101 protein-coding genes and 1 pseudogene (1 of these 102 running past the window's edge) are annotated in these 115,343 nt (G+C 45.3%); 44 read left to right on the forward strand and 58 right to left on the reverse strand.

Translation table 11 applies throughout. The annotated features are described in order from the left end of the window. Together VJL_RS05445 and VJL_RS05450 are read left to right on the forward strand one after the other, a co-directional pair. A pseudogene (locus VJL_RS05445) lies at positions 1 to 398 on the forward strand (hypothetical protein); the annotation flags it as partial. 4 nt (positions 399 to 402) lie between these two features. Further along, positions 403 to 2,052, forward strand: a complete 1,650-nt coding sequence (locus VJL_RS05450) for a BatD family protein (RefSeq protein ID WP_038876293.1) — start codon at positions 403 to 405, stop codon at positions 2,050 to 2,052. A gap of 64 nt (positions 2,053 to 2,116) precedes the next feature. Here the strand turns inward: VJL_RS05450 and VJL_RS05455 are convergent, their stop codons facing one another. From VJL_RS05455 to VJL_RS05475, 5 genes are all read right to left on the reverse strand, one after another. After that, positions 2,117 to 4,183 carry a sensor domain-containing diguanylate cyclase gene (locus VJL_RS05455; protein ID WP_038876296.1) on the reverse strand — a complete coding sequence of 689 codons (2,067 nt, stop codon included), beginning with the start codon at positions 4,181 to 4,183 and terminating at the stop codon, positions 2,117 to 2,119. A gap of 374 nt (positions 4,184 to 4,557) precedes the next feature. Then, positions 4,558 to 5,307, reverse strand: coding sequence for a phosphate ABC transporter ATP-binding protein PstB (gene pstB / locus VJL_RS05460; RefSeq protein WP_038873314.1), 750 nt, complete (start codon positions 5,305 to 5,307; stop codon positions 4,558 to 4,560). A 60-nt stretch (positions 5,308 to 5,367) separates the two neighbouring features. Then, complete coding sequence (gene pstA / locus VJL_RS05465) at positions 5,368 to 6,231, reverse strand: phosphate ABC transporter permease PstA (RefSeq protein ID WP_038873313.1); 864 nt, start codon at positions 6,229 to 6,231, stop codon at positions 5,368 to 5,370. 22 nt (positions 6,232 to 6,253) lie between these two features. Then, positions 6,254 to 7,186: a phosphate ABC transporter permease subunit PstC gene (gene pstC, locus VJL_RS05470; protein WP_038873310.1), complete on the reverse strand. Its 933-nt coding sequence runs from the start codon at positions 7,184 to 7,186 to the stop codon at positions 6,254 to 6,256. A gap of 98 nt (positions 7,187 to 7,284) precedes the next feature. After that, positions 7,285 to 8,106: a phosphate ABC transporter substrate-binding protein gene (locus VJL_RS05475; RefSeq protein WP_038876298.1), complete on the reverse strand. Its 822-nt coding sequence runs from the start codon at positions 8,104 to 8,106 to the stop codon at positions 7,285 to 7,287. A gap of 333 nt (positions 8,107 to 8,439) precedes the next feature. On the opposite strand from VJL_RS05475, the gene VJL_RS05480 reads away from it, so the two are divergent. Continuing rightward, positions 8,440 to 10,083 carry a methyl-accepting chemotaxis protein gene (locus VJL_RS05480; RefSeq protein WP_038873305.1) on the forward strand — a complete coding sequence of 548 codons (1,644 nt, stop codon included), beginning with the start codon at positions 8,440 to 8,442 and terminating at the stop codon, positions 10,081 to 10,083. An 81-nt stretch (positions 10,084 to 10,164) separates the two neighbouring features. Here VJL_RS05480 and VJL_RS05485 read toward each other — a convergent pair whose 3' ends face one another. From VJL_RS05485 to VJL_RS05520, 9 genes are all read right to left on the reverse strand, one after another. Then, positions 10,165 to 10,821 carry a hypothetical protein gene (locus tag VJL_RS05485; RefSeq protein ID WP_038873301.1) on the reverse strand — a complete coding sequence of 219 codons (657 nt, stop codon included), beginning with the start codon at positions 10,819 to 10,821 and terminating at the stop codon, positions 10,165 to 10,167. Beyond that, the gene (locus VJL_RS05490; protein WP_038876301.1) at positions 10,805 to 13,219 is read right to left on the reverse strand and encodes a DUF2235 domain-containing protein; all 2,415 of its coding nucleotides are present in this window, start codon (positions 13,217 to 13,219) and stop codon (positions 10,805 to 10,807) included. Before VJL_RS05490 ends, VJL_RS05485 begins: the two co-directional genes overlap by 17 nt. A gap of 188 nt (positions 13,220 to 13,407) precedes the next feature. Next, positions 13,408 to 13,980, reverse strand: a complete 573-nt coding sequence (locus VJL_RS05495) for an Lcl C-terminal domain-containing protein (RefSeq protein WP_038876303.1) — start codon at positions 13,978 to 13,980, stop codon at positions 13,408 to 13,410. A gap of 1 nt (position 13,981) precedes the next feature. Next, complete coding sequence (locus tag VJL_RS05500) at positions 13,982 to 15,433, reverse strand: Lcl domain-containing protein (RefSeq protein WP_038876306.1); 1,452 nt, start codon at positions 15,431 to 15,433, stop codon at positions 13,982 to 13,984. A gap of 25 nt (positions 15,434 to 15,458) precedes the next feature. After that, positions 15,459 to 17,711, reverse strand: coding sequence for a proprotein convertase P-domain-containing protein (locus VJL_RS05505; protein WP_038876308.1), 2,253 nt, complete (start codon positions 17,709 to 17,711; stop codon positions 15,459 to 15,461). A gap of 9 nt (positions 17,712 to 17,720) precedes the next feature. Further along, positions 17,721 to 19,862 carry a TonB-dependent hemoglobin/transferrin/lactoferrin family receptor gene (locus VJL_RS05510; protein ID WP_038876310.1) on the reverse strand — a complete coding sequence of 714 codons (2,142 nt, stop codon included), beginning with the start codon at positions 19,860 to 19,862 and terminating at the stop codon, positions 17,721 to 17,723. Beyond that, positions 19,863 to 21,875: a prolyl oligopeptidase family serine peptidase gene (locus VJL_RS05515; RefSeq protein ID WP_038876312.1), complete on the reverse strand. Its 2,013-nt coding sequence runs from the start codon at positions 21,873 to 21,875 to the stop codon at positions 19,863 to 19,865. It abuts the gene before it with no gap. A gap of 383 nt (positions 21,876 to 22,258) precedes the next feature. Further along, positions 22,259 to 22,432 (reverse strand): hypothetical protein, encoded by a 174-nt coding sequence (locus tag VJL_RS29640; RefSeq protein WP_164492035.1) that lies wholly within the window; start codon positions 22,430 to 22,432, stop codon positions 22,259 to 22,261. A 184-nt stretch (positions 22,433 to 22,616) separates the two neighbouring features. Further along, on the reverse strand, positions 22,617 to 23,960 hold the full coding sequence (locus VJL_RS05520) for a DEAD/DEAH box helicase (protein WP_038876315.1): 1,344 nt from the start codon (positions 23,958 to 23,960) through the stop codon (positions 22,617 to 22,619). 422 nt (positions 23,961 to 24,382) lie between these two features. Here VJL_RS05520 and VJL_RS05525 point away from each other — a divergent pair, with 422 nt between their 5' ends. After that, the gene (locus tag VJL_RS05525; protein ID WP_005441096.1) at positions 24,383 to 24,631 is read left to right on the forward strand and encodes an Lpp/OprI family alanine-zipper lipoprotein; all 249 of its coding nucleotides are present in this window, start codon (positions 24,383 to 24,385) and stop codon (positions 24,629 to 24,631) included. A 26-nt stretch (positions 24,632 to 24,657) separates the two neighbouring features. Here VJL_RS05525 and VJL_RS05530 read toward each other — a convergent pair whose 3' ends face one another. Genes VJL_RS05530 through VJL_RS05545 form a run of 4 tightly spaced genes read right to left on the reverse strand, consistent with a single transcriptional unit; the run spans position 24,658 to position 28,772 of the window. Beyond that, positions 24,658 to 25,584, reverse strand: coding sequence for a L,D-transpeptidase family protein (locus VJL_RS05530; RefSeq protein ID WP_081634923.1), 927 nt, complete (start codon positions 25,582 to 25,584; stop codon positions 24,658 to 24,660). A 6-nt stretch (positions 25,585 to 25,590) separates the two neighbouring features. Beyond that, positions 25,591 to 27,006: a deoxyribodipyrimidine photo-lyase gene (phrB, locus tag VJL_RS05535; RefSeq protein WP_038876317.1), complete on the reverse strand. Its 1,416-nt coding sequence runs from the start codon at positions 27,004 to 27,006 to the stop codon at positions 25,591 to 25,593. Between the two features lie 22 nt (positions 27,007 to 27,028). Beyond that, on the reverse strand, positions 27,029 to 27,832 hold the full coding sequence (locus VJL_RS05540) for a MerR family transcriptional regulator (RefSeq protein WP_038876318.1): 804 nt from the start codon (positions 27,830 to 27,832) through the stop codon (positions 27,029 to 27,031). Next, positions 27,822 to 28,772 (reverse strand): YbgA family protein, encoded by a 951-nt coding sequence (locus VJL_RS05545; RefSeq protein WP_038876320.1) that lies wholly within the window; start codon positions 28,770 to 28,772, stop codon positions 27,822 to 27,824. Before VJL_RS05545 ends, VJL_RS05540 begins: the two co-directional genes overlap by 11 nt. Positions 28,773 to 29,170: 398 nt before the next feature. Between VJL_RS05545 and deoD the strand changes: the two genes are divergently transcribed. From deoD to VJL_RS05565, 4 genes are all read left to right on the forward strand, one after another. Beyond that, a complete protein-coding gene (gene deoD / locus VJL_RS05550) occupies positions 29,171 to 29,881 on the forward strand; it encodes a purine-nucleoside phosphorylase (RefSeq protein WP_038876322.1) in 711 nt (236 codons plus the stop codon). A 68-nt stretch (positions 29,882 to 29,949) separates the two neighbouring features. Next, positions 29,950 to 31,419, forward strand: a complete 1,470-nt coding sequence (locus tag VJL_RS05555) for a lactate dehydrogenase (protein WP_038876325.1) — start codon at positions 29,950 to 29,952, stop codon at positions 31,417 to 31,419. Between the two features lie 172 nt (positions 31,420 to 31,591). Then, positions 31,592 to 33,076: a tetratricopeptide repeat protein gene (locus VJL_RS05560; RefSeq protein ID WP_038868473.1), complete on the forward strand. Its 1,485-nt coding sequence runs from the start codon at positions 31,592 to 31,594 to the stop codon at positions 33,074 to 33,076. Next, entirely contained in the window at positions 33,060 to 34,643 is a 1,584-nt protein-coding gene (locus VJL_RS05565) for a GGDEF domain-containing protein (protein WP_038876327.1), read from the forward strand. The genes VJL_RS05560 and VJL_RS05565 overlap by 17 nt, the downstream gene beginning before the upstream one ends. A 63-nt stretch (positions 34,644 to 34,706) precedes the next feature. Here the strand turns inward: VJL_RS05565 and VJL_RS05570 are convergent, their stop codons facing one another. After that, entirely contained in the window at positions 34,707 to 35,597 is an 891-nt protein-coding gene (locus VJL_RS05570) for a DMT family transporter (RefSeq protein WP_038876329.1), read from the reverse strand. Between the two features lie 146 nt (positions 35,598 to 35,743). On the opposite strand from VJL_RS05570, the gene VJL_RS05575 reads away from it, so the two are divergent. The 5 genes from VJL_RS05575 to VJL_RS05595 all read left to right on the forward strand — a co-directional run bounded on the left by VJL_RS05575 (position 35,744) and on the right by VJL_RS05595 (position 40,745). Further along, entirely contained in the window at positions 35,744 to 36,130 is a 387-nt protein-coding gene (locus VJL_RS05575; protein WP_038868469.1) for a DUF3302 domain-containing protein, read from the forward strand. Beyond that, positions 36,130 to 37,260, forward strand: coding sequence for an HlyD family secretion protein (locus VJL_RS05580; protein WP_038868468.1), 1,131 nt, complete (start codon positions 36,130 to 36,132; stop codon positions 37,258 to 37,260). Before VJL_RS05575 ends, VJL_RS05580 begins: the two co-directional genes overlap by 1 nt. Before the next feature lie 312 nt (positions 37,261 to 37,572). Further along, positions 37,573 to 38,121, forward strand: coding sequence for an ECF-type riboflavin transporter substrate-binding protein (locus VJL_RS05585; RefSeq protein WP_038868496.1), 549 nt, complete (start codon positions 37,573 to 37,575; stop codon positions 38,119 to 38,121). A gap of 6 nt (positions 38,122 to 38,127) precedes the next feature. After that, a complete protein-coding gene (locus VJL_RS05590) occupies positions 38,128 to 39,909 on the forward strand; it encodes an ABC transporter ATP-binding protein (RefSeq protein ID WP_038876331.1) in 1,782 nt (593 codons plus the stop codon). Further along, positions 39,906 to 40,745 carry an energy-coupling factor transporter transmembrane component T family protein gene (locus VJL_RS05595; RefSeq protein WP_038876333.1) on the forward strand — a complete coding sequence of 280 codons (840 nt, stop codon included), beginning with the start codon at positions 39,906 to 39,908 and terminating at the stop codon, positions 40,743 to 40,745. Before VJL_RS05590 ends, VJL_RS05595 begins: the two co-directional genes overlap by 4 nt. Before the next feature lie 104 nt (positions 40,746 to 40,849). On the opposite strand, the gene VJL_RS05600 is transcribed toward VJL_RS05595, so the two are convergent. After that, positions 40,850 to 42,031, reverse strand: coding sequence for an MFS transporter (locus tag VJL_RS05600; RefSeq protein ID WP_038876335.1), 1,182 nt, complete (start codon positions 42,029 to 42,031; stop codon positions 40,850 to 40,852). A gap of 331 nt (positions 42,032 to 42,362) precedes the next feature. Between VJL_RS05600 and VJL_RS05605 the strand changes: the two genes are divergently transcribed. Continuing rightward, positions 42,363 to 43,109 carry a metalloregulator ArsR/SmtB family transcription factor gene (locus tag VJL_RS05605; RefSeq protein WP_038876533.1) on the forward strand — a complete coding sequence of 249 codons (747 nt, stop codon included), beginning with the start codon at positions 42,363 to 42,365 and terminating at the stop codon, positions 43,107 to 43,109. Between the two features lie 835 nt (positions 43,110 to 43,944). Further along, entirely contained in the window at positions 43,945 to 44,190 is a 246-nt protein-coding gene (locus VJL_RS05610; protein ID WP_038876337.1) for a hypothetical protein, read from the forward strand. A gap of 37 nt (positions 44,191 to 44,227) precedes the next feature. Here VJL_RS05610 and VJL_RS05615 read toward each other — a convergent pair whose 3' ends face one another. The 3 genes from VJL_RS05615 to napG all read right to left on the reverse strand — a co-directional run bounded on the left by VJL_RS05615 (position 44,228) and on the right by napG (position 46,308). Beyond that, complete coding sequence (locus VJL_RS05615) at positions 44,228 to 44,479, reverse strand: hypothetical protein (RefSeq protein WP_038876536.1); 252 nt, start codon at positions 44,477 to 44,479, stop codon at positions 44,228 to 44,230. A 204-nt stretch (positions 44,480 to 44,683) separates the two neighbouring features. Continuing rightward, entirely contained in the window at positions 44,684 to 45,538 is an 855-nt protein-coding gene (gene napH / locus VJL_RS05620; RefSeq protein ID WP_038876339.1) for a quinol dehydrogenase ferredoxin subunit NapH, read from the reverse strand. Beyond that, entirely contained in the window at positions 45,538 to 46,308 is a 771-nt protein-coding gene (gene napG, locus VJL_RS05625) for a ferredoxin-type protein NapG (RefSeq protein WP_038876341.1), read from the reverse strand. The genes napH and napG overlap by 1 nt, the downstream gene beginning before the upstream one ends. Positions 46,309 to 46,713: 405 nt before the next feature. On the opposite strand from napG, the gene VJL_RS05630 reads away from it, so the two are divergent. After that, entirely contained in the window at positions 46,714 to 47,214 is a 501-nt protein-coding gene (locus VJL_RS05630) for a GNAT family N-acetyltransferase (RefSeq protein WP_038876343.1), read from the forward strand. Between the two features lie 96 nt (positions 47,215 to 47,310). Here VJL_RS05630 and VJL_RS05635 read toward each other — a convergent pair whose 3' ends face one another. After that, on the reverse strand, positions 47,311 to 48,285 hold the full coding sequence (locus VJL_RS05635) for a phosphotransferase (RefSeq protein WP_038876345.1): 975 nt from the start codon (positions 48,283 to 48,285) through the stop codon (positions 47,311 to 47,313). Further along, positions 48,285 to 48,560 (reverse strand): GNAT family N-acetyltransferase, encoded by a 276-nt coding sequence (locus VJL_RS05640; RefSeq protein WP_038876348.1) that lies wholly within the window; start codon positions 48,558 to 48,560, stop codon positions 48,285 to 48,287. The genes VJL_RS05635 and VJL_RS05640 overlap by 1 nt, the downstream gene beginning before the upstream one ends. A gap of 150 nt (positions 48,561 to 48,710) precedes the next feature. Here VJL_RS05640 and VJL_RS05645 point away from each other — a divergent pair, with 150 nt between their 5' ends. Next, on the forward strand, positions 48,711 to 49,448 hold the full coding sequence (locus VJL_RS05645) for a flagellar brake protein (RefSeq protein ID WP_227741120.1): 738 nt from the start codon (positions 48,711 to 48,713) through the stop codon (positions 49,446 to 49,448). Between the two features lie 111 nt (positions 49,449 to 49,559). On the opposite strand, the gene VJL_RS05650 is transcribed toward VJL_RS05645, so the two are convergent. The 3 genes from VJL_RS05650 to VJL_RS05660 all read right to left on the reverse strand — a co-directional run bounded on the left by VJL_RS05650 (position 49,560) and on the right by VJL_RS05660 (position 55,163). Then, positions 49,560 to 50,540 carry a porin gene (locus VJL_RS05650; protein WP_038876351.1) on the reverse strand — a complete coding sequence of 327 codons (981 nt, stop codon included), beginning with the start codon at positions 50,538 to 50,540 and terminating at the stop codon, positions 49,560 to 49,562. Between the two features lie 407 nt (positions 50,541 to 50,947). Beyond that, positions 50,948 to 52,576: a methyl-accepting chemotaxis protein gene (locus VJL_RS05655; RefSeq protein WP_038876354.1), complete on the reverse strand. Its 1,629-nt coding sequence runs from the start codon at positions 52,574 to 52,576 to the stop codon at positions 50,948 to 50,950. Between the two features lie 226 nt (positions 52,577 to 52,802). Further along, the gene (locus tag VJL_RS05660; RefSeq protein WP_038876357.1) at positions 52,803 to 55,163 is read right to left on the reverse strand and encodes a Lon protease family protein; all 2,361 of its coding nucleotides are present in this window, start codon (positions 55,161 to 55,163) and stop codon (positions 52,803 to 52,805) included. Positions 55,164 to 55,360: 197 nt separating this feature from the next. Between VJL_RS05660 and VJL_RS05665 the strand changes: the two genes are divergently transcribed. Both VJL_RS05665 and VJL_RS05670 read left to right on the forward strand, forming a co-directional pair. After that, on the forward strand, positions 55,361 to 55,858 hold the full coding sequence (locus VJL_RS05665) for a hypothetical protein (RefSeq protein WP_038876359.1): 498 nt from the start codon (positions 55,361 to 55,363) through the stop codon (positions 55,856 to 55,858). Between the two features lie 80 nt (positions 55,859 to 55,938). Further along, on the forward strand, positions 55,939 to 57,570 hold the full coding sequence (locus tag VJL_RS05670; protein ID WP_038876362.1) for an ABC transporter ATP-binding protein: 1,632 nt from the start codon (positions 55,939 to 55,941) through the stop codon (positions 57,568 to 57,570). A 221-nt stretch (positions 57,571 to 57,791) separates the two neighbouring features. On the opposite strand, the gene VJL_RS05675 is transcribed toward VJL_RS05670, so the two are convergent. Together VJL_RS05675 and VJL_RS05680 are read right to left on the reverse strand one after the other, a co-directional pair. Next, a complete protein-coding gene (locus VJL_RS05675; protein WP_038876364.1) occupies positions 57,792 to 59,831 on the reverse strand; it encodes a prolyl oligopeptidase family serine peptidase in 2,040 nt (679 codons plus the stop codon). Between the two features lie 137 nt (positions 59,832 to 59,968). Continuing rightward, positions 59,969 to 60,868 (reverse strand): LysR family transcriptional regulator, encoded by a 900-nt coding sequence (locus tag VJL_RS05680; RefSeq protein ID WP_038868452.1) that lies wholly within the window; start codon positions 60,866 to 60,868, stop codon positions 59,969 to 59,971. Positions 60,869 to 61,024: 156 nt separating this feature from the next. On the opposite strand from VJL_RS05680, the gene VJL_RS05685 reads away from it, so the two are divergent. Both VJL_RS05685 and lldD read left to right on the forward strand, forming a co-directional pair. After that, positions 61,025 to 62,716: an L-lactate permease gene (locus VJL_RS05685; RefSeq protein WP_038876365.1), complete on the forward strand. Its 1,692-nt coding sequence runs from the start codon at positions 61,025 to 61,027 to the stop codon at positions 62,714 to 62,716. A 290-nt stretch (positions 62,717 to 63,006) separates the two neighbouring features. Continuing rightward, positions 63,007 to 64,146 carry an FMN-dependent L-lactate dehydrogenase LldD gene (gene lldD / locus VJL_RS05690; protein WP_038868449.1) on the forward strand — a complete coding sequence of 380 codons (1,140 nt, stop codon included), beginning with the start codon at positions 63,007 to 63,009 and terminating at the stop codon, positions 64,144 to 64,146. 74 nt (positions 64,147 to 64,220) lie between these two features. Here the strand turns inward: lldD and VJL_RS05695 are convergent, their stop codons facing one another. Both VJL_RS05695 and VJL_RS05700 read right to left on the reverse strand, forming a co-directional pair. Continuing rightward, positions 64,221 to 65,276: a glycosyltransferase family 9 protein gene (locus VJL_RS05695; RefSeq protein WP_038876366.1), complete on the reverse strand. Its 1,056-nt coding sequence runs from the start codon at positions 65,274 to 65,276 to the stop codon at positions 64,221 to 64,223. 93 nt (positions 65,277 to 65,369) lie between these two features. Continuing rightward, positions 65,370 to 65,717 (reverse strand): helix-turn-helix domain-containing protein, encoded by a 348-nt coding sequence (locus VJL_RS05700; protein ID WP_005439037.1) that lies wholly within the window; start codon positions 65,715 to 65,717, stop codon positions 65,370 to 65,372. Between the two features lie 349 nt (positions 65,718 to 66,066). On the opposite strand from VJL_RS05700, the gene VJL_RS05705 reads away from it, so the two are divergent. Continuing rightward, a complete protein-coding gene (locus VJL_RS05705; protein WP_038876368.1) occupies positions 66,067 to 67,170 on the forward strand; it encodes a mechanosensitive ion channel family protein in 1,104 nt (367 codons plus the stop codon). Positions 67,171 to 67,236: 66 nt separating this feature from the next. Here the strand turns inward: VJL_RS05705 and VJL_RS05710 are convergent, their stop codons facing one another. Next, positions 67,237 to 67,956 carry a carbonic anhydrase gene (locus VJL_RS05710; RefSeq protein WP_038876370.1) on the reverse strand — a complete coding sequence of 240 codons (720 nt, stop codon included), beginning with the start codon at positions 67,954 to 67,956 and terminating at the stop codon, positions 67,237 to 67,239. A gap of 575 nt (positions 67,957 to 68,531) precedes the next feature. On the opposite strand from VJL_RS05710, the gene VJL_RS05715 reads away from it, so the two are divergent. Then, on the forward strand, positions 68,532 to 69,512 hold the full coding sequence (locus tag VJL_RS05715; protein ID WP_038876372.1) for a hypothetical protein: 981 nt from the start codon (positions 68,532 to 68,534) through the stop codon (positions 69,510 to 69,512). 130 nt (positions 69,513 to 69,642) lie between these two features. Here VJL_RS05715 and tdh read toward each other — a convergent pair whose 3' ends face one another. The 9 genes from tdh to VJL_RS05760 form a co-directional block, all read right to left on the reverse strand. Continuing rightward, entirely contained in the window at positions 69,643 to 70,674 is a 1,032-nt protein-coding gene (tdh, locus tag VJL_RS05720; RefSeq protein ID WP_005383983.1) for an L-threonine 3-dehydrogenase, read from the reverse strand. A 203-nt stretch (positions 70,675 to 70,877) separates the two neighbouring features. Next, a complete protein-coding gene (locus tag VJL_RS05725; protein WP_005432273.1) occupies positions 70,878 to 72,071 on the reverse strand; it encodes a glycine C-acetyltransferase in 1,194 nt (397 codons plus the stop codon). A gap of 212 nt (positions 72,072 to 72,283) precedes the next feature. Further along, entirely contained in the window at positions 72,284 to 74,611 is a 2,328-nt protein-coding gene (locus VJL_RS05730; RefSeq protein WP_038876373.1) for a putative bifunctional diguanylate cyclase/phosphodiesterase, read from the reverse strand. After that, positions 74,608 to 75,540: a transporter substrate-binding domain-containing protein gene (locus tag VJL_RS05735; RefSeq protein ID WP_038876375.1), complete on the reverse strand. Its 933-nt coding sequence runs from the start codon at positions 75,538 to 75,540 to the stop codon at positions 74,608 to 74,610. The genes VJL_RS05730 and VJL_RS05735 overlap by 4 nt, the downstream gene beginning before the upstream one ends. A gap of 63 nt (positions 75,541 to 75,603) precedes the next feature. Next, positions 75,604 to 77,010 (reverse strand): aminotransferase class V-fold PLP-dependent enzyme, encoded by a 1,407-nt coding sequence (locus tag VJL_RS05740; RefSeq protein WP_038876377.1) that lies wholly within the window; start codon positions 77,008 to 77,010, stop codon positions 75,604 to 75,606. 491 nt (positions 77,011 to 77,501) lie between these two features. Further along, positions 77,502 to 78,896, reverse strand: a complete 1,395-nt coding sequence (locus VJL_RS05745) for a sensor histidine kinase (protein WP_038876379.1) — start codon at positions 78,894 to 78,896, stop codon at positions 77,502 to 77,504. A 103-nt stretch (positions 78,897 to 78,999) separates the two neighbouring features. Continuing rightward, entirely contained in the window at positions 79,000 to 79,731 is a 732-nt protein-coding gene (locus VJL_RS05750) for a response regulator transcription factor (protein WP_038876381.1), read from the reverse strand. A gap of 146 nt (positions 79,732 to 79,877) precedes the next feature. After that, on the reverse strand, positions 79,878 to 80,573 hold the full coding sequence (locus VJL_RS05755) for a spondin domain-containing protein (protein ID WP_038876384.1): 696 nt from the start codon (positions 80,571 to 80,573) through the stop codon (positions 79,878 to 79,880). Between the two features lie 9 nt (positions 80,574 to 80,582). Next, positions 80,583 to 81,266: a spondin domain-containing protein gene (locus VJL_RS05760; protein WP_005384002.1), complete on the reverse strand. Its 684-nt coding sequence runs from the start codon at positions 81,264 to 81,266 to the stop codon at positions 80,583 to 80,585. Positions 81,267 to 81,563: 297 nt separating this feature from the next. Here VJL_RS05760 and VJL_RS05765 point away from each other — a divergent pair, with 297 nt between their 5' ends. The 3 genes from VJL_RS05765 to gloA2 all read left to right on the forward strand — a co-directional run bounded on the left by VJL_RS05765 (position 81,564) and on the right by gloA2 (position 83,420). After that, positions 81,564 to 82,037, forward strand: coding sequence for a hypothetical protein (locus VJL_RS05765; protein ID WP_038876386.1), 474 nt, complete (start codon positions 81,564 to 81,566; stop codon positions 82,035 to 82,037). Positions 82,038 to 82,114: 77 nt separating this feature from the next. Next, entirely contained in the window at positions 82,115 to 83,044 is a 930-nt protein-coding gene (locus tag VJL_RS05770; protein WP_038876388.1) for a LysR family transcriptional regulator, read from the forward strand. Continuing rightward, entirely contained in the window at positions 83,037 to 83,420 is a 384-nt protein-coding gene (gloA2, locus tag VJL_RS05775; RefSeq protein ID WP_038876390.1) for an SMU1112c/YaeR family gloxylase I-like metalloprotein, read from the forward strand. The genes VJL_RS05770 and gloA2 overlap by 8 nt, the downstream gene beginning before the upstream one ends. A gap of 51 nt (positions 83,421 to 83,471) precedes the next feature. Here the strand turns inward: gloA2 and VJL_RS05780 are convergent, their stop codons facing one another. From VJL_RS05780 to VJL_RS05800, 5 genes are all read right to left on the reverse strand, one after another. Then, complete coding sequence (locus VJL_RS05780) at positions 83,472 to 84,911, reverse strand: PepSY-associated TM helix domain-containing protein (protein WP_038876392.1); 1,440 nt, start codon at positions 84,909 to 84,911, stop codon at positions 83,472 to 83,474. 415 nt (positions 84,912 to 85,326) lie between these two features. Then, positions 85,327 to 85,686 (reverse strand): hypothetical protein, encoded by a 360-nt coding sequence (locus VJL_RS05785; protein ID WP_038876394.1) that lies wholly within the window; start codon positions 85,684 to 85,686, stop codon positions 85,327 to 85,329. A 173-nt stretch (positions 85,687 to 85,859) separates the two neighbouring features. Further along, a complete protein-coding gene (locus VJL_RS05790) occupies positions 85,860 to 86,249 on the reverse strand; it encodes a cytochrome b562 (RefSeq protein ID WP_005436021.1) in 390 nt (129 codons plus the stop codon). 100 nt (positions 86,250 to 86,349) lie between these two features. Then, positions 86,350 to 87,102, reverse strand: a complete 753-nt coding sequence (locus VJL_RS05795) for a phosphatase (RefSeq protein ID WP_038876396.1) — start codon at positions 87,100 to 87,102, stop codon at positions 86,350 to 86,352. Between the two features lie 87 nt (positions 87,103 to 87,189). After that, a complete protein-coding gene (locus VJL_RS05800; RefSeq protein ID WP_038868406.1) occupies positions 87,190 to 87,630 on the reverse strand; it encodes an SRPBCC family protein in 441 nt (146 codons plus the stop codon). Between the two features lie 255 nt (positions 87,631 to 87,885). Between VJL_RS05800 and VJL_RS05805 the strand changes: the two genes are divergently transcribed. After that, the gene (locus VJL_RS05805) at positions 87,886 to 88,071 is read left to right on the forward strand and encodes a hypothetical protein (protein WP_038876398.1); all 186 of its coding nucleotides are present in this window, start codon (positions 87,886 to 87,888) and stop codon (positions 88,069 to 88,071) included. A 7-nt stretch (positions 88,072 to 88,078) separates the two neighbouring features. Continuing rightward, on the forward strand, positions 88,079 to 88,789 hold the full coding sequence (locus VJL_RS05810; protein ID WP_038876399.1) for an EAL domain-containing protein: 711 nt from the start codon (positions 88,079 to 88,081) through the stop codon (positions 88,787 to 88,789). 6 nt (positions 88,790 to 88,795) lie between these two features. Here the strand turns inward: VJL_RS05810 and VJL_RS05815 are convergent, their stop codons facing one another. After that, entirely contained in the window at positions 88,796 to 89,746 is a 951-nt protein-coding gene (locus VJL_RS05815; protein ID WP_038876401.1) for a hypothetical protein, read from the reverse strand. A gap of 356 nt (positions 89,747 to 90,102) precedes the next feature. Then, positions 90,103 to 91,041 carry a DMT family transporter gene (locus VJL_RS05820; protein WP_038876404.1) on the reverse strand — a complete coding sequence of 313 codons (939 nt, stop codon included), beginning with the start codon at positions 91,039 to 91,041 and terminating at the stop codon, positions 90,103 to 90,105. A 143-nt stretch (positions 91,042 to 91,184) separates the two neighbouring features. On the opposite strand from VJL_RS05820, the gene VJL_RS05825 reads away from it, so the two are divergent. The 3 genes from VJL_RS05825 to VJL_RS05835 all read left to right on the forward strand — a co-directional run bounded on the left by VJL_RS05825 (position 91,185) and on the right by VJL_RS05835 (position 95,592). Next, positions 91,185 to 92,075, forward strand: coding sequence for a LysR substrate-binding domain-containing protein (locus VJL_RS05825; RefSeq protein WP_038876406.1), 891 nt, complete (start codon positions 91,185 to 91,187; stop codon positions 92,073 to 92,075). A 127-nt stretch (positions 92,076 to 92,202) separates the two neighbouring features. Beyond that, complete coding sequence (locus tag VJL_RS05830; protein WP_050568821.1) at positions 92,203 to 93,243, forward strand: S1 family peptidase; 1,041 nt, start codon at positions 92,203 to 92,205, stop codon at positions 93,241 to 93,243. Between the two features lie 123 nt (positions 93,244 to 93,366). Further along, positions 93,367 to 95,592, forward strand: coding sequence for an EAL domain-containing protein (locus VJL_RS05835; protein WP_038876409.1), 2,226 nt, complete (start codon positions 93,367 to 93,369; stop codon positions 95,590 to 95,592). A 23-nt stretch (positions 95,593 to 95,615) separates the two neighbouring features. On the opposite strand, the gene fliJ is transcribed toward VJL_RS05835, so the two are convergent. Genes fliJ through VJL_RS05875 form a run of 8 tightly spaced genes read right to left on the reverse strand, consistent with a single transcriptional unit; the run spans position 95,616 to position 103,646 of the window. Beyond that, on the reverse strand, positions 95,616 to 96,056 hold the full coding sequence (fliJ, locus tag VJL_RS05840; RefSeq protein ID WP_038876412.1) for a flagellar export protein FliJ: 441 nt from the start codon (positions 96,054 to 96,056) through the stop codon (positions 95,616 to 95,618). 8 nt (positions 96,057 to 96,064) lie between these two features. Next, the gene (gene fliI / locus VJL_RS05845) at positions 96,065 to 97,417 is read right to left on the reverse strand and encodes a flagellar protein export ATPase FliI (RefSeq protein WP_038876415.1); all 1,353 of its coding nucleotides are present in this window, start codon (positions 97,415 to 97,417) and stop codon (positions 96,065 to 96,067) included. After that, positions 97,410 to 98,165, reverse strand: a complete 756-nt coding sequence (gene fliH, locus VJL_RS05850) for a flagellar assembly protein FliH (RefSeq protein ID WP_038876417.1) — start codon at positions 98,163 to 98,165, stop codon at positions 97,410 to 97,412. Before fliH ends, fliI begins: the two co-directional genes overlap by 8 nt. 4 nt (positions 98,166 to 98,169) lie before the next feature. After that, positions 98,170 to 99,189 (reverse strand): flagellar motor switch protein FliG, encoded by a 1,020-nt coding sequence (locus tag VJL_RS05855; protein WP_038868389.1) that lies wholly within the window; start codon positions 99,187 to 99,189, stop codon positions 98,170 to 98,172. Continuing rightward, positions 99,152 to 100,903 carry a flagellar basal-body MS-ring/collar protein FliF gene (gene fliF / locus VJL_RS05860; protein ID WP_038868387.1) on the reverse strand — a complete coding sequence of 584 codons (1,752 nt, stop codon included), beginning with the start codon at positions 100,901 to 100,903 and terminating at the stop codon, positions 99,152 to 99,154. Before fliF ends, VJL_RS05855 begins: the two co-directional genes overlap by 38 nt. A 3-nt stretch (positions 100,904 to 100,906) precedes the next feature. Next, positions 100,907 to 101,263, reverse strand: a complete 357-nt coding sequence (gene fliE, locus VJL_RS05865) for a flagellar hook-basal body complex protein FliE (RefSeq protein WP_038868386.1) — start codon at positions 101,261 to 101,263, stop codon at positions 100,907 to 100,909. A gap of 14 nt (positions 101,264 to 101,277) precedes the next feature. Continuing rightward, positions 101,278 to 102,609, reverse strand: a complete 1,332-nt coding sequence (locus tag VJL_RS05870; protein ID WP_038876540.1) for a sigma-54-dependent transcriptional regulator — start codon at positions 102,607 to 102,609, stop codon at positions 101,278 to 101,280. After that, the gene (locus VJL_RS05875; RefSeq protein ID WP_038876419.1) at positions 102,609 to 103,646 is read right to left on the reverse strand and encodes a MotY family protein; all 1,038 of its coding nucleotides are present in this window, start codon (positions 103,644 to 103,646) and stop codon (positions 102,609 to 102,611) included. Before VJL_RS05875 ends, VJL_RS05870 begins: the two co-directional genes overlap by 1 nt. A gap of 385 nt (positions 103,647 to 104,031) precedes the next feature. Between VJL_RS05875 and VJL_RS05880 the strand changes: the two genes are divergently transcribed. From VJL_RS05880 to lafA, 9 genes are all read left to right on the forward strand, one after another. Further along, a complete protein-coding gene (locus VJL_RS05880) occupies positions 104,032 to 104,850 on the forward strand; it encodes a FliM/FliN family flagellar motor switch protein (RefSeq protein WP_038876421.1) in 819 nt (272 codons plus the stop codon). Further along, positions 104,847 to 105,215 carry a flagellar motor switch protein FliN gene (fliN, locus tag VJL_RS05885; protein ID WP_038868377.1) on the forward strand — a complete coding sequence of 123 codons (369 nt, stop codon included), beginning with the start codon at positions 104,847 to 104,849 and terminating at the stop codon, positions 105,213 to 105,215. The genes VJL_RS05880 and fliN overlap by 4 nt, the downstream gene beginning before the upstream one ends. 18 nt (positions 105,216 to 105,233) lie before the next feature. Further along, a complete protein-coding gene (fliP, locus tag VJL_RS05890) occupies positions 105,234 to 106,001 on the forward strand; it encodes a flagellar type III secretion system pore protein FliP (RefSeq protein WP_038876422.1) in 768 nt (255 codons plus the stop codon). An 11-nt stretch (positions 106,002 to 106,012) separates the two neighbouring features. Beyond that, positions 106,013 to 106,282, forward strand: coding sequence for a flagellar biosynthesis protein FliQ (gene fliQ / locus VJL_RS05895; RefSeq protein WP_038868373.1), 270 nt, complete (start codon positions 106,013 to 106,015; stop codon positions 106,280 to 106,282). Further along, a complete protein-coding gene (fliR, locus tag VJL_RS05900; protein WP_038868371.1) occupies positions 106,282 to 107,058 on the forward strand; it encodes a flagellar biosynthetic protein FliR in 777 nt (258 codons plus the stop codon). Before fliQ ends, fliR begins: the two co-directional genes overlap by 1 nt. Beyond that, positions 107,055 to 108,182, forward strand: coding sequence for a flagellar biosynthesis protein FlhB (gene flhB, locus VJL_RS05905; RefSeq protein WP_038876424.1), 1,128 nt, complete (start codon positions 107,055 to 107,057; stop codon positions 108,180 to 108,182). Before fliR ends, flhB begins: the two co-directional genes overlap by 4 nt. A 31-nt stretch (positions 108,183 to 108,213) precedes the next feature. After that, positions 108,214 to 110,304: a flagellar biosynthesis protein FlhA gene (gene flhA / locus VJL_RS05910; RefSeq protein WP_038868367.1), complete on the forward strand. Its 2,091-nt coding sequence runs from the start codon at positions 108,214 to 108,216 to the stop codon at positions 110,302 to 110,304. Between the two features lie 19 nt (positions 110,305 to 110,323). Beyond that, positions 110,324 to 111,094: an EAL domain-containing protein gene (locus VJL_RS05915; RefSeq protein WP_038876426.1), complete on the forward strand. Its 771-nt coding sequence runs from the start codon at positions 110,324 to 110,326 to the stop codon at positions 111,092 to 111,094. Positions 111,095 to 111,330: 236 nt separating this feature from the next. After that, positions 111,331 to 112,200, forward strand: a complete 870-nt coding sequence (gene lafA, locus VJL_RS05920; RefSeq protein ID WP_038868362.1) for a lateral flagellin LafA — start codon at positions 111,331 to 111,333, stop codon at positions 112,198 to 112,200. A 108-nt stretch (positions 112,201 to 112,308) separates the two neighbouring features. On the opposite strand, the gene VJL_RS05925 is transcribed toward lafA, so the two are convergent. After that, a complete protein-coding gene (locus tag VJL_RS05925) occupies positions 112,309 to 112,599 on the reverse strand; it encodes a hypothetical protein (RefSeq protein WP_038868358.1) in 291 nt (96 codons plus the stop codon). 415 nt (positions 112,600 to 113,014) lie between these two features. Here VJL_RS05925 and fliD point away from each other — a divergent pair, with 415 nt between their 5' ends. The 4 genes in view from fliD to VJL_RS05945 are tightly spaced (at most 19 nt apart) and all read left to right on the forward strand, a layout consistent with a single transcriptional unit that may run on beyond the window. Further along, the gene (fliD, locus tag VJL_RS05930) at positions 113,015 to 114,352 is read left to right on the forward strand and encodes a flagellar filament capping protein FliD (RefSeq protein WP_038876429.1); all 1,338 of its coding nucleotides are present in this window, start codon (positions 113,015 to 113,017) and stop codon (positions 114,350 to 114,352) included. 19 nt (positions 114,353 to 114,371) lie between these two features. Further along, a complete protein-coding gene (fliS, locus tag VJL_RS05935; protein WP_038876432.1) occupies positions 114,372 to 114,758 on the forward strand; it encodes a flagellar export chaperone FliS in 387 nt (128 codons plus the stop codon). Continuing rightward, positions 114,742 to 115,062, forward strand: a complete 321-nt coding sequence (locus tag VJL_RS05940) for a hypothetical protein (RefSeq protein ID WP_038876435.1) — start codon at positions 114,742 to 114,744, stop codon at positions 115,060 to 115,062. The genes fliS and VJL_RS05940 overlap by 17 nt, the downstream gene beginning before the upstream one ends. Beyond that, positions 115,059 to 115,343 carry the 5' end (the start) of a flagellar hook-length control protein FliK gene (locus VJL_RS05945; protein ID WP_038876439.1) on the forward strand. Its footprint extends 768 nt past the window's final position, so 285 of the gene's 1,053 nt are visible here — the first part of the coding sequence; it begins with the start codon at positions 115,059 to 115,061; the stop codon falls past the right edge of the window. The genes VJL_RS05940 and VJL_RS05945 overlap by 4 nt, the downstream gene beginning before the upstream one ends.

Genomic DNA, 115,343 nt, shown 5'->3' on the forward strand with positions numbered 1-115,343 from the left:
AGCAACAGCAGCAACAGCAGCAACAGCAGCAACAGCAGCAACAGCAGCAACAGCAGCAACAGCAGCAACAGCAGCAACAGCAGCAACAAAAGTCTCAGAATGATGCTAAACAAGAGCAAGGACAACAGTCACAAAACAAGCAAGACACTGAAAATAAAAAAGAAAAAGAGAAAACCGAGCAACAAAAAGTAAAGCAAAAAGAAGAGACACCAGGCGAGCAACAAGGGGAACCAATGCAAGCTCAAGCTCAGGCAGAAAAAACGCATCAGGACGATCCTGAGTTCCGCCGTTTAGAAGCGGTAGAAAGTGCGCGTGACCCAAGCTTTTTGATTCGAGCACAAATGCAGTTGCAAGCTCAACAAAAACGACCTCCACAACAAACAAATAAGGAATGGTAACTCCATGATGAAAAAAGGCGCAAAACTGGTCTTTGTTCTGGTGGCCAGCCTATTAACATGCTTTTCGGTTTTTGCCCAAAGCCTTCAAGCCAGTGTGAATAAAACCCAAGTCGCAAAGAATGAAGTCATCAATCTCCGCATTATGGCAGACACTGAGTTAAGTTCTGATGCCATAAATTTTGATACGCTAAAGAAAGATTTTTTCTTGGGGCAGCCTCGTTACGGCCGTTCAAGCAATAACATTAACGGCCATAAAACAGTCCGAACGGAATGGAGCATTTCGATCGCGCCGATGAAACAAGGCGTTGTGACCATACCAAGCTTCACAGCTGAAGGGATGAAGACTGAGCCAATTAAGCTGCGCGTCACAGAAAGCCAAGCAGAGCCAAACCTGGATGATTTATTCAGTTTTGACATGAGCGTGGATAACCACACTTTGTACCCACAACAGTCAGCAACGTTACGTATGCAGTTGGCCATCAAAGTAGATCCACGTCGTTTGGATAACCCACAAATCGTTCCGCCTAGCATTGATGGAATGAAGATTGAACCTGCTAGTGACATGAAACAAGGTCAGCGAATCATTGATGGCTTAGAAGTTACTGTCGTTGAACAAGCATTCCGTATTACCGCAGAAAAACCAGGAAGCTTTTCGTTAAACGGCCCTCAATTAACTGGCTCTTACATTTATGGTGACAGTTTAACGGGTTCGACAAAGATCATGCCGATAAAAACCAACGTTCAGCAAATGCCTATCACAGTCAAACCGATCCCGAAAGACTTTGAAGGCAACTGGCTACCAGCTTCAGCATTAGAAATGACTCAAAGCTGGGAAGATGAGCAAGGTAATCCTCTGTCTGCAAACGCGGTGAATAGCGTTAAACAAGGTTCATCTATTACCCGTACGATTCGTGTGAGAGCGCGAGGCACACAAGCAGAATACTTGCCACGTATTGGCATAATTTACCCAAGTACACTGCGTGTTTACCCAGAGCAACCTCAGTTCGAAACAGCTCGAGATGGCACCATCACCATGACAATGAAGCAAGTGCTGATCCCAACGGAAGCTGGTGACCTTACCTTACCCGGTTACAAGCTAAATTGGTGGGATAGCAATCGTGATCAAGCAAGAGAATCAGAAATCGCTGAGTTAAATCTTAAAGTCGAGAAAAGTGATACTGGACTGATAACCCTGCCAGAAAGTGTACTGCCAACACAACCAACACAAACGGCATCTCCAACCGCTCCACAAGGTGGCGTTGATACGATTTGGCAAACATTAACATTCGTCTTTGCGGTACTTTGGTTGGTTTCTTCCGCTATTGCCATTGGCTTATGGCGAAAACGCAAAGCGCCACAATCAACAGAAGTGATGATGAGTACTCATAACGCCTCCATTCGAGATATAGAGGATGTCATAACGCAAGGTGACAGTATCAAGATTGAAAAAGTAGTTAACGACTACTTAAACACTCACTACGCTGATATCGAATCAAAGGCGGTGCAAGCAGTAAGAACTGAATTGAATGTGATGAATCAATCTCGATTTAGCTCCACTCAGCAACCATGGAAAAGTGATACTTTGCTGGCAATACTCAAACAACTCAGCAAAGACAAAACAACCAAAACCAGCCACCAGCTTGAGAAGCTTTAACGAACAATTAAGTGTTAGATAAAAATGGCAGCTTATCTTCAAGCTGCCATTTTTGTTTTTAGTGCTAAGCAACACTCTGCTTCTCTATTTCAACCGCCCGAACACAGTTTCGACCACTGTTTTTAGCTCGGTATAGAGCCTTATCGGAGAGTTGATACAAATGATCGAAGTTAAAGTCTTTACCTTGTGTCAGGTAGCAAGAATAACCAACAGAAACAGTAAGTAACTCACCTTCTGGATTATGGCAATGCTTAATCCCCTCCTCCTCAATACAACGACGGATGCATTCGGCTCTCAACCTGACCTCTTCTTGGTGTGACCCAATCATCAACAAAACAAACTCTTCCCCGCCAATTCGACAAAAGACTTCATCTTCATCTTTAGTATGGTGTTCAAGGATGTTACCAATTCGCATTAACGCGATATCACCTTCTAGATGTCCATAGTGGTTGTTGAACAAGCCGAAGTGGTCAATATCAATCAAGATCAATCCAAATGACATGACTTCATCATGCTCTACCGAGCAGTACTTCTGCATGACGTGCTCTAACATTCGTCGATTACCAAGGCGAGTCAAAGGATCGAGTTTAGACAATACTTCCAATTGTCGATTGGCTTCTTCCAGCTCTTTAGTCCGATTTTGTACTTCTAGCTCTAGGTTTTCATTAAGTTCGCGAATCGCCTCTTGTGCTTGTGTACGTTGCAGCACTTCAGCAAGGCTTGATGCAAACATCCGAATCACTTCACGAAGCTGGGAGGTAAGCGGCGCACGAGTTAATAGATTATCAACGGCGATAAAAGCAATAGGCCCACTGCTATTGGAAGTCAGCACTGTCATGGCCGCCCAGCCGAAACCAACAATATTGCAATCGTGATAGATGGGAACCGACTCTTCAAACGCAACCTCATTCAGCATAGATCGGGCTAAATTAATCAAAGAGAAGTCCTGTGTCTCCCCAAAAAAATAAGATTCATCCACCACATTGCCTTGGATGTCGGTCCCCCACGTACCTTGCATATAAGAGCAATTTTCATCAGTCAAGAACACCGCCATACGGTCGATGCCCAAGTTTTTAATGGCAAAGGTCACTGCGGATTTGCACACATCACTGACCGTAGTACATCGAGAAAGCTCCACCATACTTGAGTGCAACATGCGCACATTTTGTTCTTGACGCTTACGGATATAGATTTGCGAGAAAAGTGAGCCAAAAGATTCCAGCATCTGCTTTTGATAAGCCGTCACGGGCTTACGATGAATAAAGTTATCCAGTGCGAACCAACCAAAAGGCTCATTACCATCTCGTAGGATTAACATCGCATTCCAGCCCTGCCCTACGACTTTACCGGCGGTATAAATCGGCGCATCTTCGACAATGACGAGATTACGCTCTGTACTCGACAGTGCTGCGATGTACTCTTCACTCAACTGGTGAAGATCATATTGAGTGTGAAACTCATCAATCGTGATACCATCCTCATTAGTGCCATAGGTCCCACTGAAACTACGCTTTTTCATGTCCAACAGCATTAAAGTAGAACGGTCAAAACCTAAACGTTCACGCAAGGCTTCAACCGCTTTTAAATAGAGATCTTTAAGAGAGTCAGGATTAGAGATGTCCAACGCCACTTGCTGTACGAGCTTCATGTTTTCAATGAAGCGTTCTCGCTGGCTAAGTTCATCGACGTATTGGGCCTCTCGGACATCACGATGCTTCATTTCTTGCGATGCGCTTTTTTCTGCGCGAATACACTGCCAGCGAGCCGCGGCAAGTTGCATTGCATCGTAACTTTCTTCGTAGATATTGTGGGCGGAGCGAGCTTGGACGTTTTGAATCAGTAGGTAGGTACGTTTGATCGGCGTGTTATCGAGCATCATGATGTAACTTTCGCCGCCAAGATCTTGGGTGTGGTTCCAATTACAGGTATTGATGGCCAGCGGAATAATACTTTCTGAAGTATCAAATTGGCTCGCCCAACCCCAGAAGGCTTCAGGGTACTGACGGATTGGAGTCAAATCACCACGAGAAAACCTCACCGCCCCTGATGGATTGGTGAGCGGATCGTCAAAGATCGCTATCGCGCTGGGGGAAAAGCGTTGTTCTAGATGCTCGAATATGGCTTCCGCCAATAATCTATGGTCTCTGGTAGAAGAGACCGTTCTTGTAAAACTTTTTAAACTCACCTGGCCAACCTAATCTACTTTTTTATTCTCGATAAAAAACTACTTAGGCCATGATATGCAATCAATGGAATCCAAGTTGAGCTGTTAAGTCTTTCGCAAAAATTTTGTACTTAATTTCACAATCGAGAACCTTTCAACATTTTTAGACAGGTGTTTCATCCGAATTACATACTGCAAAATTAGGCGCAAAAGTGAATCAACATGAACATTATTGGTATTGAGAAAATTCCACATACCTTAAACGAAAAAGGCCCCTCATCAAGAGGGGCAAGAGTACCATCGCTTATAGTTATTCATGTATATGCTGATAAATACGTTAATTAACCAAAGTCGCCGTTTACATAGCCTTGAGTACGATCGTCTTTCGGGTCACTGAAGATCACTTGTGTGTCATCGTGCTCGACCAACTCACCCATTAGGAAGAACGCAGTGCGGTCAGAAATACGACGCGCCTGTTGCATTGAGTGAGTCACGATAACGATGGTGTAGTTCTTCTTCAGCTCTTCCATCAATTCTTCGATTTTGTGTGTTGCAATTGGGTCAAGTGCCGATGTTGGTTCATCCATTAGGATCACATCAGGTTCCATCGCGATTGTACGAGCGATACATAGACGTTGCTGCTGACCACCAGATAATCCAAATGCATGTGACTTAAGACGGTCTTTCACTTCGTCCCAAAGTGCTGCACCACGAAGTGAGCTCTCAACCACTTCATCAATGTGTTTTTTATCTTTAATGCCTTGAGCACGAAGACCGTATGCCACGTTCTCGTAAATGCTCATTGGGAATGGGTTTGGCTTTTGGAATACCATCCCCACTTTGATTCGAAGATCAGCGACATCGATGTTGCCGTAAATGTCTTCACCATCCATGGACAGTTTGCCAGTGATCTTAACGCCTTCGATAAGATCGTTCATGCGGTTCAAACAACGTAATAGTGTAGATTTACCACAACCAGAAGGACCGATTAGTGCGGTTACTTGACGTACTGGAATAGGCAGGTTGATTGATTTCAGTGCTTGGTTATCACCGTAAAACAGGTCTAGGTTTTCAATATCAAACTTGTTCATTTTCTTAATCTCTTAAATCTTGAATTCGTGTCTTTTAACGTGCGTTCTTAATTTGTGTTGTTAGTAAGTTGCTGTGTTAAAACGTCGTGCAATCAGTTTTGTAACCATGTTGATCAGTAGAACAACAACAATCAGAACTGTCGCGGTACCGTAAGCCTGATTCCATTCCTCAATGGTAAACAGTTCGGTAGTCAGTTTGTATAGGTGAACGGTTAGTGTACGGCCTGAATCCAATAAAGAATCCGGAATACGAGCAACCATACCTGCTGTCAAGAAAACTGGAGCAGATTCACCAATGACACGACCAATACTTAGAATGACCGAGGTTAAGATACCTGGCATTGCGCTCGGCAGAATCAAGCGCCAGATAGTGTAAATTTTCGATGCGCCAAGACCATAAGAGCCTTCGCGGTACGTTTGCGGTACTGCCATCAATGCTTCTTCCGTGGTACGGATGATCACTGGCAGGATAAGAATACTTAGCGTTAGAGCACCCGATAGAATCGAGAAGCCAAGGCCAAGAATCGCTACGAAGAAAGTCATACCAAATAGACCGAAGATGATCGACGGAATACCCGCCAATGACTCGGTACAGAATCGGATGATTTTCACTAAACGGCTGCCTACTTTCGCGTATTCGGTCAAGTAGATTGCCGTCATGATACCGAGTGGTGCTGCCACTGCGATAGAAGCGATAACCATGTAGATAGTCGACACAATCATCGGGAAGATGCCGTGCTCGTCCCCTGTGCGCGTATAGTCATCAGTAATGAAGTTCCAATCTACGTGTTGTAGACCGTTAGATAGGATGTACCAGATAATCCAGAACAAAAAACCTACCGTTAATGCTGCCGAGACCCAGACAAATGCGCTTAATACATTATCTTTGAACTGGCGTGCCTGTTTTAATTTTGCGCGATCCATAATAGTCACCTTTAACGAGCGATTACTTCGCTTTTTCTCGGTTTAGGTAAAGTAGTACAGCGTTCAACGACATGATGAAGACCAGTAGTACCACACCTGTAGCGTATAGAGCGTTCGCGTGAACACCACTTGCGTAAGACATTTCAATAGCGATGTTTGCGGTTAGCGTACGAGCCGAATCAAGGATGCCTTCTGGCATTGCCGGCGCGTTACCCATAACCATGATGATCGCCATAGTCTCACCCAACGCACGACCAATACCCAGAATCACACCTGTCATGATGCCTGAGCGAGCCGCTGGAACGAGCAATTTAAAGATGGTGTAGATTTTAGAAGCGCCAAGAGCCAAAGAGCCTTCTTTGTAAGTGCGAGGGACTGCACGAATAGACGTTTCAGAAACCGTGATGACAGTAGGAAGAATCATCACACCCAGTACAATGATACCTGCCAAAATAGTATTACCCGCTGGTACATCAAATACGTTTTGGATAAGCGGCACGATAATAACCAAGCCAAAGAAGCCGTAAACCACCGAAGGAATACCGGCAAGGAGCTCAACCGCTGGGCGGATAACATCAGCCAAACGTTTCGGTGCAATTTCTGCGATAAAGACCGCAGTCAACACGCCGATTGGCACACCAACTAATACTGCACCAGCTGTCGAAACGATAGAAGCAACAATCATAGTTGCGACACCGTAAAGTGCTGGTGGCAGCCAGTTTTGGCCGAGTACGATGCCTGATACGCCAACTTCTTGGAAGGCTGGAATACTTTCTCGAACGATGAAGTATGCGATTACTGCTAATGAAACGATGCCGATAACAGCACTCGTTAAAAACAAGCCGTGGAAGATACGCTCTCTCCAGTCAACGCGGCGTTTCTCGCGTAGGCCTGGCTTGCTGATCGCTTTAGCGTCAGTAGTCATAAGCTTTTCACTATTTGTTGCGATGGTCATAAAAATCTCACGGTTCTAGGCAATGCCCTTGAACACAATGGATAGAAAAGGCTCAGCCCGAAATGGTGGGCTGAGCAAACTTTAGAGTCCCGATGGGATTAGTTAACTGAGATGTAACCTTTTTGGTCAACTAGCGCTTGCGCTTCATCAGTTAGCATCCAGTCTAGGAATTTTTGAGTTTCAGCTGATGGCTTGCCTTCTTTGTAAAGAACAAGGAACGGACGAGCAACTTTGTAAGAACCGTTTTTCACGTTGTCTACTGAAGCTTGAATACCGTCAATTGGAAGTGCACTTACAGAGCTATCAACTGTACCAAGAGAGATGTAGCCGATAGCGTATGGGTTAGAAGCAACCATCGTCTTCAGTGCGCCGTTACCGTTAGCAACTTGAGCACGTTGAGAGATTGCCGATACTTTCTTACCAGAAATTTTCATTTTTAGAGACATGATGTCTTCGAACGCGCCACGAGTACCAGAAGCTGTGTCGCGAGTGATTGCTACGATTGGCTTGTCTGCACCGCCAACGTCTTTCCAGTTTGTTACTTCACCTTTGTAGATTGCAGTAACTTGGTCCGCAGTAAGACCCGATAGTTTGTTTTGTGGGTTTACAACAACTGCGATACCGTCAAGAGCAACTGTCTCTTCTTTTAGAGCCGGCTCTTTTTCAGAATCTTTTAGGTTACGAGAAGACATACCTAGGTCAGCAGAACCGTTTTTCGCTGCTTTAACACCCGCAGATGAACCAGGGCCTTGAACTTCAACAAATACGTTCGGGTTTGTCTTCATGTATGTTTCAGAGAAAACTTCCATCAGTGGAGTTACGCTGCTAGAACCCACTGCAGAGATAGTTTCTTTAGCAGAAACAGGAGTCACTGCCATTGCGCCTAGAAGTGCGATTGCACCGATTACTGTCTTTTTCATCACAATTTCCTTTAAGTGGCCTTATTGCCGTTGTGTTTCACTTGAACGATGCTCACTTTAGAATCCAAATATGACAGTTGTGTTTCACTTAGTTGAAAGCTCTATGACACGTTGTCATTTCTGCTTAATAAAACAGCAATCAAACTTTATTTCCTTTCGAGCTCAAAATATATTGCTTCTATTTGGTTATAACAAAATGCCAACTACATCGCTTTTAATATATTTCATAACAAATAAACATCGTTAAATGATTGATATATCAAGCCTAATAATTAGAATCGGGTTGCTTTATTTACAAAAATGATAATAGTTCCAATCTTTAGAGGGTCAATCATGCGTCAATTACTGAGTACGCTGTCTATTAAGTCACAGGTTTTCGTACCCGTATTATTCACTGTCATACTTCTCGTCATTGGGTTGAGTATCGGCATCGGAAAGTTAGAGCAGGCATTCGGCAAGGTCACGGTCTCAACCAATAGCCTTATCGTGCATAAAGAAGAACTCAGCTCTATCGTCGACAACACTTATGCCATGCGCATTAAGGCAATCTACAGCCTGTTCAGAGCAGAAGATGTCCAAACACTGAACCAAGAGTTACAACATCGTCAGGCAACCAACCGTGAGTTTTTAAGCTCCATCGACCAAATTGAAGGCATCCAAGCAGAAGTCAACGCCATGCGCGATGCGATGAACCACTATGTGGATTTCACTCGAATCACCATGACGCCGCTACTGAACACTAAACATTCATCCAACAACGTGTCCTTAGATTTCGAGAGAGAATATGAAACAGCAATGGGTCAATACCGCTTAGCAGGTGAAGCAATGATTGGCGCCATTGACAACTTGTCTAAGAAGCTCAATCAAATCGTGACAGACGAAGTCACAGAAAATGGTGCACTGCACTCAGATACCATCACTTACAGCACCATTTCTCTTGTCATTATTTTGTCTATCGCCTCTTTGATCAGTTGGTTGTTAGCAAGCTACATCGTGGCGCCTATTCGTAACCTACAAGAAACCATGCGCGAAGTAGCAAAAGGCAACTTATTAGTAGAAGCAGAAGAAACAGGTAAAAATGAGGTGTCGCAACTGGCACAAGACGTAAACCAAACCATCCACCAACTCCGCGGTACCGTCGACTCACTAGTTCGAATCAGTGAAGACGTCGCCTCGGCTTCGACTGAACTGGCAACAGTAATGACACAAAGCAGTGCCAACTCAGACCAAGAGAAACAAGAAGTAGAACAAGTAGCTTCTGCAATTAACCAGCTTGAATCTACTGCTGCGGAAGTTTCAACCAATGCACAGCAAGCCGACAGCGCATCTAACGAAGCCACAAAACTAACGTCACAGAGCCTAAGCATGTTTGAAGAAAGCACGCGTGCGAGTGCGAAAATGGCAGACCAACTGAACGAAGCCGCAAACGTGGTCACGTCACTAAAAGATCAGTCCGAACAGATTGGTAAAGTGATTGAAGTTATTGAGAGCATCTCTGAGCAAACCAACCTACTTGCATTGAATGCGGCGATTGAAGCGGCACGAGCAGGGGAAAGTGGTCGAGGCTTTGCTGTGGTTGCTGACGAAGTACGTATGCTGGCAGCAAGAACTCAAGAATCGACCAAAGAAATTCAAACCATTATTGAAGAACTTCAGCAACAGTCTGGTCACGCAAACGAAAGCATGCATTCAAGTTTAGCCATGTTAGAAGACAACCAATCGCTTGCTACCGAAGTAAGTCGTTCACTTAGTGACATCAATAATGCAATTTCCGATTTGAATGCTATCAACACACAAGTAGCGACCGCATCAGAGGAACAAAAACAAGTAACCTCAGATATTAACAATAACTTGAGCACCATCTATGAATTGGTGAGCCAGAACGTAACCGGTATTACTCAATCCGCAGCTGCCGCGCAAGAACTGTCTGGGTTAGCGGAGAACCAAAAGCATCAGCTTAAGCAGTTCCAAATCTAAGCCTTACAATGCCTTGTGATCCCAGCACGGTGAGTGAAAAGGTTAGATAATAAAAAGCTCCGCACTGGCGGAGCTTTTTATTTAATATGATTCACTGAATGGCTTATCGGATTCTTCACCGTATCCATCATAGAGAATAACAGCGGTTCCTTTTCCGGTCTTACTCCAAGGAGGTGGCACAACCCAGCCATGAGGATCGGCATTTTCTTTAATACTACAGTCATACCCTCGCTTAGGGTTGCAGAGCTTGACATAGGCTAATACAACCCGCTTACCGTCAACATATACTTCCATTGCTCCACGGCCTAACTCATCCTCATTGAAATAGTTATCCATTATCTCAATTTTCTTGGCGGCAAGATCGCTGTCTATCGTATCTTTGATATAAAACCATTTGTCTTTAATATAGTTTTCTTCAAAGTTTCCCCAAGCAGGCTTCCAACGCTGACGCCATTTTTCTTCCCATTCGCCGCCAGTATCCCAACCTTGTGACCATTCCCCTTCAATGCCATTTGGTACACTTAATTGAATACCAGATCGCGCACAACAACCAGATACAGCCCCCGCTATAAATCCCGAACCTTTGCCGCGAACATCCGTGACAAGCATTTTCGAAATCCAATGCGGTTTTCCTAATGTTCCCGCACCGCCAGAAGTCGCCACAATGTCCGGCTGAGCTATAGAGCAAGCTGACAGAAACAACATAAGCCCTGTGATTATTTTACCCTTCATTTTCATACACCACTCGTTTTAATTCGTTTCCTTCTCTGGTCACAGCATTGACTAATTTTTCATAAGCAGAATCATAACCAACGTTAATTAACGCATCATGAGGTCGGTGTATCCACATTGAACCATATTGACGAATTTCACTATACCAATGGGACCGTGTCACTTCCCCTAGAGGCTGCGCAAGTAACTTCTGGTTTAACTCGACCAATTTGGAATCAATCCCCTTTAAAGCGGTAAAATCTTGAGGAAGGATGTAATTACGCTCCAGCCAAGAAATTCCCATCTGTTCGCCTTGTTGTTTCATTCGTTCGAGTGCAAGCGCTGATAGCCCGTTACTGACTGGCTGTAGCTCATAGTAATACAGCATATCGCGGTCTAACTTCACTTCACCGTATAAACCTTTCTGTTTACAGATTACGGACCATCGCTCTTGTTCTTGCTTGCGAATTGCGATTCGTTTTTGTGTACCAAGATCAGAGCGAGCATTGTCATAAGGTCGCACTTGGCCAGCGATTGATTCAGTATTTATGAGCTGACGGTTAAATGTCGAAGACAGAGGCATACCGTAACGGTCAGGTAAACCTTGCTTGTCATACTGCTCTTTCGATGGGTAACCACCACCAATATCAGAATGGCTACCCGCAAATTCTTCTTCGAAGAAATGTGCAGGGTTGACGCCATTTTGTTTAACTGAAGTCAAAGGAAAGTTTTTGCGAAACTCATGTTGTGCCGTGATTTGAAATACCCGCTCGGCACAATTCATATCGAGATCCAGTTCAAAGTTCCCCTCATCCTCATTACCCGCCATATAGAACGAACCAACCGTATCAAATAGGCCTAAGAATCGTACTGTACTTGTACGAATTTCGTCAGGGTAATACCCCTGATTATTATCATATTGCTCAATAGATGCTTTACCGAGCAAGTTGGGGTGAACGCTGCCAAACATCTCACCGTCTCTTGGTTTGGCTACGTCTGGTAATCCATCTTTAAGTGCATTAACAAAGTGACGTGCCAACGCTGCGCCACGGCTAAACCCAAAGACATCAAATTCAATATGAGTGATGCTCTCGAATTCTCCATTTAGTTCTAACGTATCCGTGATTCTTGCATACTCATCAGCCCACTTTTGCCATTTATAGAACGCGCCTGTTCTTGAACTGGTGTAATCTGCAATGAGATTCGGTAAAGAAATCTCCCACAACAACGAATCACTGACATTGTTAACGTCTACACCAAAGGCTTGCGCAGCATTTGATTCATCATCACCATCATCAATCGTTTTTGGGGTTTGCCACGCACCATCAACTGTCCCCACACCGGATATGTAGATTTTTTCGTGTTCCTCATCTATCGGATACGCCTCAAATAATCGTGCCACATTGGTCCGCGATTTCACGCCGCGCTGTTCTTTGTACGCATCGTTTAAGTTGTTCTGTCCCGTACCATCAAAGAACACACCAATGCGCAGCACCTTCTCAATCACTTGCTTAACGTTCATTACCGGAGTATTCACTAACGATTTTGATTGCGGGTAAATATGTTTAACGGTCGGGGACAACTTCGGATCATCATGTTCTTTACTGACGCTACCAAACGGGCACGCTTTCCCCACCTCGACGGTCGTTATTGAACCTTCATCTGTTGGTTGCCCTACTGCATCAACCAGCAAGCACGGGTCGATCAGTGTGGCGTTCTTGTCTAACCATGATTGATTAACTTCACCTAAACCGTCAGTGGTTAATCGCGCGCGAGTGTAGTAGATATATTGCGTTGGAGGCGCAGCCCCTTCGATAGATACCGGAACAGTGATCGATGTATAAACCTTATCGCTCACGTAGTCGTCGCTGATAATATCATATGTCGAGCGGGTGACACGCCAAGCCCAACGCCCCTCCCCTAAAATATCCATTTCATAGACTAGCTTCCCATCCACAAAGTAATACAAATAACCATGTGTTGGATAACCTAACTGTCCGTTCACATCTACTGCTGGGATAAACGGTACAAACTCGGCATTAATATGTTTTTCGTCAGTTTCTTGTGGGTTGATCTTGAACGGCTCACTCATACCAACCATCGAAAAAAGTTCATGAACTAGAGATTTTTCCTCCTGCTCATTACAGGAACAAACTAAATTGACGTGCCGATATGGCTCATTGATTTCTTCTTTACTCCAAGCAGTAATTTCTTCTTCGTTACTGGTTTTGCTAAGTGAAAACACGCCCGTTTGTAATTGTTCCAAATCTACTTTGGGTGCATGTATCTTAATGCGACACTCAAACTCAGCGTCCTTGCTTTCGTCGTCGTCACTCATAAGTGGCATCGGCGTCAGTGCTGTTGTGTCTTGCACTGGCGCATAGCCTCCACCTAACTTATTAGGCTTAGGTACATTGTATTTCAAAGCAACTTCCTATCCTTTAGGGTAAAAGGTCAGTCTAGCAACGCACCCAATATGAAGCTCTAGGCATAATAACGGTTTACATATCCTTTCTATCTGAATTAGAAAAAATGAGAACATCGGCACATACAAAAAGCTCCGCACTGGCGGAGCTTCTTAGTAACAACATTATTAACTGTTTAAGGTGACGATTACTCTTCGTCTGTCACTAGAAGAAGAGAGAATATATAGGTCGGTTCTAGTGGGCTCCAGTTGTAAACCTCACCATTAACTGAATCAAACACCATGACGTTTGAGCCATCACCGTTCGGTGTGTTACTCCAGATGTAACCTGCATAGTCACCCGCTTCTATCGTGTAACCACTTTCGAATGCAGTGCCGTTCATCGCAGGGCTGTGGCAAGCACGCTCCGTCAACGCGACCAGCTCCTTAATATTTGGTAAGCGCCAGTTCTTTTTGCCCGCGAAGTCATGCAAAGCATGGTTACCAGATTCATTACGGATTTGCTCAGCGGTTGATAGCGCTAACTGCCATGACATCTTAGTCGCAGCGCCATCACAGGCTTCATTTGCCGCATTCCACGTTGAGCCAACAGGGCAACGCATCCATGTAAGACCTGTTTTTAAGTCAGTTACGGTACCGTTATCAGAATATGTATAACGCGTGTTAGGTGCCGTTTTAGCAAAGTCAGTAGAACACTCTTGTGCAGCCATTGCAGTTTGAGAAGCCAAAGCAAGAGATAGTACAGTTATTAATTTCTTCATCTTATTGGCCCTTTACTGCTACTAGACGGATTGGAAATTGGTATGAGTCATCGGCGTCTGCACTTGTGTTGCTTGAGCGAATATCGACGAGTGAAATAGTGCCTCTATCTACGCCCCGAGAGATAATAGCAGGGAAATAAACCTCAGCATCAACGAGCTGTGGTGATGTATTCACAAACGTAAAGTCGCTATGCCAAAACGCACCATACTCTAAATAAGGACTGCCTATCGTTTGCTGTGGGAAGTATTTAACATTAAATCCATACACGTTGTGTGGCGCATATTCCTCGTTCGGAGCGAACAGTGTTTGTTCACCAAAATCTAATAAGTCATACGTTTCACGGTAAGTAGGCAAGCGCCAACCATTGATTCCACATAACGATTGTTTGTTTATGTACTCAACATATTGGCTAGTGGTACAAACTTCATCACCAGCGTCTTTACAACCTGCAAGCTCTACATCTTTGCTAAATGGCTTAAATGTTTCAGATTCAAACGCAAATAGGCGGTCTTTAAATTGAACCGAGCTCGCATCCGCACTCTTGTTTTCCCAAACAAGACCAGTACGCTCGTCCATAGTACAAGCCCACTCAGTCGCATCTGCAGCTAAAGCAGCACCTTGTGAATCTAGCTTAACGAACTTAAAGCCAGCGCCTGTCGACGTTTGCTTGTCCTCTTTGTCGAAGCCGTATTCCGCATCTTGACCAGGGTAAGCAGCTTGAACCTCAGCAACGTCTGCTGCGCCATCAGCAAAATGGAGAACGGCGCCCGTATCGTTGCTGCCAACCGTTTGTTCAGCAACCGCTGCAATTTCTTCTGCAAATGCAACCACTTCCGCTTCAGACAGAAGAGAAGAGGCCAACGATTTACCTTGGAAGCTAAGGCTTTGAGCAAGCAGCGCTACACCTTTGGTCATTTGTTGTGGCTGCATCGCAGCTAATAGTGCAACCGTGTTTTGCTCTAGCTTATCTAGCTCGCTGGCTTCTGCGTTAGACATCACCGTACCAGACAGAGAAACGCCGGCATCGGTGAGTTGCGCTTTCACAATCTCTTCAGCTTGAGCAACGGTTTTACCGTCAACCACAAGACCTGCGAGCAACGTTGTTACACCATTGACCGTGTTACCCGTTGCTAAGTTTTGGCCCGGAGCCGCAAGACGCAACGTTTGGTTCGAACCTTGATTAACTTGAGCAAGAATGGTGCTGGTTAGTACGTTTTTGTCGCTTGAAGTCAGGCTAAATTTACCGGCATTATCCGTTTTAGCACTCGGCTCGGTCGTATCACAAACGTAGTTTTGGTTTAAATCGATGCACACTGGCGTATCAAGAAGTGTACCTGCAGAAACGATGGTGCCAGCTACATCATAGGTCGGTGCCGACGTGTCACCACCAGAACCACCGCCACAGCCAGCTAGGGCTAGTGACATAGCAACGAAAGAATATTGAAACTTCATAGATTTTATCTTCTTTTGATTTTAATTAACGAGAGCGAATCACTCTCACCATTGAAAGCAGGAAAAGTCCTAACAAGGTCCAAGGCGAACCACTGCCACCTGAACCACCACCACTGCTTTCTTTAGTGGTATCAGCACTGCACTGATACTGAGCAAAGTGACTCACACCCCACTCTTTCAACACCCCAGAGTTTCCTGACACGCGGTCAGACACTTCGAGACGCCAAGTTCCCCAACTCGGTTGACCGACAAGTGCTTGTAACTCCTCGTCATACTGAGCTGTGAAGTAACCTTTAAATCCATTGGTATTGCTTGATTGATGACTAAGTAGCACGACCGATTTGCCTTGTGGAGACACAATCGTCACTTGCAGATCCTGCAGTGAGTCATGTTCGATGTTCAGGTAAACCGCAAACGAGTCATCAATCGTGAGTGACTTGTCCGATAGCGTCTGAGAGAACAATCTGTCGCCTTGCTCTGGCAAAGCGGAATTCACTGATTGAGGCTGGATATCTAGCTCTGGCGTACCATTAACCAACATCGCCTTTTCACTCCACTGGTGAGTCTTTAAGCCTTCTGCAAATTGGTAATCCAATGAAATAGAGGAATCGAATTGCGTACCACATGTCAGCCCGCTTGGTAACGCCACCTTCATTGAGGTCGAGTCAGAAAGCGCTTCATCAAAGTCGAAAACGGATGCGTTGTTTAGCTGCCATTGCCCTTTGATGCTCGCTTCGCGGCCAGTTTGGCTCAAGCTCACACCAACGTCTTGACCTTGTGCGATGTATCGAGCGTCATAGCGAACGCGAAGAGGCGCTTTAAGTAAGTTGTGTCTGTTGAAGCTGTCCGTCAGGAATTGGGCGTAATCTTTATTTGGGAACAAGGTATTTGCGGCAAACACGGTCGATTCCGCCAAATCATGCATTTTAACGCCACGACCAATGCCATACATGCCTTCAAGAACAATGGCGTCAAACTCTCGGAACACGTTATCGGTATCATCACCGTATCGTTCAACCGATGCTTTAAGTGCTTGGAACAGTGGCGTTGACCATAGCTCGTCACCTAGTTCACCGCCCACACTAACGTGCGCTGGATACTCTGAGCCCTCAAAGTAACGCGCTCTTTGGTTCCATAAGCTACGAGTTGTTTTGCGTGTTCCGAACACACCGTCCCAGTTGAACACCGTATCTAACTCGAATTCTTGACCACGACGCGAAGCATCCAAATATTGAGTGCGGTAGCTCGCGCTGCCCGCCCAGTAATCAGCAAAACCTTCTGCGATAGCACCAGTGTGACCGTACGCCCAATCCGGTACTATTTGGTAATGAATGCCATGCCCAAGCTCGTGTATCACGACATCAGCATCGACTGCATCCGGAGAAACACCACCGACACCCAGCATGAGTGCTTTCGGGCCGTAATAGTAAGTAGAGTTATCTTTTGATAAACCGCGAGCATCAAAACGAAGCGGTTCGTCAAACAAGTCGTAAGTCAGGCTTGTCAAATATTGGATCGAGCTATCAAGATGATAAAAAGCCATCAACTGTGGGAACGCATTGTCACCAAACTCGGTGCTTTGCATCTCATCAACACTGTCAAATGCTTGAACCCCTTCTGCGCTGAGAAAGTCCAACGTATCAAGTACAGGTGCTTCACCAGGTGCTGGGGCTGCAAATAAACCCGTCGCATCCACTTGCTTTAATCTTGGGTTAGACAAATAGAACTTGCCGCCCGACTGTAAAACCTCAATCGACTTGGTGACGTACTCGATCGGCTGAGGGTAATCGGACAGTGCTGACCACGTCGATTCTGGTGCCGCTTGCTGTTGCATGGTACGAAGATCTGGGTTGAATAAAGAAACCTCAACATCAACCAGACTTCCAGAGCTCAGAGCAGGTGGCTCTTGTGCTTGCAGTTGGCGAGGCGATTCCAATTCCATTGCAACCGTTGGTTTACCGTTGCGAATTATCGTATCTTCAAGGCTCTTAAACACTCGCACAACGTGATGATTTTTATCGGTTGTTACTACTAGGGCACGCTGTGCTTGATATTCACCGTTTACCCAAACATCAAAATTGTAATGCTCACCAAGCTGAGACTGGGTTTTGTAACGGAACTTAAACTCGCCCGCTTCTGAGTAGTGGCTGTCTAGATAAGTTTTCGCTTGCGCTTCATTCGTTACCACAGAGTCCGTTGCGGGATAATCCCACTCTGCAGACTGCACCGCTGGGGTACATGCAATAAGCAGTGAAAACGCCAATGGTTTTAGCTTCATGATTTCGTCCTAGAATTCGTATTTTGCATTTAGCGTGAAGTAGCGCCCAGGCTCAGTTGAGTAACGCTTACTTTCCTCAGCGATACCCGCTACGTCTTGGTATCGGATGTACTCTTTGTCGAACAAGTTGACGATGTTTGCGCTAACACGAAGGTCTTTGGAAACGTGGTAAGTTGCGCCAAGATCAAACGTATTCCACGCGCTTGTCTGCGCACACTCTGTCGCTAGGCCAAGCGTGGTCTGGCATTTAGGAACGCGATCCATAGCTGCGGCCCAGTTCCAAGCCACGTAAGCGTTGAAGTCTTGGTTGGCGTATTTCAGTTGAGCGTTACCTTCGAATGGCGTAATGCTTCGAACGTATTCGCCTTCCGCGTCTTTGCCATCTACGTAGCCAAACTTAGTGCTGATGTCCCATTGTTTGGTGAGCGCGTAACCCGCAGAAAGCTCTGCGCCATAAGTCTCTACGCCATCAAGGTTTTGGTACTGTTTGATGTAATTACCAGTGCTTGAGTCAAAGCCTGTGGTCACAACATCGATGAAGTTTTCAAACTTGTTGTAGAACACAGACGCATAGACATACGCACGACCGTTATCGAACTTGTTACCGATTTCAAATGAGTCCGAAGTCTCAGCTTCTAGGTCTAAGTTAGGTGCGATAACAAAAGGCGTTAGCGGTACGAAATCATGGTTCACGAAGCCATATGCTTTGTCGTATTCCGGAGCACGGTAACCGTGGTTGTACGACACATAAACGATGTTGTTGGCAAACATTTCACGAGAAACCGACAGGCTTGGAGACACCTCTGAGCTATCCATGTCTTTTAATGGGAAGCCGCCCACTTCGCCCTCACCGTCCGGCGTTAAACGGTGCGAATCAAAGCGCAGGCCACCTGTGATGGTCCATTTATCCAGTTCCACCATGTCTCGAACGTACAAACCAATGTTATAAGCACGAGCAGGAGCGAAAGGTTGTTTGGTCGAAGGCGTTACGCCGTTCCAATCAATCTTGGAATCGCTATCTGTGCGTTCATAATAGTCAGTAGCAAGCTCAACACCGTAAGCCAATTGGTGCTCAGCATTTGCTGCATAAATCGTATTGGTGAAGTCGCCACGAAAACCAATTGTCTCGTCGATGAAGGTTTTGTGTTCCAGCTCGCGACGTTTGGTGACCAAACCATTATGATCCACTTGGCGCATTAAACGGTTGGTGTCTTCCACGACTTCGGTGTGACGCCAGTAAACTTTGGTATCCAACTCTTCGAACCAAGTTGGATTAATCGGGGTTACCTCTGCACCAATGTAAGCACTGTACTCTTCGGAAGTTTCATCTTCAGCAAAGTCTTCAATGTGCCAGATTCCATCAGGTTGAATGGACGGTGAACCCTCCAAACGCTCTTGATTCTGGGTGTAGAGTTCCGCTTTGGCTTTCAACATCACCTCTTCATTGAAAAAGTGGTTGATCGTATAAGCACCGCTGTAACCATCTAGATCGCGGTTATACAAATCTTCATCAAAGTTACGCGTCTCTTGCCCTTGCCAATATGAAACGTTGAACAAACTCTCTGTATCACCGGAGCGGAAAGCTAGGTTGCTCGTACCTTTGTACTTGTTGCTGATATCGGTGTAAGTACCAGAAACATCGGTGTAGAAGTCTTTGTCTTTTAAGAAATCACCCGGCTGACTGGATTCTAAAATCACCACACCGCCGATCGCGCCAGAGCCATGCACCGAAGAGCTTGCACCTTTAATGATTTGCAGCGATTCAAAATTGGATAAATCAAAAGTATCTCGCCCAACTGCATCATTAATGTCGTTCGCACCGAAGCCATCCGCAGAACGAATGCCATCACGAACGATCATAATGCGGTTACCTGTCATACCACGGATGGTAATGTTTTGCGGACGTCCTGCACCGCCCGTCACGCTTACACCAGGTTCGCTACGCAGCACATCATAAAGCTCGGTTTCGCCTCGCTCTTCGATTTGCTCGTTTGTGATAACCGCGACACTACCTGCCACTTTTGACAATGGCTGATCGATTTTATTAGCGGTTACGACCACCTCTTCCATTGAGAAAACCTTAGATTCGGCGTGCACTTGACTGGCAGCAAGTACCGAAAGTACTGCCGCTGACACTGGGGTAAGCTTCATTTACTGCTCCGCTTTAGATGTTTTAATTAGTGATAGTAGAAATGCGTATTCCTTCGCTTGTTGCTCTTTTGCCTGCCTTGGATCCATGCGGTGGCCAGAGTGAAAATCCGTTTGCAACAAATAAGGGCCTGTCGATTCACTGGTCGACGAAATTTGAGCGAGATACTTCGCGCCTTCCCAATAAGGCACACGTTGGTCGTTTAATCCGACTTGAACCAACATGGGTGGATAAGCGTCTTTGTGGATATTGAGAATAGGATCATAAGCTTGCATCGCTTTGAGCTGCTCTGGGAGTGTCGGATTCCCCCATTCCCCATATTGTTGTGCGGTAAGTGGTAACGTCGTATCGGACATGCTAGCAACGACATCGACAAACGGAACCTTCATCACCGCGCCAGCAAACAAGTCCGGAGCTTGGTTGATCGAGCCGGCAACTAAAGTACCACCCGCACTCGATCCAATCGCGTAGACATCACGTTCACCACCATCAAAGTGCTTAAGTGCTTGTGCAGCCGCCGTGAAATCATTGATAGAGTTAGCTTTAAGAACGCCTCGGCCTTGCTCGTGCCAGTCGGCACCAAAGTAACCGCCACCACGGACATGCGCTATGGCGTAGATAACGCCTTGATCTAGTAGGCTCACGGTTTGAGGCATGAAATAAGGTTTCATGGTAAACCCGTAAGCGCCATAGCCGTACAGCACAACAGGAGCGTTGTCGCTGAGCTTATCTTTGCGGTAAGCAAGAGAAACGGGCACTTCCACACCATGACTTTTGACCATAATGCGTTGAGAAACATAATCTTGGCTGGAGAAGCCGTGATAAACATCTTGAGAGAGATTTGCCTTTGTCAGTGCTTTAACATCAAACTCTTCCCACAGCGGCGGTGTCGTCATCGACATACTACGAATGCGGATTTTGTTGGAGCGGTAGTCACCAAGAGTGCTCAACCAAGCAACGCGACCTTCCGACTCTAAAGGCAGAGATTTCTTCGCCTTGCCATCGTAAGAGTAAACCGAGATTGTCGTTTGATTGTCTTGCTTGGTTAATACCACAAGTCCCGCTTCATACAAATAGAATTGCTCTACGCTATTTTCCGAGCGTAAGAAAGACTTCCAATTAGATTCAGCAGTGTCCGCATGTTTCTCGGGCATCGTAGCTTCAAACAAACCAAACTGACCATTAAGATTGCTGTTGATAAAGACTTGGTCTTGAGCAACATCTGCATAATACTCCACACCGGTTTCTGGTTTACGTAGCGAGGCCGTTAGCTCTCCAGAATCAAGGTTTAGGATCTTTTGTTCGGTGGTCGATTCATTGTTACTTTGTACCAGTGCGAAACGCGCGTCGGCTGAGGGATAGAAGGACATGAGCCAATCGGTCTTGTCCTCTTGCCAAAGTACTTTCTGCTCGTTGGTTTGAGTATTAATTCGAACGATTTGGTAGGGACGCTGAGCTTTCGCTTCTTTTGATACAGCGAAAGCAAACTTGCCATTTGATGAAAGCAGAACCCCATTATCAATGTTGCTGATAAGCTCGCGTGCTGCACCACTCTTTAGATCAACTAACATAGCACGATACTGCTCGCTGCCATCAATATCTTCTGTAAACAACAAAGAATCGCCTTGAATACGCCATTGACCAATTTGGAAATACTGACGTTCTTCTTGGCGAGAAGAGAAATCGTAAACCACTTTCTCTTGCGCGTTGTTATCAGCTCGCGAAAGCAAAACAAAGTTGCCTTGTCGACGAGTGAGATTCCATTCTTGGCCGTTTTTAATCACCCAAGGCTTCTCGCCTTTTTCTGCTGCCATGGCTTCCCATTGGCTCAAGAGATTTTGGGTAATCTCGTCATAGCGTTTCTGAAATTGTTCTGTTTTTTGGTTCTGTTGCTTGAGGTAAGAAAGGACTCGCTCATCTTGTCTGGAATCGTCTCTCAGCCAATCAAAGTTATCCGAGGCAACACTGGGCATAGAGGTGACTAAAAGCCCCAAAAAAACATGACTAAATTTCATATAAATGGCACAACTATTTATAGGATTAATATTATGTCGCGTATTCTGCCCTTAAATAAAAATGAGATCAATTATCATTTACATATTTTCGTGACATTTTTATCGGTTTTTATTATGCCAAACGTTTAAATCATGGATGAATGCACTGTGATGCAAAGCTATTGTTAGATAAGTCATCTATTGCTATGCAATTAAGAATCTAGAAATGAAAACGTCACCTAAAGAAGGTGACGAGGGTAACTTTTTTACTTTAGTCAGTAGCTCAAAAGAGGTAGAAAAACTAGAAAAGATGACTAGTTACAACCCAAAGTAAAGCAAGAAATCCAACAAAATAAAGGGAGGAAAAAACGACCGATTTAATCAATTCACCCATTTGAGACTTTTCAGTAATCATGTGAGCCTCTGCGATTGTGTACTAAGGTACAACTCACCAACGCTACGCAGAGAAACGCCAACATCTCAACCCAAACGTCTTTCTTTCCCCAACCTAACGATTTGCATTGTTGTTCTGTAAGGCTCAGATCGATGTCTTCTAACCACTGTTCTTCTTGATACATATTCTGTCTCCTCTTCTGGAAACCTATGCTAAGCAAAATTGGCGTTCAGAAAAATCAAAGACTATTTAACCCTTGTTTAGAGCAGCTAAACAATAGCCCTTGAGAAGACAAATTCCAGATATAAAAAATCCGAGCTCGTAAGCTCGGATTTGAATTCAGTTAACCTCTAACGCTGAGTTGAGGATTAATCTTCAGCTTTTGGTTCCGCTGGCTTTTTCTTCGGGATAAACACATTGTCACCCACTGCCACGTTTTGATAGAAACCTTTATCACGCTGAGCGGGTTTCTTCGCCACTTTCTTCGCTTGAGGGCGAGCCTTCTTCGGTGCTGCTTTATTACCACGGAAATCAGGTTTACGCGGCTTCAAACCTTTAAATTTGCCCTTTAGGTCATCAAATACCGAGAATTGTAAATCTTGTTGTAGGTAGAGCTCAACACGCTTGAAGCTGTCCCAGTCTTTAGGGCCAACCAGCGAAATCGCATCACCTTTGTTACCAGCACGGCCTGTACGACCAACACGGTGCACGTATTCTTCTGTGTGTTTCGGCATATCAAAGTTGATAACGTGCGTAACTGTTGAGATATCAAGACCACGTGACGCTACATCTGTCGTAACGAGGATCTTAAAGACTGCGCGTTCAAACTGACTCATGATGGTATTACGCTGAGTCTGGTTCAAATTACCACTCAATGCGACTGCTTTTAGCTTTTTCTCGTTAAGCTTAGTAGTCAAACGTTCAGTATCGTCACGAGTCGCCGTAAAGATGATCACTTGACGATATTCAGCTTCTTCCAACACACGCTCAAGAATCGCTTCTTTGTGGTCAAGGTGATCACACAAATAGAATTTCTGAGTAATGTCTTTGTGCTCTTCGTTTGAAACACCTACAGCAATGCGTTTTGGTGCATTCAACATCTCTGATGCAATACCGTTCACTTCTGCGTGGTCCAATGTTGCAGAGAACATCAACGTCTGACGACGGCGGTGTTTAGCTGCGTTGTGGATGCGGCGAAGCTCTGGTGCAAAGCCAAGATCGAGCATACGGTCAGCTTCATCAAGAATCAGCGTTTCCAATCCATCTAGGTACAATGAACGGTGTTCTAGATGGTCAGCCAAACGTCCTGGTGTAGCAACGATAAACTTAGGGTAACGACGCAATGCTTTTACTTGGTCGTTAAAGTTTTCACCACCTAAGATCAAAGTAGCATCGTAAGACAAGCCAACTAACATTGAGCGTAGCTCGCCATATACCTGTTTCGCTAACTCACGCGTTGGCGCAAGAATGACCGCACGTGGGTCTTTCGCAGAAAACGACTTCGTCTTTAATGACTTGTGAAGCATTGGTAATACAAACGCCAAAGTCTTGCCAGAGCCCGTTTTCGAAGATGCCAATAGATCCTTGCCTGCAATCGCAACAGGAATCGCCTGCTGCTGAATATCAGTCGCTTTTTTGAAATCGTAGTGTTTTAGGTTCTTCAACAATCGGTTGTCTAGGCCTAGATCTTTAAATTGCAAAGTATTCTCCAATAAATAGTCATCGTTTGAGCGCTTTTTCGGTGTCGTTTCCGCTCTAACGCAGCAAAAAATAAAAGCTCGGTATAATACCGCAAATCATAGGAGTATAGATAGAGATCACACAAACTAAATGTACAAGAAATAATAAAGTTTCATGTTAGAAACTTTCATTTGCGTCAATATCGTCTAAATTATTGATATCAGGAACGTGGCGAGAGAGTTGCTGTACTACCTGATACAGGCGTTAAAGGTGAGTAAACGCTCACTTATGTAAATTAAAGGTTAGCGTCCGTATCAGGTACTCTATGAAATCCTTGGATTTTTTTGACTTTTGCTACATCATGTACTGATAGAATGTATTCACATTTACCACTACGACTATATGACACAAAACGTATAGCGTAGGAATTTAACTATAGGCAAGGAGTTCTAATATGAACAAAACGTTGATCGCAGCTGCAGCAACTTCAGTACTTCTACTAGCAGGTTGTGCTTCTTCTGACGAAGCAGCAACAGCTACTAAACTAGACGAACTAAGCAACCAAGTTAGCCAACTAAGCCAAGACGTTCAGTCTCTACAATCTGACGTTCAAAAGTCTAACGACGCGGCTATGGCAGCTCAAGAAGAAGCTGCACGTGCTAACGAGCGTATCGACAACATCGCTCAGTCTTACACTAAGTAAGATGTGATTCCGCGCTTTAACGCTTGTTAAGGCGCGGTTATTTCTACTGGAACACCATTCTGAGCAGCAATCGTTGCTTTAGCTTTCGCATTCGTCATCCCATATTCATCCAACCACCAATTCAACTCTTGTGGAATTTGTAGGTGATCTTTCTCGCCGTTACTGCGAGTCAATGGTTCATGCGCCTCAACAAATACACTGCGGTCTGGTTCTAGCGTGACTTTAACTGGCTGATTGATGATTTTCACTTTTTCACCACGACGTACCTTGTCGAATAGCCACTCGATGTCGTTAGGGTCCATACGAATACAACCCGCACTTACACGCATGCCAATACCAAAGTCTTTGTTAGTACCGTGGATCAAGTACTCACCATGACCATACGCCAAGCGCAGCGCAAACATACCGAGTGGGTTATCAGGCCCAGCTGGTACGACTGCAGGTAGGTCAATGCCCTTCGCCTTGTATTCCGCACGGATAGATGAAGGTGGTGTCCAGGTTGGGTTTGGACGCTTCTGGCTGATGCTCGTTGTCATCTCTGGCGTGTCTCGACCAATACGGCCAATACCTACCGGGAATACATGAACCACATTTTCTTTAGCCGGAAAGTAGTAAAGACGCAGCTCTGCCAAGTTAATAACGATTCCTTTATGGGGAACGTCTGGGAGAATAAGCTGAGTAGGAATAGTCAGAACGTGGCCTTCTTTTGGCAGAAAAGGGTCCACGCCTTTGTTGGCCGCCATTAACGCCAGCATGCCAACATCGTACTGCTTAGCAATGTTTGCCATGGTTTCGCCTTGTTCAACCACGTGGTTTTCCATGCGGCCGATCACACGAGCGCCGTCTTCTGGCAGTTGATACATTTTGGCGAATGACAATCCACTCACTAAAGACAACGATATCGACAACAGGGTGCGCTTTGCGATACTCATAGGACGCTTCTTGCTTGGCATCTCTCTCTATTCCTTGGCGTTTTTAAAGAGCCGTAAGGTTATCTCTCTTTCTACCTTGTGATCAACCATCGGCTTGTGATAATCCAGTAAATTAAAGCCGCTCCATAACCAAGGGCTATGAATGAATTTATTCGGTACCTCTTTTATTTCCGGTACCCAATGGCGAACAAAGATCCCATCGGAATCAAACTTTTCGCCTTGGCTTGTCGGGTTAAATATACGGAAATAAGGTTGGCCGTCACACCCCGTTGACGCTGACCATTGCCAGCCACCATTGTTTGCCGCGAAATCACCATCCACCAGCTTACTCATGAAGTACGCTTCCCCCCAACGCCAGTCGATATGCAAATCCTTGGTCAGAAAGCTCGCGACAATCATGCGCAGACGATTGTGCATCCAACCAGTCGTGTTCAGTTGGCGCATAGCAGCATCAACAATAGGGTACCCTGTTGTGCCTGTTTTCCAGCGTTCGAAAGCTTGCTCATCATAAGACCATTGGATCTTCTCTTCCCATGGAATGAAGCCCTTTCCTCTAACAAGCTTTGGTTCAAACACCAATAGGTGTTGGTAAAACTCTCGCCAGATAATTTCACTTAACCAAGTGGCCTTCCCTTCAGTGAGATCAGGAATTTGGTTTTCTGCATAAAGCCTTGCGATACATTGTCTTGGTGACAGCGCGCCAATTGCAAGATAGGGAGATAACTGACTCGTGCCATCAACCGCAGGCAGATCTCGCTCAGATTGATATGCATTGCTGCGCTCACGGGCGAACTCTCTCAGTTGCTGGACAATGTCTGTGGTTGAGGCATGCCAACGTTCACTGGACTCGCGCGGATAAGAAAAAGGCACATCAGCATGATAGCGATAGGCTTCAACCTCTTGGAGCACGTGTTTAGGCAGCTCGGCTTGCGGTTGTGGCTTGAACACCATTGGCAGTTGGAATTTCAACAACCATGCACGTTTAAATGGTGTGAAGACTTTGAAATACTGCCCCTGCTTGTTTAACACCGTGGTTGGTGCATGAACACATTTGTCGTGGAAAGCTTCAAACGTAACTTCGCTTTCAGCCAGAACTCTCGCTACGTCTCTATCTAAAGCTTGCTCGTTGACCTCATAATGAATATTCGCCATGACACTTTTCACGCTCAACGATAATGCCCAGCTCTTGATGACCTCAGTCACGTCGGTAAATTCATGCACTTCTTTATACAGAAGCGGGATATTAAGATCAGCAAGCTCTTCTTCGAGATGCATTAAACGTCTCGCAATGAGGTCTGCTTGCATTGGTGCCATATGGTGCGTTTTCCATTGCTCTGGCGTTGCAACATAGCAAGCGACCACAGGGTGCCCAGTATCAAGGGCGGCCTTCAATGCAGTGTGATCTAACGTTCTAAGGTCTCGTCGAAACCAAACCAGAATCATGTCGTCTCCTTACGAGGGTAAGCTAGTTAGCAAAATGCAACTTCTCAATAACTTCAGAGAACTGAACTTGCTCAGGGCATTGCGTTTTCAGCGTGGATAACGCTTCTACTTGCTTAATTGGCAGGGCCTTGTTTGAGAAGAAATGAAGTTTTTGGTATAGAGCCACTACATCATGATCGATAAGACCCGAAACATCTTCGACTTTGTCTATCAAACTAATATGGAAGCCTTGCTCGCATAATCTTGCCGCTTGTACCCAGCTTTCAAATTCTCGAGCTTGCTCGAAACTAATAAGCAGACATTTGCCTTTCGAAGAGGCTTTGTTTTCAGACTCAACAACCATTGCAAGGCGTGTAATTAAGCAAGTTTGAAAGAGGCCCGACTGAAGTGAGCGTAGTGAGACCTTCACGAGTTCAAGAGCTTCCACCACCGGCGTGATCAGCGAATCGATGACAATAGTTAATGGGTACTCTTTCAAAACGTTGGTTAGAAGCTTCTCCGTTTTACCACGGTTTAGTTCGGCAAGAGCTTTGAGCAAAGATTCCACTTCTTCTAAAGGCTGCACACTAACAGCAATATCAGCATTTTCTTCTTGTCCAAGCAGACCTTTTACTTTGCCAATGGCAACCCCTTTCGACAACCAACCTTGTATCTCTTTAATCGTATCTAGATCTTGTTGGCGGTATAAACGATGACCCTTTTCGGTTCGTTGAGGTTGGATCAAGTTGTAGCGTCTTTGCCAAGCTCTGAGTGTAACGGGCTTAACACCCGTTAACTCAGATACATCTCGAATGGCGTAGAGTTTTTCTTCTTGGCTACAATCCATAACGTAATCTCATCTCCTGCGGGTATGGTTCTAGATATTTTTGCTCTTGCAAATACTCATCTGGGTATGTGTTGAGATAATGCTTAATAAGCGTTAACGGGGCAAGTAATGGTAACAATCCTGTGCGGTAATCACTGATGACTGTCGCGAGTTCTTCTCTTTCTTTACCAGTTAATGAACGCTTGAAGTAACCTTGTAGGTGCATCAGAACATTGGTGTTGTTCTTGCGACTCGCTCGGTTTTGCAGCGCTTTCATTAAGCCCAAACGATACTCGTTAAAGAAGTCGTCAATCTCATAGCTCGCGACATCTGCCACCAACCTACCCAGAGAGCGGTAGGATTCTGGGTGGTGTGCCATCAACGTCAGTTTGTAACGAGAGTGAAAAGCGATGATTTTACCGCGTGTTGGTTCTCCACCCATGGATTCATAGAAGTCGTTCAAACAGTAAATGCGCGTAATGAAGTTTTCTTTTAATACTGGGTCGTTAAGGCGGCCGTCTTCTTCTACCGGTAACCACGGCATTTTTTCCATCAAAGTTTTGGTGTACAAGCCAATGCCTTCTTTCGCAGCACTGTTCTTGCTGTAAACCTTCACTCGTTCCATGCCACAAGTTGGAGACTTAGCACATACGATGTAGCCACACAGCTGTTCCCCTTGGAGCTCGTTCACTTTGTTTTCTGAGTACGTCAGCATTTTATCGGTATGGTCGTTTTCAGGATTCTTTGTTTCGACCAAAGCAATACGCTCTTCGTTGCTCACTAGACGAATGGTTGGGCGAGGCACTGTCATGCCAACACCGACTTCCGGGCATACAGGCACGAAGCTGAAGTACCCATCTAATTCTTTAGTAACGAAGTTGCTGATTTTGTGCCCAGAGTCGAAACGTACACGTTCACCTAACACACAAGAGCTGATACCTACTTTGATTGACGATTCCATGATGACGCATCCCTATACAAAATGTTTTGTTGTATAACTTATAGCAAGCCTTTCCAGATTGTACAAGAAAATAAATTGTACAATTTAACCGTTTTACTCACTTATATGGGAATTCGATCAGCACAATTTCAGAAAAAATTTTGGCGAAGAAAGGAAGAATTTGTGCGCGCAATCGACAAACTGCTCAAAAGCAAATCGATTGCCTTTTTGCTTTCAACAGATTTAGTTATCAACAGAATATTTAAACACTAAAACCGACCGTTTTGTGACTTAACTCTCAAGTCCCCTTACCCTGTCCCGATATTATGGCCTCAACGAAAACGAACAAGTTCAACAGAATTGGTAATAGCATTCTATAATTGATGCGTTTTACCTGAACAAAACTTTGGAGAGCACTTATGGCAACCCCACACATTAACGCACAACCAGGTGATTTCGCTGAAACAGTTCTAATGCCAGGCGACCCGTTGCGCGCTAAATACATCGCAGAAACGTTCCTAGAAGATGTGAAACAAGTTTGTGACGTTCGCAACATGTTCGGCTTTACTGGCACTTACAAAGGCAAGAAAGTTTCTGTAATGGGCCACGGTATGGGTATCCCATCTTGCTGTATCTACGTACACGAACTAATCGCTGAGTACGGCGTGAAAAACGTTATCCGTGTAGGTAGCTGTGGTGCAGTACGTGACGACGTGAAACTAATGGACGTTGTTATCGGTATGGGTGCATCTACAGACTCAAAAGTTAACCGTATCCGTTTCAACAACCACGACTTCGCTGCAATCGCTGACTACGGTCTTCTAGAAGAAGCGGTTAACCAAGCACGTACTCAAGAAGTACCGGTTAAAGTTGGTAACGTATTCTCTGCAGACCTGTTCTACACACCAGAAGCAGACCTGTTCGAGAAAATGGAAAAACTAGGCATCCTAGGTGTAGACATGGAAGCGGCTGGTATCTACGGCGTTGCTGCTGACCTAGGCGCGAAAGCTCTAACTATCCTAACAGTTTCTGACCACATCATCCGTGGTGAAAAACTAAGCTCTGAAGAGCGTCAAAAGTCGTTCAACGACATGATGAAAGTTGCTCTAGAAACAGCAATCAACATCTAAGAAACACCTAAGTAGTAAATAGCAGCCGGGGCCTGACCGGCTGCAAGAATTATCCCGAGGGGGCGATTGTGTCTAACGGCGAACTGCCAAGGGACGCAGATGGGTTACAACTCAACTTTTGTAAAACATTGGCGTGTGACAACTTTGGATTGAGTGATGCGAAGCGATACGTTTTGCAACATGCTAACCCTAAACGTCCGGCGATGGTATGCCGTGAGTGTGGAGCTTTCCCCCCCTTACTTAATAACCGCGATGTAGTGAACGAACTTCATCGTCTGCGTCACGTCCACAGTGACGGGTTACCTGCTTGTCGCAACGATGACTGCGATAACTTTGGGCTTTCTGTCCATACTCATAAACACCTCTATCACGCTTTCGGTTACAGTGGCGACCGCCAACGTTACCGCTGCAAAGTGTGTCAAAGTACCTTTGTCGATAAATGGTCTGGTGCCAATAAAAAGCTTCAGTTCCAAGAGAACTTGATGGGCTTGTTGTTTACCGGTTATTCCGTTCGCGAGATCTGCCGTAAACTCAGCATTAATCCAAAAACCTTTTACGATCATGTTGATCATATTGCTAGCCGCTGCCGCCGCAAACTGGCAACGATCGATGCTCGCTGGGTAAACCATGCCGAGCACTATGAGTTGGCGTCGAACTATGTTTCCCTGCAACCACATAGCAACAACGGCGTATACTGGATCGCTTCTGGTGAAGCACACTCTGGCTATATTCTATGTCAGCATGTGAACTATTCTTCTAATGATGAGCCGGTCGCAGCACTGGATCATAACCCTTACGATGAAGTGTCACGTTTTGTATCACAGGAATACACCGCAGAAGCAAGTGAAGCACCCGGCGAACCTTCGAAGAAACTTCGCGAGCGTATCGACCAGAAGTACCAAACCATTTTGGCGCGTGGTAACGTAGAGGACCCACTGGGCAACCTTTCTGTTTTCCATTACCCGTCAAAAGGTGCTTTGATTCGCCCGCCTTACACCTCTTACGCTCACTACCTACATGTATTGGATATGTGCTGCCCAGAGAAACGGGTTTCTATTTACATGCCTCAAGATCCCCTGCTCCGCTCTGCCGCGTTGAGCGTTTGTTTATCTCGTATTCAAGAGAAAAACGTTGACTTGATGTACGTTGAAGAAGATGCAAACTGGGATATGACTGCGCCATTTGGCAAAGTAGACATTGCTTACATGAGTTGGTGGCGAGATCGTTGGGCGATTTCACGTCAATACGAAGCAAACAAAGGCATTTGTTACTTAGCTGGCGACAATAACGAACCTGAGTCATGGTTCAATGTTGCGACAACACGCCACATTCAATTCTATCAAAATCGTTTTCAGCTTCTGTTTGAGAGCTTCATCAACGAGCCACGTCGCAAATTACGACCTGCTGGCATATTACCTCTTTTAGATATATTCAGAGCTTGGCATAATTTGTGCTATCAAGATAAGCAAGGGCTTACCGCCGCTCAGAGGCTGAAAGTAACGGACGCACCTCTGACGATCAAACAACTGCTGTCGTGACTATTTAACACTTTACTCATTTAAATGTGGTAAATAGATGCTGACCACGGTATATATTACGGTACCCAATACCTTATTGGTGTAGCATTCTTCCTACACCTGAAATGATAGTCGCATCTAACCACATAATATTTAGGTGTAAATTCCAGTTCGATAGTCATGGATGTGAACGTTGGATAAAAGCCAAATTCAGCTAGAAGCAGAGCTAAACGCCCTCGATGGCCAGATAAAATCTGATCCGGAACGCGCATTTCGAATCGCCGAACAATGCAGAATTCGTGCGGAGCAAATCCTATTTGTTGATGGCGAAATTCGAGCATTGATCATCATGGCACATGCCTGTTGGTGTAGCATGGACTACCGACACGGGCTCAAACTCGTCAAAGACGCCTACAGCCTTCAAATTCAACTCGACACCGACGATCATTTACCTGAAATCCTTCACCTCTTCGCCTTGCAATACTGGGGACAAGCTAAATACTACTCCGCCCAACAGTACTGGATAAATGCGTTAGAACAATCCGCATTGGTTGATGACATTGAAATCCAAATCGAGGCCCTTATCGGACTTGGTAACGTTTGGCGCATCACCAACGAACACAAACTAGCCGCATCCACACACGAATTAGCCGTCAAAGTGGCAAACAACGTCCGTATTGCATGGTTAGAAGGCAAAGCTCGAATCCTACTCGCATGGGATTATTATCTGCTGAATAACTTCGTTGAAATGCTGACGGTGCTAGATGGCGCTACCGAGGTACTTCGTGATCATGACGACAACACATGGCAAGCTGAAATTTGGGATTTTAAGGGATTGGCATTACTGGGATTAGAACGTCTCGATGCAGCAGAAGAGGCGACTCAGAAAGCACATCAACTCGCGATTGAACAAGACCTAACTTGGATGAAGGCGCACTCCTTCATCAGCCGAGCCCGACTCGAATTGCTGCGCAAGAATACCGAAAACGCCGCCTCCTTACTGCAATCTGCAGAGCAGTCCGCCCTGAGCTTTGATAATGGTGAACTGCTCAGCCAAATCTGCTTTCAGCAATCGCGCGTCGCAGAAGAACAAGGCGATTATGAAGGCGCTTTCCAAGCCTTCCAAAAATATCGCAAACATGCGCTTAAAATGCTCAAGGAGCAGACGCATCGAGTAAGTATGGATAAAGCGCGAGGATCTAAACGTCAGTTAGAGCAACGCGCGAGAAAGCTCATTAACCGTATTCGTGCCCAGCATGAATACGATCCAGAAAAACAGTTCTCCAACGTTGTATCCGAAACCTATTGGTGGGAGCAACTGGTTCTATTCAAAACAGAGCTTAAGCAATCAAACCACGCGATCATTATGATCCGCCATACTGAGCCAGCTTTCCTTGATGTGTGTACTGAGCTCGTTCACTCATTAACGACATCCAGTGACTTGATCTCTCGTTTGAGCAGCGATCGCTTAGCTATGTTGATCGCAGAGAAAGATCAAGCGGCAGAAGACTTGTACCGCACGGTTTGTGCCATGTTAGACATTTACCCTTGGAAACGACGTGGCTTAGCCGGAGCTAAACCGACCCTCTATCTGCAAGATATCCTGACCTTCCCGTTCACATTGGAGCAATTGGAAGAAAGCCACATTGAGGTAATGAAGAATGGAACAACTGCTTAGTAAAGTGACCGATGCAGGCATGGACCCTTCTTCTGTTACTGGCGAAGAAGCGCTGAACCTTTGGGAACATATCCGCTTTCATATCGCGTCAACAAATCGTGAAAAAGCCCATTGCCACATCATCAGCGCAGAATATCGCAGCAAAATCAAACAGCTGAGTACCAGCATTGAAGAGCTTCGACAAGCTTTAGACTTACTCAAATTGCCTGAGGATGTCGAAGACATTCTATCCGTCAAAGCGAGCCTGAGCGATCGTCTGGTTGAAAAGGGCGATTACAACGCAGCGTTAACGGAATACATAGCTTCCACCAACATTGCGGTGGAATACGGTTATATCGACGAATACGTACTTGCCATTATTGGCATGGGCAACTTGTGTGACGCTTATGGTGACCATAACAAGGCGCTACGCTACTACCAAAAGATTGATGCTATAGACCATGCTATTGGCAGTCGTTCGCTTAGGTTGCGTTACAAGCTTTACATGTTAGCTTGCTATATCAGTATACAGCGCATTGGTTCAGCAACTGACTTACTTAGCGAATGTGAAGAGTTGAGTATTTTGGTGAGTGACAAAAACCTCACCAGCCAAATTCATTTATACCGTGCTAAGTTATTGCGTCTACAAAACGAGTGCAACCAAGCCCTGATTGCGATTTCACATATTCAATACTCGACAGGTAAGCAGCACACTCAATGGCTATCGACCATGGTGAAAATCGAAACGGCTTACTGCTTGAACGAAATCGGACACCAATCTCTGGCAAACCTGCTTTTATCCTCGACAGGCAAGCGCATTAATGAGTATTCCTCTCCACTGATCGCCAATCGCTTTTACAATGCAATGAGTCAAGTGTGCTCTTCTCAAGGCCAATTTAAAGAAGCTCTCAACTACGAGAAAAAAGCATTCCGTGTTGAATCCGACCTCATCAAACATATCCCAATCGGTGAGCTAGGTGCAGCCCAATTACGTCGCCTCACTCGCTTTGAGTTGCAGCTTAAATTGATTCTTTCTGAGATTGAAAACAAAGAGCTGAAAGAAACCACTAAACAACACAAAAATACCGTAGCGCAGCTACAGCAGGATGTATTTACCGACCCACTCACTTCGCTGCACAACCGCCGTTGGTTAGAAGTGAAGCTGAAAGACTTGTTGTTGCATGACACGTCATTTGCACTGATGGTGATTGATATTGACCATTTCAAATCAATTAACGATGAACTGAGTCATTTAGTCGGTGATAAAGCAATTCAGAACGTATCAAAAGAGCTGTCTGGCTACTTTAAATTCCGAGGGTCATCTTGCGTTCGCTTTGGCGGTGAAGAATTTTTGGTGATTCTGGAAAATACAGAACTTGCCCGTGCAGAGATGCACGCAGAAAACTATCGCGAACGTATCTATCAGTTTGGTTGGCATGAAATATTAGGTGAGCGTGGCTTGACCGTTTCCATCGGTATCACACTTCATCGTGAAGGTGAGAACACACAACGTACCTTCTATCGCGCTGACAAAGCCCTGTACCGAGCCAAGGCCAACGGCCGGAACCAAGTGTGTACGGAGCTTTAAAGCAATCAATAAAAAACGCCCCAGCATCAACTGGGGCGTTTTCTTTGGATTCAATCAACAATATTACAGGAAGAAAAGCGAAATACCGCCCAACGCCATCAAGGTTCCCATGACACTTTTCACACCCACCTTTTCCCCGCGCACAGCATAGATCACCAAGATAAACAACGGACTGGTTGCAATGAGAGTTTGTGCAATCGCTGGATTGGCGTATTTCAATGCAACTTGCTGTAACCATAACGCTAGGAAAGTCCCAACGAAAATCGCCAGCAATAGCCAACCCATGGCTTTATTCCCCATTGTTGTGATGTGCCGTTTAATCCCTTTAAATGGTTCAGGTTCGACAACCTTAATCACAAGACACACGGCAAGCACACCAATGCTCAATCGAATCAATGCGCCTAAGAGCGGCGGCAAATCACCCGCGACGAGGGCATAGTGAGAAATCACCACACCTGAAGCTTGGCAGACACTGGCCAATAAACCAAAACCAATGCCACTCCAATTTGTCGCCTCACCGGAAGAAGAAGGCTGGAACACAACAAAAGTCACCGCTGCGGTGGTAACCACCACACCCAGCCAACTCTGCAAGGTTAACTCCGAACCTAAAAAAACCAACGCAAGCACACCAGACAACGGCGGAGCTAGAGATTCCAACAGTAAGGTTTTGTTTGGCCCAATGCGCTTGAGCGCGGCGAAATAGGCAGAATCACCAATCGCAATACCAATCACCCCAGACACCGCCAACACCGCCAGATGCAGAGGCTCGATCTGGGTAGGTAAACCTTGCGGCAGTAATGGCATCACCACCAGCATCATCATTGATGCAATGATGCCTTTCACAATGTTCAGCTGCATCGCCGAAAAGCGGTGGCTAAATTGGCTATATATCCAAGTGGCCAAAGCCCATACTATCGCAGCGCCAATGGCCGCGATCTCACCAGAATATTGCACTGCTTACTCCTTCGTATTGCATGCCGTATCTCTCAATAACAGTGAATCAAATTATAAATAACTTGATTCACTTATTGTTCTATCAAATACTTAAACAGTTAATTTACGTAAGTTTTTCTATTTGGCAACAAGCACAGGGAAGTAAGATGTTTCTAGACTATTTTGCACTTGGGTTACTCATTTTCGTTGCTTTGGTTATCTTCTACGGAATCATTGTGATTCACGATATTCCTTATGAAATAGCGAAAGAGCGCGAGCATCCTCACCAAGATGCGATTCATTATGCAGGCTGGGTTAGCCTTTTCACATTACATGCACTTTGGCCGTTTCTGTGGATTTGGGCAACCTTGTGGCGTAAAGAACGTGGCTGGGGCTTTAAGCAGCTCGAACAAGAAACACATGATATACATCATCGACTTGAAGAGCTAATTGATGAAGTCAACGAATTGAAAAAAGAAGTCTCAACGCTGAAAGGTAAACAACCTGTATCAAGCGTTTCAGTTCAAAAAGAACAAGGTAAGGAGGAACAATAATGGATTTACTACTGGTTCTGACTTACGCAGCGCTATGTATCGCGATTTTTAAAATCTTCAATATCCCATTGAATAAGTGGACAGTACCAACGGCTGTACTCGGTGGCGTAGTGTTGGTCGGTACACTTATCTTACTGATGAACTACAACCACCCATTCACACAGATTGGTAACCAAGTATTCTCAACCACACCGGTGGTATCAGGTGTCCGTGGTCGAGTGATTGAAGTACCTGTTCAAGCAAACCAACCGTTGCAAAAAGGCGATGTTCTTTTCCGTATCGACCCGATTCCGTTCCAAGCAGAGGTCGATAAGCTACGCGCGAAAGTGAAAGAAGCAAGCCAAGGTGCATTGGGGTTAGAGTCGGGCGTTCAAGAAGCAGAAGCTGCGGTCATCAAAGCCCTTGCAGAGCGTGATAAAGCGCAACGCGAATTCGACCGTTATCAACGTGGTTTTGATCGTGGCGCGTTCACTGAGCAACAACTGGATACTCGTCGACAAGCGTTTAAAGCCGCCCAAGCAGCACTAGAGGTGTCGCAATCTAAACGAGAACAAGCACAAATCGCACTTGACTCGGAAGTTGGTGGAGAGAATACGCAAGTTGCCTCATTGCTAGCAGAACTTCGCCAGGCTGAATTCAATCTTGATCAGACCGTTGTTAGAGCCCCAACCGAAGGCTATGTAACGCAGCTTGCTTTGCGCCCGGGAGTGATGGCGGTGCCTTTACCGCTAGCACCGGTGATGACTTTTGTGCATACCGAGCAAAAACTGTACACAGCCGCTTTCCGCCAAAACTCTTTGCAACGTTTAGAACCCGGATTTGAAGCGGAATTCATGTTCCGTGCACTACCTGGTAGTGTATTCAAAGGCAAAGTGATTGAAGTACTGCCGGCAATCGGTGAAAGCCAATTCCAAGCTCGTGGTGCGCTACTTGGTACAGAGGCCCTCCGTACAAGCGGACGTGTATTTGTAACGCTTCAAATCACTGACGATCTAACTGAATATCATCTACCACTAGGTACAGCCGTAGAAGTCGCAGTTTACTCGGACAGTTTCACCCACGTTTCTATCATGCGTAAAGTACTTATCCGAATGAAGAGCTGGCAAAACTACCTATACCTAGATCATTAATTTAACGAACAAAAATCGTACTAAAAAGTGTAATCAGGGGCTGACAGTTAGCCCCTGGTTGCATTCTAGCCATCCAGACAGATAGCATTCCCACTTTTATCAATATTCTGTATAATGCGCGCCTTATTTTTGATGCTTGCTGTAAAACTAAGCCAGTCAAAAGGATGCGTGAATCCAATCACACATTTCTTGAAGAAAGATAGAGCAAACAATAAGCAGCTTGGTTGTTTCCAAACTTTGTTACACAATCAGCGCTATAAAAACAAAGCAAGTGAACGTTCTTTAAAATCGACAATTGAACTGAGGTTATCTATGAATCTTTCTGCTAAAACCGTAGTGGTTATTGCAATCGGTGCTGCGCTATACGGCATCGGCGGTTTGCCAATGTTTGGCATTCCTGTGTTTGCAAACACGACGCTGAAACCAGCAATGGCGGTATTGGCATTGTTCTCAGTGTTATTCGGCCCTCTTGTAGGCTTCTTGGTTGGCTTCATTGGCCACTGGGTTACTGACCTATTTGCAGGCTGGGGCGTATGGCTAACTTGGGTACTTGGTTCAGGTATTGTCGGTTTGATCATCGGTCTTTTCCCTTCTCTAACACGTAATCGCTTAGAGACAGGGGACTTCAATATGAAAGATTTCGCGTTGTTCGTGGTGCTTGCTCTATTGGGTAACGTATTTGGTTACGGCTGCTCAGCCTTCCTAGACACCATCTTGTATGCAGAACCGTTCACTAAGGTATTTACACAGCTGTCGATCATCGCACTGGGTAACACCATTCTTATTGCTATTGTTGGCTTCTTCATTCTTAAGTCTGTCGCAAAACGTAACAAGCAAAGCCGCAACTTAACAGAGGCTTAATGTCGAATGACAATCGAATTTTCTAACTTCTCTTTTAGATATGAGTCGCTGGACAAACCGACGCTAAAAAATATCAATCTAAGGATAGAGAAAGGAGAGAAAATCGTCATTATCGGTCCAAGTGGTAGTGGTAAATCTACCCTTGGCCAATGTCTTAACGGACTGATCCCACATGCGATTAAAGGGGAAACCAGTGGCCAGCTGACCATCAATGGTCAAGACACTGCCCCTTTTGACATGCACCAATTCACCGAAAAAGTTGGTACCGTACTGCAAGATACGGACAGCCAATTTGTTGGTTTGAGTATTGGTGAAGACATCGCATTCGCGTTGGAAAACCAATTGATGTCTAACATCGACATGTACCCATTGGTCAAAGCGACGGCCAAAATGGTCGATTTGGAACAGATGTTAGATCGCTCCCCTCACGATTTATCAGGCGGTCAGAAACAGCGCGTTTCTTTGGCGGGTATTTTAGTCGATGACGTCGACATCTTGTTGTTTGACGAACCACTTGCTGCCCTTGATCCAAAGACGGGTAAGAAGACCATCGAGATTATCGATGATCTGCACCGCGAAACGGGCAAAACCATCATCATTATCGAGCACCGTCTTGAGGATGTGCTGCATCGCTCTGTTGACCGCATTATTCTGATGGAAAGTGGTGAAATCATCGCAGATACCACACCAGATGAGATCTTAGCGTCCCCGCTTCTTGAAGAATACGGTATCCGTGAGCCTCTTTATCTTTCTGCTTTGAAAGAAGCAGGCTGCGCGATTGAAGGCGATGCAAAGCCATCGAGCTTAAGCACATTGCCATTGGCGCAATACCAATCCACCGTCAGCGCATGGTTTGAAGCCTCACAAGTAGCAGAGGTTGCAACCCCAAACGATACGCTTCTAGAAGTTCGTGATCTTACTTACTCATACGATGGCGAAAAGAACGCGCTTGAAGGGGTCAGTTTTGATGTCAAACGCGGTGAGTTTTTATCGGTATTGGGTAAAAACGGCTCTGGGAAATCCACCATCACTAAGCTTGTGATGGGCGTGATTGAACCAGATAACGGCTCGATGATCTTGAATGGTCAGGACCTCAATGAACTAAGCATTTTTGAGCGCAGTCAAAAGGTTGGCGTGGTAATGCAAAACCCAAATCATATGATTTCGCATCACATGATTTTCGACGAAGTGGCTTTTGGCCTGCGTAACCGTGGCGTTGAAGAGAAACAAGTCGAAGCGAAGGTATTGGAAGTCCTTGAACTGTGTGGTTTGAGCAAGTACCGCCATTGGCCAATTGAGGCATTAAGCTACGGTCAGAAGAAGCGTGTGACAATTGCATCGATTCTTGCCCTAGAGCCTGAGCTTTTGATTCTGGACGAGCCTACTGCTGGACAAGATTACCGTAACTACACATCAATGCTGAGCTTTATCGAGAAGCTTAATCGTGAACTTGGCATTACGGTGATGATCATCTCGCACGACATGCACTTGGTCTTGGAATACACCACTCGTTCCATCGTGATTGCTGATAGCAAGTTGATTGCCGACGCACCAATGATCGAAGTGTTTAGTTCCCCAGCACTGTTAGACCAAGCGAACTTGGCGACAACTAGCTTGTATGAACTGGCTACTGAGTTAGGTATTGAGAACACGAACGACTTTATGCAGCACTTTATTGACGTTGAAAAAGCGCGTCGAGAACGTGAAAACAACGCCGATATCCAAGCTTCAAAAGCTCAAGATTCACAAAATAATGATGCTAAAAACATTGAGACAGTAGTGGCATGAAAGACAACAAGATGAAGTTTGGTATCAACTACATCGATACCCAATCGCCACTGCACAAACTCAATGGCATCACCAAGTTTTTGATGTTCATTGCATGGGTAACGGTGGTACTTACAACCTTTGATTTGCGCATCATTACTCTACTGATCGTTGTAGGTCTTGGTTTGCTAAAAATGACCAAGGTACCTTTCCATGTGTACAAGCCTTTACTGATCGGTACAGGCAGTGTTTTGTTGATTAATGCGCTGTTTATGTTTGCATTAGCGCCGCAACAAGGCAGTGAATACATGGGCTCAACAACAGTATTGTTGTCGTTACCGGGTAATTACTCACTCACCCAAGAGACCTTGTTCTATCTGGTCACCGTGACACTGAAGTACTTCAGTATGTTCCCAATTGCCTTGGTGTTTGTATTTACCACGCATCCTACTGAGTTTGCAGCAAGTTTGAACCGCATGGGTGTGCCTTACAAAATCGCTTATGCCGTCAGTTTGACCTTGCGTTACTTGCCAGAAGTGAAGAAAGACTTCGTGAACATCATGCACGCTCAACAAGCTCGTGGTGTTGAACTGAGTAAGAAAGCGCCGTTCTTTACCCGTATGAAGAACGTTTCTAAGATCTTAGGTCCGCTGATTTTCTCTAGCCTAGATCGCGCTGACCAAATCTCTAACGCGATGACATTGCGTGGTTTTGGTCGTCATTCGTCTCGTACTTGGTACAGCCTAAAGCCGCTGACCAAAGCCGATATGGTGTGTATGGCAGGCATCGTCGTGATTATCACCGCTGCGATTAGCAAACGCGTTATAGACACTCAACTGTTTTGGTATCCGTTCTAAACGAACCAGTCTCACGTTGAAAACCGAATACAAAAATGGGATGCCTCTGCATCCCATTTTTATAACCCAATTTCTCGGTAAGTTATTGAGTAGTAAGTACTAACTTAGTTCCATCTCAACACACGAGTTTCGTTACCCTCTTCCGGCTTAGCTGGGATATTCAAGGACAGTAACAAGCTCACTGCGGCCATAACTGCGCCAATGTAAAACACGCTTGAAGGCGAAACCAACCAAATCACACCAAAGGTTACCGGAATCACGACCGCTGCAATGTGGTTGATGGTAAACGCTACACCAGCGGTTGATGCCATGTCCGCCGGATCGGCTATCTTCTGGAAGTAAGTTTTGATTGCAAGTGCCAGTGCAAAGAACAAATGGTCAATCACGTACAATGCTGCCGCCCACTCCGCAGTTTGCACTAAACCGTAACCGACGAAGACAAAAATCAGTCCCACATATTCAAACATCAATGCTTTGCGCTCACCAACGGCTCCGATAAAGCGGCCAATACGTTTAGCAAACAGGAAGTTGAACAAGTAGTTGATTAAGAAAAGCAGTGTGATGTCCGCAGCCGAATAGCCAAACTTCTCCACCATCAAGAAACCAGCGAAGACCGTGAAGATTTGACGGCGAGCACCACTCATAAAGGTCAATGCATAATAAAGCCAGTAGCGCTTACGCAGCACCAACTTTTTGTTTTGTGGAACTTCCGTTTTGAATTCAGGGAACGCAAACGCCATCACCAGAATCAATACAAAACCGATACCGCCCGCCAGCAAGTAAACCGTTTTGAATTCTAATTTGAGCTGCTCAAGCAGAATCCAAATCGCACCATAAGTAATCAAAGACGCTAGTGCACCAACCGATATAAACTTGCCTAACATTTCTGGTGCTTCTTCTTTGGTTAGCCATTGCAAAGAAAGGGATTGCTTCAACGTTTCAAAGTAATGAAAACCAGTCGACATCAACAAGGTTGTAAAAAGAAGTCCAAACAAAGATGGGAAGTAACCTGTGATTGCCGTGCCCAGTGTCAGCATAGCGAGCGAGACCAACATAAAACGTTGCTCGCGGATAAACAGCAAAACAAAGACAACAGTGAAAGCAAGAAAACCGGGAATCTCACGCACACTTTGCAGTAAGCCGATATCTGCGCCATCAAAGTTGGCTTTTTCGATAACGAAGTTGTTCAGTAGCGCCATCCAAGTGGAGAAGGCAATAGGAACAATAATGGAAATCAGCAGAAGAAAGTTCTGTGGCGTTCTCCAGCTTTTATGTGGCGTATTCATGATGAGTCCTTAGAATATGAAGCCGCCATCATACCGCCAAATGTAACAAAATCGCAATATCCTTATAAATTATTTACCTAGCAACTTTCGTAACATTATCCTAAACTTAGCGACAAATTCCATTTAAAATACTCACTACTAAGATTGCAATCTTGCTACTTTTAAACATTTCTTTACATCCTCTTCCTTTGAAACAAACCCGTTTTCGTCGGCAACAATTGAAGCTTATGCCTGGAGATAAAAGGTTGTGAGCTTCTTGTTGAACGCGTGCAGAGTTATACTATTGCCATTCGTCTTTCTTTTCGGCATCAGCCACACTTTTTGTCTCGATATTATGAAAAAACAAGTCCTGTTTCTTTGCACTGGTAATTCCGCACGATCTCAACTTGCTGAAGCGATATTTAACCATATGGCGGGCACGCTCTTTCATGCTGATAGTGCAGGTGTTCACCCTAGCGAAGTAGACCCAAGGGTGTTTGAAGTATTAGATGCACATTCAATTTCTGGCGAGTCACTGCATTCGAAGGATTATGCCGACGTTGCGAACAAGTCTTATGACTTTGTGGTTACATTGTGCGATAACGCCAAAGATGAATGCGTGATCTTCGAACAAAACATCGACCAATTACATTGGAACCTAGTCGATCCAAAACCACTCGAAGGCACAGAACCGTTCCAAAATACGGCCAAAGAATTGATCGAGCGCATCAGTCTATTTCTACTAGTAAACAGTGAAGAAAACCGTACACAAGTGGATCCAAGTAGTTTCTTTAAACTGATGAGCGATCCGTTGCGACTCAAAATATTGATGCTGCTAGAAGATGAACAAGACTTAACCGTCACCGATCTCAAAAACGCTTTGAACGAAAGCCAGCCAAAAGTCTCTCGTCACTTAGCATTGCTACGAGACACGACATTCTTAAAAGATACACGCCATGGCTTATGGATCCATTATCGTCTTTCCCCTTCGCTTCCTATGTGGATTAAGCATCTACTCCAAATAGTGCGTGTCGGTAATCCAGGCATCATTAATATTGAAAAGAACCGCTTGAAAGCCGCACAACAAAGTGAGCAATAACCTTTTTCACTCAGCTTAAGACATACTGATGCCTCGATGAAAAACCGCTGCATAAATGATTTGGAGCGGTATCACTTTGTCAGCGACAAGTCAGTATCAAAACTTGGTGTTAACCCAACCCACCCTTACAAATAAGACGCTGATAATATTGGTAAAAATCACCTTCAATTCGTCATGTTGGGTACAACCCAATATCATAAATACCCCATGAACAAGTGAAATGCCTTCGTGGTGAGCATCGTTAAAATACCCTTTATTCAAGATGCCTTTTGCAACCGTAACCAACACGATATTGTTGAACTCGATTTGCTACTTATTGTCCCGACTCCAGCTAGTAGCAGTTTGTGACTCCACATAAGCCTTTCCCACCCACTCCTAGGGTGGGCTTTTTTTTCAAAAAATGCAGTGTGTAGGCATTCCAGTCCTATATCTTTTAAAGGTGATAACTTCGGCTAGTATTCATTGAGGTATCATCTGAACATCAGCCAATAAACGGCTCAATCAATATTTCATCTTTGATAATCGAGAATACCCATGCGAAACGCTAAAATCGCGAAGACCATTTTGTGGGTTGTGGTCGGCAGTTCGATGCTTTGGCGTCAGCTAGTCAGCATGGACTACCTGCTCCATTAAACAAGCAGACCGCACGCCTAGTGATAATGAGGTAAAGCCTCATCGAAAGCCCTTTTCTCACGGAAGAGAGAGGGCTTTCAACTTTCTGTTCCTATCTAAACGTCTATAGTCATCTGGATGATGAACAATCTTGGGAATGCCTAAACCCTTTTTAGTACCGATGCTAAATTAAGCACCGAATTGAGAGATTAGGATTCATGAGATGAAATACGCATTTTCAGTGATGTTATTGTCACTGCTTCCTGTGGTCGCAAACGCTGGCCCTATCGACCCAAAATGTAGCCCTAAGAAGCTGGCTAAAGGTGTAACGAAGGTTGTAGGTAACCGTTGTACGCTTGATGAGACGATCGCGGATACTACGAAAGAAGCGCTAGGCGTCGACCATCGCGTTAACCCTAAGAAGCGACTAGAAAGAAAAGGTCTTATCAAAGACGAAAAGTCGGACTAAGCGCCCACCTTCCATTCCTTCCTAAAATGGCCAGTGTTTATCGACACTGGCCATTTGGTTTTAGCTCAACCGAAGCCCCCTCGCCTTTAATGGTCGTAGGCCCAATATCAAAGCGGCATGCTTCGCCACTAAGGTAAACGGTATTCAATAGATTGTGCTCTTGATAAGTGACTCTGACTTGAGACTTCATAGGAGCAACAACGATGATGTCAACTTCACGACCAGTGGGTTGAGCTTGGTTAACACAACCAGCGCCAAGTAAAACAAGAGGAACTAAGAGGCTTTTCATAACAATAGAGTCTTTCATTCACGTCATAACAGTCAAAAAAAACCACCCAGATACAAGGGTGGTTAATAAAAAAGAATACGCTATTTCTATAACAGTGATGAATCTTAATTAAGCTCAATAATATTTTGATGGCATCGTAAAATTAAGCAAAACTAGACTGCCTACCAGCTAAACTCGCTCTTTGTTCTCTTACTCTTTGTTTTGTTACTCAATGTTCTTCACATTCAGTCGATTCTGGAACTCAAACACCTTTTCAGGACAAACATCTAAACAACGCCCGCAACTCATGCAGGTTTGATCCATCACGCGACGGTCGCCTTCTTTTAATGGTTGACGCAAAATCTCCGGCTCGGGGCAAACATAAAAACAATCCATGCACTTAGTACAGTCTTCTCGGCGCACGGCAGTGACTCGCATTAAACTCTTGCTACCAATCACGCTGTACGTTGCTCCCAGTGGACACAAGTGTCCGCACCAACCATGTTCTACGAGCAATAAATCGAGAACAAACACCAGCAAAATAAGTACCCAACCTGCTCCCATGCCAAACACTAGGCCTCGATGCAATGCCGCTACTGGGTCTAACCAAGTCCAAAGCACTGAGCCCGAAATCGCGCTGCCAAACATCAATGCAGGAATTAACCAATAGCGAATATTTGGCGACCAACGATAACTCGCTTTGAGATTGAGTTTTCTGCGCAGCCACGCAGCAAAATCCGTCACGATATTGAGTGGGCATACCCAAGCACAAAAAGCGCGCGGAGCAAGAATCGCGTAAAACACCAACACAATCGCTACACCTAGGAAAGCGTTAAACTCTGGAATATGACCTGTGGCGAGAGACTGTAATACAATCAGAGGATCGCTTAATGGCACCGTATTAAGCAGCATACTGGAAGACAAATTGCCTTGCAGAATGCCCCATGTTGGCCCTGCCATAAACAGAACAATGATGGTCAGTTGGCATAATCGACGTAGAATGAGAAAACGATGCGCACGCCACCAGCCCAGTTTTTCGATGGCTTCTTTGCCAGCATCTTGCGCTAAGTTCTTGGCCATTATTGACCTCCTTTGAGCGACTCAAGCGCACCACTTGGCACTGGATTATCTGCTGGTAAGACATTTTCAAGCGGCTTGTCGATTTCTTGCCAGCCAAAATTGTAGTGGCTACCAACCTTACCTTTCGCTAGATCCGTTGGCACCACTTTGATCGCAGCCACATCAAGCACACAAGCTTGTTCGCATTTGCCACAACCCGTACACACATCAGAATTGACGGTCGGGATCAGTTTCGCGTGATAGCCCGTTCTATCATTACGAATGTTCTCCAGCGTTATCGCTTCATCAATTAGCGGGCAGACACGGTAACAAACGTCGCAACGCAAACCTTGCCAGTTCAGACAGGTCTCGTGGTCGATCAGCACAGCCGTCCCCATTCTCGCATCGTCTATATCGGTAAGATCATGATCCAACGCACCGCTAGGACAAGCCACGACACAAGGGATGTCTTCACACATTTCGCAAGGAATATCGCGCGCAGTGAAGTACGGTGAACCAGTTGCAACTGGGGATAGCAGACTCGCAAGCTTCAAAGTGTCATAAGGGCACGCCTGAACACACAGCCCACAACGAATACAGGCAGACTCAAAATCACCTTCTGGCAAAGCGCCAGGCGGACGAATAGGCACACCTTTAGTTTCGCGTGCTTGGCTCTGCAAAGACTGCAAACCAAGAACACACGCTGCCGCACCTACACCAGCGGCGGTACGGGCAGTGTCACGCAAGAATCGACGTCGACTTTGCGAGGTTTTTGATTGAGAGGATTTCATTATTATTTTCCTCAAACACGCTCTAATTGCTCTTAAATAAGTTAAGCATAAATAGCGCTAAAAAGGTGTGCTCCCCATACCCCATAAGAGGTAACTCAAGTGTCTCTTGATTAAAATCAACTCGTTGCAGATACCGACTTCACACTTTAGTGAAAATGGCTTTATTTCGTTATTTCAAAGTTCACCATTATTCTCCATAAAATGAGAGTTACTCAGTATAAAAATTCAACACAAAATCACTCTCATTGGTATTTTCAATGATAATCCACTATGAAAACTTAAAATTAGAAATACGTAACATACTAAATTAAAAGTAGTTTGGTGCCTAAAGCTAAAAAAATACTATTCAAACCGCATTTCTCTGGTTAGATTGAAATTAATTCCAATAAACCAAAGGAGAGAAGCATGGAAATCATCGTACGTCCAACCACTGTTGAAGACGCTGCTGCACTAGTCGAAATCTATTCACAACCGAAAGCACAACGTGAAACCCTGCAACTCCCTAAGCCATCTCTCGCGATGTGGGTCGACCGACTATCCAACATGCCCACAGGTGTTTACAGTTATGTCGCAGAAATCGATGGTAAGGTGGTCGGAAACATTGGCTTTCATCACTCCCAGCGCCCAAGAACATCACACACGGCCTCGTTTGGAATCGGTGTGCACGATGAGTTTCACGGTTTAGGGGTCGGCAACGCGTTGATCAGCACCGTAACGGAGCTCGCCGACAACTGGCTCAATGTTCGACGTATTCAAATCGAAGTGAACACCGATAACGAAGCTGCCATTGGCTTATACAAGAAACACGGTTTTGAAATAGAAGGTGAATTGGTCGATGCCTCTTTTAGAGACGGTGAGTTTATTAATACTTACAGCCTAGCCCGTATCAATAAACCGAAAAACTAACGTCTATTGACCTAAAAACTGCCTTTATATACCCAAGTAACCTCGAGATACTTGGGTATATCTACCTTCGGGTCGATTTTGTTTTCTTCGCTGTTTCTACCCCAAAGAGTCCAGGACACGTTTGGTGAGCGCTTCGGTATAAGGGTTAATCTTCCAATGATCTGGACTCCATCCTTTTACAAAGCGTTGGAAATCCGCCCAAGCCACGGCAAATAAAGGTCGCCACTCTTGTTCGACCTCAGATGGTTCTAACTCGGTTTGATAATGTTTCAGTGCTGTATTTAACGCAAAAAAATAGGTATCAAGCACCCAAGGTTCCATTTCAGCACATTTATCAGGATCGACAGCACTGCTCATAAATAGCGCGACATCTTTCATCGCACAACCATGACCGACGTATTGAAAATCGACCGCGGCAACCGCCGAGTTTTGCGAATTGAAGCAGAAGTTTGCTAGCTTCGCATCGCCATGAATCAAGGTTTGAAATCGCGCTTGTTTTAGAGTTTGGTCGATTAACCCTGCCCTCTTTTTCAACCGAGCATCTTGAAGGACTGCCAATTCATCAGGTCGAGTATCTAAGTGCCAATACGTTCCCGTTTTCCATAAAGCATCATGATGAACGCCAATGTATCGCGCATGAAAGTTAGCAAGCCATTCTAAACACGCTTTTAGTTGGGCTTTTCCTGCACTTTTCATTACGTTTGGATACCCCGCCAGAGTAAGATCTTCCATCACGATCAACCATTCCGTTTCATTCTGAAAGCATTTAAGCCCTTGAGGAATGCGGCAACGCTCATCAACTGTTTGACTGAAGTATTGATACCAACTCACTTCAACTTGGTAAGAATGCAGCTTACGTTTATGGGAGCGGTCGGTATTCCAGCCTCGCGGATGCTCAGACGGTTTTGGTAATTGAACATGCTTTACGATAATGGAGCGCTGCGAAAAGGTCAGTCTGACCAACTCTCCGTATCCGCCCCATAAAGACTGGATCACATCGACACCTTGAAGCAAACCAAGTTCCAGTTCATCTCCGATGCTTTGATAATGTGGGTTATTCATTGATTCCATCAAGCGAGTAAATGCGACCATTCTGGGTGTGTTGCCATGTATTTAATCACGTATGGGCAAATGGGCACAATAGTGTAACCAAGCGCTTTAATCTCAGGTAGAACCGACGCCATCATGACGTTTCCATAACCTTTGCCGCGAGCTTCTTCCGGAATAAGCGTCGAAGTAATATGCATCTCCCCATTCTCGAGTTTATAAGCCACTTTCGCTTTATGGTCTTGGTCTAAATCGACCCAGAAAATCTGGTTTGTTGTGTCATGTGTCACTTTCTGCATTATCTACCTCCCACTTTTAGCCTCTGTTTTATTGAATCAATCTATATGATTGCATAGAATGATATCAACGCAATAATCTAGTCAATTCCTACTAATTATCATAGCGCGGAACACCTTCTCGAATCAGGTACGACAATAAGAATGAGAAATATGATGGCGAGCGCCAGGGACAGTCGAGCGTCTCTACAGAACAAAAACGCCCCAGAACGTCAGGCAAGCACATTAAATAGCACCGATGCAATGGCAATGGTGGAACACGGCAGTGAAGTCACATTGAACGTGACGACACCTGTTGGAACGAAGTTCATCACCACGAGCACCTTCATGGGTTGCCATTCAAATAATACCGCGCTGATAGAAATTCCAAACATTTCAGATGAAGATTTGAAGTTCTATTTCCAAGAAGGTTTTTGGATTAACGTAAAAGCGTATTCGCATCGCGGCGAAGGTGCGGTTATCCCTTTCAGAGCACAATTACAGCACCGCTTGGGTGATCCATACCCGTTACTGGTGCTGAGTTTGCCAAATACCATGCAAGTGTATCAACTAAGAAAAGAAGTGCGTTACGAAGTAAATTTACATTCTCGACTTCAGTTTGAACAGTACCGAGCTGAGTGTGAAATACGCGACCTATCAAAGAGTGGTTGCCGTTTTGTAACTTCACCAATGAGTCGAACACTTCAAGTCGGAGATCAGATTACGTTAGATATCACCATGCCAGGAAATGGACGTCTGCTTGCACCATTAAAAGGGAAAATTTGTAATCTGCAAAAATCGGTGCATTACGCGCGTTACGGCGTGGAATTTGATGACTTTGGCAAAGCAAACGCTAAGAACTTATTAAGCCACCTAAAATTTGATGGTACCAAGCTAAAGCTGAAAGGTTGACGCAAAGCTTCTGTTCTGAATTTTAACGTTACAATGGAAAAACCCCTTACCATCTGGCAAGGGGTTTTAAACAACTAAAAATAAGGCAGTATATTTTCAGTCATATTCGACTTAGAAATCGTAGCGTAGGCCTAGTGCTAGCTCGTCTTTCTCTTCAGTACCTTTGCTGTCCATTAGGTCGAAGTTGTATGACGCGTAGCCACGGAAGTTAGGCTTGAAGTAGTAAGTTACGTCAACCGCTAGGTTATCGACGCTGTCGTCGTTATCTTGCTCTGCTTTGTTGTACGTAGAAGTGAACACTGTTTGGCCCATTGTGTAAGCTACTGCTAGCTCATAACCTTTGTAGTCAACATCACCAGAAGCAGGAGCCACATTAGCATCTTGATCTAGGTTATCACCACCAGTGTAAAGACCAGAAACGTAGAAGTTACCAACAGTGTAAGCAGCCGCTAGCATGAACTCGTCACCTTCGTTCTGATCTGCGTAGCCAGCACCAACTTCGAAACCAGTGTCAGCAAATGCGTAGATTGCTGATAGAGAGAAGCCATCTTCATCGTTATCACCAAAGCCATTCGCTTCTTCAGTACGGTCAGCAAAACGGTAGCTTGCACGCAATGCTAGTTGCTCGAACTGACCAGCGTAAGAAACCATGTTGTCTGTACGATCAGCCACTGCTAGTTTGTATGCTGCAGTATTGCCGTGGTAAGCCATGATATCTGTAAAATCAGTGATTACACCTAGTGCACCATCGTTTTTACCGTAAGTGATTTCACCGTACTTGCCACCAAGACCTGCGTAAGCGTAGCGAGTTTCAAGATCACTGCTCTCATCGACAGCGCCTTTTTCAGAAGTTTCGAATTCACCTTCCCAAAAACCAACACCGTACAGGCTGTCGTTGATTTCCTGTTTGCCTAGGAAGTTAAGACGGATACGAGAAGCATCTTCTGCTTTGCCATCCATCATAGAAAGACGCGCTTCAGCACGGCCGCCCATGTTTAGTGAAGTACCGTCTTGGTTGTATAGTTCTGAAGCGACAACTTGAGATCCAGATGCTAACAGTGCCACTGCTACAGCTAATGTTTTCAATTTCATTTTAATTTTCCATATCTTTGTTTTTAGTTGTTTCCTCACCAGAAAACAGGACATTTCTGTACCAACGAGAAAACGGACGGCATAGTAGCAGCCTCGATTTATAGCGCAACAAGTTGAATAGACAGGATATATAGAAGAAAACACCATGCGAGATGGCAATATGAATACAGCAAAACCATCAAGTTAGCGGATAGATAGGAAAATGTGTGTGTGTCAAAAAAATTTTGACGCAAAAAATACACTCAAAAGATTTATAAATGTGACATCAGTCACACACAATTTCATGTAAACATCTGATTTATATGATGTTGATTTTATCAATATTGAATTAAAGGTAAAAAAAATCCCCAAGCCAACGCTCAGGGATTCTTTTCGATCAGTCGATGTTTATCACTTACCGCTTTTTATTAAAGCTTGAAGAAGCTCAACTGTTCTTTTTGCTTTTCAGCGAGGTGAGAAAGCTCTGTACTTGCGCTCGCGCTTTGGCTGATGCCTGCTACGTTTTGGTTCACAAGCTCAGACATGTTTACCACGTTGCGGTTGATGTCTTGAGTCACCTGAGACTGTTCTTCTGCCGCTGTTGCCACTTGCGTATTTGAATCGTTGATGTTGGCAACAGATTCTGTAATACCAATCAACGCATCATTCGCTTGCTGCGTTAGTTCATTGTTGCGGTTCAGCATTTCTAAGCTCACCTGCATACTGTCATTTGCAAGGCCAGACTGTGCTTGAAGCTCTTCAATGATAGAAGAGATTTCTTGCGTTGAATCTTGAGTGCGCGCTGCCAGCATACGAACTTCGTCTGCTACAACAGCAAAACCACGACCAGATTCACCAGCACGTGCTGCTTCAATCGCCGCATTCAGTGCTAGAAGGTTAGTTTGCTCAGATACGCCACGAATCACTTCAATAACATCGTTGATTTGAACCGATTGCTCTTTCAGACGAAGAACCACTTGCGCCGCATCGTTAAGTGCTTGAGACATTTGCTCGCTTGCTTGTGCACTCTCTTGGAAGATCGTTAGGCCAGATTGCGCTAGACCATCCGCTTCACGAGCTGTCGCATCTGCTGATGTAGCATTATCGCTAACGTTATTTGCCGTGCTTGCAAGCTCATTAACAGCGGATGCAACTTGTTCGATTTCCGCCAGTTCTTGCTGCGCATTGGCTTCAGCTTGCGTCATTACCGCCGCAAGTTCAGTTGAAGCAGACGCGACTTCTTCGCTAATACGCATCAATTGATCAACCGTATCATGAAGCTGTTTCGCTGTTTGGTTAACGTCTTTGCTTAGCTGAGCGATCTCGTTGTCACCATCAATGTCTGCACGTACTGACAGATCACCACCCGCGAGTTTACGCATCACTTCTTGTAGTTTTTGGATTGGCGTAACAATCATGCCTGACAAGAACCACGCGCCTAGCAAGGAGAAGGCAAAAACAGCAATCACTGACATCATTGCGTTGTTTTGTACGCGAACGTGTTCACGAGCACTTGCTTCTGTCGCTTGTGTTGCAATTTGGTTTACGCGTTGAGACAGCGCATTGATCGTTGCAACCATTTCATTACCGACACGACGGTAACCAGAAATAAAGTTTGTGTATTCACCATCAGAGACCAAGCCACGATCATGACGATTGAAGAACTCAACCGCACGAGTTGAATAGTCGATGTATGTATCGATGCTTTGGCGTACTTTTTCCGCTTCTGATGCAAAAGTGCCACGCGCATCAATCTTGTCGATATCCATATCAATGGCTTTCGCGCCTGCTTTAAGATCAGCAAGGAAGGCATCACGACGAGACGCATCATAAATCGCGTAAACCGCGCTAATACGTAGTGGGTAAACTTGGTCGTCAATTTGAGCCAGTGTGTCTTTATAGAACACGAGCGATTCGGAGTTAGAAGCAACCAATTCTTGCTCTGCTTCTAGATTGTTTTGCGTGATCCACAATGCAATAAACAAAGTGATCGCGGTGAATAGAACTGGAACCAAAATTTGCGTTCGAACCGACAAATTTTTCAGGGATAGCTGCATGAGTGACCTCAGGTATTTGCGTGTGGCTTCCTTGCGATGGGATTATTCCCAGACGAATAGACAAGGGGGCAAATACTAGAGGTAGATCACATTTTTGTCCAGAGCGAAAAGTCATCAATTTCATAACGTTAGTGACAATATCCCGTCAACTGCGACGGGATATTGTCGTTATGACAAATTATGAAAACTTGTACACTTTTTTATCAGCTTTTACGCCAATGAGTGCTTATTTTCTAAGCGCATTCAACTTAGCTTGTGCCAACCCGAAGATGGTGTCGATTGGGTATGTACCTTCGTCGGTTGCTTCACCAGCCGCTTTGCCTGTGAATAGCTCTATTGCTTCCGTTACGTGGTCGATAGCCCAAATATGGAAGTCCCCCTTCTCTACTGCTTTCACTATATCTGGACGAAGCATAAGGTTGTGCACATTTGAACGCGGAATAATCACCCCTTGCCCCTCGTGACGGCCTTTGATAACACAAACATCGTAGAAGCCTTCGATCTTCTCGTTCACACCACCGATAGGTTGTGACTCACCAAACTGGTTCATTGAACCGGTAATCGCAATATCCTGACGGTTTGGTTGTTTCGAGAACGCAGAAACGACAGCACAGAACTCAGCCATACTCGCACTGTCTCCGTCCACACCACCATACGATTGTTCGAAGGTGATGGTGGTCGTTAGTGGAACACGAGCGGTTTTGCCAAATACAGAAGATAAGTAAGCCGACAGAATCATCACGCCTTTAGAGTGGATGCTGCCACCCAAATCAACGCTGCGCTCGATATCAATCACATCACCGTCACCGAAACACGTCGTTGCCGTAATTCGGTTTGGCGCACCAAACATGTGGTCACTGGTACTTAATACAGAGAGCGCATTCACTTGGCCCACAGCCATGCCTTCAGTGCGAATCAAGGTAGTACCATTGACGAAGGTTTCCATCACGCTATCTTGTAAGCGACTGACACGCATTTCTTGATTGCTCAGCGCCTCTTCCACGTGTCCGATGCGAATCATGTTCGAGTTCGCTTGGCGAGCCACGTAGTTGGATTCACGCAGCAAGTTGGCAATATTCGCAGAGTGCAGTGACAGTTTCGTTTGGTCACCTGATAAGCGAGAACTGTATTCGATAATGCGTGCAATGGCTTTCTTATCGCAATGCAACATGTTGTTGTCATTCACGACACTTGAGATAAAACGCGCGTACTGCAGCTCTGAGTCAGGTGTACGCTTCATCTCATCTTCAAAGTCTGCAGTTACTCTAAACAACTCCCCAAACTCCGGATCATAATGCTGGAGCAACTGGTAAGTGCGGTAATCACCAAACAGGATTATCTTTATATCAAGAGGGATCGGTTCTGGATCGAGAGACACCGCACCAGTTAGCGTTACCTCTTTCTCTAAAGAGGTAAAACTTAACTGACGCGAACGCAACGCTCGTTTGAGACCATCCCAGACGTAAGGCTGCTCAAGTACTTTTTGTGCATCCATCAAAAGAACGCCACCGTTGGCTTTATGTAGACTGCCCGCTCGAATTAACGAGAAATCAGTAAATACTGTGCCTTTAAAAGTTGCGGTTTCAATCGAGCCAAACAGAGAGTGATAGTTCGGGTTTTCTTCCACCACAATTGGAAATTCACACTTGCTGCGATTGACCAACACATTCACTTTGTAACGACGTGGTAACTTCTTATCTAAAGAAGCTGTGGCAATCTCACCTTGCTCTCCACTCTGCTCCAAGAAAATATCAGCATTTTCAACGATGTCTTTTTGCAGATCAGTGAGATACGTTTTGATCTCAGAGTACTCCGCATAATCCACTTTCAATTGTTTGATGAAGTGGGTAATTACATCCAGCGTGACATCATCATTGAGCTTTTTGATCTTTTCACTGAACGACTCTTCCCACTCGGTCAGCTCACGAATCATGTTACGTAGACTGACCTCTAGTTCATCAATGCTACTGGAGAAGTATTCTTGCTCTTTCTTACTCAGAGCATCAAACGTCTCTTCGGTATGCAACTCTTCGCCATCCATCGCGACGAACTGGTAATCACCTTGAGTCGTTATCGTTAAGCTAATGCCTTTTTCTTTTGCTTCTTTACTGATGCTGTCCAATTCAAGCTGTTGCTTGTTCGCCAATTGGTTTTTTAGGCGATCGGCACGGCTGTAGTACATCTCGTTATCGAATGCTAAAGGCAGTGCGTTCAGCAACTTCCCCATCAACTTTTCAATATCAGCTTTCAGTTTGTTACCGATACCGCAAGGTAACTTGAGGACTTTGGGAACACGTGTGTCTTCAAAGTTCGCCACGTAGCACCAATCAAACAGTGCCGCTTCATCATGTTGATGACGATTTAAATAGCGCAGAATCATGGTGCGCTTGCCCAGACCATTCTGACCAATAGCGTAGATGTTGTACCCTTTCTCCTTGATTGACATCGCGAACTCGACCGCCTTTTGAGCGCGCTCTTGTCCAACGATTTCATCAATCGGAGGCAATTCCTTGGTCGACTTACATGGCATATTCTCTAGATCCGCTACAGAATACAGCTGTTTAGGTTCCAATCTTTGTACTGCCATACTCGCCTCCTTTTTCTTATTGTCGTTACCTCAGTGTAGAGATTATTTGTTTAAAATTAAGTGATTTATCTTCCACACCAGTTCGTTTGGACATTTTACGAGCAGTCACTCAGCAACAAAATGAAAACAAGTCGCACTTGCAATTGATAATAATTTTCATTTAATATCTCTTCAAATCGAATTTTGCGGAGATGAACATGAATATTGAGCAATGCTGGATGCGCTATTTGAAAGCAGAGCAATTGATGGAGCAAGGACATTGGCCTGAAGCTCACCGTCTATATGAAGACGTGCTCAATCATCTACCTAACCATATTCAATCCGCACTCGACAATGAACAAACCAAACCGTGTCAGTTCGTTTGTTTGATAAGTGGTTTGCGTGATGCAAGCGTCGCGCAATCAGAGATTCTAAACAAACTGGGCTTGCATCAAGAAGCGTTCGCTGCACTCAATCAATCCTATGCTCTATTTCAGTTCTTACAGCTCGAAAGCCATGATCTAATTTGCCGTGTAAGCCAATTACTTAGTAAACAAAGTGAAGACTTGTTAGCGCACATGGCCGCATTTTGCTCTGCACAGCGCAATGCGCAATGGATGATTGAGTTAGACCATGTCACACGAGCTCATGAGCAGTTCTTATATCTACAAGCGATGACCTCAGCAGAAGCGGGAGCATCTCAGCTATATAACTAAACCGTACCGCATAATTAAAGCCGCACTGTATGAACAGCAAGTAAGGCAATACATAACAACTCGATACACAAGGAAACGTGATGTCCGCACAAACCATTCTTTCGGTGAAAAACCTGTCTGTCAGCTTTACGACAAACGATGGTATCGTCGATGCAGTAAAGAATGTGAGCTTCGACTTACAAGCAGGAGAAACACTGTCTATCGTTGGTGAATCAGGCTCAGGCAAATCTGTCTCAACCAATGCGTTGATGAGGTTGCTGCCAGATAATGCCATTTTGCATAATGACGCTTCTATCGTCTTTGAAGGCGAATCAATCCTAGAGAAAACCGAACGCCAAATGCAAAGCATCCGTGGCGATCGCATTGGTATGATTTTCCAAGAGCCAATGACGTCTCTAAACCCATACATGCGCGTCGGTATTCAAGTGGCGGAAGCCATTATGTGTCATCGTCCAGTGAGTAAGAAACAAGCGAAAGACAAGGTGCTTGAGTTGTTTGACTTGGTGCATTTACCAAATCCTCAACAAGCTTACACTAAGTATCCGCACGAATTCTCTGGTGGTCAGTTGCAACGCATCATGATTGCCATGGCTTTAATCAACGAGCCAGACATTCTGATTGCCGATGAGCCAACCACGGCGCTAGACGTTACCGTTCAGGCAGAAGTGCTTTATCTGATCAAAGAGATCCAAGCCAAGATGGGCATGGCGATTTTGTTCATCACTCACGACTTAGGCGTAGTGAAACACTTTGCTGACCGTGTATTGGTGATGTGTAAAGGTGAAGTGGTCGAAGAAGGCATCACAGAAGCACTCTTCTCCGAACCGCAGCATGATTACACCATGATGCTGATTAACTCGATTCCTAAAGGCAGCAAAGACCCGATTGAAGAAAACGCCGCTGAACTTCTTAAAGCCGATGATATCCGAGTTAAATTCCTTGTTAAGCCTCACTTCATCGCCAGCAAAAACGAGTATTTTGAGGCAGTTAAAGGCATCTCATTAGAGTTAAAACAAGGCGAAACGCTTGGTATTGTTGGTGAATCGGGTTCCGGTAAATCAACACTAGGACGAGCTTTGATTGGTTTGTTGCCATCAAGTGGCAAGATTCAATTCAAAGGTCAGGATCTTTCCCTACTTACTGCCAAACAGCGTTTTCAGTTAAAGAAAGATGTACAGATGGTGTTCCAAGACCCTTACGGTTCGCTTTCTCCTCGCATGACGGTCGGTGATATCATCACTGAAGGTCTCACAGTGCATCAACCTCAAATGGGCAAAGCAGAACGAATGCAAAAAGCACGTGATGTTCTGCGAGAGGTGCGCTTAGATCCAGCATCTATTAACCGCTACCCGCATGAGTTTTCTGGTGGTCAGCGTCAACGTATCGCGATTGCACGTGCGTTAATTCTTGAGCCTTCTTTCATTTTGCTTGATGAGCCAACCTCTGCTCTCGACCGTTCTGTTCAGTTGACCGTCATTGATCTTCTGAAAGATCTGCAGAAGAAACACAACATCGGCTTCTTGTTTATTAGCCACGATCTCTCTGTAGTCAAAGCGCTGTCGGACCGTGTTTTGGTGATGCAAAAGGGTGAAGTCATGGAGCAAGGAACGGCAGAAGAAATTTTCCACAACCCGCAAAGTGATTACACAAGAAAACTGATTGATGCCTCATTTGATCTTGAAAACAATGAAAATCAAGATGATGCAGCCTAGATTCATCACAATTTCATATTCATAAACTAGGATTAAAGTATGGCGAATTTTTCGCCATAACTACGAAAAATGGTATAGCTGCCATTCGGTTTGGCCGCCGAGACTGGTTGGTTCAAAGTTAGGCTTAGTCACCCTAGCAATCACATTGAGTTCCCCCAACCATGAAAAATGCCGCGATGGATGTCGCGGCATTTTTTATTGTATCGAATCAGTGATTTGTACTAAATATCGAGAGTTTCAATGCCCATGTTATGCAAGGCAAATGCGTAAACATCTGTGGTAAGGTCGATTTGTTTGCTCAGCGGCATACCTGCTCCGTGACCAGCATTCACATCAATACGAATCAGCACCGGATTGTCTCCCTGATGCTTATCTTGCAACTCAGAGATAAATTTGTATGAGTGAGCGGGAACGACTCGGTCATCATGATCCGCGGTCGTTACGAGCGTTGCTGGGTATGCCACGCCCTCTTTCACATTATGCACAGGCGAATAGTCTAGGATGTATTTAAACATCGCTTCACTTTGCTCAGAGGTACCAAAATCATACTTCCAACCTTCACCAGAGGTAAAGGTGTGGTAGCGAAGCATGTCTAATACGCCAACCGCAGGTATCGCCACTTTAAACAGCTCTGGACGCTGAGTCATACACGCACCAACCAACAAGCCGCCATTCGAACCACCACGAATAGCAAGGCGCTCTGAGCTCGTATAGTCGTGCTCAATCAAGTATTCCGCCGCAGCAATAAAGTCATCAAACACGTTTTGCTTTTGTTGCTGAGTACCCGCATTGTGCCAAGCTTTACCATATTCGCCGCCGCCACGCATATTTGCCACCGCGTAAATACCACCAAGTTCTAACCAGTTCGCGACATTACCTGAGAACATCGGCGTCAAACTGATATTGAAACCACCATAGCCATACAGCATGGTTGGCGCTGTACCATCTAACTTTGTGCCTTTCTTATACGAGATAATCATCGGTACTTTCGTCCCGTCTTTTGAGGTGTAGAACACTTGTTGAGACTCGTATTCTTTACGGTCGAACGGTGCTTTCGATTCTTGATAAAGCGCAGACTCACCGCTTTCTACATCAAAAGAGAAAATGGTTGGTGGCGTCACGTAATTGGTAAAAGAGTAGTAAAGTGTCTTATCTTCTGTTTTCCCTTGCAGACCATACACAGTGCCTTGGTCAGGTAAAGTGACCTCACGCACTAACTCACCTTGGTAAGTAAACTGCTGAACCTTGGAGAGAACATCAACCATGTAAGTCGCAAACAAGTAACCACCACCTTTGCTGATATCAAGTGGTTGCTCCTGCTCGGCAATGATCTCTGTCCATTGTTGAGTTTGAGTGTTATAGCCAACCACTTTGCCGTTCGGCGCATCTAGGTTGGTATAGAAGATTAAGGTGTCATCTTGGTTATCAATCAGATGTGTATCACCATCGGTTGTATCTCGAAGCGTGATTACGTCTTGCTCTTCTGAAGCGAGATCCACATAAAATAGCCTGTTACCCGACGTAGATTCCGCACCTGTGATAATCAAGAAACGATCGTCTTTGGTTGTCACTCCTGATACATAGCGGTGCTTTTGTGAGTCCGATGCCCCAAATACAACTTTATCTTCTGCCTGCGGCGTGCCTAACTCATGGTAGTAAAGCTTGTGCTGCTCAGTGCGCGCCGAAAGCTCACTGCCCTTAGGTTTGTCATAGCTCGCGTAGTAAAAGCCCTTGCTACCAAACCAAGAAATTGTGGTGAACTTAGCGTCGACAATTTCAGGCTCAAGCTGTTCTTTGGTGTCTACATTAATGACGAAGATCTTACGCCAGTCGCTGCCACCCTCAGAGATAGAATACGCGACAAGAGAATCATCTTTAGAGAACTTCACTTCACCAAGTGATGTTGTTCCTTCTTCTGAAAAGGTATTCGGGTCTAGGAAGATTTCCGCTTCTTCATCCCCTTTATGACGGTATAAAACGCTCTGGTTCTGCAAGCCATCGTTTTTGTAGAAGTAAGTGTATTCACCATGAACAAAAGGTTGAGAGTACTTTTCGTAGTTCTGGCTGCTCGCCACTAAGTCGCGAATTTGTTGGCGGAAAGAAATTTGACCTAAGTAATCAAAGGTCACTGAGTTTTGTCCTGAAACCCACTCTGCGGTTTCTTGGCTGAGATCGTCCTCTAACCAGCGGTATGGGTCTGCGATGTCGTGACCAAAATAAGTGTCGACGACGGAATCTTTACGAGTTTTTGGGTAATGCATAACGTCCGTGTTACTCCGTTTGAAGTTAAGTGTTTTGTTTTATTATTTTGTTGAGATTTATTCTCAATACCTACCTTAGGGCTCAGGTATAGAATTTCAACCAATAGATTGAAACATTTCTTGTATTTATGAACTAATTAAAAGTAATGCGAAATAGTGAGGTATCGCTCTCGAATGTGCTCAATCAAGAGTTTTACTTTGTTCGGAGGTTGACGAGTAAATGGATAAACTGCGTAGATACCCAGCTTTTTACCGACTAATTCAGGGAAAATATCCACCAGCTCACCACTGCGAATGTCGTGATAAACCAAGCAACGTGGTACGTAGGCGATACCATGCCCACCTAGGGCTGCTTTTCTTAGTGCAGTAGCGTTATCCGTAGAAAAGCTACCCGACACTTTGACGATGTAGTCCCCTTGTTTACCTTTGAACTGCCAATCGGTAGCACCGGTAGTTTGATAGGCGTATTGCAAACAGTTGTGTGCGGTTAGGTCGATAGGCTCAATCGGTTTGCCATTCTTCGCGATGTAAGAGGGCGAGGCACAAACCACCCATTGTGAGTCCAAAATATGTCGCGCAATCAGGCTAGAATCTTCGAGATAACCAGTGCGAATCACTAAGTCATATCCACACTCCACCAAATCCACAAAACGATTATCCAATGACATGTCGACCGTTAAGCCTGGGTGCATATTACAAAACTCAGCGACCGCGTCCGCTAAAATCAAATCACCCGAGATAGTCGGTACCGACATTTTGATATGGCCACTAACATTCTCACCAAAGCCTGAAACTGCATCCATAGCCTCTTGAGTGGCTTGCTTCACATTTTTAGCACTGTGTAACAAAACCTTTCCCGCTTCGGTCAGGGTCAATTTACGTGTTGTTCGATATAATAGCTGAGCACCAATTTCTTCTTCTAGCCGAGCAATCCTCTTACTAACTACTGAATTTGTAAGGTTATTTTCTTCCGCCACCTTACTAAAGCTACCCATTTCTATCACCTGAGAGAACAGGATTAGGTCATCTGCACGCATCGATTATGTCACTTTTGGAATAAATTAATTTCATTATTTCCCTATATCTATAAAAAATAAAGGGGTAAATTCACGCCAAATTAACAAAACCATTACAACAAAAATCATCTCTACAGCATAAAGCCGTTCGAGAAGTCAGCGTACGAGGATGTACCAATGAGTGAAACCCTACTTGCCCTTGTGGCGTTTTCGCCAATTGTTGTCGCCGCCATATTATTGGTTGGTCTCAACTGGCCTGCGAAAAAAGCCATGCCCGTTGCGTTCGGAATAACCGTCGCTATCGCCCTAATGTTTTGGGATATGTCAGCTACTCGCGTACTGGCGTCTGTCTTCCAAGGATTAGGTATTACTGTCTCTGTTCTATGGATCGTATTTGGTGCCATCTTCTTGCTCAACACTTTAAAACACACCGGCGCGATCACCACTATCCGTAACGGATTCACCGATATTTCAGCCGATCGTCGCGTACAAGCCATCATTATTGCTTGGTGTTTTGGCTCCTTTATTGAAGGCGCATCAGGCTTCGGTACACCTGCTGCTATCGCCGCTCCTCTATTGGTAGCCATTGGCTTCCCCGCACTTGCAGCAGTACTGATGGGCATGATGATCCAATCTACGCCAGTATCCTTCGGTGCGGTTGGCACACCAATCATTGTCGGCGTGAACAAAGGCTTAGATACGCACAATATCGGTGAAGCACTGGTTGCTCATGGCTCAACATGGGACGCGTACCTACAGCAAATCACAGCAAGTGTGGCAATGATTCACGCAACGGTTGGCACTATGATTCCAGTGCTAATGGCGATGATGCTGACGCGCTTCTTCGGTAAGAATAAGAGCTGGAGCGAAGGTCTAGACATCCTACCTTTCGCGCTGTTCGCAGGTGTTGCCTTTACCGTGCCTTACGCACTAACAGGCGTATTCCTAGGTGCTGAGTTCCCGTCATTAATCGGTGGTCTAGTTGGTCTGGCTATTGTAGTTACTGCAGCGAAGAAAGGTTTCCTCGTTCCAAAAACCAAATGGGACTTCGAAAGCGAAGATAAGTGGCCAGCAGAATGGCTAGGTTCTCTAAAGATCAATCTTGATGACAACCCAGGCAAATCAATGAGCCTAACCAAGGCTTGGGCACCATACGTGATGCTAGCAGTTATCCTAGTAGCAAGCCGCGTAAGCCCTGAATTCAAAGGTCTGCTTAAGAGTGTAAGCCTATCGTTTGGTAATATTCTTGGCGAAACTGGTATCAGCACGGCAATTCAACCTTTATACCTTCCGGGTGGCATCTTAGTCTTCGTAGCGTTAATTGCTGTTCTTCTGCAAGGTGGCGGAGCTAAGTCACTTGGCAAAGCGTTTGGCGAATCAAGCAAGACACTAATCGGCGCAGGTTTCGTTCTTGTGTTCACCATCCCTATGGTTCGTATCTTTATTAACTCAGGTGTCAACGGCGCCGAGCTAGCAAGTATGCCTGTAACGACGGCGAACTTTGCAGCAGACCTCGTTGGCTCAGCATTCCCAGCGTTGAGTGCTACTGTTGGTGCCCTTGGTGCATTCATCGCCGGCTCTAATACCGTGTCGAACATGATGTTCAGCCAGTTCCAGTTCGAAGTGGCACAGACACTGACTATCTCAAGTGCCATTGTGGTTGCCCTTCAAGCGGTTGGCGCTGCTGCCGGTAACATGATTGCTATCCACAATGTAGTGGCGGCCTCTGCAACGGTCGGCCTACTAGGACGTGAAGGCGCGACACTGCGTAAAACCATAATCCCAACATTCTACTATCTTGTTGTGACAGGCATCATCGGTTTGATTCTGATTTACGGATTCCAACTGACCGACGCCTTAATGAAGTAACACTTATGCAGGGTCTCCCCCGCCCTGCACTTTCTCTGGCACAGCGGTCAGCACTACTACCCCGACGCTTTTGGTGTGGCTTGCTGCATCAATCCCCCGACCGATGTGCCAGTCTTTTTCAGTGCAGATAATTGATTGTTCCGTGTATGGAATGTCTCACAGCTCAATCACTTATCTATACTCTATTCTGATGTCGACTGCCGAAAGGATGGCAGTCAGTGAAACACTGACAGAGCAGGTGCTCATTGACTCAGGACGCAATCTTAGAATAACAGCCAGGACACACGAATATGATTATCTCTGCTTCTACAGATTACCGCGCTGCCGCGAAAGCCAAGCTGCCTCCATTCCTTTTTCATTACATTGATGGCGGTTCATACGATGAGCGCACGCTAAAGCGCAACACTGATGACCTAGGTGACGTTGCATTGCGTCAACGTGTTCTGCGCGATATGAGCGATCTAAGCCTAGAAACGGAAATCTTCGGCGAGAAGTTGGCAATGCCAATCGCGCTAGCGCCTGTTGGTCTGACCGGCATGTACGCGCGACGTGGTGAGGTTCAAGCAGCAAAAGCGGCAGAAAAGAAAGGCATTCCTTTTACCATGTCGACCGTATCCGTTTGTCCAATTGAAGAGGTGGCACCTGCGATTGAACGTCCAATGTGGTTCCAATTGTATGTTCTAAAAGACCGTGGCTTTATGAAGAACGTACTTGAGCGCGCGAAAGCCGCTGGTGTAACAACGCTGGTCTTCACCGTGGATATGCCCGTGCCTGGGGCTCGTTACCGTGACATGCACTCTGGTATGAGTGGCCCTAATGCCGCGATACGCCGAGTATTCCAAGCCATGCGTCACCCAAGTTGGGCGTTGGATGTCGGTGTATTAGGTAAACCTCACGACTTAGGCAATATCTCTACTTACCGTGGTGAGCCAACCAAGTTGGAAGACTACATTGGCTGGCTAGGCGCAAACTTCGATCCTTCTATCTCTTGGAAAGACCTAGAGTGGATTCGAGACTTTTGGGATGGCCCGATGGTCATCAAAGGTATTTTGGATGAAGAAGATGCAAAAGACGCAGTTCGCTTCGGAGCAGACGGTATCGTTGTCTCGAATCACGGCGGTCGCCAGCTTGATGGTGTCCTTTCAACAGCAAAAGCGCTGCCAAGCATTGCAGATGCCGTAAAAGGCGACCTAAAGATTTTCGTCGATTCAGGTATTCGCACCGGTTTGGATGTCGTTCGTATGCTAGCACTCGGTGCAGACTGTACGCTTCTGGGTCGTTCTTTTGTTTACGCACTCGCAGCGCAAGGCGGTGCTGGCGTAGAGAACTTGCTTGACCTTTACGACAAGGAAATGCGCGTAGCAATGACGCTTACAGGAGCGAAAACCATCTCTGACCTGTCGCGTGATTCTTTGGTGAAGATTCCTTAGGCAAATCGCCCTAAACCATGTTCATACAAAAAGTGACAGCACAATTGGCTGTCACTTTTTCATTTCATCCGGCGTTACGCCATTCTTAACACAGGCTCGAACTCGGCTTGTTCCTCCGAAAGAAACAATCGAATCGCATGGCATTTCTCGCCCATCAGCCCAAATCGTTGTGGGCACGTTTCCGTATAAAAACCAAAGCAAGTCGCGCCTGCGGCATCCGCTAAATGTAGCGGCCCAGTGTCACAGCAAAGAAATCCATCGAGGTAGCGCAACGTCGCCCCCAATTGACGTAGGCCCTTGCATGCCAAAGTGCGGGAGTCCTTTAACAGCGGTTGTTGGATATCTGGGCTTAGCACTTCCACCCAATTCACACTTTGACCTTGCTTGCGTTCAAATTCAGCCAGAATGGTTAACCAAGCACGATCACTGAGCTTTTTCTTACCTCGCGCACCACGGAAGAAAGCAAATGTTGGGTTGCCTTCTTCGCGTAATTTACGTGCTTGCTGAATACCAGAGGAAAGCTCTTTTGAATCAAACACAATATGATGGTCTAAGGTGTTATCAAGCTCATGTCCCATCGCTTCAAGGATAGAAAGTGGCTTGTAGGCACCGTGACGAAAAGGCGAATCGGCGACCGAGGAGTGAGTAAATACTTGCTCTGTTTTAACTTTCTTAAAAGCGATCTTGTTCTTCGCCGGAATCACAGCGGAAAGAAAAGTGTCACACGCGCCCGCCGTCGGTGCGAACAACAGGTCATATTTCTCTCGCTTTAACAGACGGATGGTCGCAAGTGCTTTATCTGGCGATTTGAATGACAAGTTGGAGTAATGAATTTGATTGATACCAAGGTTCTGAAAAACTTCACCTTGCCAAGGCGAATTCAACAATAGATCAACTTTCGCATTTGGGTATAAGCGCAGAACCTGATGAACAAACGGAAGCAGGAAGTACATATTTCCGATACGACTGTTGTTTCTCACGATCAAAATACGTTTCACCTGATCGTGCGGCATTGGTTCGTGAACAGTGAGAGAGTCGTCATTCAACCAACCTGCAAGTTTAGGCTCAAGTTGGTGCGTCAAACGACGACGTTGTTTATCGAAATTACGGAGAAAAGTCTTCACAGCCATTCCTTTCATTCAAAGGGACATCATGGCTGCTAGTTTTATCAGTAGAGATGTGAATAAATTGTCTACGACAAAAAAATACACGGATGGAATCGGTTAGTTCACCGTGTGTTCGTACTCAATCACAACTTGGTTGCCTTCAATGAAGACATTACGGATTTCACCATCTACAGTGATACGGTTTTGTAGATACACGGAGCCCGAAGAAGAAATATCGCGTTTGCTCATAGATGGAATCACTTGACCAGGACGAACATGCAATTGTTCGCAAAGTTGCTTCACGAAGCCAAGCGTTAGCGGAGCATTCCCACGTAACAAAGCAGAGAACTCATGCAAGCTTAAACCTAGGCGCTTTGCCATCTCCATTTGGGTGAGGTGCATTTTTGCTTTTTGCGACATCCAAATGTCGTAGAGCGCATTTCTATCTAGCTCTGTGAATTCCATGGTTTATCTCCGTATGTCAAAGTGACACTAAAGTCTCATATTTGAGCTTGATAAATGTTAGCGATGAGTCAAAGAACCTACAATTGATGGTTCGAATGATAGCGCTTATCTTTCAAAGTTCGAGTTTCATCACACCGTGTAGGTTGAACAGTACGAGTTTTACATTTCACCATACGTATCATCACCTTGTATTTACACATCAATCATTAACATCACTCTAAACACTCCTCTCCTTAACAGCAAGGATAAGAAGACAAGAACGGATTATTCGAATCACATCATTTTGCTAGGGCGGAAACTCAAACTCTGCTACCTTTCACTCATTGTTCCAAAAAATGAAACTTTACTTATGCCACAGTGGTTTACAGAACTTCAAACTTACATCATGGCCCATCATCAAGACTGGAGCAGCAGCGTACTGTTCATTACGATTGCGAGCTTTTTTGCTTGGATTGCGTGGCGCGTATTGCATTCTCGATTAGCTATTTTGGTCGATAAAACCCCCTTTCATTGGGATGACCTTTTATTAGAAGCACTCAAAACCCCCGTCAGTACCTTAATCTGGTGTTGGCCTGCAACGGTATCTTTGGGCATTGTTCTGCAAAGTGAGTTGGGGAACGAGTTCAACTGGCTCAGCACTCTTAAACTCATTCTTGTTATCAGCATCCTAGTTTGGATTGTGATGCGTCTTATCACCAACGTCGAAGACTACGTGCTGGAGCAGAAAACCCGTGACGAGACAACCGTACAAGCCGTCGCGAAAGTAGCTCGCCTGTTCTTTATCGTCATCGGCGTATTGACCGTTATGCAGGCATTTGGCCTTAGCCTTTCTGGTTTGCTGACCTTTGGTGGTGTCGGCGGTTTGATTGTCGGTTTGGCAGCCAAAGATCTCCTATCAAACTTCTTTGGCGGTTTGATGATTTACTTCGACCGTCCATTTAAGGTTGGGGATTGGATCCGCTCTCCCGACCGTCAAATAGAAGGAACGGTAGAACGTATCGGCTGGCGTATGACCAGCATTCGCACTTTTGATAAGCGCCCACTATACGTACCAAACTCAGTATTCAGTAACATTGTGGTAGAAAACCCATCACGCATGCTAAACCGTCGAATCTTCGAGACGATTGGCTTACGTTACGACGATGCCGCTAAAGTACCCGCAATCATTGATGCGGTTCGCGATATGCTCAAAAACCACAAAGACATCGATACGCGCCAAACGTTGATCGTAAACTTTGATGCGTTTGGTCCATCTTCACTCAACTTTTTCATCTATACCTTCACCAAAACGGTGAACTGGGTTCGCTACCATGAAGTGAAGCAAGATGTTCTCCTGCAAGTCATGACGATCATTAAAGAGCACGAAGCAGATATTGCGTTCCCAACACAAACACTCAAGCTCGACCCGATTCAAATGGCGAAAGCTCAAGCGCAAGACGACAGTGGTTTCTAATTTCAAAATACCAAATACAAAGCCCGCTAAATCAGCGGGCTTTTTTATGACTAGTCACTTCAACCATTATTGCTGCGCTAGAATCATTCGAGCGTTAAGCGGTTGGATTGGACGGTTGTTTTGCCCCATCGCTTTCGCAAAGGCTTTTACTTGTTCTGGAGAGATAGTTTGCGTCTCTTTGATCACCAACCAACGAACCCCTTCAGAACATGGCGGTGTCGTTAGAGAGCCATTAAAACGGTAGTACTCTTTATCACTTGGAATTAAGGCATCCGCATCAAATGGGACTTGGATGGCTACATCCTGATCTTTAGTTGGGATGTTAGCGAGCAGCTTAGCTAGAGCTGTATTCGCGTCACCCATTTTAAAGAACACCGCCACAACAGCCAGATGGCCTGCTTTATCGGCATGCACAAAGTGTGCTTCTAGTGGGTATTCTTTACCATCTACATGGTTTTCAGATGGCGTATGGAAGTGGAATTGTTTTAACGTAAACTCTTTACCATCAATAGTGAGCGTGTTTTTGCCTTCTAAACTGGTCTGTAAAGTGTGGCCGTTATTCAGCAGTGAAATCGCCTTACCTTCGTAATCAAAATCCAGTTTTTCTAGCTTGGCTTCAGTCGCTGATTCAATATTAATCGGACTTTGGTTTTGACCTTTCGCACATTCAGAAGCGAACTCCCCCCAATTTGCAGGGCCGTGCTCACCCTCATACCCCCAGTTTGCCGCGTTTGCTGAGCCTGCAAATACCAATGCTAAACCAAGTGCTGTCAGTGACTTTCTCATTTTCATTTCCTTTTTTTTGATTATTGATTAATGAACCGTTTTTATATACCTACGTTCATCGCATGCAGTATTAGCAAAGGAATGACAGAATTGGATTAGCTAGCACGGTGCAATCTATGTTTACCTGCTAATTTTGGAAATGATCTCTACATTTTATGTAATTGATAAGTCGACGATTAGAGAGCGTAAAGGTACGGCTACGTACAAAAATATCACAGCAGAAGATCACCCTAACCTACGTTTAGAATACGTAAGAATATAAAATTACAACAGCGATTAAACCATTAAAAAACCACTAGATATATAAATAACAAGATTATATTCATGTGCCATTTCTTTTATTATCTTAATATCCCCATTGAGATATAAATAATTAAAATAAATCAAAAGAGACACATAAAATATTATTATTAGTGTTTTAACCTATCAAAAACAAACCTGATCACATAGTAAAACTTAAAATACAATTTCATTTTGAGCGTTTTATTAGTAAATATCACCTTTTATACAGTCACCTACTGATATATCGACAATCATTGGTATTCTCTTATTTATTTCTTATTGGAATGCCTACCATGCGATATCAATCAGCACCTGTTAATACTGAAGAAACGCAAGAAACAACAATAGAAAGAGCTGCGCGACAGCAGCAAGAACGCAGAGCTGAATTAACTTATTCATCAAGCGACTATAAGCGCTGGAATGATAATCGAAATAAAGTAGTCGCGGACCGTAAAGTAGAAGAGCAGAACAACCATATTCACGTAGGCGAAGAACGTGAGTTTCCCGATGCAATTCTGTCACCGATGCCGACATCAAGAAAGGAAATGAACGATGCGACCGGAACACGTGTGCTGCCGTCAGACTTGCTAGGCTCTAGCTTTAATAACCAATGCGTCAGCGCTGAGATCGTTGCTCACCAGATGACATCTCTCAGCCCAGCGACAAAGAAAGAAGTAGAAGAAAGTGGTGAGCTTGTTTTCAGTGGCATGCAATATAAACACGCACATGGAACAGTAGGCACTATCGAAGTCATTGATACCTTTGCAGGGCAACAACCCGACAAAAAAACATCACAGATGGCCTACTGGGTCGCGCAAGGCAAGTATCTCGATATACCTAAACACCCTGATCCTCATCGCGATCATTTGTATGTTTTCACACCAAACTTCAGCGGCTGCTCTTTTGTTGTTGATGATTGGAGTGATGATCTAATTAGGGTTTATCACGTGGAAGGCAGCAAAGAAGATAAGCAATACAATGACGTAAAGGACCATCGCAACGGTTTAATCAATTATATGAGTTTTCGCGACTACGGTTTCTACCAAATAGGGAACACCACCATCAAGAGTGTGAATGGCTTTGCGTTTATGCGCTACAACATTCAAGCTCGTCATTGGGAAATCCATTATCAAAAGCAAGAGCATGCACCTGCACTTGGGCGGCCAACGACTTCGGCTAAAACATTATTCTCCTCAGAAAAGCACACTGTAAAAGTCATGGTTTCGAAGGAATCTCGCGTAGTTGAAACCGGAACCATCGCGATAAACCGCTAAGGCTGAATTAATAGAAAATAAGCAGTAGCGAGTTTCAAACCAACTCGATAAAACAAAAACGCCCCAAGGTTAACTTGGGGCGTTTTTATTAATCTTATATCAAGAGGTTTTAGGTTGCTTTATCGCGACCTTATTCCCAATCAAGAATAACCTTGCCTGACATACCGCTGCGCATTACGTCGAAGCCTTCTTGGAAGTCATCAATCTTGTAGTGGTGCGTGATGATTGGCGATAGATCCAGACCAGATTGGATCAGTGAAGCCATCTTGTACCAAGTTTCGAACATTTCGCGGCCGTAGATACCTTTGATCACCAAGCCTTTGAAGATAACTTGGTTCCAGTCGATACCCATGTCTGATGGTGGAATACCTAGTAGTGCAATACGACCACCGTGGTTCATTGTGGTTAGCATTGAGTTGAATGCTGCTGGGTTACCAGACATTTCTAGACCTACGTCGAAGCCTTCTGTCATGCCTAGCTCAGCCATTACGTCTTCTAGCTTCTCTTCAGCTACGTTTACTGCGCGCGTTACGCCCATTTTACGAGCAAGTTCTAGACGGTATTCGTTCACGTCTGTGATCACTACGTGGCGAGCACCAACGTGTTTCGCGACTGCAGCTGCCATGATACCGATTGGGCCAGCACCTGTGATAAGCACGTCTTCGCCTACTAGGTCGAAAGAAAGCGCTGTGTGTACTGCGTTACCAAACGGGTCAAAGATAGACGCTAGATCGTCAGAGATGCCTTCAGGGATCTTGAACGCATTGAACGCTGGGATCACTAGGTATTCTGCGAAGGCACCTTCGCGGTTAACACCCACACCAATTGTATTACGACATAGGTGAGTACGGCCGCCACGACAGTTACGACAGTGACCACACGTGATGTGACCTTCGCCAGATACGCGGTCACCGATTTCAAAGCCACGAACTTCCTGACCAATCGCAACCACTTCACCCACGTATTCGTGGCCAACAACCATAGGTACTGGAATTGTCTTTTGTGACCATTCGTCCCAGTTGTAGATGTGTACATCTGTACCACAGATAGCGGTTTTCTTAATTTTGATCAGAATGTCGTTATGGCCAACTTCAGGTTTATCAACCTCAGTCATCCAGATGCCTTCTTCAGGCTTTAGCTTTGATAATGCTTTAATTTTCATAGTATTCACCAAACATTGCCCCGCTCTATGCGTGACAAAAAATTCTTTCATCTAATGCGTTTAAAGAAGAAATAAAGGCTTTGCCCATGAGCCGACTCAGAAGAGTTGGGAAAGCCTTTTATCTTTAAACGTAAGCGCTTTTCTTCTTCTAATCTAACCCCTCCCCTCAGTTTTAGGAGGAGGCTAGGAAGAGGAGACGAAACTTAGATGATGCCCATGTCCTTACCAACTTGGATGAACGCATCGATTGCACGGTCTAATTGCTCACGAGAGTGCGCTGCAGACATTTGAGTACGAATACGCGCTTGACCTTTTGGTACAACAGGGAATGAGAAGCCGATTACGTAAATGCCTTTCTCCAGAGCGCGCTCTGCGAATTCTGCTGCTACTTTTGCGTCACCAAGCATGATTGGAATGATTGCGTGGTCAGCACCACCCATTGTGAAACCAGCGTCTTCCATACGAGTACGGAAGTGTGCTGCGTTTTCCCATAGACGGTCACGTAGGTCACCGCTCTCTTCTAGTAGGTCTAGAACGCGGATAGAAGCACTTACGATTGCTGGTGCAACAGAGTTAGAGAATAGGTATGGACGAGAACGCTGACGTAGCCAGTCAATCACTTCTGCTTTACCAGACGTGTAACCGCCTGAAGCACCGCCCATTGCTTTACCTAGCGTACCAGTGATGATGTCGATACGGTCAACCACGTTGTGGTGCTCGTGCGTACCTGCACCTGTTTTACCCATGAAGCCAACAGCGTGAGAGTCATCAACCATAGTCAATGCGCCGTACTTCTCTGCTAAGTCACAGATAGCCGGTAGGTTTGCTACTACACCGTCCATTGAGAACACGCCGTCCGTTACGATAAGAATGTGGCGAGCACCTGCTTCTTTCGCAGCGATCAGTTGTTGCTCTAGCTCTTCCATGTTGTTGTTTGAGTAACGGAAACGCATCGCTTTACATAGACGAACACCGTCGATGATTGACGCGTGGTTTAGTGCGTCAGAGATGATTGCGTCTTCTTTACCTAGAATCGTTTCAAATAGGCCCGCGTTTGCGTCGAAACATGATGTGTAAAGAATCGTGTCTTCTTTACCTAGGAACTTAGAAAGCTTCTGCTCAAGCTCTTTGTGGATGTCTTGAGTACCACAGATGAAACGTACTGAAGCCATACCAAAACCGTGCTCGTCCATGCCTGCCTTACCCGCTTCGATAAGTGCTGGGTGGTTAGCAAGACCAAGGTAGTTGTTCGCACAAAAGTTTAGTACTTCTTCACCGGTAGAGATTTTAACAGCCGCTTGCTGTTGAGACGTGATGATACGCTCTGCTTTGTAAAGGCCTTCCGCCTTCACTTCTTCAATTTGCTGTTCAATCTGTTGGTAAAATGCAGAAGACATTCGCAATTCCTTCCTGTTTATTTTGTCGAGTTTTCACTCGATTAGAATTAGGTTGAGCCTTTATGTGACGGGGATCACAGGCACTTACTTATCAATTAAGTGTAGTGTAATTCAAGGAAGGAAAAACGATTATCCCTCAAGGTGGAAAAGCATTAATGAATCTAAGGCACGAATCTGATTAATGCTTTTCTATGAGGTTGTAATGAAAGGGGTTATAGCCAAGTCGGCTTAGCTAAAAGTGCTTCAAAGTCCTTAGCAGGTAATGGTCGGCTATAGTGGAAACCTTGTCCGAACTCACAGTTTAGGTTTTTCAGGTAATCCACATGACGCTGTTCTTCGATGCCTTCTGCGACGATCTTCAGATTCAGTGCTTTCGCCATTGCAATAATCACGTTCACAAGTTCACGGTCGGACTCATTCTCAAACATGTTCTGCAAGAAACTGCGATCGATCTTGAGGCGATCAAACGGGAACTTCTGCAAGTAACTTAATGCGGAATAACCGGTACCAAAATCATCAATGGTGAGCTTCGCGCCCAGAGTTCGTAAGTTATCTAGCATCTCCATCAGGTCGCTGCTGTGGTTAAACAACAAGCTCTCTGTCACCTCTACATCGAACAATTCTGGAGACAACCCCGACTCTTCTATGTGCTGCTTGATCTGTTCGAAAAGTCGATCACAGTATCTAAACTGCACACTTGAGAAGTTTACCGACACAAACAGAGGTGTAACGTCCTGCCATTTTGCCGCTTGTTGGCACGCTTGACGAATGGCAAACTCACCCAGTTGATGAATCAAACCATTCTTCTCAGCAATCGAGATAAACTCTTCTGGATTCACAAAACCAAACTTCTCGTCATTCCAACGCATCAGAGCTTCTGCTCCAACAATCGCCCCGCTGTCGAGATCAATGATTGGTTGATAATAAAGCTCTAACAAATCGTGAGAAATAGCATGACGTAAGCGACTTTCCAAGTCTAAGAAACGCTGCAAATCTTGGTTCATGTTGTGGTCATAGAAGCAGAATGCATTACGGCCGTCTTGCTTCACACGGTACATCGCCATATCAGCACAAGCGAGTAGCTGCTCTGAATTATCGCCATCTTCTGGATAAACAGACATACCTACGCTAGCGGACAAGAAGAATTCATGATTTTGCCAAACAAACGGCTCGTTAAACACAGACAATACAGTTGCGGCAAAGCGCTTAGCACTGTCGGCATTGTCTAAGTCTGGAATCACCAATAGGAACTCATCGCCGCCAATTCGTGCCAACAAATCGGTTTTCCGCACCGCCTGATGAAGCCGCTCAGCACTCAGTTTGAGGATCTCATCACCAACAAAGTGTCCCATCGAATCATTGATTTGTTTGAAATGGTCAAGGTCGATGAACATCACCAATACACTAGAGCCTGTGCGTTCAGCGCGTGACAGCTCTAAACCAAGGCGTTCAGAACCATAAACTCGATTTGGTAAACCGGTTAATGCATCGTGCTTGGCTTGGTAAGCCAACTCCATTTCTGACGATTTACGACGCTCTATCTCACTGGTTAAACGTTGGTTTTGCTGAGATAAGAAGTCTTTGCGCTTCTTCTCTTCTTCCAGTTTGATCTTCAGCTCAACACGTGTGTTATTAAGGTTGAACGCATACAACAAGCCAAACACAATCAAAATTGCGAGGATACTTAACCCGGAAATAAATATTCGAGACGTGTAGATATCGCGTTCGCTAAGTGACTCAAACCAAGCTATCAATTTAAAGTGATGGTGCTCGATTGGCACTTCGAAATAGATCTTCTCTTTTAGCTCTTGAGCCAGTGCTTCAGGCTCAGTGATGTTTTCCTGTTCCAACTTACGGCTGATAGAATCCCATACTTCCATTTCCACATTATTGATCTTCAGCACCATGCGACTGTAACTGTCTTCATGCTCCTGATTAGTCAATTGGGAAATGACTACCTTCTCGTTGATATCCGCAATCAAATAGCCGACAGGTTTGCCTGAGAACATGACTTGCTTTATCACCTGGATGAGTACTTTGCCATCTTCGCGCACCGCTCTGACTTCTTCACTGTGGTCGTGATCATTCAGTAAACGCGAAGTATCAACACGATGATCGGACTTTTGACCTGTTGTGATAATGGTCGAGCCATCAAGACCTATCAAAGTTAACTGCTTGTAGATCAATTGATTATTGACGATTTTGGTTTCAGATTTCTCTTGCAGTTTACGTTTTAGATTGATCAAACTTGCGCCTAAACCATACTCCATCGACATGCCTGAAGCGAGGTTGGCAAAGAAGGTTTGTACCGTTTTATCGGTCGATAAATGGTCTATATCTTCACTGGCAATCGTAAATAAATTATCAAGGGTACCTGCATAACTTTTCACCTTTAGATCGAGTTCTCGATGCTGTGATTCTTTTAGTTTATGTTGACCTAAACTGGTGACCGTAATAATCATCGCCAAATAGAGCGACACCAATATCGCACTGACTGTGATGATCTTCTGACTTGATATTTTTTTTACAGACTTTCTCATATATCTTTCTTACTATCTTCTAAGAAGTAGTCATTATAAAAATAGTAAATAGATGGGTAGTATTTCTCGACTAAGGCTTGATACGTCCCATCTTGCTTAATTGAATTTAAGTATTGGTTAAACGCGGTTTTTAATTCAGGAGAGTCCTTACGGAAGGCAACCGCCATTTTTTGGTTTTCTGATACTGGACCAATGACTTTGATTTCCCCCGGCCACTTTTCGAGTGCAATCAATGTATCTGCAACATCAAGCAACGTACTTTCCGCATCGTTTTTCATTATGGCAGGCACCATTTCGTTCAATCGGCGCTGACCATCTGGCAAAATCACTTTTGCGCCAGTGTCATAGAGGTTATACAAGTTCGGGTCGAGACAAGAATGCTCCATCGCTAAGACTTCACGACCTTTAATGAGTGACTTCACCATTGAAATATCGTCATCAATAGAACCTGTTGGCTTAATCGGAGTTAATGAAGAGTCAGTGCGTGCTACTAGCCAGACTGCGGATGGGAAATAGTCCTCCGAGAAATCAACAATGTGTGCTCGCCAATCAAGAATCGTGACGCCGTTAGCGATCAAATCGCCTTCAATCGCCATCTTTTCACCAACCATCAATTGCGCATCTTTGTATTCAACTTGCTGCCCAGTCAGTTTACCAACCACATTGTTCCATTGGGCTGGGACGTATTGGTAACGTACGCCAAGCGACTTAGCAAATCCCTTGATGATATCGACATCCAACCCCGTCAATGTTTGCATTTCACCTTGATCGATGTAGGAAACAAAGTTGGCATAAGGCACACCAATATGGCGTAACACGCCACTGTCCTTAATGTCTTGCAGATCGCCAGCAAAGGTCTGAATTGGTAGCACCGTGACCATCCCTATCGCAAGAGTGGTCATGGTTTGCTTAATTGTTTTCACTGACATGATGAATATCCTTCTCTTTCACAAAGCGCCCAATTAAGGGCGCTTTGATACTTAACAACAGCGTTAGAACGAGTAGTACAGGTCTGCAATCGCTTCGATTAACCCTTCTACATCTCTCTCATCGTGGAACAAGTGAGTAGAGATACGCAGTGCATGCGTTTCAAACGAATCGTCTTTGTACAACTTGAAGCTTGTCGTACGAATGATGTAACCATAGTCCTCGCGAAGACGATCACGGAACAATGTTAGTCGTTCCTCATCCGTCACATCATCAAACGGGTTAAAGGTCGTCAGACCGCTGGTTAGTCCTTCCACGTTTGGTGAGTACATCTTCGCATAAGGTAACGCTTCACTAAGCTGCGTTTTACATTGGTCACTCAATTCTAAAATGCGTGCTTCAATTCGGTCACGACCAATTTCATCCCACATTTTACAACTATCAGCAAGTGCTTGTTTTGACGGATAGTTATCGTTACCAATGTATTGCATTTGTAGCTGTTTGCCTAGGTAATCAGCATGAGAAAGCGATGAGTTGATCAACCACAATGGATTTTCACGATCGCTCCAGTACTCATTTAAACGGTTACCGTTATCACGTACATACAAGATACCTGTCGCGCCTGGACCACACTGCCACTTATGGCCAGATCCTGCATAGAAATCACAATCCATATCGTGAAAATCTAGGTCGAACATACCAACAGTGTGCGCGCCGTCAACTAACGTTGGGATGCGGTGTTGCTTTGCTAAAGAACAGATAGCGTTAGCAGGGAGAGTCGTACCGGTTTTGTAGGTAATATGAGAGAACACAATAAGGCGCACATTGTGGTGGGTTTCAATCGCATCGCGGAAGGCTTGAATGTAATCTTCTTCCGTGACGTTTTCTGTACCAGTGAAAACCGGAAGCTGAATTTCTACCACGTCCACACCAAAGCGATGTTTTGCCACGTTCATTGGTGACGTTGCAGCAACGTGTTCATGGTGAGTCGTTAGAATGACATCACCTGGCTCAAAATGCAGGCCATTGATGATAGAACATAAGCCATCGGTGGTGTTGCGGCTTAGAATGATTTCATCTGGGTTAGCACCAAAGCCCGGCGCAACTTGCGTCACCATTTCAGAAACATGAGGCCAAGCACCAAACTTGTCTTTCATGTCCCACGGGTACTTAGCAACGATTTTATTGTTGTCTTCGTACCCTTCTAAAACATGTTTTGGCATCGAACCTGTCGTGCCGATATTCATGTAAGTCGTTCGTTTATCCAATACGAACTGCTTTTGTACTTTACGCCAGAAGCGTTTGTCGTTTTTTCTACCTAGTCCGTTGTTGCTCCAATCAATTTTCGGTTCTTTTGCTTGAACTGTACCGGAAAATGCGGAAGCACTGACGCCAGCCACAACTGCACCAGTTGCACCTTTTAAGAAATTGCGGCGGCTGCGATTAGTCTGAATAGATTCCTTGTCGCTCATCTTTTCGATCCTTGTCGGAAGTTTAGCCATATTATTAATTATGAATCCGTAACTATCTGTTACTAAACCATTATTACCTCATCACCCGATAGTTTAGATCTTTCAGCTGCCATTAAGTGACTTTAGTTCCACTTTTTCATTTCATATGATGATATAAGCAACAATTTAACCCCTTTACAATAAACAACTATGAGCATAATGAAATATTCATTGAAACACTTATCACAAACATAAAAGATGGCGCATTTTATAATCTTTGAATCGCGCAAAAATAAACGTTGTAATATTTTCATCACAATTTGGGCGCCAAGGTTAATATTTAAATTGAATACGTTAAATCTGTAACAAATTCAGGTTCATTCATTACAATTATTAAAGTGCCATCCAAATAACAAATCAATTGAATCATTGTCCGAGAAATAAATAAGGCCACTATGCACGCCAAAAGATAGCAGGATAAAGAAGGTCGATGAAAGTAAGGCGCTTTTAAGCTAAGCGCCCGAAGACGGAAGTGATACGGCTCGCAAGGTAAATCGCTGTTGGTACTGAGAAGGGGTAACACTGGTTTCTAGGTAACTATGGTGCAGCATCAAAATAGACTGCACAATCTTCGTGCCGATGCCCAAAGAGCCACCTTCAGCATTCTTTTCGATATGGTTAATGAAGGTAAAATGAATTCGAGTCTTATCTTCACTCAAATGTGCTTGGCAATGCACTGCTGAACCAATTGGGCTGTGACGGAGTGCATTCTCCAATAAGTTAAGCACTAAACGCTCTAGCAACCCTTTATCGCCGACAGTTTCAATCTTATCTTCCACTTCAACTTTGAGTTCTACCGTTTTTCGTGAAAACTGGCTTTGCATTGTCTCAGCACATTCGGCCATTAAAGCGCTAAGCTCGACAGGGCAATATTCATAATTCGGCATTGGCGCTTCTTTTCTTGCCGCATCAAGTAACGAATGCAATTGTGTAGAAAGCTTCTCACAATTTCGGAAAGCGACGTCAATCAAAGGATCGGATTCCGGATGTTGCAAGCGCCACGTTTCCAAATAACCAAGCACGCTCGATAACGGCGTTTTCAGATCATGGCTCAGTTGCAACAAGCTTTGACGACGATGAGACGATTGATACTCCAACTGTAAAAACTGCTGCTGAATGTGCTTCGCCATCATCTGATAGGAGTGCGCAATCGGTACTAGCTCTGGCACTTGGCGAGTAAAATCAGGTTGTAGGCGGAAGTCATGCTCGGCTTGTTGTTCAAGTTGATTGGTTACGCGCTCAATGGGATTCAGTAAGCTGCGTTTTACCAGCACATACGCACCCAATGCAAAACCCAAAATCGACACCAACACTAATCCTGCCAGCGCGATGTAAGGGGTATCGACTTGAGCATTGGCAATGGCGTCATGTCGGGTACTGCCAATCACCACATAGAGATAACCGACCGTAGAGCCTAATTCCTCTATCGCCGCGACAGAAAAGACTTTGTGCTCACCACGATTGCGTGGGTCTTCACCCAAAATAGGAAAGGGTTGGTCATTTAAGAATTGCTTAATGGGATTGAGATCCACCGCTCCCATGATCTTCGCCCCTTCTGGTGCTGCATGAGTGGTGATGTTGCCTTGGCTATCGAGGAAGTAGATTTCAAAATCAGGGCCGATCAGCATGAGCGTATGAAAGATCGACTTGAGCGCTTTAGGGTTGTAATCCGTCCCGATCATCAGCGGATTGTCGTCACGCATGTGGCTAGCTAGCTCTTTATGCAGGCTTTGCTTAGTGCGTAACTCAATGGTTTCTTTTTGCCAATTGTAAGTCAGTGCAATCACTACCGCCGCGAGACAGAACCACAAGCTAGTAAATACCACTAAGCGAGATTTGAAGCTCATCCTATCGCCTCCTTAAACAGCGATGTTTTTGAAACACCCGTGATGATTGAAAAATGACGGTGAAAACAACTGCCGACTTACTGTCTTGGCTTACTTCCGTGCATTAGTGTCTTGGCTGAAACTTATATCCAACACCCCACACGGTTTGAATGAAGTGATGATCAGAATCAGACAAAGACAACTTGCTGCGTAAACGGTTAATGGTGCTACACACCGTATGGTGATAACCAGAATGACTGGTGTTCCAAACGTGATCGAGCAATTCATCTTTACTGTAGACTCTGCCCGGACGAGTCGCGAGAAACTGCAGCAAAGTAAACTCTGTCGCGGTAAGAGTGACATCTTTGTCGTTTAGGGATACTTGGTGCAACTCCGGAATAATTCTCAGCGGGCCAAAATCCATCGCATCGTCGAGGACTTCATCTGCCACCTTTGCTTCAGCGGTTTGGCTGACTCTACGCAGCACGTTTCGCACTCGTGCTTGGAATTCTAATACGCTAAATGGCTTAGTGATGTAGTCATCAACGCCCGCTTCTAAACCATCAACCTTGTCCATTTCACCGTCTCTGGCTGTCAACATGAGCACTGGACTCCAATCTTGTTGCTGACGCAAATAATGGCAGATGTCTAGGCCATCACCATCTGGTAAACCTCGGTCAAGGATCAATAAATCAAAGGGTTGTTGCTGATATTGCGCTTTAGCATCGGCGACATTTGTGGCTCGCGACACTTGGTGTCCTTGAAACTTGAGATGCATCTGAACCAGTTCTGCCAAATCATCATCGTCTTCCACCAGCAAAATGTTCGCGACTAAATTGATTGCCTGTTGTTCCATGGTCCTTTCCTTGCCTTCGAGTATCCTCACTTTGCACATGACCGGAACAAATTAGAAATTCTTTCAAAAAAGGTTCCGATGACGCCATGAGGGATAAAGCGCTCGGCTACAAGCGCTTTGGAAAGGAGACGTCATCGGAGCCTGTGTTACTCGACTCGAGTGATGGTGACTTTCGCACCTGGGTTCAAGAAACGATGGTTCGCAGAGAGTGCTGAGTTTGCTAATCCATCATCTTGGCTAATAACACCCGCATGGAAGGCAACAACGTCACTGCTGTCATTACGAGCGGCATTTAAACCCTCACCGCCACCTGCTGGGCCCGGAATGGTTGCGGCAAGCTCATCGTTTAGCTCTGTACCCGAATCCCAAACGTTCATGCTCATTTCATAGCTTTCACCCACTGCGAGCGATTTGAGCGATAGCCCCGTTTCGCCAACAAAGGCATCGTTGGTATTCACGAACATAGACGCCACAGACAAGTAACCGTAACGACTAGGGTCAACCGTGATGGTGACTTCGTCCGATGCGCCAGGCAACACCAATCCATTACCTGAAATACCTTGATAGACACTGTCATTGCTGTTCATCAATTCAATCAGCTCGGCGTTACTACCGCCTTCGGCAAGATGCTCAAGTTCAACAGATGCCGCTTGGCCAATTTCAAACAGTTGGTAGTCACCATTGTGAGTGAGTACCGCAAGCGGAGACATAGGTTGATTCGCAGTCAAGTTCGCCACGTTGACGGTGTAACGGTACGATTTCACTACGTCATTATCATCATCGCTTGGACAACCGGCGAGCAAGCCGACTGAAGCTGCTACTAGTAAGATTCTGTATTTCATACATCCCCCTTACTTCACAACGATTGTGATGGTTGCGACTGGGTTTAACCAACGATGGCTGCTGCTGTCTAGGTCACTGATGCCGCCGGTTGGGTCGCTATCACCAAGGTTACCCGGATGCACGTGAACTTTGTCGTTAGTTACCGTTGCTTCAACGCCTGTGCCGCCAGTACCAAAGGTAATGAAAGGTGGGTTTGGCATGCTAGACGCAAGTTCATCGTTCGCTTCTGTACCGGCATCGTAGCTTCTTAGCGTTGCTCGGTATGTACCCGCTTCCGTTGGAATCTTCCAGCTATCTAGACCGACGAAACCGTCATTGGTTGGCAGCAGCATCGCGCTCAAAGAAAGATAACCGTGGTCGCCACTGTCCAAGGTGAAGGTGGTTGCAACACCCGGATTCAAAATGCCACCAGCAGGATTCTCAACCACCGCACCACCAGCGTTACCAATCACACTAGCAAGACCAGAGATATCACCGCCTTCTGCCATTGCTTCTAGTTCTGGCGTTGCTGCTTGACCCGTTCTGAACATTTGAAGATCAGAACCATGTGCGGCAACAATAAGAGGCGTAAAGTAGATGCCTTTGGTTGCGTTTGTCACGGTGATTTCCAATTCCGCTGCATTCACTGATGCAGAGCCTAGTGCCATAGCGACTGAAGTCATGACGAGTCCGAGTTGGGTACGTTTTTTCATTGTGATTCCATCCTTTAATGAGGGGTGAACTACCCAAGCCCATGTGTACGGCTTTACTTCTTTGTTCGTGACTTGAGTAGGTTAAGCATTACGTTTCGAACGTTTCGAACGTTTTGCGTTCTTGCCTCTAAGAATGACGAGCAAATCTATCAGCAACTTCATCGAATTCTCATAAAATTCTCACAAGTTCTGTTCGAATTCTGTCAGCAGCACTTTTTTACTCTTAATCAGGTGTTTACACTTCGCGCTTTCCCCTCCTACAATGCGGTATTCTCTGTTTAAATCACGATTCTCACCATGATTCATAACGTTCTGTCTGCCTACTATGGCGAAATATACGGCATCGCTTTTTTCAACCACTACTTGAGCGTTTACGACCAAAGTGAACAACAAACACTGTGGCAAACCTTGATTGAAGTGGAAGAACTCACCGCAGAAAAGCTCAAACCTGTACTGCTGACAAATTGCATGGATATCGAAAGTCAACACCAAGAGATGTTGGATAAAGGCTTGGCAGATGCAACCAAGTGGATTGGTTTACCATGGCAAGAGTTGGTGGCGACTCTTCTGAAGTGGGTAGAACCTTATGAGGTCAAATATCGAGAGTGGCATGAAGAAGTGAACGCTTCACAACAGTATTCAATCGCTGAGCGAGAAGCTATCGAATTGATTGCAGACCACGAAACGGCCATTTATCACTGTTGGCAGCAATACCATACTGGTGAATCTGGCTTGCCTGCACTCAATGCATTTTTGGCAAAATATCGTTAAAGCGAGACGGTGACACTTGAACCTCGTGAAACCGTACCAGACAATATCGTTATTCCGCTGCGCAGAACTGAACAATTATGGTTAATCCAAAACTCATTGCCCTACTTCCTGATCTTGCGTCGTTTATCTTAGTGGTAAACGAAGGCAGTTTTACCGCTGCTGCTAAACAACTCGGCGTAACGCCATCGGCTTTAAGTAAGTTGATCACACGGTTGGAACAAGCCCTCTCGGTCAAACTGTTTGAGCGCACGACTCGTAAGTTGATCATCACTCAAGCTGGGCAAAAGGTTTACGACCAAAGCATCGCAATGGTGAATGCCGCGCAGCAAGCCGTTGAGCTATCTGCGGAAGATCATGCTGAGCCAACAGGCGCACTCACAGTGGCAGCCCCTGAAGCATTTCTTAATTCGGTGCTTCAACCGTTTGTATTGCCATTCCTAGAACGTTATCCAAATATTCAGCTTAAGCTGCGTGCAGCAGATGGTGAGATCGATCTTTTTCGCCAAGGTATCGACGTAGCATTTAAGCTCACCGACAAACCCGATGAGAATCTGGTACTCAAAGAGATCAGCAAGACCAATCTTGTTTTATGTGCCTCTCCAGATTACCTCACTAAACACGGTATGCCTGAGCATCCGACTGAACTTGAGCAGCACGATTGTATTTACCTTGCCGAGAACGACAAAGACAACATCTGGTCGTTCTTTAAAGAGGAAGCCTTTCATTCGATTGCAGTAAGCGGGCGTTACGCCGTCAACCATTCTCAAATGCGCTTGAACGGGGTTAAGTCTGGCTTGGGAATTGGGATCTTCCATGACTTCGTGATCAAAGACGCGTTAGAGCAAGGTGAAGTGGTGGAGGTGCTACCGGATTGGATGATCAAGAGTAACTACCACGGTGCTATCGCGATGCAGTATGCACAAACCAAATACATGCCTGCTCGTCTGCGCGTGTTTATCGACTTCGTTAAGGAGCATTTAGTCTCTGAGGAGGCTAACCATGTTTAATGCCATTCATCACGTCGCGATCATTTGCAGCGATTATTTCAGGTCAAAACGCTTTTACACTGAAGTGTTGGGATTGAAAGTCATTGCTGAAAACTATCGTGAAACCAGAGACTCCTACAAGCTTGACCTCGCTTTACCTGACGGCAGCCAAGTGGAACTGTTTAGCTTTCCGGGCGCACCAGAGAGACCGAGCTTTCCTGAAGCACAAGGGCTACGACATCTCGCGTTTTTGGTTGATGATGTTGAACAAGTGAAAGCCTACCTAGAATCGAATGACGTTGAAGTTGAGCCAATTCGTATTGACGAATTCACAGGCAAAGCCTTTACCTTCTTCCAAGATCCAGATGGCTTGCCGCTAGAGATTTACCAGAAATAAAAAGAGCCAGTACGTCCCTGGCTCTTTTACTATTCCATTCTTTGTCTGTTACTAATTCAACGCCGTTTTCAGCTTCTCAACGCGGTTGAACAACAGCCAATCCAGTGCGAGTACTGTAACAATCGCCAAACCGCCCATCGGGAACGCCAGACACAATATCACCAACGTTACTAAGCCAAGCTTCCAAATACCGTCTTGCTGAAACTTAGGTGGCGCACCCAATGCAGCACTGCGACTAGGACGACGAATCCACCACATCACCACGCCTGTGATTGAGATTAAGATGAGCGCCAAACAGAACACTACGTTGAGCACTTTGTTAAGCACACTGACATCACCTTGATGCAGTGACACACCTGCCGCCATGAACTTGGCAAACAAACTGTAATCTTGCCACGTTACATCCACCAACAAGCGACCGGAATATTGGTCAAAGTGACTGGTGCGATCTTGCCTCGGGTCGGAAATATCGCCGCCCATAGAGTTAGCTGCAACGGTATAAACGCCCGTCTCAGAACGTGGCAAAAACAGCTTATAGCCAGTAAAGCCCATCATTTCAGCCTTGAGGATGATATCATCAATGGAGAGCGCATCATGGCTGCCTGCATATGCCACCTCTTCCTTCATATTGGCATGATCATGAGCAGACTTATCTTTCGATTCTGGCACAGCAGCAAGCTCTAAGTTCCATGGCATTTCTTCTGAAGCACCGTGGTTAAGATCTTTGTGTGTCAGTGTGGATTCCGGTTTCTCACCCCATGTGTAATAGGTTGGGAAGGTATTCCAAGCTTGCACCATTTTCGCGCCCCAGATCCCTGCCCACGACAAACCTGAAATCAAAAAGAACAACAAAACAATCGACAGCACACCACCTAAATTCGCATGCAGGTCACGCATCAAAATTCGAGGGCCATTGTTAAGGCGAATTTTCAAAAAGCCGGCGCGGCTGGCGTTGTCTCTCGGTAACCAAAGGTACAAACCAGACACCAACAGCAAAATCCCCAGACTTGCGGCGATTTCAATTAAACGGTCGCCTAGGTCGCCGATGAGCAACGTGCCGTGAATGCTGTTCATCAGTTCATAGATACTATCACTACGGTTAATGGTGCCTTGTACGTCTCCTGTGTAAGGATTTACTGCAACAATCAGCGAGCTGCCTTCTTGGTTTTGAATCGAGAATCGGTTGGCAATATCGGCCGTTTTAGCAGGTACAAATTGAGTGACATTAAAATCGGGATACGCCTGCTTTACGGTTTCCAATTGTGCAGAGACAGGAACCATTTGCTCTTGTGGTGAAACTTGTAATGTCGCTTCGTATCGAGCCAGTTCGATTTCATCATCAAACAACATCACCAACCCCGTGAGGGAAAGCATGAGCATAAATGGAATGACGAACAAACCTGCGTAAAAGTGCCATCGCCACGTCATAAAGTAGATGGATTTTGCGCGTGAGGCTTCCTTGAGTTGAGGCTTTGCCGAGTTTCTCAACATGTGTATTTTCCTTTTTTCATTGTTGAACACCCAAATTCAGCCAAACGCATCCTGCACATACGCATTCGTATGCGGCGCTATTTGACTTAGATTCGGGAGTACCACTGCTCGAAGTGGCAGTGTTGCTGACTATATACCCAAGTGACTTCAAGATGCTGGATTCAGAGCGTTGTCATTGATTCGAGTGCAAAGAAAACAACGCTGTGTAATAGACAACTCTTTCCAAGTTGTTTGAAGCAGCAATCGGAGCAATGACACGCTCCCGAAGGGCGAGTTGCCTTGGCTTGTATACTTTGTTGTCGATATCTTGATTTAGACCCACTAGACCTTTAAATCGCCGCCGCGTCTACAAACCAAGTCATTCTCGCTGAACCAAGCATCTCGAGGTTACTTGGGTATCGTGTAATTGTTTTTGTTATGAGAAAAGGGAAACTGGCGGCGCTCGAGGAACTGGTGTTTCAAATCGCACACTTAGAGCCAAATAAGCGTAGCTGTCAGAAATCACCAAGCTCAGTCTTGAAAGTATCGGTGTCGTTGGAAGTGTATCGTGATGAAAAGTCGAGAAGTGGCTAAACGGACAAGGCTTACCTTTGTGGCTGACAAAGTTGTCACCCTCTTCTATTTGAACCAATTCAAAACCGTTAAGCGTACATAGCGTCGCCCACACGCCCATGCTGTTACCATGAGCATTGATAACAGGCATCAGCGTCACTAGCACCCAACTGAGAGCACTAGCAAATAACATCGAGCGGTAAAAAGGAATTAATCTACGCATAACGGTGACTTAACAAATTTCACACAGCGTAACCAATTCTGAGTGGTAGCTCAAAAACAGGATCAATAAGTGGCTGCTACCTCACAGGTTTTCTTGAATACCTCGATTGACAGGCACAAAAAAGCCCGCCGAAGTGGCAGGCTGATGGTCATTTCTTCAAGTTGGATAAACGGTTAGCTAAACAGTTTGCTCCAGATACTTGGGTTGCGTTTGTCGTGGTACTCTTCACGAAGGCTATCGATTTCACGCAGTTGGTCTTTCGCTTCTTCTAGCTTGCCTGCATCAAGATCCGCTTCAATCTTATCAAGCGTTACCGTCAGCTTGTTAAAGCCTTCTAAGTAGATATCGAACTTCTCTGGTGGGTAATTACCACGCTTAGATTGTTCAACGATCGCTTGCAAACTATCAATCGCAGATTTCATGGTTTCAACATCAGACGCTTCTGCCGCCTGTTTGAATTCCATCTTCATCTGCTTCATGTTTTGTTTTAAGTCGACGGCTTCTGCCATTGCGTACGTTGAGCCTAACGCAATGACACACCCCAACACTAAAGGACGTAACATCTTCACTTCTCCATTGAATGCCGAATTCTGAGCCGGCTTTTTAATGCCAGCAGTGTAAAGCAATCCCTTAACACTTGCATAACCAAAAATGTAATCAAGTTTATGCGTTGCGAATCTCGTCATACTCTGCAATTGGCGTGCGGCCACGCAGCTCTAAGAAGGCTAAGAATTGTTGTGCTGAGTGCGTAATAACTTTACCACTATCGATGCCGACTCTATCCATTAACTCACCCACCAAGCTCAGGTTACCCACATCGTGGCAGAAGTGCGCATCACTGCCTGTGGTGAAGAAGACACCGAGCTCTTTACCGATTTGGGCAATCTCATGGCAACGGTCTACGCTGCCAACACGGCTGTTACCTTTCAATGTGGTGTTATTGATTTCAATCGCGACATTGTGCTCTTTAGCGCACTTCAGTACAGCTTCAAAATCGAAGTCAAAGTTGGGGTTACCTAAATGGCCTAGCGCATCAACGCGACCGTTTTTGATGATGTTCAACAGAGCTTCAGTGTGCGTAGCACTATCTGCTGGGCGGAACACTGGCTCATGAAAGCTAGCAATCACCCAATCCAAGTTGCGATCAACGCTATCTGGAATATCGATGTCACCCTTGGTGTTCATGATGTTAGATTCAACACCGCGAATAATGGCAACGCCTTCAAGAAAGCGAGGCAGAATTTTCTGGTTAGAGAAGAACCAGTAATGAGGCGCACCCGGCATTGATTCCGCGTGGTCGGTCGTGCAAAACATATCCAGCCCGTTCTCTTTTGCCGATTTAGCGTTTTCAATCAACGTACTGTAAGCGTGACCACTGGCGTACGTATGCGTGTGGGTATCAACCTTAAATTCCATCATCAACTCTCTTGGCGCACAAACTGGCGGCTATTGTATACCCACATGTCGGTGATCGTCAGCCCAATATTGGGACGAAATCTAATCTTATTCCTCACAGATCGTTTTAATCAGCGGCAATGCTTTCTCCCAACCATGATTGAACATCGACACAAAATCACTATGGGTAGAAATGGTGATACTGAGCAACAAGCGATCTTGCAGCACATCGATCTGGTAGATCTCTCGTGATCCGATCCACTTAGAAGCCAAGTCAGCGTCTAGTTGTTGCCTATTGTCTGGATTGAAGATGGCAACATGATGAAACTCAAGTTTATGCAATGGCAAAACAGTGTCCACTACTGCCCGAGTCCCCCCCATGTCTGGGTCGTAAAAAGTAATATCCCCTCCCTCTTCCCAGTCGCCATCAAATTGAGATTGCGGTGAAAAAGCTTGTGCCCATCGTTTGTACAATTCGATATCCGTCAGCACGCTCCATACGCGCTGCGGCGTGGCTGCAATCTCGACGTGATAATTTAAAGTCAGCATGTTCTCTCCCTTAGCTACTTTCTTGACGCTAGTTCATCCTGATTAAAAATCAAACAATTCGGTTGTAACCAGAAGAAGAATTGCGAGGCCCGACATCAATGGGCAAGTTCGCATGCAAAGGAGCCACGAAAGCGACATTTAGCAGTCGCTGCATAATAAATACAACTCTGCCAACTCAATATTTGGTGCTTTTCATTAAACTTCGCCATATGGATCGAGATAGAAACAAAGCGAAGCACTAACAACGGACAAAACATGAACGGCTTAAAAAACGGTGAATTTCAATATATAAAACAATGCATTAATGAAATGAAGCCGGAACAATTACGCGAAATAAAAGGCGTAATTGAATTTAGAAGGAAAGCGTTAATCGATGAGAAACCGCTTATCTCTGACGAAGAGATGGAGTTTATCACCATCATGTTCAAGAAAATGGAATAGCAAACACATGTGTTTTTTGATTGAAGACTATTTAAACAAAAAAAACAACGGCATCAACCTCATCGACATCAATTACAAACTGCAAGAAATTGTCGATGAAGGCGGAGTAAACCTCGGATATGAGGTGCTTATTAACCCCGCTAATTTAACAGATAGCGCAGCAAACGAAGTGTATGATCGAGAAATCAAATACCCGCACATGAGCCGAGCATTAATCGCACGCTTAGATAGGTATATTGCTCGCCATGCATGCGACTTTAAAGGGAAACATCTATTCATAAACCTAGAGCGAAGTAACCTATGCGATAAATATTTGCTGTGTGATATCGTCATTCTCAAGAATAGCCTAGAAAATCTAAAGGCGAATTTGGTGATTGAAATAACGGAAAGAGATTCATGTAAGCGCTGTTCCGAGATCAGAAAAGGATTTGAGTTTCTGCAAAAACAAAAAGTGTTACTGGCCGTTGACGACTATGATTTAAACTCTGACTTTCGAGAAGAAGAGCTCCTTTCCGGCTTCTATCACTTCCTGAAAGTAGAACACTCTGATGAAGCAGATTACTACAAAAGAGTGCTGGCACTGAGCAAGAGGACACGAACAAAATTAATCATCGAACGTGTTGAAACGCAAGTGGCACGCAAGCAAATTACCCAAAGTGATGTCCAGTTCTGGGGTTTACAGGGGTTCTTGTATACCACTATCGCAGTGAGCCTTTGAGAAAAATCACTCCTGACGGAAGTCCTTGAGATTACATCTATTGCATTCTACAAAATTACACAATTCCAAACAGCGAAGTTTCTTTTTAATTTTTGGAATTAAAACAGGATTAGAAATTGATCTAATAATATCGAACTTCACAAGGTACAATCCCATTCTTTGGTTATTATCAACAGGGGGATAATATTTTATTTCTTCTGCATTAAATACTTTTTTTGAAAACTCTAGAATGGGGTATCCGGCAATAAAAATATAGACATAATCTTTAGACTTACATTGCCTTATCAAATAATAACAAATAGCCTGAACAACTAACTCAAAGAAATGTTCTGAATTCATAGCATGGCCCAACTTGACCAAACAACTGCGCTTTAGTTCGTTTTCTGGAATAGGAATAAAAGATGTAAGATTATCTAACTTCTCTAAGTTTAAGATGCCAGCCCAATGTCCAACTATGTCACCTTGACTGTTTGTTAATAGGATTCCCTTGTATTTAACCTCATTTTTTAACGCGTACAATTCGTCAATAAAGCCACGTAGCGCAGACACATTGTCATAGAAGTCATGAAATAATTCGATATGTTCATAGTATGTGTGAGATTTAATTTCACTGGTCACTTTGTCTGGCATACGATTATAAGACAAAGCGGTTAGCGAGAAATCAAACGCTTTTATAAGGTTCGTCAGGACTGCCGAGTAACGAGACGGGCTCTTTTGTTCACTTTCGTCAATGGTAACGATGATGTCCGCAAGATCCTGTTCAAGAGACTTAGCAATAAGAAACTGCTTGTATAATGGAGGGACGACTTTTCCTGTTAGCCACCGACTTAATGTAATTGAGTCTAAACCTTTAAAGTCATCGTAATATGATTGTTGTAATATCGCGATCAACTCTTTTCTAGAAATTTCTCGCTCCTCTAACCAAGAAGCAAGTTCCCTTTCGAAATTGTAACTCATAATCTCACCACTAAAACTGTATTTTTATTTATTAACGAACCTATTAACCAATATCTTTGCCAATAACAAGCCATACAGTCATTCATGTTTTTCTTTCGAGATTTAACTATGACTGACTAAGATTAATAGATTTTAGTAATGAGTGGATCATACACTAAGATAATAAGGCGTCAGGTTAGCAGCTCCTTCGATACTAAAAAACCGATGCTAACACAGTTGATTTTTGTTAAAGATATTATCCTATGTATACTGGAAGTTATTATAAGATAAAATACGAAGCAGCCATTAATATAAAACATAATTTTTGAAGTCACTCTAAACAATATTGTCGAGAACGATTTTCCACTTAATGTTCATTAATCAATACGTTTAAATAAATTAACAGTTCGATTTTGAGCCTTATACGAAACTAATAACCGGACCCAACAAGTGTTCAGCGCTGTCGCAAGGACAATCAAAGTCACGCCTATGATTTGTCTGTGGCTCATTTGGTCATCGAAAAACATCCATTGCCACACTGCGGTAAACAGTAGATTGGTGAAAATAAGCGGTGCAAGTTGAGAGCCACTGCTAGCTAACTGATACGCTTTCGAACGAAATACCTGTGTATTGATGATCAAAAGAGACATCAAAAAGACAAACAATGTATTCGGTGTTTCAAACGCGTGTAATGAAAGCGAGTGCAATAAAACATTTGAATCATTGAAGAGCACCAGCGGTAATATCAGTAAAGCAGCGCAACCGAACGTCCAGAAGTTGATTTCTAGTGGCGACATGCCGCTCTTACTGGCTTTATAAAGTGTCAGCTGCGAACCCGAGTTAAACAAACCACCCGCCAAGCCCAATAACAGGTCGACTCGCCATGTAAACTCACCATCTGAGCCTGCCAACAGAATGACTCCAGTAAATGCCATAACAAGTGCCATTATGGTCGATATTCGTATCTGACCGCGCATAAATAGCTTCTCGACGATTGGCATAAACAGTGGTCCAGTAGCGAAAAGGACCACGCCTTCAACAAGAGTTAGCGTTTGTAACGAGGCAATAAAACAAAGCTGACACAGCCCAATACAAAAAGCGCGAAGTAAAATGGGTTTAAACGTACTGGCTGTCGGTAACCTCAGTCTTTTGAACCGTAGCATCACTAACAGAATGATCGCTGGAGTAAAGAAGCGTAAAAAACTGAACATGGTGACCGAAAAATCATTACTAAGCTGCTTTGCTAACAAGCCAGTAACAGATAAGCTTAATGTAGACATCAACATGAAGACGATGGGTTTGTTTTCTACGTTCATTGGATACTCCTTAATTCATGGAGTATTTTAGGCAAAGGCGTTCATCAGAAATAGCGAGTTATTTTAAACGCTAATGTAAGAAAAACTTACAGATTGAGAGTCAGCCTACCGCTAACTACAAAGTTAATAGGAGTGAAGACACTATGCGCAAATTAGTCCCATTGAAGTCGATCTATGCCTTTGTTGCTGTAGCAGAGACTGGCAGCATGACAGAGGCTGCTCAACTGCTCTCTGTTAGCCATTCCGCTGTTAGCCAAGCCATTAAATCTCTAGAAAACCAAGTCAACAAACCTTTATTTGATCGTGTTGGTCGCCAAGTTCGCCTCAATAATGAAGGCAAAAAATACTACCGAAAAGTAGCTCCGGCACTTGAACAAATCGTTGATGCCACCGAAGCCTTGATCCACGACCAAAATTCCAAACGGATAACACTTAATATGGTCAACTCACTTGCGTTGCACTGGTGGATCCCACGCATGTCGAGCTTGCAAGATTTCGCTCCTCAGTTAGATGTCCGCCTATCCAATCTGATTGGGCAGTTCCGTTTAGAGCAGGAAGGCATTGACGCCGCAGTGGTGCATGGCAGCCCTCAAGAGTGGCAAGATTACTATTGTGAAAAGTTGAGCGAAGATGAGTTAGTGTTGGTGTGCAGCCCCGAGTTATTAGCGCAACCTGATAATCGAGACATTCAACAACTGCTATCAACTTACCCCATTATTGAAGTCACTAACGATCGCAGAAAGCACGACTGGCAAGTTTGGGAAGAAGAGACAGGATTACTGCGGCCTACCAACAAAAAACCAATGACCTTCAACATGTCGATTCAAGCTGTGCAAGCCACAACTCGACGACTGGGCTTATTGGTAACACATCGCTTGTTTGTGAAAGACGACATCAAATATGGACAATTAGTGGAATTGGGTGAGCCAATCACTAACCCCTATCAACAATTTTACTTTGTATGCCCACCCCATAAGCTCAAACAAGAGGCATTTCATTTGTTGAGATCTTGGTTGAGGCAAGAGTTCAGCTAATTCGAACGCAGCCCGTCGTTTCGTCGTCTATAGGCGTTATGAAATTTATTCGTTTCTGTAGTGAATAGATTAATGCCGGAATTGGTATAAAGTAAAAGAAGTACTTTTGAACTCCAAGGATGGCTTTATGAGGTTGTATCATGTCTTAATAAGTGGCGTTTTACTCATTGTGCCAATGACAAGCTCCGCAGAACAAGCAGTCGGTGCAAATGACTCGGATTTAAAAACGTTTATTATTGGCGGCCAACAAGCCACTGCCAATCAACTTCCTTTCTTTGCTCGCCTGATATTACACCGTACTGGCTCGAGTCAGTTTGCCAACATCTGTGGTGGTACCATCGTCAATGATAGATACATCATGACCGCCGCACACTGTGTCGAATCCGACGTGTTTACCGATGGTTGGACAATCGATGATCTTCGAGTTTTAGTCAAAAACCCAACCATGAATGATGTGTTTGTTGAAGAATTCAAAGACGTACGCGCTATCACGATTCATCCCGATTACAACGCGAGTAACTTGTGGATCAATGACATCGCGATATTGGAACTAACTCGCCCTATCACAGACAACGTCCAATCCATCACATTGCCACAGGACTTTGGTGACTACAGTAACCGGTCAGCGTTCCAAATCTTTGGCCTTGGTCAAACCTCTACCAACGATGCGACAGGACCGAATTACCTGCGCTGGGCAGAAATCCAACCTCTTACAGATTCACAATGTTCTTCACTGGTTTCAGGTTTTAACTCTCAAGAAAGTTTGTGTGCGAACGGCTTCCCAAACCAAGCTTACACGGGGATATGTAGTGGTGATTCAGGCGGCCCGTTAACGTATCAAGATGGTAGCGGTAATTATCAACAAATCGGTATCGTCAGTTACGGCTCATCGGTTTGTGAGTCCCCTGCCATTCCAAGCGTGTTTACTGAAGTGCTCAATTACACCCCTTGGATAGAAGCCCAAACCAGTGCTGGGGCGAAGACAAATTACGACGCTGCTTTAGCGGCAAGGGAAGATTATCACAGTCAAGGCGACTCTGGGTTTGACCCAGAAGACACCACAAGCAATGACTTCGGTAATAATGGCAGTGATGGTGGCTCTGTCGGTTTTGGCCTACTGACGCTTGGCAGCTTATTCGTATGGTTACGTCGCCGCCAGCCCTTGTAGCACGTAGCTTCACCCACAGTTACACTTTGTAGAATAAAAACTCTAAAAGTACGTATATTCCAGTTCATTTGATGCCGATAATCCTGTTATTATCGGCTACCCAACTATTTTCAGATCAAACTAATGAATAATGCCGCATCGAGTCGCCATATGAGTGCGATGCTGTTCCTGACTCTCGGCGTCACGTTGTCCATCTTTGCTGGGTTTGCCCTCTCGCAAATGTTTGTTATCCAGAAAGATGCGTTTCAGCTTATCTCTGTGGTCAGCTCCGTGATGATCGTCAGCTGCTTGCGCTATCAATGGCGTGCACTGCCTGCCATTATTCTGAGTTTATTGGCCTACTATATCGGAACGGGGCGTAGTCTAGAACATGCCTTACTCTACGCTCTCACCGTCCCTCTATTGCCTTTTGTTTTTTCGAGTTTGTTCCACTACCTCAATAACCGCTCACTTCATCAACCAGCCGCACAACGGATCAGCTTATTTTTTGTCATCGTAGGCTGCTTGTTCCCGTTCGCAAATACCATAAAAATGATGCTGGTGAATACCTTCGTTGACGGGCGCTTTTTGAGTGCTGATTTTTTGTTTTATGCCACACTTGGCAATTACTTGACCCAATTACTCGTCACCCCAATTTTGTATGTAATGGTCAGCCTTATTACCGATACAGACACTCAATCTTATCTCGCACTCGATAAAAGGCTTAGGGTGTCCAACTCTCGCTGCCGGGAGTATTTAGCTTGGTTGGCAAGCTGCGTCATTTTATTTGTTGCCGCCGCTCTTTCTTCATCCTCATTTATGCTCAACTCGTTAAGCTTCTTTGCGGTTTTACTGGTCGTAATTGGATTAGCCAAACACGGATTAATTCGACCGCTGTTTGTGGGCTCTCCATTCATTCTGTTGGTGATTCATGACGGCATCAGTCACTACAATGCCGACCGAATTTATGCTGACCAGTTTTATGGCCTGCTTGTCATCATTGCGGTATTGACCACGCTCGCGTATTTGTTGGGCGGTTACTCAGTGAAGCTCTTCGAGATGACTCAACGACAAATCCGCTCAGAAAGGATTGACCCGTACACCGGCCTGTCAAACATCGCTCAATTAAAAGAAGACATCAGCCATCAGTCTTATTCATTGCTGATTTATCTCGACCTGACACCAACGTTGTCGATGCTGACGGACTTAGGTCATGAGGGGAAATCACAACTCATCATGCAATTAAGCGAGTTTTTATATTCGCGAAATGAAAGCATCAATCGTTGCTATCGTCCGCCTTTTTCCACAGGGTTGCTGAGTTTCACTCACTATTCCGATGTTGCAGAACAAGAGCTTCAAGAAGTCGTGGAATATTTAGAGAGCTTTCAGTTTTACTGGCGTGGAACGTCTGTCGCCTTGGTCTCACCAACCGTTTATTGCTCGGTCGTCAACCAAGGGCAAGATATTGAAAAAGTCGTATCAATTCTGTGCGATCAACCACCACAGAGCGACAGCAGCATTCATTGGGTCAACGTGCAATCTTTTGAAATGGACCGCGTCGACAAGTTGAACCACATTCAGCAAGTGTTTAAACGAGAACAGTTCGAACTGTTCTGCCAACCATACATGCGACTTTCAGGCCCTGCAGAGAGTAAACAAAGTTTTGAAGTGCTGCTTCGCCTAAAAGAGCAAGATGGAAAAGTACTGCCACCTTCCGCATTTTTTCCTTTGATCAATCAATTCGGATTGGAAATCAAACTCGATCATTGGGTGATTCTGAATACCTTCCGTATGCTGAGCGACAAAGTCAAAAACTGGGATACGATAGGGCATTGTGCTATTAACCTTACGGCTAAAACACTAAGCGCGGAAAACCTTGCTTCTCGTATCATTGAGAGTGCACACAGCTTCGATATTCCCTTAGATAAGATTTGTTTTGAGATCACCGAATCGTCAGCATTGATCAATGAACAACAAGCTATAGAGACCTTGAATCTTTTACGTAAACTCGGTTGTAAAATCGCAATTGATGACTTTGGCACCGGTTACGCAAGCTTTGCTTACTTGCGTCGTCTACCGCTGGATATCTTGAAGATCGAGGGGGCATTCGTTCGTGAAATCACAGAGAGCGAGACCGATCGTTTGATCGTCAGTTCGATTGCGACTGTCGCTAAAGAGATGCACTTAGAAACCGTCGCTGAATTTGTCGAAACTCCCGCACACAGCCGGATTCTACGAGACTTAGGCATCGACTTCGCACAAGGGTATGGTGTCGCGAAGCCCTTACCTATGAATGCTTATTTGAATACGTTGTTTGAAATCGAAGAACAGAGACAACATCTTACAAGGTCGGAAGCGGTCACATTATGACGCTTCACGCTATCAGATTTCGTCTATAAAATTTTGCGCTTTAAGCGAGAGTTTATGATGTCTTCAATCAGCTTTTGCTCTTTCTTCAATTTTTCGTAGTTCTGCTTGTTGCGCCAGCGTTCGAGGACTTTGTCTAACCCTTGAACTCGAGCATGTTTGTATTCAAGATGCTTTTGTACCGAAGCACACTCAGCCTGCATTACCGCTTGTTCTTGCTCATGGTGACGCAACATCTTTTGTAGCATCTGGTCGACACGATTTAAGTTCATCAAGGTGGCACTATTGAGCACTGGCGTTGTCAACGCCGATTGTCCCGCATGAACTTTAAGAGCGGAAAGCTGTTCTAACTGAACGGCAAGATGAGAGTGACGCTGACGCATCACATTTAATTGATCCCCTACTCTATCCCGTTGCTTTTCTTCCATTTGGCGCAACTTGCCGACGGCTTTTAGTTTTGATTCCATTTGCTACCTCATTGCTGCTCACTTTGGAACATTTGTGCCAATGCGGTCAAACTGGTTGAGTAATCAATAGACTCATTTGCCGACTGCTGTAAGTACGCTCTAAGATGCGGATACATAGAAACCGACTGATCCAGTTCCGGATCTTGTCCTGGTTGATATCCGCCAAGTGGCAAGAGTTCTTTAACTTGAAGATAATTGGAGTACATTTGACGGAAGTTGTTCGCTATCGTGCTGTGCGCTTCATGGGTACAGGCGTTCATGCAGCGGCTTATCGATGCGTTAATGTCGATCGCTGGATAATGCCCTTGTTCTGCGAGTTGACGTGAAAGCACCACATGCCCATCAAGAATCGCACGTGCGGAATCCACAACAGGATCTTGTTGGTCATCCCCTTCCGCCAATACCGTATAAATCGCCGTCAAACTACCATGTGGATTTTCACTGTTACCTGCACGTTCCAACAGCTGTGGTAACACGCTGAACACTGAAGGCGGATAACCACGTGACGCTGGCGGCTCCCCTAAAGACAGCGCTATCTCACGCTGCGCCATTGCATAACGTGTTAAAGAATCCATCAGTAACAACACGTCTTTACCTTGGTCACGGAAATACTCCGCCACACGGTGACAAAGCAGAGTCGCGCGCAAACGCATCAAAGGGGATTCATCGGCTGGCGCGGCGATAATGACCGCTTTCTGACGGGCCTCTGGTGTTAAGTTACGTTCGATAAACTCTCGAACCTCTCGACCACGTTCGCCAATTAAGCCGACAACAATAACATCAGCTTCGGTGTTTTGAGTGATCATCCCCATCAAGACACTTTTACCGACACCACTGCCCGCCATTAAACCAATACGCTGCCCTTTGCCAACGGTTAATAAACCATTAATGGCACGAACACCAACATCCAGCGGAGTATCGACAGGGCGTCGCTTAAGTGGGTTAATCGGTTTTGGTTCAAGTGAAACACGATCTCCCCCTTTAAGCGGCGCGCCATCATCGAAAGGTTCACCTAGACCATTCACTACTCGACCAAGCCATTGTGAGCTGAGTTGAACGGTGCTATCGCCATCCAGCGGGATCACTTTTGCTCCCGCAAACAAACCACCTAGACGACGAATCGGCATCAGGTAAGCAACGGTATGATCAAAGCCGACGACTTGCGCTTCAATCATGTCGCCTTCTGCGGTTTCGACTAAGCAGCGTTGTTCAAGCTTGAATCGACAACCCACGGCTTGCAGCATTAAGCCGTTAACTTTGATTAGTCGCCCTGTCACTCGTGCAACCGGAATCGAATCGAGCGACGCGAGTGCATCACTCAAGCGTTCGTTCAACAACTCGTGGCTGGAAGTACTACTCATGTGCAACATCAACCTGTGGCAATACGGCTTCATCCAGCAAGTGTTGTTTCACGTTATCCATACAAGCTTGTAAGCGAGAGTCACAGCTCGCATCGGCTTCTGCATCCTCAGTCACTAACTGACACCCACCAACAGGTAACTCCGCGTTTGCGACAAGCTTCCAAGCGGTTGGTAAGTCAGCATTGATTTGCGTGATTCGCTCTAGGTCTTGTGGATTCAGATGTACAATCACGCTTTCTGCTTTGCCCGGCATAGCGGATAAGGTTTCATCCACCAAAGCCAAAATCTGTTGTGGCATCAGAGTCAGCTCAGCACGAATCACTTGCTGTGCAACCTTCTGTACCAATTCACAGATCATATGGCGTTGCTGTTGTTCTTTCTCGCTTTGCCAACGCGATAATGCTTGGAACAACTCATGAACGGGTTTTGCCGCTTCCAGAAAGCCTTGCTTGCCAGATTGCTCTCCAGACACAAATCCTTTTTGAAAGCCTTCTTTTTGGCCATCGAGCAGACCTTGTTGCTTGCCTTGCTCAATACCTTGGCGAATGCCCTCGTCATGCCCTTGCTGCAAACCTTGCTGAAACCCCGCTTCCAGCTGTTGTTGAACGTCGGCTTGAGTATCTTGCCAGCCTTGGTTCTCCATCGCGAAATCGTCTTCGATGTTCACAGGTTGCGCCAAAGGAGGAAAACGATGTAAGCGGTATCCACTTGGTGGTAATCGCATGGTGTTATTTGCTTTTTCTGCCATGGTCTTACTCCACTGTTGGCTCTTCGTAGAGCAGTAGCTGAATTTCACCCGCTTCATCCAACTCACGCACCATCTGCATAATATCCTGACGCGCGCGCTGTACTCGGCTCAACACGACGGCTCCACGCAGTTCCATATCGTCTTCTAACGCTTTCACCATACGTTGCGGCATAGAACGCTTGATCGCCTGTTGCAGTAGGATATCGGCACCTTTCAATGCCACCGCCCACAGTTCCAATGGGATCTGTTGCACCAACGCATCCATGGTTTCTTCGCGCTGACGGCCCAGCACCATGAAATCAAACATATTCTCTTCGATTTCGTTTACCACATTCTCGTCATGCAACTTAAGCATTTCCATCAAGGACGCGCGGTCGCCTTCAAATCGGTTAATGATGTCAGCAGCTTGTTTCACGCCCGACAACGGGGTGCTTTGACTTGCAGACACTTTCTCGATACAACGTTCCACCAATTCGTGCAAATCGTTCGCAACCTGATGGTCAATATCTTGCAACTGAGCAATACGGAACACGATTTCATCATGGTAGTCCTGCGGCAGATGCTTCAAAACAGCCGACGAACTGTCTGCTGGTAAATACGCCAAGAAAATCGCCTGCATTTGCGGATGTTCGTTAACAATGAATCGCGCTAATGTCTCGGCCTCTACCCATTGTAAGCGCTGCATGTTGTTACGAATTTCATCGCCATACAGGTTGTTCAGCAGACCTTTTGCCAAATCGTTACCTAAAGCTTTGCGTAAAGTGTTCGACAAGTATTCTTTCGATGCGCCACGAATGCCGCTGTGCTCGCGAAAATCTTCAAAAAAATGCTGAATCACACCGCGAGCAGAATCACTTTTGATGCCATTTAACTTTGCCATCGCACGTGTCACTCGCTGGGTCTCATCACGGCTGAAGTGCTGCAACACTTTTGCTGCGGCATCCTCACCCATGCCCAGCAGCACGAGCGCGGTTTGTTCTACATAACTAAGCGTCTGCTTTGACGTTGACTGAGCTGTGTTCATTGATGTTTACCCATTGTTTCAGAATTTCGGCTACACGCTCAGGCTCTTCATTAGCAATAAGCTGTAGGTGTTTCAATTGGATTTCTAATGGAGAGCCGGCTGGCGGTAACATGTCGCTGTTGACGTCCAAACCAGAGGAGACGGCAATCCCCTTCTCGGACAGTCGGCGATTCAATACTTCTTCACGTTCACGCTCTTCACGCGTTTGCAGATTGTCGTATTGCGGCTCTTCCTGTGGTTCAGCAAACTCCAGTTCCTGTGACGGTTTATCAGCTCCAGTTAAGTGCATGATCAAAGGACGAAGCACAAAAAAGATCATCGCTAATCCCAACATCCCGCCAATCACATAACGCAAGGGTTGCTGTACGGTTGGGTCTTGCCACCAAGGCAGTGCTGGCGGCGCATCAATCTCGATTGGTGTGAAGTTGAAGCTCATCAAACTCAAACTGTCGCCACGAGTCGCAGAAATGCCGACAGCGTCCATGATCATTGTTGAGATTTGGGACTTGTCCGCTTCGCTCCATGCCACACCATCTGGTGATGCTTGTGAATTCAAGAGGACTGACACACTTAGCTTGTCAATTTGCCCCTGCTGATATTGAGTACGACGAACACTGCTGCCAACCGCATATTGACGATTGATCTCTGAGCGCGCGTTAGTGTTTTGGCTATCGTTGGTTGGCGTTTCACCCGTAACCGGAGGTTGATTGCTTAGTGAGCCAGGGATGCCCAAAGCAATTTGATCAATTGAGTTATTTTGAATGGTATGTTCATTGCGAACCACTGGCGCATTATCGAGGATCTCTTGCGTCTCTTCGACTTGACTAAAGTCCATATCGGCTGCAACTTGCACGCGGAAGTTACTTGGGCCAACAATCGGCGTTAGCATGTCTGAAGCACGCTGGATGATTTGCTTCTCGACACTCTTTTGGTATTCAAGGTATTTAGCGTTAACTTTACCCGCTTCTGCAGAGGCAACATCTGCACTCAATAGTCGGCCATATTGGTCAATCACCGAAACAAATTCTGCCTTCATTGCCGTCACACTACCCACCACCAAATTGATGATGGCTTCCACTTGTTCTGGCTTGAGATCTTCACCTGGTTTCAGTTCTAACATCACTGATGCAGAAGGGTTTTCTGTATTCTGGCGGACAAACAAGGTTTGACGAGGAATCGCTAAGTGCACACGCGCATTTGCGACTGCATTAAGCGACATGATAGTGCGTACTAACTCCCCCTCTAAACCATGACGATAACGCGCCGTTTCCATAAACTGACTGGTGCCAAGAGAGCTGTCTTCTTTTAGCGAATCTAAACCCGTAGGCAATTTCGCTTTAACCCCTTTTGATGCCAACAACATGCGGATACGAGCGACTTCACCTTCTGGCACTAATACTTGTCCATTTTGCTCTTGCATGCGGTAGCTGATGCCTTCGCTTTCCAGTACCGACACAATCTCACCGATATCAAAGCGCTCTTGCTGGCTGTAAAGCGGACGGAAACTTTGGGAAGAGCTCCATAATGCAACCACGATAATCGCAGCAACAATCGCGGCTAAAACCGCAGACAACACCAGATTGCGTTGGCTGCTAGACCACAACTGTTTGATTTTATTTGTGACATCATTCATCCCATTATTCGATGAAAGCGTCTGTGTCGTGCCGGAATGCATCGCAGAATTTCCGGCCACTTGAGTGGTAAGTTCTGACATGGATTACACCGGCATCTTCATTATATCTTCAAACGACATCACTACTTTGTTGCGCACTTGCATCAAAGCATTGAAAGAGAGACTCGCCTTCTGACTGGCGACCATTGCCCCTACTAAATCATCACTTTTACCGGTCTCAACGGCTGTCATTTTTTGACTGGCGACCGATTGGTGTTGGTTAACCGTGTCCAAAACGCTGGTCATTGCTTGCGAGAAAGACAATGGTGCATTCAAAGATTGCTGATCCAAAGGGTTAGCACTCACTACAAATTCTGGCGGCTGAACATGCGTTCGCATCGCCTCCATTTTCGACAGCATTAATTGCTCTGCTGAGACCGCATTGGTAGGTTGACTTGCCATCTACATTTCTCCTTTTAGGCAGCCGAGCCAAGCGCCGACTGTAAATCAATACCGTGTTCGCGCATTGCTGCAAGCTTGTAACGTAACGCTCGGGTAGACACACCCAAGGCATTTGCGGTTTTGGTTCGGTTTCCACCAAACTGACGTAATTTATCGAGGATGAACTGGAACTCAGCTTGCTTCTTCGCTTCAACATGACCAAAACTTGAGGTTGGCTCTGTGCGAGGGACTGGCGTCAGCAATTCAATTGGTAGCATCAGATCATGCGCAGTGATGTAATCACCGTGACGCATGACCAAAGCGCGTTGAATGACGTTTTCGAGTTCACGAATATTGCCCGGCCAGTGATATTGGCTTAGGGCAGCAATCGCATCTTGAGAAAGGTGACAGCGACTGCCATCTTGATATTTCCCAATAAAGAATTGGCTGATCGGTAAAATATCTTCTTTGCGTTCACGAAGCGGTGGCCAGTGCAGTGGCAAAACATCTAAGCGGTAGTAGAGATCTTCGCGGAACGTGCCTTTTTGCACTTCTTCACGCAAGTCTTTGTTGGTCGCAGCAATCACTCGAATATCGAGTTGAATGGCTTTGTGGCTACCAACGCGTTCCACTTCACGCTCTTGTAATACACGTAACAACTTCGCCTGTACCGCAGGTGACATCTCACCAATCTCATCTAATAAAATGGTGCCACCGTTGGCTTCTTCAAACTTACCGCTTTGAGAATTGGTCGCCCCTGTAAACGCCCCTTTAACGTGGCCAAACAGCACGGCTTCCAGCATGGATTCCGGAATCGCAGCACAGTTCACCGCAATAAAAGGCCCATCAAGGCGAGAAGATTGCTCATGGACATAACGAGCCAGCACTTCTTTACCCGTTCCCGACTCGCCAGTGATCAATACACTGGCGTTGGTGCAAGCTGCACGATGAGCCAGTTGTAAAACTTGTTTACTGCGCCATGACTCTGCAACAATGTTCGCTAAAGGTTTACCCAGAGCCTCAACACGCTTGAGCAAATTGAGTAACTGATTGGTCTCAAAAGGACGAAGCAAGTAATCAGTCGCACCGGACTTCATAGTCTCTGCGGCCAAAATACCTTGGTCTTGATCTACAATCGCAATCACGACACCCGAATTACGCTGTTTCTGATGACAAGCAACAAACTCGCGTACACACATATCCGGCAAGGTTGAGCTCACCAAGGTGATGCTCGCTCGCTCTTCCAGCAATGCACTTCGCCCAGTACGACTGTGCCTAGCGGTATACCCTGCGCTCCCCAGTACATCCAGTACCGGTTGAGCAAGACGTTCATTTGGCTCAACCAACAAAATATCCATTTTCGTCATCATTGAACCTTTACCTTCTCTTGTTGGGATTGTTGTTTTACTTCTGAGTTGTTGTTAGCAAACTCGTTTTTGGTAATCACACGCTCGTTATCTCGAACTAAGCGCAACGTCACGCGGCGGTTCTTAGCCTGCCCTGCTTGGGTGTTATTGCTTGCAATTGGGTAGCGAGCTCCGTGCGCACGAACTTCAATCAAGTGAGGAGCAATGCCATTTGCAATGAGCTCATCTGCGACCTGTTGAGCTCGTTGGCGTGAAATCTTCAGATTAATTAATTGAGCACCAACATTGTCGGTATAACCGTCAACTAAGATTTTAGTGACGCGCTCATCAACAACAACATAACTATGCAAAGCAGCTAATGTGTTTTTTTGAGATGAGTTCAGTGCCTGTTGGCCAAACTGAAAAGGAAGAATCAGATCTCGAGCTTGAGAAAACGACAGCTTAGGTAACTGTTCTCGACATTGATTGAAAGACGCTAGTGCATGTTGGATTTGAATGGTTGGCAACGTGACACTATCTATGGCGGAAGGATTGCTTCCACTTAGTGACAGTGTAACCCAGTTACCTGATGCCATTTCAAGAATGAGCGAATCTGCACCAGTTAAGAACTCAAATCGGTGAGTAGGCTGCGCAAACGTATGCGATGCCTTTTCCTTTCTATAAAGCTCTTTATGCCACGGAGCACTCTGACTTCCTAACACAGCCTTTTCCCATTTATTGTTGTTATCTTGAACATCAGCAATAAAGAGAACTCGGTTGTTTGGCTCTGCACGGAAATAAAACTTCCCCTGCGGAACAGTTGAATGCACTAAGTTGCATTCAAATTTATCACCCTTATATGACCAAGTGGAAATATCCATAGGTATTGTGACACTCTCACCAGCCAATGTGAAATTAGTTGATGATAGTCCAAACAAAAAAACTATTTTTAAAAATATAATTAAGCACCTTCCACCTTGGTATATCTTACATACCTCTGACTTAGATGATTTAATTAAAAATGCCATTGAATTAGAAGATTCGGCATAGGTAATCATATTAATTCCCTATTCTGAAATATAAAAAATGGTCATTAAACGTTCAAGGAAGCTTAGAGAAATGCTTAAAAAATCGAACTTAATACCATAAAAACAAAGAGTTAAAAAACTCAAGCTCTAAAGCTTATTCTACAACCACGACTGCACTTGGTTGAAATAACAACGAATTAGCTCACTACTTGTTATAATTATTAATAACTGATTTATTAGTTCAAACTACCGTTTTTTAATTTTTATTAAAAGTGCCTATGCTTCGATTCAAATCAACATATGAACTAAAGTCACAATCTTTAAAGTTGAAACTAAAAGAATCTAAAAAAGTCTGTGTATGCTGTGCGCAATTAAGTTAAAACAGTTTCGTTTGTTAAGGCACGGTAAAATATAAATGGAAAGTAGAGTTAATGAGCCTATTTCTGACATCAAATTGCTTGATGTAGAACTGCTAGGCAAGCCAATTCATATCATTCGTGAAAAGCTCGAAATTTTAATTTCAGAATCTTGTACTAGCCTGACCAACGAGTTACAAAATTGGCTCAGCTCCAACAAAATTGAGGCGACCTTAACGTCGGTAGAGCTACATCGCTTCTCACCAACCTTGTTGGATAAAGACCAAACATCGAGCTATCTGCATCAAGAGGGTGGCATGGTCTTTATCCACAGTGATGCCCATACCTTAGTCAAACTCGCCGACCGCTTTTATGGCGCAAGCAACGACCGCGCCTCGACCACGTTGACGGCCAGTGATCTTCGCCTTCAAGAACGTATCAGCCGTATCATTACCAACTGGCTTGCCCCCCAAGAGATGTGGCAAACCTGCGAGTACGAAACGCCGCGCGGAATTGGTTTGCATGCGGAGCTTGCGATCACATTCGAAGACTACCAAGGTGCCATTCATCTCAAACTCGATAGCACATTAATCCAAACCTTAATTGAGCAGCTTGAGCTTCATACCGATGCTGATCTCTATCAACCGTTTTGTCGTTCATTGGAAACGACGCCTGTTCGCCTCAATGTCGTACTGAGCAAAAAGACCATGGCGCTCAGTGATGTAGCGGGCTTACAGCCTAACGATATTCTGCCTATCGAGCTGCTCAATACCGTACCAGTCAGCATCGGTAATCAACCTCTTTTCACTGGTCGTGTTGCAGAACAAGACGGTCAGCTTGTATTGATTTTTAACCCAGATAAGGAATCGCAGCGATGAGCGAAGCGCAAGAGAACCAAGCATTCGACGCCGATGAATTAAATTTTGACGACTTTCAGTTAGAGGACTTTGAAACGGAACAAGCCTTCAAACCGGAGCCTGCCGCTGAGCGCGATTTAAGCTTTTTCAAAAGCATTCCCGTCACTGTGACCTTGGAAGTCGCTAGCAAAGAAATCCCATTGGGGGATTTGATGAAAGCGGGCGAAGGAACCGTGATCGAATTGGATAAACTCAATGGCGAGCCTTTAGATGTAAAAGTAAACGGGTCTCTGATGGGGCAAGCGGAAGTCGTCGTCATTAACGACAAATATGGTCTTCGTCTTATTGATGTACACGACTCAGCGTTGAGCGGTGTTGGACGCTAAATTCCGGTGGGTTGCGTAATGAATTGTCTGAGTGTTTGGCAGCGTCGTTTGCCGTTACTAGTATTGGGGTTGGTTGGCGTGCTGTTGTTTGCCTTCCCAACCATGGCGGCAGATAACGGCTTGACCATTTTGTCGGTGTCCGATGGGGACACGCAACAAGAATACAGCGTTAAGCTCCAGATTCTGTTGCTCATGACCGCACTCAGTTTCTTACCAGCCTTTGTTTTGATGGCCACCAGTTTCACGCGAATCATTGTTGTTTTGGCGATCTTACGCCAAGCCTTGGGCCTACAACAAAGCCCACCGAACCGCGTGCTGGTTGGCATTGCATTGACACTCACTCTGCTCATCATGCGTCCGGTTTGGACTGACATCTACGATAATGCCTTCCAACCTTACGACAACGGTGAAATTACCTTAATACAAGCGTTCTCCGTTGCAGAAAAACCGGTCAGAAACTTCATGCTGGCGCAAACGCATCAAAGTTCGTTAGAGCAGATGCTACGCATTGCCAATGAACCCATCGACCAAAACGTCGAGGATATTTCTTTCGCCGTTGTACTCCCTGCGTTTGTCATCAGTGAACTGAAAACCGCCTTCCAAATTGGCTTCATGCTGTTCATTCCGTTTTTGATCATTGACCTTGTGGTCGCCAGTGTATTGATGGCAATGGGTATGATGATGCTTTCACCTCTGATCATTTCATTGCCATTCAAGTTGGTGATATTTGTTCTTGTCGATGGCTGGGCAATGACGGTTGGCACGCTTTCCGCCAGTTTCGGTTAGCAGGAGGCAATATGACACCTGAGTTAACCGTTACACTGTTTTCTGACGCAGTATGGCTGATCATTTTAATGGTAGCAGTCTTAGTCGTTCCGGGATTGATCGTCGGTCTTGGCATTGCGGTGTTTCAAGCCGCAACCCAAATCAACGAACAAACCTTAAGTTTTTTGCCACGTCTACTGGTCACCCTGTTGATGGTGATTTTTGCAGGGCATTGGATGCTACGAAAAATCATGGAGCTGTTTGATTTCTTGTTCCATAACATACCGGGAATGATCGGCTAATGGCGATCACGTTTGCAGAACTGTCTGTGATTCTCGGTCAACTTTGGTGGCCGTTTTTTCGCATCGGTGCGGTCTTTATTTCCATGCCATTCTTTGGCGATGCGTTGATTCCAGTTTGGGTCCGTAGCTTACTCGCCTTCTCTATCGTGGTGATCACCGCACCACTGATGCCACCCATGCCAGCAGTCGAACTGTTTTCTATGACTTCCTTGTTCCTTGCATTCGAACAAGCGATATGGGGGCTGATGTTTGGCCTTATTCTGCACATGCTATTCAATGTTTTTACCATGCTTGGTCAAATCGTTTCTTTGCAAATGGGCTTAGGCATGGCAATGATGAATGACCCAGTCAACGGCCTTTCGGTGGCGATTCTTGGTCGCATGTTCTTAATCTTCTCGACCTTATTATTTCTTGCTCTGGAGGGGCACTTGTTGGTTATCGACATCGTCATACAAAGCTTTGTCGTCTGGCCCGTTGGCTCTGGGTTAACCGCACTCTCGCTGAAAGGCGTGGTCAGTATTTTCGGCTGGATGTTCGCTTCTTCACTTGCTTTGGCTCTACCTGCCATTGTATCCATGCTGCTTGCAAACATTAGCTTTGGTGTGATGAATCGCGCCGCGCCTTCATTAAACGTTTACGCTCTGGGCTTCCCTATGACTATGCTGCTAGGTTTGTTCAGCGTCTTGATATCCGTTTCTGGTGTCCCTAGCCGTTACACCGCATTAGTGCATGACACCATTCGCCACTTGAATAACTTTATGTTGGGGGGCGCATGAGCGATCAGTCATCACAAGACAAAACCGAAAAAGCCTCCCCCCAGAAAGTCAAAAAAGCTCGCCAGGAAGGACAAATTCCTCGTGCAAAAGAATTCACCACCGCCGTGATTTTCTTAGCGGTCGCCTTGTACTTTTACTCTCAGCTCAGCAGTATTTGGGAAAGCATGACAGGTGTATTCCGTTACAACATGGCCTTAACCCGTGCTGATTTAGACAATCCAAAACAAATGGTAGAGCAACTTGGGCAGAGTTTGGCGGTCATCATTGAAATGCTATTGCCCCTCTTCACAGTCATCATTATCGTGACATTTGGCAGCAGCATGATCTTGGGAGGTTGGATGTTCCGACCAGCCAATGTGTTACCAAAGCTCTCCAAACTCAATCCTATTTCGGGCATCAAACGTATTTTCTCAACCCGCTCAGTTGTAGAACTGGTGAAATCGACATTCAAGGTCGCGGTCATCTTTGGCATTCTCTATGGCTACTTAGATAATCACCTCCAGCCTTTACTTGGTATGCAAAACTTGCCGCTTAGCCAAGGCTTTTCAATGGTCATGTCGATACTGTTTGAAGGCTTACTACTGATGGGGTTTGCCTTACTTCTGTTTGGTGTGATTGATATTCCCTACCAACGTTGGGAGCACCTAAAAGAACTGCGCATGACGAAGCAGGAGCTCAAAGAAGAGTTCAAAAATAACGAAGGCCGCCCAGAGGTCAAACAGCGTATTCGTCAGATTCAACAACAGTTCGCGCGACGTAAAATCGACAAGATGGTGCCCACTGCAGATGTGGTCATCACCAACCCAACCCACTACGCCGTCGCATTGAAATACGAACCTTCACTTTCAGACGCCCCATTTGTGGTCGCAAAAGGCGTCGATGAAACGGCGATGCACATCCAACGCATCGCACGCGAGAACAAAGTCGAGATCATCAACTCGCCGCCACTGACTCGTTCGATTTATCACACAACCGCGATTGAGCAAGCCATTCCGAGCCAGCTCTTTATCGCTGTTGCACACATTCTTACGTATGTTTTGCAATTGAAAGCCTTTCGTAAAGGCGACGGACAAGCGCCGACGCCTTTGCCTCATTTTTCAATTCCAAAGCATTTGCAGCACTGATTAACCCGCGTTTACCCAAGGACACGAAAGTATGCTTAACCGGTTAAAACAACTTCAATCCTCCACCAAAGGCTACATTGGTATTCCAATCGTCTTGTTGATGGTGTTGGCAATGGTCATATTGCCGCTACCGCCACTATTGCTGGATGCGCTGTTTACCTTCAATATTGTCTTAGCGATCTTGGTATTGCTGGTCAGCACCACGGCGAAGCGACCGCTCGACTTTTCGATTTTTCCAACCATCCTTTTGGTCGCCACGCTACTTCGCCTTACGTTAAACGTCGCATCTACCCGTATCGTCTTGTTAGAAGGCCATAACGGCAGCGATGCCGCAGGTAAAGTCATCCAAGCCTTTGGTGAAGTGGTGATCGGCGGAAACTACGTAGTCGGTATGGTGGTGTTCATCATTTTGATGATCATAAACTTTGTCGTGATCACCAAAGGTGGTGAGCGTATTTCCGAAGTATCAGCCCGCTTTACCTTGGATGCGCTACCGGGTAAACAGATGGCCATCGATGCCGATTTAAACGCTGGCTTGATTGACCAAGAAACCGCCCGTCAACGTCGTAAAGAAGTGGCAAACGAAGCCGACTTCCACGGTTCTATGGATGGTGCGTCTAAATTTGTTCGTGGTGATGCGGTCGCAGGTTTGCTGATCTTGTTCATCAACATCATTGGTGGTATCAGCATTGGTGTGTTCGAACACGGTTTACCAGCATCAGAAGCCTTTAAGACTTACGCACTGCTAACCATCGGTGACGGCTTAGTTGCACAGATCCCATCGTTATTACTGGCAACCGCAGCCGCCATTATCGTTACTCGCATTAACGACAGCGATAACGGCATGTCGGAAACCATGCACAAGCAGCTTCTAGCAACACCTGCTACTCTGTTCACCGTTGCGGTAATCATGACCGTGATTGGTTTAGTTCCGGGAATGCCTCACCTCGCCTTCTTTACCTTTGCTGCCGTATTGGCGTTTGCAGGCTGGCGACAAAGCAAACAACCGGTTCAAGACCCACAAATAGAACAAGTCGAAGCCCTTTCTCAAGCGATGCAGGAAGAAGAAGCCGCACTGACTTGGGATGATATTCCACACGTCCATACCCTATCTTTGGCGCTCGGTTACCGTTTGGTGCACTTGGTAAACAAAGAACAAGGCGCCCCTTTGGCACAGCGTATTCGCGGTGTACGCCGCAACCTGTCTGAGCAAGTGGGTTTTCTGCTGCCAGAAGTTCGTATCCGCGACAACCTCAGCCTAAAACCAAACCAGTACACCATCGCGCTAAATGGCGAAGTAATTGAGCAAGGTTTGATTGAGCCAGAACGTTTAATGGCGATCGCCGTGGGGGAAACCTACGGTGAAGTCGACGGTATTTTGGGCAGCGACCCTGCCTACCAACTGCCTGCAGTTTGGATTGAACATCAAGATAAAGCCAAAGCACTGAATATGGGTTATCAAGTCGTTGACGATGGTACTGTCATCGCCACGCACATCAGCAAAATCATGAAAACCAATTTGGCTGAATTGTTTACCCATGACGATGTTGAAGCTATGACTCAACGACTCACGGCACAAGCACCTAAATTAGCCGAGGCCTTAGCCGCTGCACTGACCCCAGCACAGCAGCTTAAGGTTTACCGTCAGCTTCTGCTTGATCAAGTGCCTCTAAAGGACATTCGTACCATTGCTAACACCATGTTGGAGTCTTCTGAGAACACTAAAGACCCAATTTTACTTGCGGCAGATGTACGCTGCGCACTAAAACGTACCTTGGTGAACTTGGTCGCAGGACAAAAGAACGAGCTCAATGTCTATGCGCTTTCAGACGAGTTAGAGCAAATGTTGATGACCTCTCTGCAACAAGCACAAGCTGCGGGCACCGTGATGCTAGACAGTTTCCCGATAGAACCGAACATTCTTGGTCAGTTCCAACAAAACTTGCCTTTAATTCGTCAACAACTCAAGCAACAGGGCTTACCACCAATCTTATTAGTGATGCCTCAGTTACGCCCATTGTTGGCTCGTTATGCTCGTACCTTTACTCAAGGACTCGCGGTATTGTCCTACAATGAAATCCCAGAAAATAAACAGATCAACGTGGTAGGAAACCTTGGTTAATCTCATATCAACGAAAGCGATGTACGATTATTTATGTGGCCTTGCGCTGCAACACATTGTCACGGACGACGACCAACTGGTGTTTGATGCACTCAAGCACAACGACATTCAACACGCCTGTCAGGCCATCCGTGAAACTAAAACTGGCGAGGTGGAATACCAACACCTTACATTGCGCTTTGGCCTACGCGGCGAGCAGAGTGTCTATCAGTTTCAGTTATCAGAGCAAATGCAATATTGCTTAGATCTGTACAGCTTCTACTTAGCTCTAAGACAGACTCAATTCCAACTCGAAACCTTTCACCCTGATTTAATCAGCAATGTGGTGGTTCCCATCCGCATTGATGCCCTGCTCTGGCAGCCTGGTGCGCACTTCTTGAATCAGATGATTCAGTTCCATAATGCGGCCTTTCAACATGTTATCCCTTCCCTTCAAGCCGATGAGACCCTATGTCTGCACGATAGAGTGACTCCTTTGGTAGAACAATTGAAAGAGAACGCCTTTGCCTTATGGTTTGAAGTCTCGACACATCAAACACACTTCGAGCGCATCACCGAATTTGCCCCTGATATGATCAAACTGTCCGTGACGATGGAAAACAAACAAGAGCAACATGCATTTCTACCCATTGCGCGATTTTTAAGGGGTAACCACATTTCTTGGGTTGCCGGGAGAGTCGCAAGTCAAAGTGAACTCAACCGCTATCGATTACTTGGTGCGAGTTATTACTTCGGCTATTTCAGTGATATTCCCACCTCATTGTCGTTTAAATCATTTGATGATGAATAAGCCACCCAAAAGCAAAAGGGCGAATTCCGAGACAAGAATTCGCCCTTTTTTCTGTCTAATTAACCTTAAACAGTCAATATTCTGGAATGTAAGTCACTAAAAACCATCAAACTAGCGCTTTTCGATAAAATTTTTAAATTTCCAATTAATCATTAAAACGAATCGACCGCCTCTAGTTAGTGAGCAAGGGAGAATCCCGAAGCCTGAAAGAATAGTGAAAAACTAAGGAGACCAAGATGGCTTTATCTATGCATACTAACTTCGCATCGCTTGTAACTCAGAACACGCTGAACAATACAAGTAACCTACTTAACACGTCTATGGAACGTTTGAGCACGGGTTACCGTATCAACTCAGCAGCAGACGATGCAGCAGGTCTACAAATTGCTACCCGTCTTGAGTCTCAAACTCGCGGCATGAGCGTTGCAATGCGTAACTCGCAAGACGGCATTTCAATGATGCAAACTGCGGAAGGCGCGATGGATGAAATGACAAACATCGTATACCGCATGAACGACCTAGCAACACAGGCTTCGAACGGTTCTGTATCGGCAAACGACCGCACGGCACTAAACGAGGAATACCAGCAGCTAGGTGAAGAGCTCGCGAACATCATGGACTCAACGAGTTTTGGTGGCAACAAGCTTCTACAAGATGCTGGTACATTTGGTGCAGCAGCTGTTAACTTCCAAATTGGTACTCAAGCAGGCGAACAACTTGAGGTTGACGTATCAACGCAAGTTCAAGCAATCAACGCTTCAATCGGCACATCTGGTGCACTAGCAGTTGGCGACCTAACATCTGAAGCAAATGCTCAGACTGCAATGACAGCACTGACTGGCGCGACTGGTGATGCAGGTCTTCTAGGTCAAATCGGTACTGCACGTTCAGCATTGGGTGCGAACATCAACCGTCTTGAGCACACAATGACAAACCTAGGCAACATGGTTGAAAATACGTCAGCTGCGAAAGGCCGTATCACTGACGCTGATTTTGCCGTTGAGTCTTCAAACATGACGAAGAACCAAATGCTAATGCAAGCAGGCACAACGGTTCTTTCTCAAACGAACCAATTGCCAGGTATGGCAATGTCGCTACTTCGTTAATCAACGATTAAGCTCAGTAGCCCCCAATAAGGCTGTTGATTTAATCCGTCCGAAAGTCAAACCTCCCAGTATTTGGGAGGTTTTTTTGTTCTTGATGATGCCAAACACTTAGCGACGAATATAGATACCGCTAGCATCACGAGTTTGGTTCGCAGTTGGGACACGAAAACCCGCTTTGAGCATGGTGTTATGTAGCACCTTATTAAACAGCTCCAATTCAGCCGATTCAACACCACGGTCACGTTGGTAGCTTTTTAACTCAGGGAAACGAGAAACCGCTTCAATACGGATGCTTGCCAGCTCCTCGGCATTAATGTTCTGTTTACTGCGCAGTTTGGTTCCAATAAATGCCTCGTAAGCACGTGCACACTTCATCAGTCGTAAAACAAATTCATTCATTACTGTCGTTCTTTTAATTTTTAATTGGGGGAAATAGCCAGACGTAAGCAACCACAAAAATTGCAGGGGCATAAGATAACAAAACTTCACCTTCCGACAGGGTCAGAAAAATCCGAATCCTTTAGCAGTAAACACCGAAATCTGCTCACTATGCGTACATCAGCATAGCCAGTCATTTCTCTCCTATTTAATTAAATCATTTGCTTATTCTGGTCGCCTTTTCTCTTTGGGAAACCCCGGGAATTACCAAGGGGAAAGCGGAACCATCAAGGTGGAAAAAGCGCTTCCTCTCAAATAGCAAAAACCACTGCAAGATACTGTTATATATAAAAATAAATAACAGGCACGCATCTTGCGATTGTTCATTTATTACTGGCACAAGACGCCAAATACAGATGAGAGAGGGAGTGACCTCATGAGTTCATTAGATCCAATCACCATGGCAACCCAGTTCGCCACGTTAGATGTTCAGCCATTTCAACAACGCTACCAGTTTCAAGCGGATAAATACCAAGCTCAACTGACAGCACTAGGAAAAGTAGAAAGCGCGCTGCGTGATTTCCGTACAGCCGTCAATGAGATGAACAGCAGCACCAGTAGCATCATCAAGAACACGGCGACGCTCTCTCAAGATGGATACTTCTCGGCTAACGCCGATGCCAACGCCATGTCGGGCAACTACCAAATTTTCGTTGAGCAAGTCGCGACCTCACATCAGCTCTCTACAGGCATGCCAGCAAATTTGGATGCCACAACAGAAATACCGACCACAGGCACATTGGAATTCACCATTGATGGCGAAACCATGACGTTGGATCTATCAACTGTTGATACCGATGGGGATGGCAAAGCAACCGTGACTGATTTGGTCAGTGCTATCAATAACAATGCTGACAATCCCGGTGTCAACGCCACATTAGTGCGCTCAAACGGTCAAACGCATTTCATGTTGTCGAGCACTGAAACAGGCGTTGCGAACACCATCAATGTAAACGCCTCTGGCACGGGGCAAGCTTGGTTTGAAGATGCCTTTACCAACACAACTGAAATCAGTAAACCACAAGATGCCGTGATTTGGCTCGGCGCGGAAGGCACTGGACTTCAGTTGACTAACGCAAGTAACACCTTTGAAGGCGTGATTGATGGCGTCGACATCACGGTCACGAAAGCACAAACCTCAGGTGAAGCGGCAGTAGGGCTGGGGATTGGCGCTGACAGCGAAGGCACAAAAGAACAACTCAATAAGTTTGTTGAAGCCTACAACTCTCTGGTTTCGACGCTTGATGAATACACTCAAATCGGCGGTGAAGACAAAGCTCGTGGCGTGCTCGCCAGTGACCCAACACTACGCTCAATTGAAAGCCAGTTGACTAATTTGGTGCGCGGAGAACATGGCGGAATGCGACTGAATGAAATAGGCATCACCCTTGACCGCAGCGGCAAAATGAAAGTGGACCAAGATAAGTTTACCGAAGCACAGAAGAACAACAGTGCTGGATTAGAGACGATGTTTAATGGCGACGGAGCCTTATTGGATTCGCTCGATGATATGGCGGAACCTTTCCTAAAATTCTCATCTGGCACCTTTAATTCACGTAAAGACGCCCTGCAAGCCAACTTAGACCGCATCGAGGACAAGCAAACTACGCTAGAGCGTAAATACGAGATGTCGTACAACCGCTACCTCTCCCAATTTACCCAAATGAACACCTTAATGACGCAAATGAACCAAACCATGTCGATGTTTGGTTAAGCCTTTAGGAGAAATAATTATGCTCATGGATTCTGGCTACGACTCATACCAACAAGTCGATCTGGATGCGCAAGCCGCATCCGCCAACCCACACCAACTGGTGGTGATGTTAATTGATGGTCTGCTTGATGAAGTTGAACGTGTTCGAGGCCATCTCGCGGCCAATCGTCTGGCAGAAAAAGGCACAGGCATCAACAAATGCATGAACATCTTAATTGGTTTAAGTAGTGCCCTAGATGAAGAAAATGGCGGCGAAATTGCAGAGAACCTACGCCAACTGTATGACTTCTGCCAAGTTGAGCTGTATTACACCAGCGTGCAAAACGACGCAACCCGTTTAGACAATGTCGAGCGAGTAATGGGCAACATTCGAGAAGGATGGGTGAATTTTGGACAGCAAGCATAAAGTGTCGCCAGAGCGATTTCGCCACTTATCAAAACTGATCCAAATCGCCACAAAAACGGCCGATTGGCCAGCACTGAAACGCTACGACCTACAGTTGCGTGAACTGCTGATCAGTCATAAGCCGTATCTTAAAGATCCAAAACTCGCTCCTGAAATTCAGCGGGCAAAAGCGGTGCATGCGTGCGCTTTCACCGCTCTAGAAAAAGCCACCAGCGAATTAAAACAAGAGATGAGCAAGGTGAATGATCAACAAGAACGAGCGATGGCTTATCAGCTCGCGATGACGATGGAGCTCACGCAATGATGGTAACCAATTCACTGCCTGCAAGTGCGCCTTCTCAGTCGTCAGCAGGGAAAATCTCACAAGCGCGTTCAGAGCAAGGCTTTTCGCACCCCAGTTCAACCGCGGTAAACCAACAGCACCAAACCAACGCACCTCTTGTTGTTGCGGGGTTCCGTTTAAATGCGCAAGCCTTACCGACGGAAGTTACCCAGCCAAAAGCTGAAACATCGGAACTCAACGCTGAAGTGACCTCAGCTGAAGCATTGTTGATTGCGGTTCCTGCCACCATGGATCTCGCCACT

The sequence above is a fragment of the Vibrio jasicida CAIM 1864 = LMG 25398 genome, from assembly GCF_000400365.1.
Classification (GTDB): Bacteria; Pseudomonadota; Gammaproteobacteria; order Enterobacterales; family Vibrionaceae; genus Vibrio; species Vibrio jasicida.

Bases quoted from the DNA above. Each gene is read 5' to 3' on its own strand.
- VJL_RS05575 (WP_038868469.1), top strand. From the start codon at position 35,744: ATGTTTCTAGACTATTTTGCACTTGGGTTACTCATTTTCGTTGCTTTG.
- lafA (WP_038868362.1), top strand. From the start codon at position 111,331: ATGGCTTTATCTATGCATACTAACTTCGCATCGCTTGTAACTCAGAAC.
- VJL_RS05680 (WP_038868452.1), bottom strand. From the start codon at position 60,868: ATGCGTGCAGATGACCTAATCCTGTTCTCTCAGGTGATAGAAATGGGT.
- VJL_RS05830 (WP_050568821.1), top strand. From the start codon at position 92,203: ATGAGGTTGTATCATGTCTTAATAAGTGGCGTTTTACTCATTGTGCCA.
- VJL_RS05475 (WP_038876298.1), bottom strand. From the start codon at position 8,106: ATGAAAAAGACAGTAATCGGTGCAATCGCACTTCTAGGCGCAATGGCA.
- VJL_RS05825 (WP_038876406.1), top strand. From the start codon at position 91,185: ATGCGCAAATTAGTCCCATTGAAGTCGATCTATGCCTTTGTTGCTGTA.
- VJL_RS29640 (WP_164492035.1), bottom strand. From the start codon at position 22,432: ATGTATCAAGAAGAACAGTGGTTAGAAGACATCGATCTGAGCCTTACA.
- VJL_RS05660 (WP_038876357.1), bottom strand. From the start codon at position 55,163: ATGGCAGTACAAAGATTGGAACCTAAACAGCTGTATTCTGTAGCGGAT.
- VJL_RS05700 (WP_005439037.1), bottom strand. From the start codon at position 65,717: ATGGAATTCACAGAGCTAGATAGAAATGCGCTCTACGACATTTGGATG.
- VJL_RS05655 (WP_038876354.1), bottom strand. From the start codon at position 52,576: ATGCAGCTATCCCTGAAAAATTTGTCGGTTCGAACGCAAATTTTGGTT.
- napG (WP_038876341.1), bottom strand. From the start codon at position 46,308: ATGAAATCCTCTCAATCAAAAACCTCGCAAAGTCGACGTCGATTCTTG.
- VJL_RS05630 (WP_038876343.1), top strand. From the start codon at position 46,714: ATGGAAATCATCGTACGTCCAACCACTGTTGAAGACGCTGCTGCACTA.
- VJL_RS05780 (WP_038876392.1), bottom strand. From the start codon at position 84,911: ATGTTGAGAAACTCGGCAAAGCCTCAACTCAAGGAAGCCTCACGCGCA.
- VJL_RS05480 (WP_038873305.1), top strand. From the start codon at position 8,440: ATGCGTCAATTACTGAGTACGCTGTCTATTAAGTCACAGGTTTTCGTA.
- VJL_RS05800 (WP_038868406.1), bottom strand. From the start codon at position 87,630: ATGCTGACTTTAAATTATCACGTCGAGATTGCAGCCACGCCGCAGCGC.
- VJL_RS05765 (WP_038876386.1), top strand. From the start codon at position 81,564: ATGATTCATAACGTTCTGTCTGCCTACTATGGCGAAATATACGGCATC.
- pstB (WP_038873314.1), bottom strand. From the start codon at position 5,307: ATGAACAAGTTTGATATTGAAAACCTAGACCTGTTTTACGGTGATAAC.
- VJL_RS05880 (WP_038876421.1), top strand. From the start codon at position 104,032: ATGGAAAGTAGAGTTAATGAGCCTATTTCTGACATCAAATTGCTTGAT.
- VJL_RS05710 (WP_038876370.1), bottom strand. From the start codon at position 67,956: ATGAGAAAGTCACTGACAGCACTTGGTTTAGCATTGGTATTTGCAGGC.
- VJL_RS05810 (WP_038876399.1), top strand. From the start codon at position 88,079: ATGTGTTTTTTGATTGAAGACTATTTAAACAAAAAAAACAACGGCATC.
- VJL_RS05505 (WP_038876308.1), bottom strand. From the start codon at position 17,711: ATGAAGCTAAAACCATTGGCGTTTTCACTGCTTATTGCATGTACCCCA.
- flhA (WP_038868367.1), top strand. From the start codon at position 108,214: ATGCTTAACCGGTTAAAACAACTTCAATCCTCCACCAAAGGCTACATT.
- napH (WP_038876339.1), bottom strand. From the start codon at position 45,538: ATGGCCAAGAACTTAGCGCAAGATGCTGGCAAAGAAGCCATCGAAAAA.
- fliJ (WP_038876412.1), bottom strand. From the start codon at position 96,056: ATGGAATCAAAACTAAAAGCCGTCGGCAAGTTGCGCCAAATGGAAGAA.
- VJL_RS05750 (WP_038876381.1), bottom strand. From the start codon at position 79,731: ATGGAACAACAGGCAATCAATTTAGTCGCGAACATTTTGCTGGTGGAA.
- pstA (WP_038873313.1), bottom strand. From the start codon at position 6,231: ATGGATCGCGCAAAATTAAAACAGGCACGCCAGTTCAAAGATAATGTA.
- VJL_RS05585 (WP_038868496.1), top strand. From the start codon at position 37,573: ATGAATCTTTCTGCTAAAACCGTAGTGGTTATTGCAATCGGTGCTGCG.
- VJL_RS05815 (WP_038876401.1), bottom strand. From the start codon at position 89,746: ATGAGTTACAATTTCGAAAGGGAACTTGCTTCTTGGTTAGAGGAGCGA.
- VJL_RS05525 (WP_005441096.1), top strand. From the start codon at position 24,383: ATGAACAAAACGTTGATCGCAGCTGCAGCAACTTCAGTACTTCTACTA.
- fliP (WP_038876422.1), top strand. From the start codon at position 105,234: ATGAATTGTCTGAGTGTTTGGCAGCGTCGTTTGCCGTTACTAGTATTG.
- fliQ (WP_038868373.1), top strand. From the start codon at position 106,013: ATGACACCTGAGTTAACCGTTACACTGTTTTCTGACGCAGTATGGCTG.
- VJL_RS05790 (WP_005436021.1), bottom strand. From the start codon at position 86,249: ATGTTACGTCCTTTAGTGTTGGGGTGTGTCATTGCGTTAGGCTCAACG.
- VJL_RS05590 (WP_038876331.1), top strand. From the start codon at position 38,128: ATGACAATCGAATTTTCTAACTTCTCTTTTAGATATGAGTCGCTGGAC.
- fliR (WP_038868371.1), top strand. From the start codon at position 106,282: ATGGCGATCACGTTTGCAGAACTGTCTGTGATTCTCGGTCAACTTTGG.
- VJL_RS05785 (WP_038876394.1), bottom strand. From the start codon at position 85,686: ATGCGTAGATTAATTCCTTTTTACCGCTCGATGTTATTTGCTAGTGCT.
- VJL_RS05500 (WP_038876306.1), bottom strand. From the start codon at position 15,433: ATGAAGTTTCAATATTCTTTCGTTGCTATGTCACTAGCCCTAGCTGGC.
- VJL_RS05495 (WP_038876303.1), bottom strand. From the start codon at position 13,980: ATGAAGAAATTAATAACTGTACTATCTCTTGCTTTGGCTTCTCAAACT.
- VJL_RS05640 (WP_038876348.1), bottom strand. From the start codon at position 48,560: ATGCAGAAAGTGACACATGACACAACAAACCAGATTTTCTGGGTCGAT.
- fliN (WP_038868377.1), top strand. From the start codon at position 104,847: ATGAGCGAAGCGCAAGAGAACCAAGCATTCGACGCCGATGAATTAAAT.
- gloA2 (WP_038876390.1), top strand. From the start codon at position 83,037: ATGTTTAATGCCATTCATCACGTCGCGATCATTTGCAGCGATTATTTC.
- VJL_RS05610 (WP_038876337.1), top strand. From the start codon at position 43,945: ATGAAATACGCATTTTCAGTGATGTTATTGTCACTGCTTCCTGTGGTC.
- VJL_RS05510 (WP_038876310.1), bottom strand. From the start codon at position 19,862: ATGAAGCTTACCCCAGTGTCAGCGGCAGTACTTTCGGTACTTGCTGCC.
- VJL_RS05915 (WP_038876426.1), top strand. From the start codon at position 110,324: ATGTACGATTATTTATGTGGCCTTGCGCTGCAACACATTGTCACGGAC.
- VJL_RS05580 (WP_038868468.1), top strand. From the start codon at position 36,130: ATGGATTTACTACTGGTTCTGACTTACGCAGCGCTATGTATCGCGATT.
- VJL_RS05805 (WP_038876398.1), top strand. From the start codon at position 87,886: ATGAACGGCTTAAAAAACGGTGAATTTCAATATATAAAACAATGCATT.
- VJL_RS05670 (WP_038876362.1), top strand. From the start codon at position 55,939: ATGTCCGCACAAACCATTCTTTCGGTGAAAAACCTGTCTGTCAGCTTT.
- VJL_RS05615 (WP_038876536.1), bottom strand. From the start codon at position 44,479: ATGAAAAGCCTCTTAGTTCCTCTTGTTTTACTTGGCGCTGGTTGTGTT.
- VJL_RS05730 (WP_038876373.1), bottom strand. From the start codon at position 74,611: ATGAGAAAGTCTGTAAAAAAAATATCAAGTCAGAAGATCATCACAGTC.
- VJL_RS05695 (WP_038876366.1), bottom strand. From the start codon at position 65,276: ATGGCTGTGAAGACTTTTCTCCGTAATTTCGATAAACAACGTCGTCGT.
- phrB (WP_038876317.1), bottom strand. From the start codon at position 27,006: ATGATTCTGGTTTGGTTTCGACGAGACCTTAGAACGTTAGATCACACT.
- VJL_RS05770 (WP_038876388.1), top strand. From the start codon at position 82,115: ATGGTTAATCCAAAACTCATTGCCCTACTTCCTGATCTTGCGTCGTTT.
- VJL_RS05545 (WP_038876320.1), bottom strand. From the start codon at position 28,772: ATGGAATCGTCAATCAAAGTAGGTATCAGCTCTTGTGTGTTAGGTGAA.
- VJL_RS05725 (WP_005432273.1), bottom strand. From the start codon at position 72,071: ATGTCTTCTGCATTTTACCAACAGATTGAACAGCAAATTGAAGAAGTG.
- fliE (WP_038868386.1), bottom strand. From the start codon at position 101,263: ATGGCAAGTCAACCTACCAATGCGGTCTCAGCAGAGCAATTAATGCTG.
- VJL_RS05515 (WP_038876312.1), bottom strand. From the start codon at position 21,875: ATGAAATTTAGTCATGTTTTTTTGGGGCTTTTAGTCACCTCTATGCCC.
- VJL_RS05795 (WP_038876396.1), bottom strand. From the start codon at position 87,102: ATGGAATTTAAGGTTGATACCCACACGCATACGTACGCCAGTGGTCAC.
- lldD (WP_038868449.1), top strand. From the start codon at position 63,007: ATGATTATCTCTGCTTCTACAGATTACCGCGCTGCCGCGAAAGCCAAG.
- VJL_RS05685 (WP_038876365.1), top strand. From the start codon at position 61,025: ATGAGTGAAACCCTACTTGCCCTTGTGGCGTTTTCGCCAATTGTTGTC.
- pstC (WP_038873310.1), bottom strand. From the start codon at position 7,186: ATGACCATCGCAACAAATAGTGAAAAGCTTATGACTACTGACGCTAAA.
- fliF (WP_038868387.1), bottom strand. From the start codon at position 100,903: ATGTCAGAACTTACCACTCAAGTGGCCGGAAATTCTGCGATGCATTCC.
- VJL_RS05715 (WP_038876372.1), top strand. From the start codon at position 68,532: ATGCGATATCAATCAGCACCTGTTAATACTGAAGAAACGCAAGAAACA.
- fliD (WP_038876429.1), top strand. From the start codon at position 113,015: ATGAGTTCATTAGATCCAATCACCATGGCAACCCAGTTCGCCACGTTA.
- VJL_RS05760 (WP_005384002.1), bottom strand. From the start codon at position 81,266: ATGAAAAAACGTACCCAACTCGGACTCGTCATGACTTCAGTCGCTATG.
- VJL_RS05645 (WP_227741120.1), top strand. From the start codon at position 48,711: ATGATGGCGAGCGCCAGGGACAGTCGAGCGTCTCTACAGAACAAAAAC.
- VJL_RS05450 (WP_038876293.1), top strand. From the start codon at position 403: ATGATGAAAAAAGGCGCAAAACTGGTCTTTGTTCTGGTGGCCAGCCTA.
- fliI (WP_038876415.1), bottom strand. From the start codon at position 97,417: ATGAGTAGTACTTCCAGCCACGAGTTGTTGAACGAACGCTTGAGTGAT.
- VJL_RS05740 (WP_038876377.1), bottom strand. From the start codon at position 77,010: ATGAGCGACAAGGAATCTATTCAGACTAATCGCAGCCGCCGCAATTTC.
- VJL_RS05675 (WP_038876364.1), bottom strand. From the start codon at position 59,831: ATGCATTACCCAAAAACTCGTAAAGATTCCGTCGTCGACACTTATTTT.
- deoD (WP_038876322.1), top strand. From the start codon at position 29,171: ATGGCAACCCCACACATTAACGCACAACCAGGTGATTTCGCTGAAACA.
- fliH (WP_038876417.1), bottom strand. From the start codon at position 98,165: ATGGCAGAAAAAGCAAATAACACCATGCGATTACCACCAAGTGGATAC.
- fliS (WP_038876432.1), top strand. From the start codon at position 114,372: ATGCTCATGGATTCTGGCTACGACTCATACCAACAAGTCGATCTGGAT.
- VJL_RS05485 (WP_038873301.1), bottom strand. From the start codon at position 10,821: ATGAAAATGAAGGGTAAAATAATCACAGGGCTTATGTTGTTTCTGTCA.
- VJL_RS05665 (WP_038876359.1), top strand. From the start codon at position 55,361: ATGAATATTGAGCAATGCTGGATGCGCTATTTGAAAGCAGAGCAATTG.
- flhB (WP_038876424.1), top strand. From the start codon at position 107,055: ATGAGCGATCAGTCATCACAAGACAAAACCGAAAAAGCCTCCCCCCAG.
- VJL_RS05530 (WP_081634923.1), bottom strand. From the start codon at position 25,584: ATGCCAAGCAAGAAGCGTCCTATGAGTATCGCAAAGCGCACCCTGTTG.
- VJL_RS05925 (WP_038868358.1), bottom strand. From the start codon at position 112,599: ATGAATGAATTTGTTTTACGACTGATGAAGTGTGCACGTGCTTACGAG.
- VJL_RS05600 (WP_038876335.1), bottom strand. From the start codon at position 42,031: ATGAATACGCCACATAAAAGCTGGAGAACGCCACAGAACTTTCTTCTG.
- VJL_RS05875 (WP_038876419.1), bottom strand. From the start codon at position 103,646: ATGATTACCTATGCCGAATCTTCTAATTCAATGGCATTTTTAATTAAA.
- VJL_RS05835 (WP_038876409.1), top strand. From the start codon at position 93,367: ATGAATAATGCCGCATCGAGTCGCCATATGAGTGCGATGCTGTTCCTG.
- VJL_RS05855 (WP_038868389.1), bottom strand. From the start codon at position 99,189: ATGAACACAGCTCAGTCAACGTCAAAGCAGACGCTTAGTTATGTAGAA.
- VJL_RS05820 (WP_038876404.1), bottom strand. From the start codon at position 91,041: ATGAACGTAGAAAACAAACCCATCGTCTTCATGTTGATGTCTACATTA.
- VJL_RS05595 (WP_038876333.1), top strand. From the start codon at position 39,906: ATGAAAGACAACAAGATGAAGTTTGGTATCAACTACATCGATACCCAA.
- VJL_RS05735 (WP_038876375.1), bottom strand. From the start codon at position 75,540: ATGTCAGTGAAAACAATTAAGCAAACCATGACCACTCTTGCGATAGGG.
- VJL_RS05650 (WP_038876351.1), bottom strand. From the start codon at position 50,540: ATGAAATTGAAAACATTAGCTGTAGCAGTGGCACTGTTAGCATCTGGA.
- VJL_RS05565 (WP_038876327.1), top strand. From the start codon at position 33,060: ATGGAACAACTGCTTAGTAAAGTGACCGATGCAGGCATGGACCCTTCT.
- tdh (WP_005383983.1), bottom strand. From the start codon at position 70,674: ATGAAAATTAAAGCATTATCAAAGCTAAAGCCTGAAGAAGGCATCTGG.
- VJL_RS05705 (WP_038876368.1), top strand. From the start codon at position 66,067: ATGCCACAGTGGTTTACAGAACTTCAAACTTACATCATGGCCCATCAT.
- VJL_RS05870 (WP_038876540.1), bottom strand. From the start codon at position 102,609: ATGACGAAAATGGATATTTTGTTGGTTGAGCCAAATGAACGTCTTGCT.
- VJL_RS05540 (WP_038876318.1), bottom strand. From the start codon at position 27,832: ATGGATTGTAGCCAAGAAGAAAAACTCTACGCCATTCGAGATGTATCT.
- VJL_RS05755 (WP_038876384.1), bottom strand. From the start codon at position 80,573: ATGAAATACAGAATCTTACTAGTAGCAGCTTCAGTCGGCTTGCTCGCC.
- VJL_RS05635 (WP_038876345.1), bottom strand. From the start codon at position 48,285: ATGGAATCAATGAATAACCCACATTATCAAAGCATCGGAGATGAACTG.
- VJL_RS05745 (WP_038876379.1), bottom strand. From the start codon at position 78,896: ATGAGCTTCAAATCTCGCTTAGTGGTATTTACTAGCTTGTGGTTCTGT.